Below are 113,886 nucleotides of genomic sequence, written 5' to 3' on the forward strand. Positions count from 1 at the left end.
CCGACGGCCGCGAGCTGGTCTGGATCGAGCGCGTGGAGGACCTGCCGCCGCCGCAGCGCGAACTGGTCGAGGCCGAACTGGCCGGCCGGGAGTTCATGCCGGAGATCCAGCGCATCGTGGCCGTGTCCACCTACGCCACGCCGTCCACCTGGCAGGTCGAGACCGACCGGGGCACGACGTCCTTCGTGCTGCGCGGCGAGGAAGACATCCGCCGCCTGGCGGGGCACACGCTGCTGATCTCGGACAGCCACGGCATCCATTACCTGATCCGCGACGCGGCTGGGCTGGATCGGCACAGCCGGCAGTTGCTGGATCGGTTTTTGTAGGGCGGGGCGGTCGGTTTCAGCGGGCTACGGCTTTTTCGACGACAGCGTTCAGCCAGTCGTTGATGCTGACGTCGGCCAGTTGGGCATGAATGGCGATCTTGTGGCGCAACTCGTCCGATTTGGGACGGAACGTCATCTTGCCTTTCCAGGTACGCTCGGGCTCGATGCCGGCCTCCTTGCAATAGGCCAGATAGTCGTCCACCACCGTGTGAAAGCTGGCCTCCAATTCCTTGCCGTCCTGTCCGGCAAAGGACAGCACAGCCTTGGTGCCCAGCACGGTGCCATACAGCGTGCGGTCGTCGGGGTCGTACTCGACCTTTCCAACGAAGCCCTTATATTCGATCGCATTCCGGGCCATGGTCGATTCGATTCCTGAGGTTTATCTGCATCGGCAGCCATGCACGGCGGGCAGATGCCCCGCCAGCAACAGATGCATTTTCAGATCACGGGTGGCGGCCCTGTCCATCGACGGTTCGGGGTGCGGCCGGTGGGACATCCAGATCAGCCCGCCGCCGAAATCGCTGCGCATGCCGCTTTTCGTAGCAGGACCTGGGATCCCAAAGCGCGCAGCAAGGTTTCTGTGTCATGCCACTGCACGTTGGGCGAAGGAGGCACGTGAAAGATTTCACAGAGGTGCCTGCAGAGAGCCCCGTTCAGCGGCATGCTCTTTCCTAAGATTCAATGGTGGCATATTTTGCCACCACTATCAAGTGCGTGATGGCGCGTTTCGTACCAGTCCCGCGCAGGTTGGCACAGGCTTGGCAATCGTACGCGCGTGAAGCTGGGGCCGCGAAGGCCCAAGGGCTGGAAAGGTCACGGTGCGTGGTCCGCGATCTGAATGTCCGCGAAGGGCTAATCCACCCGCTTGAACGGCGCGTGCGTCTCCAGTTCGCCCACGTACCGCTGCATCGCCGTCGTCTCGTGGTCCAGAAAATCCTGGATGGCGTCGGCGAAGCGGCGGTCGGCGACCCAGTGCGCCGACCAGGTGGGGGTGGGCAGCAGGCCGCGTGCCATCTTGTGCTCGCCCTGCGCGCCGCCCTCGAAGCGCGACAGGCCATGCACGATGCAGTATTCGATGGCCTGCAGGTAGCAGGTCTCGAAGTGCAGGCCCGGCACGTATTCCGCGCTGCCCCAGTAGCGGCCGTACAGTGCGCCGCCGCCGCGCAGGTTCAGCGCCGCGGCCACCGGCTCGTCGCCGCGCATGGCCAGCACCAGCACCATCGAGTCGGGCAGTTCGGCGCGGATGCGCGCGAAGAACGCGTCGTTCAGGTAGGGCGGATTGCCGTGTTCGTAGTACGTCTGGCAATAGCAGCGATAGAAGAAGTCGAGCGAGGCCGCGTCGATCTGCGCGCCCGTCAGCCAGCGATAGGTGATGCCAGCCGCCGCGACCTTCTTGCGGTCCTGGCGGATCTTCTTGCGCTTGTCGTGGCTCATCGCGGCCAGGAACTGGTCCATGTCCGCGTAACCGGGATTGGTCCAGTGGAACTGCACGCCCTCGCGGATCATGTAGCCGGCTTCGCGCAGCGCGGCCAGGTCTTGCGGGTACGGAAACAGCAGGTGCAGCGAGGACACTTTCAGCCGTTGCGCCAGCTCGACCAGGCCTTGCGCCAGCAGCACGCGGTCGGCATCGTCGGCCGCCAGCAGGCGCGCGCCCGCCACCGGCGTGAAAGGAATGGCCGACAGCAGCTTGGGGTAGTAGCGCAGGCCGTGGCGCTCGAAGGCATCGGCCCAGGCGAAGTCGAACACGTACTCGCCGCGCGAGTGCATCTTCAGGTACAGCGGCACGGCGCCGGCCAGTCGTTCGCCGCGGCGCAGCGTCAGGAAGTACGGCGTCCAGCCCGTGTCGGGCGCGGCGCAGCCGGTGTCGTGCAGGGCGGACAGGAACTCGTGGCGCACGAAGGGTTGGTCGCCGGCCAGGGCGTTCCATTGGCCGGGGTCCAGCGCGGCAAGCGAGGTCTCGATGCTCAGGCGGGGGGAAGAAGGCATGGCGCAATGATAAAGTCGGCGGGCGTTCGCAACCATTGCCTTTCCATGAATCCTGTCTTGCAGTCCCCGTCTGAACGCGCAACCCTGCGCCACGCCGCGCTGCGCGCCCTAGCCGCCGCCGATTGGCAGGACAAGCTGGCGGCCGTGGACGCCATCACCGACGGCCTGCCCGTGGGCGCGGATGCCGGGCTGGACGAGCCTCCCGGCCTGCCGGGCCGCCCGGCGCGCCCCGAACTGGTGGCGCGTGCGCATGCTCGGCAGCGCTCGGTGCGCTCGCCGCAGGGCCGCGCCATCCTGCTGCATTCGCTGGCGCACATCGAGTTCAACGCCATCAACCTGGCGCTGGACGCGATCTGGCGCTATGCCGGCCAGCCCGACGACTACTACCGCGACTGGTTGCGCGTGGCGCGCGAAGAGGCCTATCACTTTTCGCTGTTGAACGCGCACCTGGCCACGCTGGACCACGCGTACGGCGACTTCCCGGCCCACAACGGCCTGTGGGAGATGGCCGAGAAGACCCGCGGCGACCTGCTGGCGCGCCTGGCGCTGGTGCCGCGCACGCTGGAGGCGCGCGGACTGGACGCCTCGCCGCTGGTGCGCGCCAAGCTGGCGGATGCCGGCGACGAGGCCGGCGCGGCCATCCTGGACATCATCCTGCGCGACGAGATCGGCCACGTGGCCATCGGCAACCGCTGGTTCCGGCACGGCTGCCAGGCGCGCGGGCTGGACCCGGTGGCCTGTTATGCGGAACTGGCCCTGCGCTACGGCGCGCCGTTCCTGCGCGGACCGTTCAACCTGCCGGCACGCCGCGCGGCGGGATTCGACGAGGACGAGATCGCGGCGCTGCTGAGTATGGCCGAAAATCATTCGGCGAAAGCTTCGTAGCCTCTGGTAAATCTTCGTTTCTCTGATGACGGCAATAGCGCCGGTATAGTGCTTCGCGTTTCGCCGATATATTCATAAGACGATCTAGCCATCATGTAATGGATGGTCAGGTTATTCGACATATGAGGATCGATGAATGGCCAAGCCTTCCTTCAGCGCTGCGTGGGCGGCATCACAGAGAATTTACGACCCTGTCAATTCCGGTCAGCACGTGGCCAAAATAATTGGCGGAAAAGTCGCGTACAACATCAATCATCCGAATCCGACCATGCGTTGGGATAATACCTGCGCCGTCAGGATGAGCTATATCCTGAACTACTCCGGCACACCGGTGCCCTTCGTTCCTGGCGCCACGGTGTCTGGCGATGACAAACGCTGGTATTTCTATCGCGTCAGAGGCTTGATCCTGTATCTTGCCAAAATATGGGGTAAGCCAGAAGTGGTCCAGTATCCGCCCACCGATGGAGGCCCGCTTTCTGGCAAAAAGGGCCTGGTCCTGTTTGAAATCTCTGGTTGGACGGATGCGGCAGGGCATGCCACGCTGTTCGATGGCCGGAATTGCTACGATCACTGCTATTTCAATGAGCCTGGCGCCAGACATCGTACCGAGCGCGCGAATTTTTGGAGTCTGTCGTGAGCGCGCGATGGATCGGGGCGCTGGCAGCCCTCGTGATAATGCCAGTGGCCGGTGCCGCCAACAGCCAGAATGCGTCCGACCAGGCGAATTCACCGCAGGCCGGCAGCCGGACCTATGCACAGAACTATAAGGATATGGTGCTTGCAGAATGCATCGCCACGGCTTACCGCAATGAAAAGACCTTGGACGTGGACGCAGGTAGCAGTGCGACGGCCCTGAGAGATTGGACGAACTTCGACTGGGAGACACACTCTTACGACGAGGTCCACCGCCTGGTGGCGAAGTACCTGGCGCGCGACTACCATAATCCGTTGGTTGAATCAGAGGTCAAGGGCGTGAGATTCGATCTACTGAAATGCCTGGACCTGTATCACAGTAAAGAGTTGAGCGATCACGTCAAGCGCGTGGTCATCCATCCCAAGCGGACTTATCGCCAGGATAATCCTCCGATCAATTTCAAATGATCACGCGGCCGCACGTCATGGTCTGGCGTTTCTCCGACCAGAGCATGGCGTAATAGAATGGCTCCATGATCACACGCCGCCTTCTGCCCCTGCTGGCCTTGCTGGCCACCCCCTCCGTCTTCGCAGCCGATCCGGCGCCCACGGCGCCGTCCGCGCCTGCGGCCACCCCCGCGGCCCAGCCCGCGCCGCCGCCCGCCGCGCCCACGGCCGATCCCGCCGCCTACCGCGCCTGCCTGGCCGAAATCCGTCCCGACGCGCTCAAGCGCGGCGTGCAGGGCACGGTGTACGACACGCAGACGGCGGCCCTGTCGCCCGACGCCACGGTGCTGCCGCTGCTGGATGCCCAGCCTGAGTTCAAGACGCCCATCTGGGACTACATGGCCAGCCTGGTCGACCAGGAACGGATCGATGACGGCATGGCCGCCATGGAGACCTGGAAAGACCAGTTGGCGCGCGCGCAGCAGCAGTATGGCGTCGACCCCGCCACCGTCGCCGCGGTCTGGGGCGTGGAAAGCAATTTCGGCCAGAACCTGGGCGGCCGGTCGCTGCTGACCTCGCTGTCCACGCTGTCGTGCTTCGGCCGGCGCCAGGCGTATTTCCGAGGCGAGTTCTTCTCCACGCTGCGCATCCTGCAGGACGAGCACGTCGCGGCCGACCGCCTGAACGGCTCGTGGGCCGGCGCCTTCGGCCAGACGCAGTTCATGCCGTCGACTTATCTGCGCCTGGCCGTGGACTTCGACGGCGACGGCCGCCGCGACCTGGTCGACAGCGTGCCCGACGCGCTGGGCTCGACCGCCAATTTCCTGAAGCAGGCCGGCTGGCAGCCCAACCTGGGCTGGGGCTTCGAGGTGAAGCTGCCGGACGGCATGGACACGTCCGGCGCCGGCCGCAAGAACAAGAAGCCCATGTCGGCCTGGGCCGCGCAGGGCGTGCGCCGCGCCGACGGCGGCGCGCTGCCCGGCAACGATACGTCCGTGGGCTTGCTGCTGCCAGCCGGTCCGCAAGGGCCGGCGTTCCTGGTCACCCGCAACTTCGACGCCATCTATTCGTACAACGCGGCGGAAAGCTACGCGCTGGCCATCGCGCACCTGTCCGACCGCCTGCGCGGCGGCATGCCGTTCGTGAAGGCCTGGCCGACCGACGACCCCGGCCTGTCGCGCGCCGAGCGGCGCCAGTTGCAGGAAATGCTGGTGGCACGCGGCTACGACATCGGCAAGCCCGACGGCGTGATCGGCGCGCGCACGCGCGAGGCCTTGCAGACGGTGCAGCGCGAACTGGGCCTGACGCCCGACGGCCGCGCCGGCCGCAAGACGCTAAACGCGCTGCGGGCGCAGCCGGCGTCCTGATCCGGCCGTCCCGGCCATCGCCCGCGCAGACGCCGGGCTGGCCGGGCCGCACCGGCGGCGGAATGCCGGCCTTCCGACAAGGCCCTGTGCGCCGCCGTCCACGCGGCGCCGCACCGGGATCGCCCTCAGCGCAGGATCAACAGCGGCAGCCGCACCTGTCCCAGGATGGCCGTGGTAGTGCTGCCCACCATCAGGTGGCGGATGCGCGAGTGGCCGTAGGCGCCCATCGCGATCAGGTCCACCTCGTGTTCCCGGGCATAGGCCGTCAGGGCCTGCACGGGCTCGCCGGGCACGTGCGCCGTGCGGGCATCGAAACCCGTGTTGGACAGTTCCCTGCGCGCATCTTCCAATGACGCGGCCGCGCCGGCCGCGTCGCCGCCCACCAGCACCACGTGCGCGCGCAGCCCTGCCAGCAGCGGACTGCGGCTGACCATCTCGACCGTCTTGCGCGCCGTGGCGCTGCCGTCATAGGCCACCATGAAGCACGCGGGTTCGCGGAAGGCCGGGGCGGCTACCAGGATCGGGCGGTGCAGGGCCCGCACGGCCGATTCCAGCCGGTGGTCGGGCAGCAGCCGCGACGGTTTCACGGGCTGTTCGTGATGGCCCAGGACGAAAAGCCGCGCGTCCGGCTCCACCTCGACCAGCGTGTCGACCAGGCCGCCCTGGTACTGCCGCGCATCCAGCCGCGACAGGCCCTGCGCGCGGGCGCGGTCCAGCGCCAGGTCCAGCAGCTGCCTGCCGTGCTCCTGTTCGACGGCCGCGCGCTTTTCGTCCAGGACGGCCAGCTCGCGCAGCAGCGCTTCCTGCGCGCCCAGCCACATGCTGCCGCTGAGATCGGACAGGCCGGCCTGTTCGGAGTGGGGTTCGTGGACGTGCAGGAAATGCAGGTCGGTGTCCATCCTGCGCGCGGCCCAGATGGCGTAGTCGCAGATGCCCTGGGCGCGCGCGATGCCGTCGATGCAGGCGATGACCTGTTTCATGGCGGTCTCCTTCGGTGGGCCGCTGGCCGCGGCCGGCCGGGTGCCGCCGCGCTTGCGTCCGGCGGCGTGCGCCCGGGATTCCAGGCCTCCCCGAAGCCACTATCCCGCGCGCGGCGCGAAAGTTCAAGCGCGGGACATGCTGCACCGCATCGACCGCGGCGCACCCGGCGCGGCATTCAGACCCGCAGCAGCGCGGTATCCTCGTCGTCGACCACGCGGTTGCGGCCGGCCTTCTTGGCGCGGTGCAGCGCGGCATCCGCGCGCACCAGCAGGCGGCCCAGCGCGGTGTCGTTGAGGTCGGGAATCCAGGTGATGCCCACCGTGATCGTGGCGGACAGGCGGCTGCCGTCGTCCAGCACGATCTCCATGTTCTCGACCGCGGCGCGCAGGCGTTCGCCCACGCCGAGGCTTTCCTGGCGCGACACGCCGAACAGCAGCAGGCCGAATTCCTCGTCGCCCAGGCGGCCGAAGATGTCCTGCTCGCGCACCACGGCGCGTACCTGGCGCGCGAAGGCCTGCAGGATGCGGTCGCCGGCCCAGTAGCCGTACTGGTCGTCTACCTGGCGGAAACCGTCGACGCACAGCATCAGCGCGGCGGCGCTGCAGCGCGATTGCGCGTGGCCCTGCCAGGCCTGGGTGCCCCGCTTGATGAAGGCGCCGCGGGTGAGCGCGCCGCTGAGCGAATCGTGGTGCGCGGCGTGCTCCAGCTCGGCCAGCAGCCGGTTGCGCGCGGCGTTGATGCTGGCGACCGTCAGCGGCGCCAGCGCCAGCAGCGTGATGCCCAGCCGGATGGAGGTGGTAGCGTGGATGAACGAGGCCATGACCTCGCCCGTCATGTTGCGCGAGCTGTACAACTGCGCCCAGAACACCGAGCCCATGGTCAGCAGCGACACCGCGAACATCCGGTAGGTGAGGGCGCACCACAGCAGGGCGGGGATCGGGAAGAAGATCGCGCCGGGGCCGCCGATGGCCATGGCCGCCAACAGCGAGGCCGCCAGGGCCAGCGCCGGCAGGCTGCGTCCCAGCAGCGAATTGACGTCCGCCGAGCGGCGCAGCAGCGCCACGCGCCGCAGGCCGGGCCAGGTCAGCAGCACCGGCAGCACGATGATGTAGTTCGCCAGTTCGCCGATGAACCAGTACGTCAGCCCGGTGAGCGTGTCCTGCGCGTAGACGGCGGTAGTGATGCCCGCGCCGGTCAGGGCGGCCGCGGCCGAGCCGGCCGCGCAGATGCCGAACAGGTGCATCACCGAGCTGGGGCGCTGCAGGCGCTGTTCCTCGGGCTCCAGGCGCGTGAACAGCGTCCAGCCGGTGAAGACCCCGGTCAGGTTGGCCAGCGTCAGCCAGAGCGTCATTCCCAGGGCGCCGCCCATGGCCAGGTCGGCCACGACATAGCCGGCGAATCCGCCCACCCAGCCCGCCGGGCCGGCCATGCGCGGCCAGCGGATCATCATGCCCAGCATGACGGCGTTGGCCGGCCACAGCGCGGCCAGCAGCCCGGGCGGCCGGCTGACGATGCCGATCAGGCAGCAGGCGAGCAGGATGGCCGCGGCGAGCAGGGCGGAGCCGATCGCCTGAGCGAGCCTTGCGTATCCGGGGGCGGGCGCCTGGGCTTGCGCCGGGGCCGGTTCGTACATGTTCTTGCTTTCCTAGCTCGCGGACTGCGTTCGGGCCGAATGTCGCGTGATTGCGACATTCGTACCCGCTCGACGGACCGCTATTCTAGCCACGCCGGTGCCGGCCCGCCTCATTTCGATGCGGCGCGGGCCCGGCCAGCCGTCCACGGACCGGCCGGAGAAGCCTCCACCCGAGGCGCAGGAGCGTATTCTTACGGGAACCTTAGAGGTTGAATGCGCTCCATTCTCCAGCCGCCTGGCTTCTCTGCCCCATACGACAAGGAAGATTCCCATGCCTGTGACGACGTCTCCCGCTTCCCTCCACGCCAGCGCGCCGCCGCGCCGCGCCCTCTTGCTGGCTCCGCTGCTGGCCGCCGCCGCGCTGGCCTGGCTGCCCGCCGACGGCGCACGGGCCCAGTCCGCCGCGTCGACGTACGAGCCCTCGGTGGGGCAGGCCGGCAAGGACGTGGTGTGGGTGCCGACCTCGCAGGCGCTGGTCGAGCGCATGCTGGACATCGCCAAGGTCAGCAAGTCCGATTACCTGATCGATCTGGGCTCGGGCGACGGCCGCACCGTCATCACGGCGGCCAAGCGCGGCCTGACCGCGCATGGCATCGAATACAACCCCGACATGACCGAAGTGGCGCGCAAGGCCGCCGCCAAGGAAGGCGTGACCGACAAGGCCTCGTTCGCCACCGGGGACCTGTTCGAGGCCGACCTGAGCCGCGCCCAGGTCATCACCATGTTCCTGCTGCCGTCCATCAACGAGCGCCTGCGCCCGGTCCTGCTGGACCTGAAGCCGGGCACGCGCGTGGTGTCCAACACCTTCCGCATGGGCGACTGGCAGCCCGACGAGACGGCCACCGTGGAGCAGGGCTGCCAGAGCTGGTGCACGGCGCTGCTGTGGATCGTGCCCGCCAAGGTCGAGGGATCGTGGAAGCTGGGCGACCGCCAGCTGACGCTGACGCAGCAATACCAGATGCTCAGCGGCACCCTGGGCCAGACCCCCATCACCGATGCCCGCATGACGGGCAACGAGATCTCGTTCAACGCGGATGGCGTGCGCTACACCGGCACGGTGGACGGCAAGCGCATCAGCGGCAAGGGCGGTTCCCAGGGCAGCTGGACGGCCACGCGGACCTGACGGGCGGATCCGGACCGGACGCGGTCCGCCTCGTTTCGGGGCGGGTCGCCGTCCGAGCTGCCGCCCCATGCGTGGTGGCCGGGCGCGGCCCGCGCGTGCTATCCCCGCGGCGCCGCAGCCTGGTTCAGCTGGTTCTGCCGCTGGCCGCCCAGTCGCTCCAGCATCCAGCCCGGATATTCCGGCGGCAGGGCGCTGACCTCGTCCAGGCGCGCCATGTCCTCGGCGCTCAGCGCGATCTCCGTGGCGGCGATGTTGTCGTCCAGCTGGTCGATGCGTTTGGCGCCCACGATGACGCTGGTCACCACCGGGCGGTGCAGCAGCCATGCCAGCGCGATCTGCGCCACCGACACGCCGCGCGCGTCGGCGATGGCGCGCATCGCGTCGATGCAGTCATAGGCGCGCTCGGTGTTCACCGGCGGGAAGTCGAACACGGCGCGGCGGCTGCCGGCCTCGCCCGCCTGGTCGCGGCCGTACTTGCCGCTCAGCAGGCCGCCGGCCAGCGGGCTCCACACCATCAGGCCCACGCCCTCGCTTTGCAGCATGGGCCCCAGTTCACGCTCCAGGTCGCGGCCGGCGATGGTGTAGTAGGCCTGCAGCGATTCGAAGCGCGCCAGGCCCAGCCGCTGCGAGATACCCAGCGCCTTCATGATCTGCCAGGCCGCCCAGTTCGACACGCCGATGTAGCGCACGTGGCCATGGCTGACCAGGTTGTCCAGCGCGTACAGCGTTTCTTCGATGGGCGTGGCGGGATCGATGCCGTGCACCTGGTACAGGTCGATGTGGTCCAACTGCAGGCGCTTCAGGCTGGCCTTCACGCCATCCAGGATGTGATAACGGGACAGGCCGCGCGAGTTCGTGCCTTTCGTGCCCGTTTCTCCGAACACCTTGGTGGCCACGACCACGTCCTCGCGCGGCACCTTCAGGTTCTTCAGTGCCTGGCCGGTGATGACCTCGGACTGGCCCTGCGAATAGACGTCGGCCGTGTCGATGAAATTGATGCCGGCTTCCAGCGAGCGCGCGACCAGCTTGTCCGCGTCGTTCTGCTGCAGGTCGCCGATCTTGTTCCACATCTCGCCGTTGCCGCCGAACGTCATGGTGCCCAGGCACAGCTCGGAAACGAACAGGCCGGTGCTGCCGAATTTCTTGTATCGCATGGGGAAACTCCTGGAAGGCTGGGCTCGCCGCCGCGCGGAAGGGCTTCGGCGGGCACGGATCTGGGGGAAGGACGCAAAAGCCGCGTGCCGAGAGTATGCGCCCGCGGCGTGCGGCGCTGCTGCCCGATCGTGCTTCATTGCTGCCCGATTCTCCGTGCGCCGGTCGCGGCGCCGTGGGCGGTCCACGGAGGCTTGCACGATCAGGCATAAGTTCTGGACGATCAGGCAACTTTGGCGCCGGCCTGACTCGCATAATTGTTCAGCTTTAATTCAGAAAAATAGCGGCGGATGCACCGTGTCCGCCGGGGAAGGCGCAGCGCCCGCCGGGCGCAGGACGCCGGAGAAGCCGCAAGACCGCGAGTACGCCATCGAACCGAGCTGCATCCACGCCCATCAGGAGTCCAGCATGAGGACCACGCGTTCCCTGTATACCGCCTTGGCCGCCACAGCGGCCATGCTGGCCGTTTCGGCCCCCGTCCAATCCCAGAACACGGCGCAGGGCCAGCCCGCCGCCTCGGCGTCGCGCATGCCCGACGTCATCTTCGTGCCCACGCCGCAGGAGGTCGTGGACGCGATGCTCAAGGCCGCCAAGGTCGGCCCCAACGACGTGCTGTACGACCTGGGGTCGGGCAACGGCATCATCCCCGTGACGGCCGCCCGCGAGTTCGGCACGCGCGGCGTGGGCTTCGACATCGATCCCGAGCGCATCACCGAGGCCAATGCCAACGCCCGGCAGAACAAGGTGACCGACAAGGTGAAGTTCGTGCAGGCCGATCTGTTCGAACAGGACCTGTCCGAGGCCACCGTCATCAGCCTCTATCTGCTGCCGTCGCTGAACCTGAAGCTGCGTCCCAAGCTGCTGGCCCTGAAGCCGGGCACCCGCATCGTGTCGCACGCGTTCGACATGGGCGACTGGAAGCCGGACCAGACCATCAACGTCAATGGCCGCACGGTCTACTTCTGGACCGTGCCCGAACGCAAGTCGTAACGTAACGCGGCTTGGGAAGGCGGCAGGGTCTATGTAAGCTTAGTGCGCCATCATAGGTACTTGTCCAGCCGCCTGCCCGCATGTCCGCATGTCCGATTCTTCGCCCCTGAATGACATTCCCGATGCCCACGAGCCGGCATCCCTCGATTCCCCGCCCCCCGCGTTCGACGCCGGCCAGGAACGGGCCCATCTGGAGCTGGTCTGCCTGCTGCGCCGCCTGACGGGCGACCTGGAAGGCAGCATGGACACGGCCGTCGACGGCCTGGCCATCAACCGGGTCATGCATCCGCGCGGGCCCCAGCACGTCATCCAGCGCACGGCGCTGGGCATCATCGCGCAGGGCTCCAAGCGCCTGCTGGTGGGCGACGAGGTCTACGAGTACGACCCCATGCACTACATGGTGTCGTCGGTCGACCTGCCGGTGGTGGCCAAGGTCACCGCGGCCAGCGCCACGCAGCCCTACCTGGGATTGCGGCTGGAGTTCGACGCCGAGGACATCCGCGAACTGTTGCGCGACGGCGCGCTGCCGCCCGTCAGCCAGTCCAGCGCCGCCCGCGGCCTGTACGTGCAGCGTATCGGCGCCACCCTGCTGGACGCCGTGCTGCGGCTGCTGCGCCTGCTGGAGTCACCCGACGACATCCGCGTGCTGGCGCCCATGGTCAAGCGCGAGATCCTGTACCGCCTGCTGGCCAACGGGCAGGGCGCGCAGCTGCGCCAGATCGCGCTGCACGACAGCCAGACCCAGCGCATCGCCGACGCCATTCGCCTGCTGCGCGACCGCTACCGACAGCCGCTGCGCGTGGAAGACCTGGCGCGCGAGGTGCACATGAGCGTGTCCTCGTTCCACCATCACTTCAAGGCCGTCACGGCCATGAGCCCGCTGCAGTACCAGAAGCAGCTGCGCCTTCAGGAGGCGCGCCGCATCATGTTCATGGGCGGCGTGGACGTCGCCATGGCGGCCAACCTGGTGGGCTACGAAAGCGCCTCGCAGTTCAGCCGCGAATACAGCCGGCTGTTCGGCGCCTCGCCGATGCGCGACCGGCGCCGGCTGCTGGCCGACGCACGCTGACGGTTCCGGCGTCCACGCGTCATCCGGCCATGCCGGGCATGGGGGCCTCGACGGGTGGCGCCGGCACGGCTGGCGGGGCCCCGGCGGCGGCCTACGACGGCTCGCCGCCCAGCAGTCCGCGCACCTTGGCGCGCACCGGGGTGTCCGCTTCGGATTCCACGCCCAGCCGATGCGCCAGGTCGCGGCTGTCGCCGGTGCGCACGTCGATCTCGCGCGTGACCTGGCCGTTCTCATAGACGAAGGCCACGTCGGCCAGCGCCAGCACGTCGTCCGCGTCGTGCGAAATCATCAGCGCGGGAATGTTCCATTGCCGCCGCACCTCGCCCAGCTCGCGGCGCAGCGAGGCGCGCAGCATGGGGTTCAAGGCGGCGAAGGGCTCGTCCAGCAACAGCACGCGGGGTTCGCAGGCCAGCGCGCGGGCCAGCGCCACGCGCTGCTGCTGGCCGCCCGACAGCCGCACGGGGCGGCTGTCCGCCATCTCGGCCAGGCCGAAACGTTCCAGCAGGTCCTGCACGCGCGCCGCGTCAGGGTCGGACAGGCGGCGCCTGCGCCACGAGGTCAGTCCGAAGGCCACGTTCTGCCGCACCGTCAGGTGGGGAAACAGCGCGTAGTGCTGGAACAGGTAGCCGATGCGCCGCTCGCGCGGCGGCAGGTCGATGCCGCGCACCGAGTCGTACAGCGTGCGGCCATCGAGCAGCACGCGTCCGGCCGCGGGTTTCAACAGGCCGGCGATGGCCTGCAGCGTCAGCGACTTGCCGGCGCCGGACGGGCCGTACAGCGCCGCGAACGGCGCGTCGGTGGCGAACCGCACGCGCAGGTCGAAGCGCCGCGCGCCGTCCTGCAGGTGCAGTTCGAGGTCTACGTCGATCACGGCTTGCCGAACCCGTAGCGTTCCAGCACCTCGCGCGCCTGCGGGGTGGCCAGGAAGTCGGCATATTGCCTGGCCAGGTCCTTGTGCGCGCTGTCCGTGCCCACGGCGACCGGGTAGCTGACGGGCGTGTGGCCTTCGGCGGTCAGCACGATCCTGACCTTGTCCTTCATCACGGCGGCGTCGGTGCGGTACACGAAGCCGGCATCGACTTCGCCGCGGGCCACGTAGTCGAGCACCTGGCGCACGCTGTCGGCCGGCACGAACTTCGGTTCCAGCGTGGTCCACAGCCTGGCGCTTTCCAGCACCTGCTGGGTGTAGCGGCCGACCGGCACGCTGGCGACCTTGCCGATGGCGATGCGCTTGACCGTGGGGGTGTCCAGATCCTGCACCGACTTGATGGGGGCGGCATCCTGCATCGGGGTGATCAGCACCACGCTGTTGGTGGCGAAGTCGCGGCGCGTCCGCGCATCCACCAGTTTCTGTGCCACGGCCTTGTCCATGGTGGCCTGGTCCGCGCTGGCGAACACGTCGACCTGCGCGCCGCCGGCCATCTGCTGCAGCAGCGTGCCCGAGGCGCCGTAGTTGGCGCGCACGGTGGTGCCCGGCACCTTGGCCGAGAACAGCTTGTTGATCTCGTTGAAGGCGTCGGTCAGGCTGGCGGCGGCCGAGACGGTCAGTTCGGCGGCGTGGGCCGACAGGGGCAGGGCGAGGGCCAGCAGCAGGCTGGCGATACGAATGCGGCGCATGGCGGGGATTCCTTCTTTTTCGGGATCAGCGTAGGGAAAGATAGCGATTGGAGGCCACCAGGATGGCGACCGACAGCAGCGAGGTGACGGCCACCAGCAGCAGCGCCAGGTCGTCCCGACCCGCCTGCACGGCGTCGTAGATCGCCATGGACAGCGTCTGCGTGCGGCCCGGAATGGAGCCGGCGACCATCAGCGAGGCGCCGAACTCGCCCATGGCGCGGGCGAAGGCCAGCAGCGTGCCGGCCAGGATGCCCGGCCAGGCCAGGGGGAGGGTGATGCGCACGAACACCGACCACGGCGACTGGCGCAGCGTGCTGGCCGCGGATTCCATGCTGCGGTCGATGTGGGCGAAGGCCGAACTGGCGGACTTCAGCACCAGCGGCAGCGCCACCACGGCCGAGGCCACCACGGCCCCGTGCCAGCTGAAGATGAGCGTGTAGTCGAAGTGTTCACGCAGCCAGGCGCCCAGCGGGCTGCGGCGGCCGGCGGCCACCAGGATGGCGTAGCCGATGACGGTGGGCGGCAGCACCAGCGGCAGCATGCAGATGGCTTCCAGCACGCCGCTGCCGGGAAACGGCCGGCGCGCGAACAGCCAACCCAGCGCCACGCCCACGGCCAGGGCAGCAAGGGTCGCCACTGCGGCGACCTTCAGGGAGAGAATGAGCGGGAACCACTCGAAGGCGGCCAGCGTGGGAAGCGTCATGTTCGCAAGAATACAGCGAAAAACGCGCTTGTAAAGATGGATGACGAAGCGGTTTCGAACGCAGGCGGCTCAGGGAGCCAGCATGCGGGTGAGGGCGTCGATGTCGCCGGCGGCCGCGGCGCGCGCCTTGTCCTCGATGGCGCGGTAGCAGCGGATCAGCGCCAGCCCGGCGGGCGTGACCACCGTGCCGCCGCCGCGCGCGCCGCCCGCCGCGCTTTCCACCGCCGGCTGGCGCAGCGAGCGGTTCAGCTCGTCGACCAGCAGCCAGGCGCGGCGGTACGACATGCCCAGCTGCTGTGCCGCCGCCGTGATGGACTTCGCCTCGATGATGGCTTCGAGCAGCGCGATCTTGCCCGGGCCCACGGCGATGTCCGCGTCGCGGTAGACACGCATGCGGAACTGGACGCGGGGCGGATCGGAGCGGGACATGGCGGCGGAAGTGGCTGGCGTTGCAGTGATTGTGGCACTGTTGCTCGGCACGCGCTTGGCCGCGCGCCGGCATTGCCAACTTCCCGACAGCCGGGCTGTCGTAAGCTTGTCGTGTCCCCGCCGTATCGTCCCGCCATCCCGCCGAGATCCGGCCGCATCCGCGTCCCCTCCGTATCAGAGAGTCCCCACCATGCAGACCAAAGCCTACGCTGCGCAATCGTCGTCCACGCCGCTGGCGCCGTTCTCCCTCGAACGCCGCACGCCCGGTCCCCAGGACGTCGCCATCGACATCCTGTTCTGCGGCGTCTGCCACTCCGACCTGCACACCGCCCGTGGCGAATGGGCGGGTGTCATGTACCCCAGCGTGCCGGGCCACGAGATCATAGGCCGCGTCACCGCCGTGGGCAGCGCGGTATCCCGATTCAAGGAAGGCGCCATCGTCGGCGTGGGCTGCATGGTCGACAGCTGCCGCCACTGCGGCTCGTGCAGGCTGGGCCTGGAGCAGTACTGCGACGGCGAGTACGGCTTCACCGGCACGTACAACGGCGTGATGAAGGGCAACGGTACCGAGAACACCTACGGCGGCTACTCCGAGGCCATCGTGGTCGACCAGGCCTTCGTGCTGGACGTGCGCCATGCCGAGAAAGACCTCGCCGCCGCCGCGCCGCTGCTGTGCGCCGGCATCACCACGTGGTCGCCGCTGCGCCGCTGGGGCGCGGGTCCCGGCAAGCGCGTGGGCGTGGTCGGCATCGGCGGCCTGGGCCACATGGGCGTGAAGCTGGCGCATGCGCTGGGCGCGCACGTCGTGGCCTTCACCACCTCGGCCAGCAAGGCCGACGCGGCACGCGCGCTGGGCGCCGACGAGGTCGTGGTGTCCACCGACGACGCCGCCATGGCCGCGCAGGCCAACAGCCTCGATTTCATCCTGAACACCGTGGCCGCCTCGCACGACCTGGACCGCTTCCTGGCGCTCTTGAAGCTGGACGGCACCATGGCCCTGGTCGGCGTGCCGGCCGAGCCGCATCCCGCGCCCTCGGCCTTCTCGTTCATCGGCAAGCGCCGCAGCCTGGCCGGCTCGCTGATCGGCGGCATCGCCGAAACGCAGGAGATGCTGGACTTCTGCGCCGAGCACGGCATCACCTCGGACATCGAGACGATCGCCATGCAGGACATCGAGGCCGCCTACGAACGCATGCTCAAGGGCGACGTGAAGTACCGCTTCGTCATCGACATGCAGACCCTGCGCGCCAGCTGACCCTCGTCTCGCGGCGTTGCCGTGCGGCGTTGCCGCCCGCGGTCACTCGCCCGTGTCGGCCGCAAGCGCCAGCGCCACCGTCTCGGTGGTGTCGGGTTCCACGGTCAGCGCGTCGTCCATGATGCGCGCGGTCTCGATGCACAGCATGCGCTGCCACGCATCGCTGGCGAAGTCGGACAGCCGCGCCGACTTGTCTATCCACGGATTCCACACCACCGCCGAGCGCGAGTTCGACGCGGCGATCCGCAGCGTGCGGTTCCAGTCGGGATCGTGCACTTCGATGGGCCGGTCCACTTCCTGGTAGATGCGGTCCGTCTCTTCCTGGATGGCGATCTCGCCCTGCTGGCGGTGCGGCGTCCAGCCGCGCGCCGTGTCCAGGTAGGGCTTGTCCTGCAGGCCATCGATGCGGATGCGCCGGCTGTCCGACACGGCCAGGTAGGTATGCAGCGCCAGGCTGACGGTGAAGGGCTTCGAGCCCGTGTTGGTGACCGAGAAGCCCAGTTCCACCGACTTGCCGAAGCGGGCCGTCAGCGCCAGCCGGGCCGAATGCCGCCACGGCCCCAGGCCGTCGGACAGGTCCAGCAGGAACATCAGTTGCGCCCAGTCCTTGCCCGTCTCGGGCTCGGCCAGCTGCCAGTCCAGCGTGCGCACCAGGCCGTGCGAGGGTGCGTCGTCCGGCGCCTTCACGCTGTCGCGCACCGATCGCGGGTTGGCCGCGTAGACGCCGAACCAGGGCCAGCACACGGGCACGCCGCCGCGCACCGAAGCGCCCGTGCGGAACGAGGCCTGCTCCGAGAGCCAGACCAGCGGCTTGCCGCCCGTGGGCGTGTAGCTCAGCAGTTGTGCGCCCTGCGGCGCCATCAGCGCCGAACCATGCGGCGTCTCGATGCGCAGGCAGTCCAGCTCGCCCTGGCGTTCGGGGAAGATGCGTACGGGGGCAGCGGTGTTCATGGCGAGTCTCCTGTGGTGTTGCGGACAGTGTAAGACCGCCGGGCGCGGCGCTGTGTTGCAAGCCGTTCCAGGGCGGGCGTGGCACCGTGGCCGCATGCGCCCTACACTGTACGGACCACCCGCCACGGCCGCGGTGCCCGCGCAGTCTTCACGCGTGGCCAGGCCGGCCCTCCACGAGACGCCCATGAGCGAAGATCCCTTCAATCTGCAACGCTTCGTCGACGCCCAGCACGAGGTCTATCCTCGAGCGCTGGCCGAACTGGCCCGCGGCCGCAAGACCAGCCACTGGATGTGGTTCGTCTTTCCGCAGCTGCGCGGGCTGGGCCGCAGCGGCACCGCGCAGTTCTACGGCATCGGCTCGCGCGACGAGGCCTGCGCCTACCTGCGCCATCCCCTGCTGGGGGCCCGCCTGCGCGAATGCGTGCAGGCGCTGCTGGCGCTGGGCACGGCCGACCCGCACGCCATCTTCGGCTCGCCCGACGACATGAAGCTGCGGTCCAGCCTGACGCTGTTCGCGGCCATCGGACCCGGCGACGCGGGTGTCGAGGCGGCGCTGGCGCGCTTTTATCCGGAAGGCCCGGACGCGCACACGCTGCGGCTGCTGGACTAGCCGCCGCGGTCAGTCATCCGGGAACTCATCCCCCATCCACACCCGGGCTCCGGCACCGTAGCGCGCCGCGCGGTCGTTCGGGTTGCTCAGCTTGCAGCGCTTGAGCGACAGGCAGCCGCAGCCGATGCAGTGATTCAGGTCCATGTCCAGCCGCTGCAGTTCGGCGATGCGCTGCTTCACGCGGCCGCGCCACTGCCGCGACATGCGGTCCCATTGCGCCTTGGACGGCGACTTGTCGATGCTGATGCCGCTGAGCTGTTGCGCGATCTCTTCCAGCGTGTAGCCGATGCGCTGCGAGAACACGATGAAGGCGATCCGCCGCAGGCAGCCGCGCGGGAAGTAGCGCCGGCTGCTGCCCTGGCGCACCGACCGGATCAGGCCCAGCGACTCGTAGAAGCGCAGCGCGGACGCCGCCACGCCGCTGCGCGCGGCGGCCTCGCCGATGGACAGCAGCGAGGTCTCGTTCATCTCGGTAGGCGACATAGTTTTCCGTAGAGTCTTTATTGACTTGAAGTTCACTTGAACTTTTACCATGCGCCCACTCATCAACCGGGGATATCCCCGCTGCTTGCGCGGGCGCTGGCATACGGTCGGCAGGGTTCGAGGCATGGCCTAGTGCGATAGGCACATCTTGGATCTTGGCCGCACGCATCGGGCGCACCACGATGGCGGCTTTCGACCTCGACTCAGCATGCACGCGCCTCCCATGCCCGGCCCCCACGCCCTTCGCCGCCTCCATCCCTTGCCCGCCCGGCTTCTGGCGGGCGCCCTGACCCTGGCGCTGGCCGCCTGCCAGCAGCCGTCCTCCGACGCCGCGCCGCCCGTGCCCGAAGTGGGCGTCGCCGTCGTCCAGCCGCGTACCGTCCAGTTGAAGGACGAGTTCAACGGCCGCCTCGAGGCGGTCGACGCCGTGGCGCTGCGCCCGCGCGTCAGCGGCTATCTCGACCGGGTCGCCTTCAAGGAAGGCGAGGTCGTCAAGCAGGGCGACGTGCTGTTCGTCATCGACCCGCGGCCCTACCGCATCGCGCTGGATCGCGCCGTCGCCCAGCAGCAGCAGGCCCGCGCGGCGGCCAACCTGGCGCGCGTGCAGCTGACCCGCGCACAGGCGCTGATCAAGGCGCGCGCCACCTCGCAGGAAGAACTCGACAACGCGCAGGCCGCGCAGGCGCAGGCGCAGGCCTCGCTGCGCGCGGCCGACGCGGCGGTGGACGATGCCAGGCTGAACCTGGGCTACACCGAAGTGCGCGCGCCGATCGCGGGCCGCGCCGGCCGCGCGCTGCTGACCGTGGGCAACCTGGCGCGCGCCGACCAGTCGCTGCTGACCACCGTGGTCTCGCAGGACCCGCTGTACGTGTACTTCGATTACGACGAGCAGAGCTTCCTGCGCGATGCCGCCGACGGCGGCGGCCGACGCGGCGCGCACGCCTCGGTGGGCATCGCGCTGGCCAACGAGCAGGGCTTCCCGCATACGGGCGCCGTCGATTTCCTGGACAACCGGCTCGATCCCGCCACCGGCACCATCCGCGCCCGCGCGCGGCTGGCCAATCCCGGCCAGGCCTTCGTGCCCGGCCTGTACGCGCGGGTGCAGCTGGACGGTGCCGCGGCGCAGGACGCCCTGCTGGTCGACGACAAGGCCGTGTTGACCGACCAGAGCCAGAAGTACGTGTACGTGATCGGTCCCGGCGACAAGGCGCTGCGCCGCGACGTGACCGTGGGCCGCGCCGTCGACGGCCTGCGCATCGTCCAGTCGGGGCTGAAGCCGGGCGACCAGGTCGTGGTCGAGGGCTTCCAGAAGATCTTCTACCCCGGCGCGCCGGTCAAGCCGGTGGCGCTGGCAGGGCAAGCCGCCGGCGGCGACGCCGGCCAGAAGCGATAGGTCGGCACGCCATGGATTTCTCCAAGTTCTTCATCGACCGGCCGATCTTCGCCATCGTGCTGTCCATCATCCTTTTCGCGGTGGGCCTGATTGCCATTCCCGTGCTGCCCACGGGCGAGTACCCCGAGGTCGTGCCGCCCAGCGTGGTCGTGCGCGCCACCTATCCCGGCGCCAATCCCAAGGAGATCGCCGAGTCCGTCGCCGCGCCGCTCGAAGAGGCCATCAACGGCGTCGAGGGCATCATGTACATGAAGTCCGTGTCCAGCTCGGACGGCAGCCTGCAGGTGGTCGTCACGTTCCAGCCCGGCATCGATCCCGACACGGCGGCGGTGCGCGTGCAGAACCGCGTCAGCCAGTCGTTGTCGCGCCTGCCCGAAGAGGTGCGCCAGTTCGGCGTGACCACGCAGAAGCAGTCGCCCACGCCGCTGATGTACATCAGCCTGTATTCGCCGGACAACAGCCGGGGCGACCTGTACCTGCGCAACTACCTGCTGCTGCACGTGAAGGACGAGCTCTCGCGCCTGACGGGCGTGGGCGACGTCGGCCTGTACGGCTCGGGCGACTACGCCATGCGGCTGTGGCTCGATCCCAACCGCCTGGCCGCGCGCGGCCTGGCCGCGGGCGACGTGCTGCGCGCGGTGCGCGAGCAGAACGTGCAGGTCTCGGCGGGGCAGCTGGGCGCCGAGCCCAGCCCCAAGGCGGGCGACTTCCTGACGCCCATCAACGTGCGCGGCCGCCTGAAGACCATCGAGGAATTCGGCGGCATCGTGCTGAGCGCGGGCGCCGACGGCCAGGTGGTCAAGCTGTCAGACGTGGCGCGCCTGGAACTGGGCGCCGGCGACTACACCTTGCGCGCCTACTTCGACGACAGGAACTCCGCCGCGCTGGGCATCTTCCTGTCGCCGAACGCCAACTCGCTGGCCGTCGCGCGCGCCGTCTACGCCAAGCTGGACGAACTGGCGCAGCGCTTTCCCAGCGGCGTGGCGTACCGGCCGGTATGGGATCCGACGGTCTTCGTGCGCGATTCCATCAAGGCCGTGCAGCACACGCTGATCGAGGCCGTGGTGCTGGTGGTGTTCGTGGTGATCCTGTTCCTGCAGACCTGGCGCGCCTCGATCATTCCGCTGGTGGCCGTGCCGGTGTCGGTGGTGGGCACCTTCGCGTTCCTGTTGCTGCTGGGCTATTCCATCAATACGCTGACGCTGTTCGGGCTGGTGCTGGCCATCGGCATCGTGGTGGACGACGCCATCGTGGTGGTCGAGAACGTCGAGCGCAACATCGCGCGCGGCTTGAGCCCGCGCGACGCCGCGCACCAGGCCATGAAGGAAGTGTCCGGGCCCATCATCGCCATCATGCTGGTGCTGTGCGCGGTGTTCGTACCCATGGCCTTCCTGAGCGGGGTCACCGGCCAGTTCTATAAGCAGTTCGCCGTCACCATCGCCATCTCCACGGTGATCTCCACCATCAACTCGCTGACGCTGTCGCCCGCGCTGGCCGCGCGGCTGCTGCGGCCGCACGGCGCGCCGCCCGACCGCCTGTCGCGCGCCCTGGATGCGATGCTCGGCTGGCTGTTCCGGCCGTTCAACCGCTTCTTCCAGCGCAGTTCCGACGGCTACCACGGCGTGGTGGGCCGGTCGCTCAAGCGCCGCGGCCTGGTGTTTGCGGTGTATGCGGTGCTGTTGGCCGGCACGGCCTGGCTGTTCAACACGGTGCCGTCCGGTTTCATCCCCACGCAGGACAAGCTGTACCTGTTCGCGGGCGCCAAGCTGCCCGAGGGCGCCTCGCTGGCGCGCACCACCGAGGTGGTGCGGCAGATGACCCGCATGGCGCTGGAGACCGAAGGCGTCGAGATGATGGTGGGCTTCGCCGGCCTGAATGCGCTGCAGCAGACCAACACGCCCAACATCACCAACTCGTACGTCATCCTCAAGCCCTTCGGCGAACGCACGCGCAGCGCGGCCGAGATCAACGCCGAGCTCAGCGCCAAGTTCGCCACCATCAAGGGCGGCTTCGCCTATGCGCTGATGCCGCCGCCCATCGAGGGCCTGGGCAACGGCTCGGGCTACTCGCTGTACCTGGAGGATCGCGGCGGGCTGGGCTGGGGCGCGCTGCAGCAGGTCACCGACGCCTTCAAGGCCGCGGTGGCGCAGACGCCGGGCATGGGCTATCCCGTCAGTTCCTACCAGGCCAACATCCCGCAGCTGGAAGTCAACGTGGACCGCATCAAGGCCAAGGCGCAGGGCGTGTCGCTGACGGAACTGTTCCAGACCCTGCAGGTGTACCTGGGATCGAGCTACGTCAACGACTTCAACCTGTTCGGGCGCGTCTACCGCGTCATGGCGCAGGCCGACGCCGACCATCGCCAGGCCGTGGCCGACATCGGCAACCTGCGCGTGCGCAACGCGGCGGGCGAGATGGTGCCCATAGGGGCCATGGTCACCGTCACGCCCACTTTCGGCCCGGACCCGGTGATGCGCTACAACGGCTATCCCGCCGCCGATCTCATCGGCGAATCCGATGCGCGCGTGCTGTCCTCGGGGCAGACCATCGCCAGGCTGGAAGAGATCGCCCGGCAGGTGCTGCCGCCCGGCATCGTGCTGGAATGGAGTGACCTGAGCTACCAGCAGGTCACGCAGAGCAACGCGGCCTTCGTCGTGTTCCCGCTGGCGCTGATGCTGGTGTTCCTGGTGCTGGCCGCCCTGTATGAAAGCTGGACGCTGCCGCTGGCGGTGATCCTGATCGTGCCGGTGTGCATGTGCGCCGCGCTGTTCGGCGTGTGGCTGTCCGGCGGCGACAACAACGTGTTCGTGCAGGTCGGCCTGGTGGTGCTGATGGGGCTGGCTTGCAAGAACGCCATCCTTATCGTCGAGTTCGCGCGCGAGCTGGAGATGCAGGGCAAGGGCATCGTGGAGGCCGCGCTGCAGGCGTGCCATCTGCGGCTGCGGCCCATCGTCATGACGTCGGTGGCCTTCATCGCGGGCTCCGTGCCCTTGCTGCTCAGCACCGGGGCGGGCGCCGAAGTGCGCGCCGCCACCGGCGTCACCGTGTTCGGCGGCATGCTGGGCGTGACGCTGTTCGGGCTGTTCCTGACGCCGGTCTTCTACGTCGCCATCCGCAAGCTGGCGGGCACTCCGCTGGCCGGGCACCATCATGCGCCTGCCGCGCTGGAAGGAGAACAACCATGAGCGCGCGCATCGCCCGCCAGTCGATTTTGCTGGCGTCGCTGACGCTGATGCTTTCCGCCTGCGCGGTCGGCCCGGATTACCAGCGTCCCGCGTCGGCGCTGCCCGAGCGCTATGCGCGTGACGACGCGGCGGCCGCGCGCGGCAGCGCGGCCGATGACGCGCCAGCGCCGCAACGCGCCGACATCGCCTTCTGGCAGGGCTTCGGCGATCCCGTGCTCAGCGACCTGGTCGCGCAGGCCTACACGGCCAACCACGACCTGCGCATCGCCATCTCGCGCTACGACGCGGCCAGCGCCTTGCTGTCCAATGCCAGGCTGGACCGCTATCCCACCGTCACGGCCGGCGGCCAGGTGGGCCATCAGCTGCTGAGCCGCGACGAGGCCTTCGGCGCGCCGCGCGACCAACGCAGTTCGCCCACCTCCGGAATCGCGGCCAACGCCTCGTGGGAGCTCGACCTGTTCGGACGCGTGCGCCGCGGCGTCGAGGCGCAGCGCGCCGACACGGAGGCCAGCGCGGCCGACCTGCGGGCGGTGCGCGTGACCATCGCGGGCGAGGTGGGGCAAAGCTACATGCAGCTGCGCGGCGCGCAGCGGCGCCTTCAAGTGGCGCGCGACAATGCCCGCAACCAGAGGGAGACGCTGGCGCTGGTGCAGGCGCGCGTGGACGCCGGCCGCGGTTCCGACCTGGACGTGCTGCGCGCCCGCGCGCAATACGAGTCCACGGCCTCGCGCATCGCGGCGTACGAGGCCATCATCGGCGTGAACCAGCATCGGTTGGCTGTGCTGACGGGGCAACCGCCGGAAGCGTTGATCGCGCGGTTGAGTGCGGCCGACAGCGCTGCAGCCAGAGACGGCAACGCCGATCACGGGCCAGGCGGCGAGGCGTCTGCCTACAGCGGCGTTGCCGCCGCTGGTGCATCGGGCAATGGCTGGACCCGCAACGACGCGGTTGCGCCGTTGCCCATGCCGCCCGCCATCGATCCGGGCGTCCCCGGCGATCTGCTGCGCCGCCGCCCCGACATCGCCGCGGCCGAGGCTCGGCTGCACGCCGCCACGGCGCGCATCGGCGTGGCCACCGCCGGCCTGTATCCGCGCTTCACGCTGATGGGCCTCATCGGCAGCAGCACGGCCAGCTACGACGTCTTCCGCGAGGGCAGCGACCGCAACCTGATCGCGCTGGGCATCGACTGGTCTTTCCTGGACGTCGGCCGCGTGCGCGCCCGCATCGCCGCCAGCGATGCCGACGCCGCGGGCCTGCTGGCCTCGTACCAGCAGACCGTGCTGCGCGCCGCGGAAGAAACCGAGAACGCCCTGCTGACCCTGTCCCGCACGCAGGTCGAGGCCGGCCACCTGCGGCGCGCCGCCGACAGCAGCGCGCAGGCCAGCTCCGTGGCCCGCGCTCGGTTCGAGGCCGGCGCCATCGGCTTCTTCGAGGTGCTGGACATCGAGCGCAGCCGCCTGCAGGCCGAGGACGCGTCCGCCGATGCCGATACGCGCCAGGCCGTGGCGGCGGTGTCGCTGTACCGGGCGTTGGCGGGGGGATGGCTGCCGGGGACGCCGCAGGCTGTTCCGGCGCCCGCCGCCGCGGCATCGGCCACGCCGGTTGCCGACGCGTCCGCGGCGCGCTAGTCGCCGCGCCGCAAAACGCTTGCTTACGGATCTCGCCGATTGCGGCGGGATTCGTAGCGCGTTTTACGTCTGCTTGCCTCGTGCCCCGGCAGCCCCCTGTGCAGCGTCGAAATACTGACATATGGTTGAACACGCCCGTCCACGCGCGGGCGCCCCCCATGCCAGAGACCGACCCAGCGGCCCCCCGGAGGCGCAAAATGCCCGACACCCACCCCCCCATCGAACAGAAGAAAGAATCCGCCGAAGAACTGACCGAAAAGCTCCCCTCCAAGGCGGCCGCGGTCCACGAGATCATCCGCAAGGAAGGCGAGAAAGAGATGCGGCGCGACTTCTTCGCGCTGTTCTGGTCGGCCATCGCCGGCGGGCTGATCATGAGCACCTCCATGCTGGGGCGCGGCGTGCTGCAGGCCTACGTGCCCGACGTGCCCTGGGCCGTGCTGATCGAGGCTGCCGGCTACACGCTGGGCTTCATCTTCGTCATCACGGCCGGGCAGCAGCTGTTCACCGAGAACACCGTCACGCCGGTGCTACCTTTCATGTCGCAACCCACGTGGGGCAAGCTGATGCGGCTGCTGCGCCTGTGGGGCACGGTGCTGCTGGGCAACTTCCTCGGCGGCCTGATCGCCGCGTCGGTCTTCGCCTACCTGCCGATGTTCTCGCCCGAGGTGAACAAGGAATTCGTCGACATGGGACATCACCTGCTGAAGGTGCCCAACGGCCAGTCCTTCGCCACCGCGGTGCTGGCCGGCTGGCTGATCGCGCTGCTGGTGTGGATGATCCACGCGGTCGAGAACGGCCGCGTGCTGCTCATCTTCCTCGTCACCTACCTGATGGGCATCTCGGACGTCTCGCACGTCGTCGTGGGCATGATAGAGGTCACCTACCTGGTGCTGCTGGGCGAAGCCACCATCGGCGACTCGCTGCTGAACTTCGTGCTGCCCACGCTGGTCGGCAACATCGTCGGCGGCACCTTCATCTTCGCGCTGATCAGCCACGCGCAGGTGCGCGCGGACGCCAACCTGGACGTGCAGCAGAAAGAGGACGAAGAGGACCGCCTGGAAGCCAAGTTGAAGGCGAAGGAAGAGGGCCGCCTGCCGGCCGAGTCGTGAGCGGGCGCGGGTGCGCAAGCGTGGCGTCCCCACGCCCGCTGGCGCGGCTCGGGGCATGCCGGCGCGGCAGGCGCGCAATCGATCCTGCCGCCACGGCAGCCTGCCCTTACAGATCCAGATGCAGCGGTCCGCCTCCCGCGGCCGGCACCGCGCAGCAGATCAGTGCCTCGTCGTCCGGCACGTCGAATTCCGGCGTCCTGGCATAGGCCACCGAGCCCTTCACGATGCGTGTGCGGCAGGTGCCGCAATTGCCTTCCCGGCAGCCGTACTGCGGCTCCAGGCCGCGCTGCTCGGCCAGCTCCAGCAAGGAGCCGTCGCGCGGATTCCAGCGCGCTTCCTTGGCGGAGTGCAGGAACAGCACGGGCACCGATTCGGTGGCCGGCGCCGCCGCTGGCCGCGCCTTGGCCGGCGCCGCCGCATCCGCGCGCCGCGTCAGCGACGAGGCGCCGAAGGCCTCGGCATGGATGCGCGCGTCGGCCACGTTGAGCGCGCGCAGTCCGTCGTACAGCGACTGCATGAAGGCGCCCGGCCCGCACAGGTAGAAGTCGTAGTCGTCGAACGGCAGGAAGCGCCGCAGCACGTCGATGTCGATGCGGCCCATGGCGTCGAAGTCCTGCCGCGGCGCCGCCTCGCCCGGATCGCTCAGCAGCCGCACGACCTGCACCGCGCCCTTGGCCTGCTCCTTCAGCCCGGCCAGTTCGTCCGAGAAGGCGCGTTCCTGCACGTTGCGCGCGGAGTGGAAGAACCAGGTCGGCCGCATGCGCTGCTTGCGCTGGCCTTCGTAGACGACGTGGCGCAACATGGCCAGCATGGGCGTCACGCCGATGCCGGCGGCAAGCAGCACGGCGGGCCGCTTCTCCAGCGGGTCGATCGTGAATGCGCCGCCGGGCGCGCGCGTCTCGACCAGGTCGCCCACCTTCACGTGCTCGTGCAGGTGGCGCGACACCGCGCCGTCGCGCTTGACGCTGATGCGGCAGGCGCCGTCGGACGGCGCCACCGACAGGGTATAGGTCCGCACCAGCGGCTGCGCGTGGCCCGCGGGCGTCACGCGGATCGGCAGGAACTGGCCGGCCTGGTGCGGGATCAGTCCCGCGCCGTCGGCGGGTTCCAGGTGGAACGAGCGCACGGTGCTGCTCTCGTCCACGATGTTCGTCACGCGGAACGGCCGCCACTGCGTGGCCAGCGCCGCGGCGCGCAGCCGGCTGGCGGTCTCGTCCCAACTGCCGGTCAGCAGCGCGGCGGGCGAGTCGCCGTCCTCGCGGCGGTCCCAGCGCATGGGCAGCGCCTGTTCGCGGCGCAGGATCCGTTCCGGGAGGAAGCGCCACAGGCGCTCCGCGCCCTGGAACGCCGCGATTTCCGGCGAATCCAGGATCACCTCGGCGCGGCCGCTCATCTGCAGCAGCTCGCCGGTATCGAAGTCGGCGAAGGTCACGCCGGCGATCGGGTTCTGCAGGAAGTTGCCCAGCGTATTGAAGAACAGATTGCCGTTGAAGTCGGGGATGGTCATGCCGCCGTCGTCGTCCAGCCGCACGAAGCCGGCGCGGCCGCCGCGGTGCGACACGTCCACCTGGCGGCCCGCGTCGGGCAGGTCCACGTAGGAGGCCACGAAGAACGACTCGGCGCGCGCGATCAGCGTGCGGGCGCGCTGGTCCAGCGCGGCCAGGGCTTGCGGCGGCACGTCCGTCGGTTCGGCCGGATCGCGGGTGAACACGATGGCGCGCTGGTGGATGTAGCGAGGGCAGTTGCCGTAGCTGTGCACCACGTCCACATGGGAGATCCTGCCGCTTTCATGGCGCAGCAGGCCGTTCATGCGGTTGCGCCGCCGCGTGGCGAGGTCGATGCCCAGCAGGCCGACTGGCTGTCCGTCATCCAGTCCGGCGTCCGCGGGATCGGCCGGCTCGCGCGATATGCCCAGGTCCAGGCGGCGCGGATCGGGAGAGCTCGCGAAGCCGGGCTGCCCCGCCCGCAGCGTGGCCCACGCTCGGCCATCGGGCGCCACCGCGCCCAGCACCATGAACGGCACCTGCGCGAAGAACTCGCGGTGCTGGTCCGGCATGTAGTCGCGGATGAAGCGGCGACCGACGTCGTCCATCTTGGCCAGGGCGCCCGCGTGCGTCTGCATCGCGAGTTCGCCGGCGTGCCAGGGAGGCTGGATGGTCATGGCGGGACTCCAATCGAGAAGGGCAGTTGTGCCGGCCGCATCGCGCGTCGTGCGCGCGTGGCCGGGTCGCAGGTACAGGCAGGGTCGCACGCGCAAGTCAGATCACACTGCGGAGGCTGGCTGAGGACCGCGCGGCGGGTTCGTGGCGAGACGCCCGCATCGCGCGGATGCCAGGCGCCCGCCGCCGCGGGCGGGCTTACGCCGCCAGGCCCACCGGCGTACGCTGGAAGGCCACGAAGCCGGGCAGGGCTTCCACGCGGGCCAGCCACTGGCGCACGTGGGGGTAGTCCTTCAGGTCCACATTGCCTTCGGGCGCGCGCGCCGTATAGCTGTACAGCGCCACGTCCGCGATGGTCGGACGTTCTCCGCCCACGATCCACTTCTGCGTGGCCAGCGCGTCGTCCATGCGCTTGAGCACCACGTGGGCACGGTTGATGGCCGTCTCGGCGTCCAGCGGGGCGGCGAACACCGTGACCAGGCGCGCGGCGGCCGGGCCGAAGGCGATGTCGCCGGCCGCCACGGACAGCCAGCGCTGCACGGCTGCGGCGTCGGCGGCGCTTTCGGGCAGCCAGTCCGTCTTGCCCAGCTTCTTGCCCAGGTAGACCAGGATGGCGTTGGAGTCCGGCACGACGGTGTCGCCGTCCACCAGCACCGGCACCTGGCCGAAGGGATTCAGTTTCAGGAAATCGGGTTGCTTGTGGGCGCGGTTGGCCAGGTCGACGTCGACCAGTTCCACGGGTTGGCCGACCAGCGACAGGAACAGGCGGGCGCGGTGGGCGTGGCCGGACAGGGGATGGTGATAGAGCTTCATGGCGGCAGTCCTATGTTGTGGGTTTCGCACGCAATGTCGTGCTGAAACGAATCATAGGGAAGCCGGTGTAAGCAAAAAACGGCCTGGTACGCAAGGGATTGTTCTTGTTTTAGCAATAGTAAGGAACGTTCGGATCCCTGGCGAGAGGCCGCCACCCCCCACCGGCACCCGCCAGGTCGACGGCCCCGCGGTCCCGGCTCGGCGCCTCCGCCCATGGTTCCCTGCCCAGGCGTGGGGGCCGGTTCCCGCCATGCACGATTGTCCACGGCCCAGCGCCGGCCGCTCAATTCAGGGCCTTGTCCGCCCGCAGCCGCTCGATGGCGAAGTCCAGGAAGGTGCGCACCTTCTGCATCGCATGCCGGCCCTCGCGGTGGATCACCTGGATGGGCGAGGGCGGCGGCTCGTGCTCGGCCAGCACCACGCGCAGGCTGCCGTCCCACAGCTCGGCCGCCACCTGGTACGACAGCACCCGCACCAGGCCCAGCCCCGCCACCGCGGCCGCGATCGCCGAATCGTTGGTGGACGTGGACAGCCGCGGCGCCACCCGCACGCTCGACGCCTCGCCCTGGTGCGCGAAACGCCACTCGGGCAGCGTGCTGACGCTGGTGGTGTGGATCAGCGTGTGCGCGGCCAGATCTTCCGGCCGTCGCGGCGTGCCGTGCCTGTCCAGGTAGGACGGCGCGGCGCATACCACCCGCCGCACCCGGCCCACCGCGATCGCCTGCAGCGACGAACTGGGCAGTTCGCCGATGCGCAGGCCCACGTCCACGCCTTCGTCGATGAGGTTGACGTTGCGATCCACGAACAGGCAGTTGACGTCCACCTCAGGGTAGCGCTGCAGGTAGTCCACCACGATGGGCGTGGCATAGCGCGCGCCGAACAGCACCGGCGCGGTCAGCACCAGTTGTCCGCGCGGCGCCGCGTGCGTGCCCGCGGCCGTCAGCTCGGCTTCCTCGATCTCGCCCAGGATGCGCTTGCAGTTCTCGTAGTACGCTGCCCCCGTCTCGGTGGGCCGCACCACGCGCGTGGTGCGCGTCAGCAGCCGCACGCCCAGGTGCGCCTCCAATTCGGTGACGATGCGGCTGACCACCGACAGCGACACGTCCAGCCGCCGCGCGGCGGCCGTGAACCCGCCGCTGTCGACCACGGCGACGAAGGTCTTCATGGCTTGCAGTCGATCCATGCGCGAACTCCCCGCAGTTAAGCAGGACGCAGTATCGCAGGCGCGCGGACAAAATCCCAATGCGGGCGGGAAAGGCCGGGGCAGGCGCCGCCGCCGCGGGCCCGCGCCAGTCGGCGCGGCATGGCTGCGCGCGGCATCGGACCGCGCGCGGCCATGCCGTGGCCTCGTCCTATCGCGCCGGGTCGGCCTTGTCCGGCGAGACGTCATAACGCGCCATCGCCTGCGTCACCACCTGGCGGGGCACGGCGCCGTCGTCGGCGAGCGCCTTGAGCGCCGCCACCGCGATGAAGTGCCGATCGACCTCGAAGAAGCGGCGCAGCGATTCGCGCGTATCGCTGCGGCCGAAGCCGTCGGTGCCCAACGCCACCATCCGCCTGCCTTCGACGAAGGGGCGGATCTGGTCGGCCACGATCTTCATGTAGTCGGTCGCCACGACCAGTGGGCCGGCATGGCCCGCCAGGCACTGCTGCACGTACGGGATGCGCGGGGCGAGCTCGGGATGGAGCATGTTCCAGCGTTCCGCCGCCATGCCGTCGCGGCGCAGTTCGGTCAGGCTCGTGGCGCTCCAGATGTCGCTGGCGATGCCGAAGTCGCTGGCCAGCAGTTGCGCCGCGGCCGTCACCTCGTTCAGGATGGCGCCGCTGCCGGCCAGCTGCACGCGTGCACGCGGCGTACCCTCGGGCGCGACCGGCCGCAAGGCGTACCAGCCCCGCAGGATGCCTTCCTCGGCGCCCGCCGGCAGCGCCGGGTGGGCGTAGTTCTCGTTCAGCAGGGTGATGTAGTAGAAAACGTCTTCCTGTTGCGCATACATGCGCCGCATCCCGTCATGGATGATCACCGCCAGCTCGTAGGCGAAGGTCGGATCGTACGAAACGCAGCAGGGAATGACGGACGACAGCACGTGGCTGTGCCCGTCGTCGTGCTGCAGGCCTTCGCCCATCAGCGTGGTGCGTCCCGACGTGGCGCCCAGCAGGAAGCCGCGCGCCCTCGCGTCGCCGGCGGCCCAGGCCAGGTCGCCCACGCGCTGGAAGCCGAACATCGAGTAGTAGATGTAGAAGGGCAGGGCCGTGACGCCGTGGTTGCTGTAGGCGGTGGCCGCCGCGATCCACGCGGACATGGCGCCCGACTCGTTCAGGCCTTCCTGCATGATCTGGCCGTCGCGTGTTTCGCGGTAATAGCTCAGTTGACCGGCGTCCTGCGGCGTATAGAGCTGGCCGACGTGGGAGTAGATGCCGACCTGCCGGAACATGCCCTCCATGCCGAAGGTACGCGACTCGTCGGGCACGATGGGCACGACGTTGCGGCCCAGCGACGGGTCCTTGAGCAGCGTGCCCAGCATGCGCACGAACGCCATCGTCGTCGAGTAGGCGCGCGCGCCGGAGTCCTGCAACTGCGTATCGAACACCGACAGCGGTGGCAGCGCCAGCGGCGGCGCACCGGCGTCGCGGGACGGGACGTGGCCGCCCAGCGCCGCGCGGCGCTGCTGCAGGTAGCGCGCGTCGTCGCTGTCGGCGGCGGGCTTCAGGTAGGGAATGTCGTCCAGCTGCGCGTCGGGGACCGGCAGTTCGAAGCGGTCGCGGAACGCCCGCACGGCATCGGCATTGAGCTTCTTCAACTGGTGGTTGACGTTCTGGCCTTCCCCGGCCTCGCCCATGCCGAAGCCCTTGACGGTCTTGGCCAGGATCACCGTCGGCCGCCCGGTATGCCGTACGGCCGCGGCATAGGCGTTGTACACCTTGACCGGATCGTGGCCGCCGCGCGCCAGCGCCCAGATGTCCGCATCGCTCATGTCCGCCACCAGTTCGAGCAGCGCCGGATACTTGCCGAAGAAGTGCTCGCGTACGTACGCGCCATCCTGCGACTTGAAAGTCTGGTACTCGCCGTCGACGCATTCCATCATGCGCTGCCGCAGCAGGCCGGTGGTGTCGCGCGCCAGCAGCGCGTCCCAGCCGCTGGCCCAGATCACCTTGATGACGTTCCAGCCCGCTGCGCGATACAGGCCTTCGAACTCCTGGATGACCTTGGCGTTGCCCCGTACCGGACCGTCCAGCCGCTGCAGGTTGCAGTTGACGACGAAGATCAGGTTGTCCAGCCGCTCGCGTCCGGCCATGGCCACGGCGGCCAGCGACTCCGGCTGGTCCATCTCCCCATCGCCCAGGAAGGCCCAGACCTTGCGCTGCTGCCTCGCTGCAAGTTCCCGGTCCTCCAGGTAGCGCAGGAAGCGCGCCTGGTAGGCCGCGGTGAGGGGCCCCAGGCCCATCGATACGGTCGGGAACTGCCAGAAATCGGGCATCAGCCGGGGATGGGGATACGACGAAATGCCGTCGCGACCCGCTTCGCGGCGGAAATTGTCCAGCTGCGCCTCGTCGAGCCGGCCTTCCAGATAGGCGCGGGCGTAGATGCCGGGCGAGGCGTGGCCCTGCAGGTACACCAGATCGCCGCCGTGGTGCGCGGTGCGGCCACGGAAGAAATGGTTGAAGCCCACTTCGTACAACACGGCCGCGGAGGCATAGGTGGCGATGTGGCCGCCGACGTTCGAATGCTTGCCGGCGCGCAGCACCATCGCCATGGCGTTCCAGCGCGCCATCGCGACGATGCGCCGCTCGACCTGCGCGTCGCCGGGATAGGGCGATTCGCTGCCGGCGGTGATCGTGTTGACGTAGGGCGTGGTGATCGCGCCGTGGAAATCGCCGTGCCGTGCCGCATCCGAACCATGCAGGCGATCGAGCAGATAGTGCGCCCGGCCGCGGCCCTGCACCTGCGTCACGGCAGCCAGCGCCTCGATCCATTCCTGTGTCTCCTGGGGATCTTCGTCCAGTGGCAATGCGTCCAGCGGTATATCGGGGGCGTTCATGTCGGTCTCCATGGTAGTCGGGATGGCAATGGCCCGGACGGCCGCCGGGTCGGCAAATCATCCGATGAATTGCAATTGCAATCGATTGCGGATTCTGAGCGCTTTGCGGTACGATTGCAACTGCAACTACTTGTCCATACGGAGACCGGCATGGCCGTGGCACCACCCGATCTATGGTTTTCCTTCGTGCGCTCGCACCGGACGCTGATCCGCGAGATCGACCGGCGCCTGTCCGAGGCGGGCTTGCCGGCCTACGCCTGGTATGACGTGCTGTGGGGCATCGAAAGCGGGGCGGAAGGCAGCCGCCGCATGCATGAGCTGGCCGACGTCCTGGCGATCGAGCGCTACAACCTGACGCGCCTGGTGGACCGGCTGGAGCGGGAAGGACTGGTCACCCGCGTGCGGTCGGCCGAGGACGGCCGCGCGGCGATCCTGACGGTGACGCGGCAGGGCAGGACCCTGCGCAAGAAGATGTGGGCGATCTACGAAACGGCCGTCGAAGAGCTGTTCCTGGCCCAGTTCACGGCACAGGACATCGCGCGTTTCTCGCGGGCCCTGGACGCCGCGGCGGCCCGGGCGGGACGGCCCCGATAAGCGCCTTTCCACGCATTGTTTCCACACACTGGTACGGAGCGACGCCTCATGCGGCTGCTGAACATCGTGTCTTCTCCCCGTGGCGCAAGGTCCGCCTCGATCGCCGTGGCCGACGCCTTCATCGAGGCCTATGGCAAGGCCCGCCCCTCGCTCGAGGTCGACACGCTGAACGTCTGGGACGAAGACCTTCCGGACTTCGACGGCGCCGCCATCGGCGCGAAATACAAGGGCGTGGCGAACGCGCCCATGGATGCCGCGGAGCTGTCGACGTGGCAACGCATCCGGGCGCTCGCGGCACGCTTCCAGCAGGCGGACCGCATCGTCGTTGGCGTTCCCATGTGGAATTTCGGCTATCCCTACAAGCTCAAGCAGCTGATCGACCTCGTCAGCCAGCGCAACCTGCTGTTCACGTTCGACGGCAAAACGTATGGCCCGATGCTGAAGGTGCCGCGCGCGCTGGTCATCCATGTCCGCGGGCAAAGCCGTGACGCCGAGGCGGGCGGCACCGATCCCGGCTTCGCGCATCAACAGCAATACATCGCGTTCTGGCTGGCGTTCATCGGCGTGCAGGACGTCCGGAGCCTGGCGGTGGAACATACATGGGACGCGCTGGCAGCCGAAACGATCGCACAGGCCAGGCAGCGGGCGGCCGCGTTGGCCTCGGACTTCTAGGCGGCGTCGCCGAGCCAGGCGCACGGGAGCATAAAAAAATCCCCAGGAAGCGAGGCTTGCTGGGGATTTCTTGCTGCCCGGCGGGCGATGCCGGGCAAGTATCTGGTGGAGCCGGCGGGAATTGAACCCGCGTCCGCAAGCCCTCTGCAGTCAGTTCTACATGCGTAGTCGACCTATTTCGTTTTAACCCTGGACTTAGCCGATCGACAGGCCGGCCCAGAGCGATTCACGTAATTTAAACCAGCGCCGTGTGACCCCAGCGCAAGCCGATTCCTTGTAGATAACACTGCTGCGGTTCAGGAAGAAACTGCTTCGGGGGATATAGGCCCTAGACAGAAATCCTTAGGAAGGTTGCCCTTCCTCCGCCCGACCCAAGGACAGATCGGTGCAGCGGCTCACCGCTTAAGCGGCGAGAGCGAAACGCTCGTCGTTGGCGTTTGATTGTTTCCAGTGGTTTTACGAGCGAACTGGTGCTCGACATGCCCTGAACTGTTTCGCGACCCACGTCGAATCCGGATCGGCCCCAGACCTGCAATTGTACGCTTTTATGCAGGAGTTTGCCCGCGCGTAGAGTGTTTTGACGACATTGTCATGACCGAGGACGGCAGGCTCGCGGGAATTGAACCCGCGCCCACGAGCTTTCCGCTGTCGCAAGGGAAGGGGGACGAGCCGCCGCCTGTCGGCACCGCCATATCAGCATTGCTGGCAAGCCGGCGCACCCTCGACCAGCGCCGCGGTCTGGGCCGCTTGCGCTCGCCGCGTCATGGCCATCAGCCCCAGCGCCAGCAGCATGCCGACCGCCAGCACGCCGGCGGCCGCGCCGCCCAGCGCCACCAGGCCGTGGTGATCGATGACGTAGCCGCCGACCACCGCGCCCAGCCCGATGCCGGCATTGGCGCCCGAGATGTTCAGCGAGGCCGCGAAGGCCGGCGCCTGCGGCGCGGCCTTCATCAGCCGCACGTGGCAGACGATGAACAGGGCGGCCTGGGCGACGCCCCAGGCAGCCAGCGCCAGGGCCAGCAGCACGGGCGCGCGCATCACCAGTGTGACGAACGCCAGTCCGGCCGCCATGATGGTGCCGAACAGCAGCGTCGCGCCCAGCGGGCTGCGGTCCACCAGGCGGCCACCCAGCCAGTTGCCCACGATGCCGATGCCGCCGAAGGCCATCATGGTCCAGCCGACCACCTGGCCGTCGAACCCGGCCAGCCGTTCCAGCATGTCGGCCAGATAGGTGTAGGCGGTGAACATGCCGGTGAACACCAGCAAGGACAGCAGCACGTGGCCCAGGACCAACGGGTCGCGCAGGATGCGCACCTGCTGGCGCAGCCGCACGATTTCGCCCTGGCGGCGGATGCGCGGAAAGGTCAGCAGCAGCATCAGCGCCTTGGCGAACGCCACCGCGGCCAGGATACCGAAGGCGGCGCGCCAGCCCAGCACGTCGGAGATCAGCACGCCGATGGGAATGCCGAATACCGTGGCCGCCACGATGCCGAAGGCCACCATGGAGATGGCCCGGCCTGCGCGCTCAGGCCCCACGATCTCCACCGCCGTGGCGCTGGCCAGCGACCAGAAGACGGGCAGGGCGAGCGCCGGCACCAGGCGCGCGACGGCCATGGTGCCAATGTCGGGCGCCAGGGCCGCCAGCGTGTTGGACAGGCCGAACAGCACCAGCACGCCGATGAACAGCCGCTTGCGTTCGACGTTGGTCATCAGCGCCGTCAGCAGCGGACCGGTGGCCGCCACCGTGAAGGCGAACAGCGATACCAGCAGGCCGGCCTGCGACACCGAGACGTGCAGGTCGCGTGCCATCGGCGGCAACAGGCCGATGATAAGGAACTCGGTCGTCAGGATGGTGAACCCGGACGCGGACAGCAGCAGGATGGGCAACAAAGGCATGATGGAACGGCCAGCGGGCACGCGGCCATGGGGTCGCGCGCTGAGTCTGATAGGGAAATGGGAAACGCGCGGCCAGCGCCGAAAAGGCGCGCTTACCGCGGGATCGTTGTCACTTTAAGGTGGAAGTGCGGCCGGATAAAGACCGCGAACTTGGCTTTACTGTTCGGCCTGGTTGGACAATGCGTCGCGCACGTCCGCCGGCAACAGCGCCTGGATGGCGGGCCACAGGGCCTCGACGTCATCGGCACAGGCTTCAGCCTGCCATGCGGTGGCATCCCCGTCTATCCCGATGTACCCGTAGGCCGCCGCCACCGCGGGCATGCCCGCGGCATGGGCCGCCTGCACGTCGCGCAGGTCGTCGCCCACGTAGACGCTGCGCTCGGGCGAGATGCCGGCCTGGCTGGCCGCCAGCAGCAGCGGCGCCGGGTGCGGCTTGGGATGGCCTGCCGTGTCGCCGCAGACGGTGGCGGCGCTGCGCCGGGCCAGGCCCAGGTGCTCGATGATGGGCAGGGCCAGGTAGGACACCTTGTTGGTGACGATGCCCCAGGACAGGCCATGCCGTTCCAGGCGCGCCAGCAGTTCGGCGATGCCCGGGAACAGGCGGCTGTGCACGGTGGAGCCTGCCGCGTAGTCTTCCAGGAACTGCAGGCGCACGGCCTCGTAGCCCGGGTCTTCGGGCTTGAGGCCCAGCGCAACGCGCAGCAGGCCGCGCGCGCCATGCGAGGCCACCGGGCGCAGGGCCTCGTAGGGCAGGGGCTCCAGCCCCTGGCGGATGCGCTGCCGGTTGGCGGCGGCCGCCAGGTCGGGGGCGGTGTCGGCCAGCGTGCCGTCGAAGTCGAACAGGACCAGGGCGGTCGTCATGGGTGCACCTTCGTGCTGCGCACTCCGGTATTCGCTCTTGGGGCGGCCCGGCATGCTCATTTTCTCGTCGCCATCAGGTAGTTCACCGACGTATCCGCCGACAGCGTATAGATCTTGGTGATGGGGTTGTATTCCATGCCGCGCATGCCCACGGTCTCGAGGCCCGCCTGGCGCACCGACGAGGCCAGTTCGCTGGGCTTGATGAAATGTTCGTAGCTGTGGGTGCCGCGCGGCAGCAGGCGCAGCACGTACTCGGCGCCGATGATGGCGAACAGGAAGGACTTGGGGTTGCGGTTCAGCGTGGAGAAGAACACCCAGCCGCCCGGCCTGGCCAGCGTGGCGCAGGCCTGCACGATGGAGGCGGGGTTGGGCACGTGCTCGAGCATCTCCATGCACGTGACCACGTCGTACTGGCCGGGCTGCTCGGTGGCCAGGTCTTCCACCGGCACCTTGCGGTACTCCACCGGCACGCCGGATTCCAACCCGTGCAGCCGCGCCACCTTCAGGGACTTGTCGGCCAGGTCGATGCCGGTGACCTTGCCGCCGGCGCGCGCCATGCTTTCGGACAGGATGCCGCCGCCGCAGCCCACGTCCAGCACCCGCTTGCCCGCCAGGCTGCCCGCCACTTCCTGGATCCATTCCAGGCGCAGGGGGTTGATGGCGTGCAGGGGCTTGAATTCGCTTTCGGGGTCCCACCAGCGCGAGGCCAGGGCGCTGAACTTGTCCAGTTCGGCCTGGTTGGCGTTGACGGGGCGTGCAGAGGTATCTGGGGTCATGGGCGGCCGTCCGCGAAAGCAAGGGAAGCCCCGCGCCGCACGCCGGGCTTGCCGCTTCCCTATATATGAAAGGCGGACTGCCCGGGTGGGCCGGCGGCAAAAAAAAGGGCCACGCAGTGCGTGGCCCTTTATTGTACCGGCTGTGAAGCCGGTCGATCTGCTTAGCGGCGGGTACCGACGATCTCGATTTCCACGCGACGGTTCTTCGCGCGGCCTTCGCGGGTCGAGTTCGAGGCGACGGGCTGCTTCTCGCCCTTGCCTTCCGTGTAGATACGGTTGGGATCCACGCCCTTGGTGACCAGGTAGGACTTGACCGAAGCGGCACGGCGCTCGGACAGCTTCTGGTTGTAGGCGTCCGAACCGATCGAGTCGGTGTGGCCAACGGCGATCAGGGTTTCCAGATTGATGGTGTTGATCTGGGAAGCCACTTGATCCAGCAGCTGGCGGCCTTCCGGCTTCAGCGTCGACTTGTCGAAGTCGAAGAACGTATCGGCGTTGAAGACGACCTTCGAAGCGGTCGGCTGAGCACGCGGGGGCGCCGGCTGGGCAGCCTGGGCGACCGGCACGCCGTCGCAGCCGGGGATGCCGGTAGCGGGGGTCCAGAAGGCATCGCGCCAGCAGAGTTCGTTGGTGCCGTTCTTCCACACCGTGCCGAATGCATTGCGCCAGTTGTCGATGGTCTGGGCGGAGGCCGCACCAGAGGCCGTGACGGCGGCGAAGGCAAGAGCCAGAGCGAATTTGGAGGGTTTGTTCATGTTTCTCCTCGTTGAGCTTGAAGCTGGATAGATGACTCGCAGCGACCCCCGCCGCATATCAGGAAAACGGGGCCAGTATAACAATGCCTGGAACGTGTTCAAGCACTGCTGCTGGGTCTCCTGCGTGCTGGAAACAATCTTAAGGCATTTGCCCGTCTTTGGCTTCCCTGGACCCTCCCATTCCCCTGCTATAGCGGCTTTTCCATGCTTCGCAGGATATTCATGTTGGTTTTTGGCAACAAGGCCGCAATGACGAAATGTTGCGGTCCGCGGGGGGCTTGCGACGGGTCCGCAAAAGGCGGTCCGGCGGGGGGTATGCCGCTGGATGATAAAATTTCCCGTTTGCCCGGCCCGGGTCCATCCCTTACACGATTCAGTCGCCACACATATGGATTCCTTTGCCAAGGAGACGCTTCCGGTATCGCTGGAAGAAGAGATGCGCCGCAGCTACCTCGATTACGCAATGAGCGTGATCGTAGGCCGGGCGTTGCCCGATGTGCGCGACGGCCTGAAGCCCGTGCATCGGCGCGTGCTGTACGCCATGCACGAACTGAACAACGACTGGAACCGCGCCTACAAGAAGTCGGCGCGTATCGTCGGGGACGTCATCGGTAAATACCACCCCCACGGCGACCAGTCGGTGTACGACACCATCGTCCGCATGGCGCAGGACTTCTCCATGCGCTACATGCTGGTCGACGGCCAGGGCAACTTCGGCTCCATCGACGGCGACAACGCCGCGGCGATGCGTTACACCGAAATCCGCCTGGCCAAGATCGCGCACGAACTGCTGGCCGACATCGACCAGGAAACCGTCGATTTCGGTCCGAACTACGACGGCAGTGAGCAAGAACCGCTCCTGCTGCCCTCGCGCCTGCCCAACCTGCTGGTCAACGGCAGTTCGGGCATCGCCGTGGGCATGGCCACCAACATCCCGCCGCACAATCTGTCGGAAGTGGTGGACGGCTGCCTGTACTGCCTGCGCAACCCGGAATGCTCCATCGACGAGCTGATGGAGTTCATCCCGGCGCCCGACTTCCCCACGGGCGGCATCATCTACGGCATGGGCGGCGTGCGCGAAGGCTATCGCACGGGCCGCGGCCGCGTGGTCATGCGCGCCAAGGTGCACTTCGAGGACATGGAGAAGGGCAATCGCCAGGCCATCGTGGTCGACGCCATTCCTTACCAGGTCAACAAGAAGACGCTGCAGGAGCGCATCGCCGAGCTGGTCAACGAAAAGAAGATCGAGGGCATCTCCGACATCCGCGACGAGTCGGACAAGGACGGCATGCGCCTGGTCATCGAGCTCAAGCGCGGCGAGGTCCCCGAGGTCGTCCTCAACAACCTGTACAAGAACACGCAGCTGCAGGACACCTTCGGCATGAACCTGGTGGCGCTGGTCGACGGCCAGCCCCGCCTGCTGAACCTGAAGCAGCTGATCGCCTACTTCCTGCAGCACCGCCGCGAAGTGGTCACGCGCCGCACGGTGTTCCAGCTGCGCAAGGCGCGCGAACGCGGCCACGTGCTGGAAGGCCTGGCCGTGGCGCTGGCCAACATCGACGATTTCATCGCCATCATCAAGGCCGCGCCGACCCCGCCGGTGGCCCGCCAGGAACTGATGGCGCGCACGTGGGATTCCTCGCTGGTGCGCGAGATGCTGGCGCGCGCCGACGAGGGCAACACCCCGGGCGGCCGGGCGGCCTACCGTCCCGACGACCTGGCGGCCGAATTCGGCCTGCAGGACGACGGGCTGTACCGCCTGTCCGACACCCAGGCGCAGGAAATCCTCAACATGCGCCTGCAGCGCCTGACTGGCCTGGAGCAGGACAAGATCGTCGGCGAATACCGCGAAGTGATGGACAACATCGCCGATCTGCTGGACATCCTGTCGCGTCCCGAGCGCATCACCACGATCATCGGCGACGAGCTGCAGGCCATCAAGGCCGAGTTCGCCACCAACACGAAGGACGTGCGCCGCTCCGAGATCGAGGTCAATGCGTCCGACATCGACACCGAAGACCTGATCACGCCGATGGACATGGTGGTCACCATGTCGCACAGCGGCTACATCAAGAGCCAGCCGCTGTCCGAATACCGGTCGCAGAAGCGCGGCGGCCGCGGCAAGCAGGCCACGGCGATGAAGGAGAACGACTGGATCGACCAGCTGTTCATCGCCAACACGCACGACTTCCTGCTGTGCTTCTCCAACCGTGGCCGCGTGTACTGGCTGAAGGTCTGGGAAGTGCCGCAGGGCACGCGCGGCTCGCGCGGCCGTCCCATCGTCAACATGTTCCCGCTGGCCGAAGGCGAGAAGATCACGGTGGTGCTGCCCGTCAAGGAATTCAGCGAAGACCATTACGTCTTCATGTCCACCTCGCGCGGCACGGTCAAGAAGACCCCGCTGTCCGACTTCTCCAACCCGCGCAAGGCCGGCATCATCGCCGTCGACCTGGATGACGGCGACTTCCTCATCGGTGCCGACCTCACCGACGGCAAGCACGACGTGATGCTGTTCTCCGACGCCGGCAAGGCCGTGCGCTTCGACGAGAACGACGTGCGCCCGATGGGCCGCAACGCGCGCGGCGTGCGCGGCATGCAGCTCGAGGACGGCCAGACCGTCATCTCGCTGCTGGTGGCCGAGGACGAATCGCAAAGCGTGCTGACCGCCACCGAGAACGGCTACGGCAAGCGCACCTCCATCGTCGAGTACACCCGCCACGGCCGCGGCACCAAGGGCATGATCGCCATCCAGACCTCGTCGCGCAACGGCAAGGTCGTGGGCGCCGTGCTGGTGCGCCCGTCCGACGAGATCATGCTGATCACCACGGGCGGCGTGCTGGTGCGCACCCGCGTGTCCGAGATCCGCGAAATGGGCCGCGCCACGCAGGGCGTCACGCTGATCAGCGTGGATGACGGCAGCAGCCTGTCCGGCGTGCGCCGCGTGGTCGAGAGCGACGCGGACGAGATCGAAGGCGAGGACGGCGACGGCATCGACAACGACAATGGCGCGCCGTCGCAGGACGACGCGGGGGAATCCTCTTCCACCGGATCTACGGAGTAACGCATGGCGCGTCCCTGGAATTTCTCGGCCGGTCCGTCGGCCCTGCCCGAAGCGGTGCTGCGGCAGGCCGCGGCCGAAATGCTCGACTGGCGCGGCAGCGGCATGTCGGTCATGGAAATGAGCCATCGCGGCAAGCACTTCGTGCAGATCTGCGACGAGGCCGAAAACGACCTGCGCGAGCTGCTGGGCCTGCCCGCCGACTACGCCATCATGTTCATGCAGGGCGGCGGGCTGGGCGAGAACGCCATCGTGCCGATGAACCTGATGGGGCGCCGCGCCTCGCCTTCGGCCGATTTCGTGCTCACCGGCCACTGGTCGGTGCGCTCGCACAAGGAAGCGGGCCGCTATGGTGACGCGCAAGTCGCGGCCACCAGCGGCGCGGCCGCCGAGATCGACGGCGCGCAGCAGGCCGCCTTCACGTGGTCGCCGCCCGCCGACACCTGGAACATCCGCAAGGACGCCGCCTACCTGCACCTGTGCAGCAATGAAACCATCGGCGGCGTCGAGACCGTGGACTGGCCCGACATGGCCGCGCTGGGCGCGCCCGACGTGCCGCTGGTGGTCGACGCCTCGTCGCACTTCCTGTCGCGCAAGCTCGACATCGAGCGCGCCGGCCTGGTGTTCGCGGGCGCGCAGAAGAACGTCGGCCCGGCCGGCGCCACCGTGGTCATCGCGCGCCGCGACCTGCTGGGCCATGCGCTGTCCATCTGCCCGTCGGCGTTCGACTACGCCAACGTGGCCGCCGAGCACTCGCGCTACAACACGCCGCCGGCCTACGCCATCTACGTGGCCGGCCTGGTGTTCAAGTGGATCAAGGAGCAGGGCGGCGTCGACGGCATCGAGGCCGCCAACGCGGCCAAGGCCGAGTTGCTGTACGGTTACCTGGACAGCTCCTCGTTCTACCGCAACCCGGTGCACGCGCCGGTGCGGTCGCGCATGAACGTGCCGTTCGTGCTGCGCGACGACTCGCTCAACGACGCCTTCCTGAAAGGTGCCGACGCGGCGGGCCTGACGCAATTGAAGGGCCACAAGAGCGTGGGCGGCATGCGCGCCTCCATCTACAACGCCATGCCGCTGGCGGGTGTGCAGGCCCTGGTCCAGTACCTGAAGGAGTTCGAACGCACCCATGGATGACACCGCGCTGCAAGCCGCGCTGCGCCCGCTGCGCGAACGCATCGATTCCATCGATGCGCAGATCCTGAACCTGCTGTGCGAACGGGCCCGCACGGCCCAGGCCGTGGGCGAGGCCAAGCATGCCGTGCAGGCCGACGGCGCGGTGCTGCGCCCCGAGCGCGAAGCCGCCGTCATCCGCACGCTGCAGCAGAACAATCCCGGGCCGTTCCCCAACGCGGGCGTGGCGGCCGTCTGGACCGAGATCATGTCGGCCTGCCGCGGCCTGGAGCGCGGCATGACCGTGGCCTACCTGGGCCCGCAGGGCTCGTTCTCCGAGCAGGCGGCGCTGGATCATTTCGGCCATTCGGTGCAGCGCCTGCCGTGCGCCTCGTTCGACGAGGTCTTCCGCGCCGTCGAGGCAGGGCAGGCCGACGTGGGCATGGTGCCGGTCGAGAACTCCACCGAAGGCGCGGTCAACCGCAGCCTGGACCTGCTGCTGGGGTCGCCGCTGCAGATCCTGGGCGAGCGTTCGCTGGTCATCCGCCACTGCCTGATGAGCAAGAGCGGCAGCATGGACGGCATCAAGGCCATCTCGGCGCACCCGCAGGCGCTGGCCCAGTGCCAGGGCTGGCTGACGCGCAACTATCCCGAACTGGAACGCGTGGCCGCGGCCAGCAACTCCGAGGCCGCGCGCGTGGCCGCGGAAGATCCGTCGGTGGCCGCCATCGCCGGCGAAGTCGCCGCGCCCGCCTGGGGCCTGGCGGTGGTCGCCTCGGGCATCCAGGACGATGCGCAGAACCGCACGCGCTTCCTGGCCATCGGCACGCTCAAGCCCGGCCCCAGCGGGCGCGACAAGACCAGCCTGATCCTGGCCGTGCCCAACCGCGCGGGCGCCGTGTACGAGATGCTGTCGCCCCTGGCCGCCAGCGGCGTGTCCATGACGCGCTTCGAGTCGCGGCCGGCGCGCACCGGCCAATGGGAGTACTACTTCTACATCGACCTGCTGGGCCACCGCGACGACGCGAACGTGGCGCAGGCCCTGGCGGCGCTGCAGGCGCAGGTCGCCTTCTTCAAGCTGCTGGGCTCGTACCCGGCCCAATAGGCTACGCACCATGAGCAACGACAAGACCTTCGCCGCGCCCGCCCACATCAACGCGATCGCGCCGTACCAGGCCGGCAAGCCCATCGACGAGCTGGCCCGCGAGTTCGGGCTGGACCCGGCCGGCATCGTCAAGCTGGCCTCCAACGAGAACCCGCTGGGCATGCCCGCCTCGGCGCGCGCGGCCATCGCGGCCGCCGCCGAGGCGCTGGCGCGCTACCCGGATCCCAACGGCTTCGACCTGAAGACGGCGCTGTCCAAGCGCTATGGCGTGCCCATGGACTGGATCACGCTGGGCAACGGCTCCAACGACATCCTCGAGATCGCCGCGCTGGCGCTGCTGTCGCCCGGCACGTCGTCGGTCTACGCGCAGCATGCCTTCGTCGTCTACAAGCTGGCCACGCAGGCGCGCGGCGCGCGCCACGTCATGGTGCCGGCGCGCGACTACGGCCATGACCTGGACGCCATGTTCGCGGCCATCGCCGACGACACGCGCCTGCTGTTCATCGCCAACCCCAATAATCCCACCGGCACCTTCATCGGCGGGCCGCAGCTGCAGGCCTTCCTCGAGCGCGTGCGCGATGCCCATGGCGACCGCGTCACCGTGGTGCTGGACGAGGCCTACAACGAATACCTCGATCCGGAGCTGCGCTTCGACAGCACCGAACTGGTCCGCCAGTTCCCCAACCTGATCGTGTCGCGCACGTTCTCCAAGGCCTATGGCCTGGCCGGCCTGCGCGTGGGCTTCGCGCTGGCGCAGCCGCGCCTGACCGACCTGCTGAACCGCGTGCGGCAGCCGTTCAACGTCAACACGCTGGCCCAGGCCGCCGCCGTCGCGGCGCTGGGCGACGCGGCGTACCTCGAGCAGGCCTACACGGGCAACAAGGCCGGCAAGGCGCAGCTGTGCCAGGCCTTCGACCGGCTGGGCCTGAAGTACGTGCCCAGCTATGGCAACTTCGTGCTGGTGCACGTGGGCGACGCGCCCCGCATCAACCTGGAACTGCTCAAGCGTGGCGTGATCGTGCGCCCGGTGGCCGGCGACGGCCTGCCCGAATGGCTGCGCGTCACCATCGGCCTGCCGCACGAGAACACGCGCTTCATCGAGGCGCTCGAGCAGGTCCTGTCGGCCGGCAAATGAGCGACGCCGCACCCGTATTGGCCATCGTCGGCGTCGGCCTGATCGGCGGTTCGTTCGCCGCCGCGCTGCGCCGGGCGGGCAGGGTGGGGCAGGTGCTGGGCGTGGGGCGCAATCCGCAATCGCTGCAGCGCGCCGTCGAACTGGGCCTCATCGATCAGGCGGTCGATGCCGAACAGGCCGCGCAGCGCGCCGACCTGGTCATGCTGGCCACGCCCGTGGGCAGCCTGGGCCCGGTATTGGCGCGCATGCGCCCGCACTTGCGGCCGGGCATCGTGCTCACCGACGGCGGCAGCACCAAGGCGGAAGTGGTCGAGGCCGCGCGCGCCGCGCTGGGCGAACACATTTCGTGCTTCGTGCCGGGCCACCCCATCGCGGGCGCCGAGCGCACCGGGCCCGAGGCGGCCGATGCCGCGCTCTACCAGGGCCGCACCGTGGTGCTGACGCCACTGCCCGAGAACCCACCCGAGGCCGTGGCCGCCGTGCGCGCCGCGTGGCAGGACTGCGGCGCGTCGGTCATCGACATGGATGCCGACGCCCACGACCGCGTGCTGGCCTCGATCAGCCACCTGCCGCATCTGCTGTCGTCCGTGTACATGGCGCAGGTGGCGTCGGCAGACGACGCCACGCAACGCCTGGCGCTGGCCGGCAGCGGTTTTCGCGATTTCACCCGCATCGCGGCCGGATCCGCCGAGATGTGGCGCGACATCTTCCTGTCCAACCAACCTGCGCTGCTGTCCGAGCTGGCGGCCTTGCGCGCCGTGCTGGACCAGGCCGAGCGGTCCCTGCGCGACGGCGATGGCCCCGCCCTGTACGCCATGCTCGAGCACGCGGCCCAGGCGCGCCGCAGCTGGCGCAAGGACCCGCAATGAGCCCGCCGGGCCGCCCCAAGGGCGAATACCGGAGTGCGCAGCACGAAGGTACACCCGCCAACGCGCACCGCGACAATCCAGAGACCTTCCATGACTGAAGCCGATCATCTCGACCTGCCCCATGCCGTCCTGGCGCGCGGCGAGGTGGCCCTGCCGGGTTCCAAGAGCATCTCCAACCGCGTGCTGCTGCTGGCGGCGCTGGCCGAAGGCGCCACCGAGATCACCGGCCTGCTGGATTCCGACGACACGCGCGTCATGCTGGCCGCGCTGCGGCAACTGGGCGTGCGCGTGGACGACCAGGGCGCCGGCCGCGTCACGGTACAGGGCGCCATGCGCTTTCCCACGCGCCAGGCCGACCTGTTCCTGGGCAACGCGGGCACCGCTTTCCGCCCGCTGACCGCCGCGCTGGCGCTGATGGGCGGCGACTACCGCCTGTCGGGCGTGCCGCGCATGCACGAGCGGCCCATCGGCGACCTGGTCGACGCCTTGCGCGGCCTGGGCGCCGACATCGATTATCTCGGCCAGGACGGCTACCCGCCGCTGCACGTCAAGCCGGGCGCGCCGCGCGCCGACGCGCCCGTGCGCGTGCAGGGCAACGTGTCCAGCCAGTTTCTGACGGCGCTGCTGCTGGCTGCGCCGCTGCTGGCGCGCGCCGCGGGGCGCGAGGTGGCCATCGAGGTCATCGGCGAACTCATCTCCAAGCCCTACATCGAGATCACGCTGAACCTGATGGCGCGCTACGGCGTGGCCGTCCAGCGCGATGGTTGGCAGCGCTTCACGGTGCCGGCGCAGGCGGCGTACCGCAGCCCGGGCCGCATCGCGGTCGAGGGCGACGCGTCCACGGCCTCGTACTTCCTGGCGCTGGGCGCCATCGGCGGCGGTCCGCTGCGCGTCACCGGTGTCGACGCGGACAGCATTCAGGGCGACGTGGCTTTCGCCGAGACGCTGCGCGCCATGGGCGTCACGATCGAATCCGGCGACGGCTGGCTTTCAGCCACTGGCGTGCGGGTCGCCCAGGGCGAACGCCTGCGCGCCTTCGACGCGGATTTCAACCTGATTCCCGATGCCGCCATGACCGCCGCTGCGCTGGCCCTGTACGCCGACGGGCCGTGCCTGTTGCGCAACATCGGCAGTTGGCGCGTCAAGGAAACCGACCGCATCCACGCCATGCATACAGAGCTGGCCAAGCTGGGCGCGCGGGTGGAATCCGGTCCGGACTGGTTGCGGATCACGCCGCCCCAGCCAGGCCAATGGCGCGACGCGCACATCGGCACCTGGGACGACCACCGGATGGCGATGTGCTTCTCGCTGGCCGCCTTCGGGCCCGCCGCGGTGCGTATTCTGGACCCGGGCTGCGTCAGCAAGACGTTCCCCGGCTATTTCGACGTCTACGCGAGCCTGGTCAGCTCCTGAATCCAAGAGGGATACGCATGCATCCATCCCCTGTGGCGCCCGCCGACGGCGCCGTCCCGGTCATCGCCATCGATGGCCCCACCGCCTCGGGCAAGGGCACCATCGCCCACCGCGTGGCCGACGCGCTGGGCTGGACGGTGCTGGACAGCGGCGCGCTGTACCGCCTGACCGCCCTGGTCGCGATCAACCGCAACATCTCCTCCGATGACGCCGCCACGCTTGCCGAGGCGGCCCGCACGCTGGACGTGCGCTTCGAGGGGCCGTCCATCCTGCTGGAGGGCGTCGAGGTCGCGGACGCGATCCGCCAGGAGCAGGTGGGCAACCTGGCCTCGCGCATCGCCGGCTATCCCGCCCTGCGCGAGGCGCTGCTGGACCGCCAGCGGGCCTTCCGCCAGGCGCCCGGCCTGGTGGCCGACGGCCGCGACATGGGCACGGTGGTCTTTCCGGACGCCCCGCTGAAGATATTTCTGGTGGCCGACGTCGAGGCCAGGGCGCGGAGGCGGTGTAAGCAGTTGATCGACAAGGGAAATCCGGCTAATATTGACGACCTGCTATCCACCGTGCTGGAAGATTTGCGCGCACGCGATGCGCGCGACTCGCAGCGCGCCGCGGCGCCGCTGGTCGCAGCGGCCGATGCCCACGAGCTCGATTCGTCGAATCTCACGATCGAGCAGACGGTGCAGGCGGTGCTGGATCATTGGCACCGGCAGGCAGGGAAGTAGGCTGCACCGATTTTTTCGCTGTATTTTTTGCTGTAGGCCCTGGCGGCCAAGCGCGCATCCCCACGGGACCACCCCGCAAGCATGCGTGATGCCGACAGGTTTCTTTCACTCCGCTGAGGCGGGCAATCCGCCCTGGCGTGTATTCAAACCGGCCATTTTGGCCATGGACGCATAACCTAATGTCTTCCGTTTCCACTTCCGACTTTGGCGGCGAAAGCTTTGCCGCCCTCTTCGCCGAGAGCCTCAAGAACCAGGACATGAAGTCCGGTGAGGTCATCAGCGCTGAAGTCGTTCGCATCGATCACAACTTCGTGGTCGTCAACGCCGGCCTGAAGTCCGAGGCGCTGGTTCCCCTGGAAGAGTTCCTGAACGACCAAGGCGAACTCGAAGTCCAGCCCGGCGACTACGTCTCCGTGGCCATCGACTCGCTGGAAAACGGCTACGGCGACACGATCCTGTCGCGTGACCGCGCCAAGCGCCTGTCGGCCTGGCTGCAGCTGGAAACCGCGCTCGAGAACGGCGAGCTGGTCACCGGCACCATCACCGGCAAGGTCAAGGGCGGCCTGACCGTCATGACCAACGGCATCCGCGCGTTCCTGCCGGGCTCGCTGGTCGACCTGCGCCCCGTCAAGGACACGACGCCGTACGAAGGCAAGACCCTGGAATTCAAGGTCATCAAGCTGGACCGCAAGCGCAACAACGTCGTGCTGTCGCGCCGCCAGGTGCTGGAAGCCAGCATGGGCGAAGAGCGCCAGAAGCTGCTCGAAACCCTGCACGAAGGTGCGGTGGTCAAGGGCGTGGTCAAGAACATCACCGACTACGGCGCGTTCGTCGACCTGGGCGGCATCGATGGCCTGCTGCACATCACCGACATGGCATGGCGCCGCGTGCGTCACCCGTCCGAGGTCCTGCAGGTGGGTCAGGAAGTCGAAGCCAAGGTCCTCAAGTTCGACCAGGAAAAGAGCCGCGTCTCGCTGGGCGTCAAGCAGCTGGGCGAAGATCCGTGGGTGGGCCTGGCTCGCCGCTACCCGCAAGGCACCCGTCTGTTCGGCAAGGTCACCAACCTGACCGACTACGGCGCGTTCGTGGAAGTCGAAGCCGGCATCGAAGGCCTGGTGCACGTCTCCGAAATGGACTGGACCAACAAGAACGTCGATCCGCGCAAGGTCGTCACCCTGGGCGAAGAAGTCGAAGTCATGGTCCTGGAGATCGACGAAGACCGTCGCCGTATCTCGCTGGGCATGAAGCAGTGCCGCCAGAACCCGTGGGAAGAGTTCGCCACCAACTTCAAGCGTGGTGACAAGGTCCGCGGCGCCATCAAGTCGATCACCGACTTCGGCGTGTTCGTCGGCCTGCCCGGCGGCATCGATGGCCTGGTTCACCTGTCCGACCTGTCGTGGACGGAAACCGGCGAAGAAGCCGTGCGCAACTTCAAGAAGGGCGACGAGCTCGAAGCCGTGGTCCTGGGCATCGACACCGACAAGGAACGCATCTCGCTGGGCATCAAGCAGCTGGAAGGCGACCCCTTCAACAACTTCGTCGCCACCTATGACAAGGGCGCCGTCGTTCCTGGCACGATCAAGTCGGTCGAAGCCAAGGGCGCCGTCATCACCCTGTCGGTCGACGTCGAAGGCTACCTGCGCGCCTCGGAAATCTCCGCTGGCCGCGTCGAAGACGCCACCACCGTGCTGAAGGCCGGCGAGAACGTCGAAGCCATGATCATCAACATCGACCGCAAGGCGCGTTCGATCCAGCTGTCGATCAAGGCTCGCGACAACGCCGAAACGGCCGAGACCATCCAGCGCATGTCGGATGCCAGCGCCTCGTCGGGCACCACCAACCTGGGCGCCCTGCTGAAGGCCAAGCTGGACCAACAGCGCAACGACGGTTGATAAGTGACCAAGTCGGAGCTGATCGCCGCGCTGGCGGCCCGCTACCCTCAGCTGGCCGCCCGCGACACCGACTACGCCGTCAAGACCATGCTTGACGCAATGACCCAGGCCCTGGCCTCGGGTCAACGCATCGAGATCCGTGGTTTCGGCAGCTTTTCGTTGTCGCAACGGTCTCCCAGGATCGGGCGCAACCCGAAGTCGGGCGAACAAGTGCTGGTGCCTGGTAAGCAGGTGCCGCACTTCAAGGCCGGCAAGGAACTGCGCGAACGCGTGGACCTGGTTGCCAGCGAGCGGGACGGCGCGGCCTCGTCGAGTACGGCGGATTCCGATCCGCAGGCCTCGACGATGGACATGCATGCGATGCACTGACTGAAACACTGACTGACGAAAGCAATGCCCGAAGCCCTCCGAAAGGAGGGCTTCTTGTTTTTGCGGGCTTGCGCTCAGCCCGCCGGCTTCGCGTCGGCCAGGTACGCGGCCACGTCCACATGGTCGATCTGCTGCGGCGCCAGGTAGGTTTCCGCATAGCGCTGGAACACACCCGTGCTCAGGAACAGCTTGAACAGGTCGCCGTCGATGTGTCCGCGGTTGCGAAAGCCCGCCAGGATCTGCACCGCCTCGGAAAGCGGCTTGGCCTTCTTGTAGGGACGGTCCGACGAGGTCAGGGCCTCGAAGATGTCGGCGATGGCCATGATGCGCGCGGGGATGGAGAGCTGTTCGCCGCGCAGGCGGCGCGGATAGCCCGTGCCCGCCAGCGTCTCGTGGTGCGTGCCGGCGTATTCGGGCACGCGCTGCAGATTGGGCGGCAGGGGCAACTGGTCCAGCATCACGATGGTCTGGATGATGTGCTCGTTGATCTTGAAGCGCTCTTCGGGCGTGAGCGTGCCGCGTTCGATGGCCAGGTTGTGCAGTTCGCCGAAGTCGTACAGGTTGCGCGGCACGTCCATGCGGAAGCCGTAGCGCTCGTCGTAGCGGTGGCGGTCCGTGCGCGGCACGACGTGCTCGGGCCGGTCGGCCAGCAGGGGCTCGCGCACGGGCAGCGCGGGCACCGGCACGGCGGCCAGGCGGTCCTGCTCGGCGTACGACAGGCCGATGCGGTCGTCGAAATAGCGTAGCCAGGTGCGCTCGCCGATCTGGCGCAGGCGTTCGGCCGTGCCCGCCGGCATGCCTTCGCCGCCGATGTTGCACTGGGCGACGAACGCGTAGTCCTCGTGCAGCCGCGCGCGCTGGGCTTCGTAGCCGCGTTGCGCGTCGCCGGGGTCGGCGCCCGACAGCAGCGCTTGCAGCCGCTGGATCTCGGCGTCGCGCAGCAGCACCTCGAAACGCGTGCGGATCTCGTGGATGCGGTTGTAGATGGTCTCCAGCTTGGTGGCCTTGTCCACCACGTGCTCGGGCGTGGTGACCTTGCCGCAATCGTGCAGCCAGGTGCCGATGCGGAATTCGCGCCATTCTTCCTCGGTCTCGAAGCGGAAGCCGGCCAGCGGGCCGCTCTTCACCTTGCAGGCCTCTTCGGCCAGCATGCGCGCCAGTTCGGGCACGCGCGCGCAATGCGCGCCGGTGTAGGCGCTCTTGGCGTCGATGGCGCCCGCGATCAGCTGCAGCATCGAGTCCATCAGTTCGCGCTGCGCCGCCATCAGGTCCAGGTTCTCCAGGGCGATGCCGGCCTGCGCCGCCAGGGTCTGGGCATAGCGCAGCGTGTCGGCGTCGAAGCCCGCGCCCTGGCGCTGGCCGTGATCCGACAGCACCAGCACGCCCAGCGGCTTGTCGCCGCGCGCCAGTACGGGCACGGCCAGCAGCGCGCGGGGCTCGCCGCCCGGCAGCAGGCGCTGCACGCCCAGGTCGAACTCGTGCACCGAGGTGTCCAGCCGCAGCGGCCGCTTGTGCGCCAGGGCCCACACGCAAGGATCCAGCGGTGTGTCCTGCGCCGACACGTGCAGGGCGGGCGTCGGCCAGTCGTGGTTGTCTTCGTAGGCGTGCGCGGCCAGTTGCAGCGTGTCCTGGCGCGTGCACAGCCAGAACTGGCCGGCGCGCGCGTGGGCCAGCTGGCAAGCGCTTTCCAGAATCTGGCGCAGCACGGTGTCGCGGCTGCGCCGCGAGGCCAGCTGCATGCCGCTGTCCAGCAGGCCTTGCAGATTGACGCGCGCGTCGTCGAGCTCTTCGGTGCGCTGCCGGATGGCGGTCTTCATGGTGTGCTGGGCCGCGCCCAGCAGGTCGATCTCGCGAAAGACCGAGTGCACCGTACGCTCGCCGCTGAAATCCAGGCGCTGGATGCGTTCGGCATCGGTGGCCAACTGCTCCAGCGCGCCCGAGATGCGCCGCGCCACCACGTAGGTCAGCGGCAGGAACAGCGCCAGGACGGCCAGTCCGAACACCAGCAGGCCATTGCGGGCGTTGTCCACCGAGCCGGTATAGAGGCTCATCGGCGCGAAGGCGACCACGTGGACCGACGCGCGCGGCGTGACCGCCACGGAACGGCTGGCATAGGCCAGGTCGGCCTCGCCCACCGTGATGATCCGCGTGCCGTTCTGGCGCAATAGCTGCGCCGCCTGCACGAACAGCGGATTGGCCGAGCGCGAGGCCAGTTGCAGCGTGTCCACCATCGGCGCATTGAAGCTGCGGCTGGCGTGCGCGGCCAGCACGCGGCCGCGGTCGTCCGCGATCAGCACGCCGCCGTCGCGGCCCTCCAGCGATTCCGAGGCGAAGCTTTCCAGGTCGCCCAGGGTGACGTCGGCGCCGAACACGCCGCTGCCTTCGCGCAGCGCGCGCGACAGCGTCAGGCCCAGTCCCTGCAACGAATCGAATACATACGGATCGGTGATGTGCACGCCCGGCGCGGCCAGGGCGCTGTCGTACCAGGGCCGCGAGCTGGGCACGTAGGTGGCCGTGTTGGACAGCGTGCCCAGCTCTTTCTCGTTGGGCGCCAGGAAGCGATAGGTTTCGGTGTGCGTGGCGGGATCGATCAGTCGGATGGCATAGAACGTGCCCGCTGGCGCGTGTATGCGGTCGGCGATGCGAGGGTCGCCACGCACGCCGATCACCTGCAGGAACGAGCCGTCGCCGAAGCCGTAATACAGGCTGTAGATGCGCGGATGCGCGCGCAGCGAGGCCATCAGCGCGGGCACCAGCGCGGTCTGATTGATCGCGCCGCCCACCTGCACCTGCTGCGGCAGCAATATCGACTGCGCGTCGACCACGCCGACGGCATTGGACAGCGCCGCCTGCAGCTGGTCGGCATTGCGCTGGGCGATCAGCGAGAACACCGTGCTGGCGCCGTCCTCGGACAGGCTGCGCAGCCTGGACATGGAAAACACGATCATGGCCGTCGTCAATGCCAGCACGAACGCGCCCAGCAGCAGGGTGGGCAGCAGGTGAAAGCGGACTTTCATGAGATGAGTTCCTGCGCGAGGACGCCGCGGCCGATCCGTGCTGATGCCTCACGCGATCGTAGACGATAGTGCGGCAATTAGACACTGTTGGTTACAGTGCGAAGAAATCGCGAGGAGAATGCGAAGGAATTACTCGGCGCTGCCGAAATGCACCAGGGCGGTGCGTAGCCGAGAGGTTCCGCCCGGGCCGGGCGGGCGCGGGCGGACCCAGGGGCGGCATACGGCACGCAGGTCGATGCCGCCGGGCCTGGCGCGTGGCCAGGCCGGCTCACGAGGATCAGGCCGTCTCGAGCGCGCGCGCGATGGCCTTGCCGGCCTCGCTGGTCGAGGCCTTGCCGCCCAGGTCGGCCGTCACGTCGCCGTCCACCAGCGTCTTCTCGATGGCGCGCAGGATGGCGTCGTGCGCCTCGCGGTACTTGCCCTGGCCATGGCCCAGGAAATCCAGCATCATCGCGCCCGACCAGATCATGCCGATCGGATTGGCGACGTTCTTGCCGTAGATGTCCGGCGCCGAGCCGTGCACGGGCTCGAACAGCGAGGGGAACTTGCGCTCGGGGTTCAGGTTCGCGGACGGGGCGATGCCGATGGTGCCGGTGCAGGCCGGGCCCAGGTCGGACAGGATGTCTCCGAACAGGTTGGACGCCACCACCACGTCGAAGCGCTCCGGGCTCAGCACGAAGCGCGCGGCCAGGATGTCGACGTGGTACTTGTCCCAGCGCACGTCGGGGTACTGCTTCGCCATGGCCTCGACGCGCTCGTCCCAGTAGGGCATGCTGATCGAGATGCCGTTGGACTTGGTGGCCGAGGTCAGGTGCTTCTTGGGGCGGCTTTGCGCCAGGTCGAAGGCGTACTTGAGGATGCGGTCTGTGCCGCGCCGCGTGAAGATCGACTCCTGCACCACGAATTCCTGGTCGGTACCCTCGAACATGCGGCCGCCCACCGATGAATACTCGCCTTCGGTGTTCTCGCGCACCACGTAGAAATCGATGTCGCCGGGCTTGCGGCCGGCCAGCGGCGAGGGCACGCCGGGCATCAGGCGCACGGGGCGCAGGTTCACGTACTCGTCGAACTGGCGGCGGAATTTCAGCAACGAGCCCCACAGCGACACGTGGTCGGGCACCGTGTCGGGCCAGCCCACCGCGCCGAAGAACAGCGCCTCGCAGTCCTTCAACCGGTCGTACCAGTCCGGCGGCATCATGTCGCCGTGCTTGGCGTAGTAGTCGCAACTGGCCCAGTCGATGTGCTCGAGTTCCAGTTCGATGCCGAAGCGCCTGGCCGCGACTTCAAGCGCGCGCACGCCTTCGGGCATGACTTCCTTGCCGATGCCGTCTCCGGGAATGACTGCGATTCTGTGTTTTTTCAAGGCAACCTCTGGTGATGATGCGAACAGGAAGGGGATGCGGGAAAAATGGGACGCGGATCCCATGCCGCGCAGCGGTCCATCATAAACTCACCCGCCCGGGCAGCGCGCGCCGGCTTGCGCTTACAATCTATGTCTCGAATTTCTAGGAGCACGCGATGCGCTATCTCGTCTGGGCCCTGCGGCTGCTGGTCTTTGTTGCGGTGCTGATGTTCGCCCTGAAGAACACGGAGCCCGTGGCCGTCAAGTTCTACGCCGACTACGTCGTGCAGAACGTGCCGCTTATCGTGGTCATGCTGGCCACTTTCGTCGTCGGCGCGCTGTTCGGACTGCTGCTGGCGGTGCCGGCCGTCATGCGCCGCCGCCGCGAGGCCACGCGCCTGCGCCGCGAGGTCGAGCGCCTGCAGGCCCAGGTCAACGGCGGTCCGGCGCCCGCGCCGGCGGCCGTGGCGCCCGAGTCCGTTGCGCCCATGTCGCCGCTGTAAGCACCCCGATTTTCCGCACGAGTCCGAACCGTGGATTTTGAACCCTGGTGGTTGATTTTCCTGCCCTTGCTGTTCGCATTGGGCTGGCTGGCGGCGCGTTTCGACTTCAGGCAGATGCTGCGCGAAACCCGCACGCTGCCCGATTCGTACTTCCGCGGCCTGAATTTCCTGCTGAACGAAGAGCCCGACCGGGCCATCGATGCCTTCGTCGAGGTGGCCAAGCTCGACCCTGAGACCACAGAGCTGCACTTCGCGCTGGGCAGCCTGTTCCGCCGCCGCGGCGAGATGGAGCGCGCCATCCGCGTGCACCAGAGCCTGCTGAACCGCTCCGACCTGCCGGTGGTCGAACGCGACCATGCCCAGCACGAGCTGGCGCAGGACTTCCTGAAGGCCGGCATGCTGGACCGCGCCGAGAACGCCTTCGGCCAGTTGAAGGACACGCGCTACGCGCTGCCGGCGCTGCGCTCCTTGATCCGCATCTACGAGTCCGAGCACGACTGGGGCCGCGCCATCGAGGCCGTGAAGAACCTGCAGGGCCTGGCCGACGAGCCTGTCCCGCAGATGGTGCACTACCACTGCGAACTGGCCCAGACGGCCCTGGCCGCCAAGCCGCCCGCCCTGGAAGCCGCGCATTCGGCATTGGATGCCGCGGACAACGCCGCGCGCTCGGCCGAGCGCGCCGGCCACGCGGCCAAGGGCGGCCGCGTGCGCATCGCCATGCTGCGTGCCAAGCTGGCCGCGTTCGAGAACGACGCCAAGGCCGAGCGCCTGTACCTGGGCTCCGTGCTGACCGAGGCTCCCGAATACGCCGGCCTGGTGGCCGAATCGCTGCTGGCCAACTATCGCAATGCCGGCCAGCCGGCCGAGGGCCTGGAGGTCCTGCGCCGCCAGTACGAGCGCCATGCCTCGCTGGACCTGTTCAACGTGGTGTTCCGCGAACTGCGCGTGCAGCAGGGCGGCGGGCCCGCCTGGACCTTCGCCCGCGAGGCCCTGCGCCACCATCCCTCGCTGCTGGGCCTGGACCGCCTGCTCGAAGCCGAGCTGGCCACCCCGGCCGACGCGCCCAAGGATGCCGCCGTGCCTGGCGGCGACCTGGGCCTGTTGCGCAGCCTGATCCACAAGCACACGCAGCGCCTGGACCGCTATTCCTGCCGGTCCTGCGGCTTCCAGCCGCGCCGCTTCTATTGGCAATGCCCCGGCTGCAACGCCTGGGAAACCTACGCGCCGCGCCGCCTGGAAGAACTCCAATGAGCCTGCAATTCCCCACCGCCGCCATCAGCCGCTGCCGCGTGCTGGTCGTGGGCGACGTCATGCTGGACCGCTACTGGTTCGGTGAAGTCGACCGCATCTCGCCCGAGGCCCCCGTGCCGGTGGTGCGCGTCGCGCGCCGCGAGGACCGCCTGGGCGGCGCCGCCAACGTGGCCCGCAACATCGCGGCCCTGGGCGCGCAGGTCACGCTGGTGGGCGTGGTCGGCGCCGACGAGGCGGGCGACCGAATCGCGCGCATGGCGGCCGATGCCGGCGTCGAGGCCGACCTGGTCCGCGATGCCGAACACCCCACCACGTTGAAGATGCGCGTGCTGGGCCGCCAGCAGCAGCTGCTGCGCATCGACTTCGAGCAGCATCCCGCCGACGCGGCGCTGGATGGCATCGACGCCGCGCTGGCGCGCCACGTGGCGCGCCATGACATCATCGTGCTGTCCGACTACGCCAAGGGCGCGCTGGACCGCGTGGCCGCGCTGATCGCCGCCGCCCGCGCGGCAGGCGTGCCGGTGCTGGTCGATCCCAAGGGTGACGACTATGCCCGCTATCGCGGCGCGACCCTCGTCACCCCCAACCGTTCCGAGATGCAGCAGGCCGTGGGCCGCTGGAACTCCGAATCCGAACTGACCGAGCGCGCCCAGCGGCTGCGCGCCGACCTGCAACTGGATGCCCTGCTGGTGACGCGCTCCGAGCAGGGCATGACCCTGTTCAACGAGGCCGGCCGCGAACACGTCGACGCCCAGGCGCACGAAGTGTTCGACGTCTCCGGCGCGGGCGACACCGTGCTGGCCACGCTGGCCGTGATGCGCGCCGCCGGCCTGCCGTGGCTGGACGCCATGCGCTGGGCCAACCGCGCCGGCGGCATTGTCGTCGGCAAGCTGGGCACCTCCATCGTTACTGCCGAGGAACTGGCAGGAGAACCGACATGATCATCGTCACCGGCGCCGCCGGCTTCATCGGCAGCAACATCGTGCGCGGGCTCAACCGCCGCGGCATCCACGACATCATCGCCGTCGATGACCTGACCGAAGGCGACAAATTCCGCAACCTGGTCGATTGCGGCATCGCGGATTATCTCGACAAGGACGACTTCCGGGCGCGCGTGCAAAGCGGATCGCTGCCGGAGATCCAGGCCGTCTTCCACCAGGGCGCCTGCTCGGACACCACCGAGCGCAACGGCCGCTACATGCTGGACAACAACTACCGCGTCACGCTGGAACTGTTCGAGTTCTGCCAGGCGCGCAAGGTGCCGTTCATCTATGCGTCGTCCGCCGCCGTGTACGGCGGTTCGTCGGTGTACGTGGAAGACCCCGACAACGAAGGCCCGCTGAACGTCTACGGCTATTCCAAGCTGCTGTTCGACCAGGTGCTGCGCCGGCGCATGCAGGCAGGCCTGGCCTCGCAGGTGGTGGGCCTGCGCTACTTCAACGTGTATGGCCCGCACGAGCAGCACAAGGGCCGCATGGCCTCGGTGGCCTTCCACAACATGAACCAGTTCCTGGCCGAAGGCCACGTGCGCCTGTTCGCGGGCTGGGACGGCTATGTGGACGGCGGCCAGAGCCGGGATTTCATCTCGGTGGAGGACGTGGTCGCGGTCAACCTGCATTTTCTCGATCACCCCGAGCAGTCGGGCGTGTTCAATTGCGGCACGGGCCGCGCGCAGCCGTTCAACGACGTGGCGGCGGCGGTGGTGAATACGCTGCGGGCGGAGCAGGGCGATGCGGAGCTGCCGCTGGAAGAGCTGGTGAAGGCCGGGTTCATCCGGTATATCGCGTTCCCGGATGATTTGAAGGGGCGGTATCAGAGCTATACCCAGGCAGATGTGACGAAGCTGCGCGGGGCGGGGTTTGTGGCGGCGATGCGGGATGTGAAGACCGGGGTGGGGGAGTATGTGAAGTACTGGCGGAATAAAACAGCCTGACGGGCTTGCCCCGCCGAATCCGGATAATCCAGGGGCGCTTCCGCGGAAGCGCCCTGTTTATTTATGGCGTGCCTCCAGCGACGCATTCGATATATGGATATGCGGGCATCTCTCTGCCATACCCTGCCGTCCCCCTTTATCGGCACAAACCCCTAATTGACGACGGTTTGGCGCGTAGGCAATATCTGCAACCATTATTCAGATATATGTCAGGAGTCGCTCATGCGCCGCACTTTAATTGCCATCGCGATCGCCGCCGCCGTAACGCTACCCGCGATCGGCCATGCCAAGACTTTCCGCTGGGCCTCCCAAGGCGATATCCTTACGATGGATCCGCACTCGCAGAACGAGGGCATGACCATCGCGGCCAACAGCTACGTATACGAGCCCCTGGTCGATTACGACGCGTCGTTCAAGGTGATTCCCCGCCTGGCCACGTCGTGGGAGCAGGTCTCGCCCACGCTGTACCGCTTCACACTGCGCCAGGGCGTGAAATTCCACGATGGCGCCGCTTTCACGGCCGACGACGTGGTGTTCTCCGTGCAGCGCGCCATGGCACCGACGTCGAACTACAAGGCCTATACCACCGGCATCAAAGAAGCGCGCAGGATCGACGACCACACGGTGGAGATCGAGACTAGCGCGCCCAATCCCGTGCTGCTGCGCCAGTTGCCCAACGTGTTCATCATGAACAAGGCCTGGTCCGAGAAGCACAATGTCACCAAGCCGCAGGACTTCGTCAACAAGGAAGAAACCTACGCGGCGCGCAACACCAACGGCACCGGCCCGTACATGTTGAAGTCGCGCGAGGTCGACGTGCGCACGGTGTTCGTCGAGCACGCCGGCTGGTGGAACAAGAAGGACAAGAAGGGCAACGCGACGGAAGTCATCTTCACGCCGATCAAGCAGAACGCCACGCGCACCGCGGCGCTGCTGTCGGGCGAGATCGATTTCGTGCTGGATCCGGCCGCGCAGGATCTGGAGCGCCTGCGCCGAGAAGCCAAGGTAGTGGAAGGCAACGAGTACCGCACCATCTATATCGGCTTCGACCAGAAGCGCCCCGAATTGCTGTATTCCAGCATCAAGGGCAAGAACCCCTTCACCGACGTGCGCGTGCGCGAGGCCCTGTACCGCGCCATCGACGTCGAGGCGATCAAGCGCGCCGTGATGCGCGGGCTTTCGGCGCCCACGGGCACGATGATCGCGCCGCAGGTGCATGGCTGGACGGAATCGCTGCACAAGCGCGCGCCCTACGACATCGAGAAGTCGCGCGCGCTGCTGAAAGAGGCCGGCTACGACGGCACTCTCAGCTTCACGCTGGACTGTCCCAACAACCGCTACATCAACGACGAGGCCATCTGCCAGGCCGTGGTGGGCATGTGGGCCAAGGTGGGCGTGAAGGCTTCGCTGAACGCCATGCCGCGCGCCACGTATTTCCCCAAGGTGCAGAACCGCGACACCAGCGTGTTCCTGTTCGGCTGGGGCGTGCCCACGTTCGACGCCATGTACACGTTGCAGAACCTGATCCGCACCAAGGGCGAGGGTGCGGACGGCATGTACAACTTGGGCGACTACAGCAACAAGGAAGTCGATGCCATCATCGACCGCGTGAAGACCGAGACCGACACGGCCAAGCGCGATGCCGACATCCACAAGGTGCTGGAGATCCACGCCAAGGAGTTCGGCCACATCCCGCTGCATGACCAGGTGATTCCGTGGGCCATGCGCAAGAACGTCAGCGTGGTGCACCGCGCCGACAACCGCCTGGTCGCCGACTGGGTGAAGATCGACTGACCGCGTTTCGCTCCCATCTCCGCAACGGCGCCTTCCGGCACCGTTGCCCTCTGGTTTCACATCCCCATGTTCGCATTCATTCTTCGCCGCCTGTTGCAGGCCGGCGCGGTCATGCTCACGGTCGCGCTGCTGGCGTTCGTGCTGTTCCAGTATGTGGGCGACCCTGTCTCCATCATGTTGGGCCAGGACGCCACGGATGCCGAACGCACCGAGTTGCGCCACCGGCTGGGTCTGGACGATCCCGCTCCTGCTCAGTTCGTACGCTTCGTCGGCAACGCCATCCAGGGAGATTTCGGCGTCTCGCTGCGGCAGAGTGAGTCCGTGTCCAGCCTGATCCGAAGCCGCCTGCCGGCCACGCTGGAGCTGTCGTTCGCGGCCGCGCTGCTGGCACTGGTGGTGGGTCTGCCACTGGGGGTCTATACGGCGTTGCGCCGCAATGGCTGGTTGTCCCAGATCGTGCTAGCGGGTTCGTTGCTGGGCGTATCGCTACCGACGTTCCTGATCGGCATCCTGTTGATTCTGGTGTTCTCGGTGCAACTGGGCTGGCTGCCCAGTTACGGCCGGGGCGATACCGTGGCACTGGGTTGGTGGACCACCGGTCTGTTGACGCCCACGGGCTGGAAGCACTTGATCCTGCCGGCCATCACGCTGTCGACGTTCCAGATGACGCTGATCCTGCGTCTGGTGCGCTCGGAGATGCTGGAGGTGCTGCGCACGGACTACATCAAGTTCGCGAGGGCGCGCGGCCTGAAGCGCCGCGCCATCCATTTCGGGCACGCGTTGAAGAACACGATGGTGCCCGTCATTACCATCACCGGACTGCAACTGGGCGGCATCATCGCCTTCGCCATCGTCACCGAGACCGTGTTCCAGTGGCCGGGCATGGGCCTCTTGTTCATCCAGGCGGTGCAGTTCGCGGACATTCCCGTCATGGCCGCCTATCTGTGCCTGATCGCGCTGGTGTTCGTGGTGATCAACCTGGCGGTCGATCTGCTGTACTTCGTCGTCGATCCGCGCCTGCGCGCGGGACTGAGCGGCGCTCGGGGAGGCCATTGATGGGCACCGTGTTCAGACGCTGGTGGAACAGCGATCTCTGTTGGTCGTGGCGGCACGCGCCGGTCGCGATGGTCGCCACGGTCGTGCTGCTGTTGCTGCTGGCGGGATCCTTCGGGGCGGGCTGGGTGGCGCCGCACGATCCCTTCGACCTTGCCTCCATCGAATTGCTCGATGCCTTGCTGCCGCCCGTCTGGGATGACAACGGCACGGCCAAGTATCTGCTGGGCACCGACAGCCAGGGCCGCGACCTGTACTCGGCGCTGCTGTACGGCATGCGGGTTTCCCTGCTGATCGGGCTGGCGTCGGTGCTGGCGTCGATGCTGCTGGGCATCGTGCTGGGCCTGTTGTCGGGTTATGTGGGCGGCCGCGTGGACGCCTTCATCATGCGGGTGGCCGACGTGCAGCTGTCGTTTCCGGCGATTCTGATCGCGCTGTTGATCGACGGCGTGGCGCGTGCCGCCGTGCCGCGCGAGCTGCACGAGGTGATTGCGTTCCCGGTGCTGATCGGCGCCATCGCGCTGGCCGGCTGGCCGCAGTATGCGCGCACCGTGCGCGGCTCGACGCTGGTCGAGAAGAACCGCGAGTACGTGCAGGCGGCGCGCGTGATCGGCGTGTCGTCGCCGGCCATCATGTTCCAGCACGTGCTGCCCAATGTGATGGGACCGGTGCTGGTGTTGGCCACGGTGCACGTGGCCACGGCCATCATCACCGAGGCCACGCTGTCCTTCCTGGGGGTGGGCGTGCCGCCGACCTCGCCGTCGCTGGGCACGCTGATCCGCATCGGCAACGACTTCCTGTTCTCGGGCGAATGGTGGATCACCATTTTCCCCGGCGCGGCCCTGGTGCTGCTGGTGCTGTCGGTCAACCTGGTTGGCGACTGGTTGCGCGATGCGCTGAACCCGAGATTGAACTGAGGCGGCCATGAGTGAATTGCTGGAAGTAAAAAACCTCTCGGTCGAGTTTCCCACGCGGCATGGCGTGCTCAAGGCGCTGGACGATGTGTCGTTCTCCATCGCCCAAGGCGAGGTGCTGGGCGTGGTGGGCGAGTCCGGCGCGGGCAAGTCGCTGACGGGCGCGGCCATCATCGGCCTGCTGGAGCCGCCGGGCCGCATCAGCGGCGGGCAGGTCCTGCTGTCGGGCCGGCGCATCGACAACCTGCCCGACGAGCAGATGCGACGCGTGCGCGGGCGCGAGATCGGCGCGGTGTTCCAGGATCCGCTGACCTCGCTCAACCCGTTGTACACGGTGGGACGGCAATTGGCCGAGACCATCGTCACGCACCTGTCTATGAGCTGGAGCCAGGCGCGCACGCGCGCCATCGAACTGCTGGCGGCCACGGGCATCCCCGCGGCGCGCGAGCGTATCGATCACTATCCGCACCAGTTTTCCGGCGGCATGCGACAGCGCGTGGTGATCGCCCTGGCGCTGGCGGCCGAGCCGCGGCTGGTGGTGGCAGACGAGCCCACCACGGCGCTGGACGTGTCGATCCAGGCGCAGATCATCGACCTGCTCAAGAAGCTGTGCCGCGAGCAGGGCGCCTCGGTGATGCTGATCACCCATGACATGGGGGTGATCGCCGAGACGGCGGACCGCGTGGCGGTGATGTACGCCGGGCGGCTGGCCGAGATCGGCCCCGTGGCCGACGTGATTCACCGCCCGCGCCATCCGTACACGGTGGGCTTGATGGGCTCGATTCCGTCCATACAGGGCCATGCCGAACGCCTGGTGCAGGTCGACGGCAGCATGCCGCGCCTGAACGCCATTCCGCCGGGCTGCGCCTTCAATCCGCGTTGCGGCAGGCGCATGCCGCGCTGCGCGCAGGAGCGTCCCGAATTGCTGGCCGTGGGCGGATCGCGCGCGGCCTGTTGGCTGCATGATGTGGAGGTGGCGGCATGACGGCCCCCCTGGTTTCCGTACGCGACGCCGCGCGCTGGTTCGACGTGTCGCAACCCTGGCTGGAGCGCGTGGTGGCGCGCAGTCCCAGGCAGATGCTGCGCGCGGTGGATGGCGTGTCGTTCGACATCGCCCGTGGCGAGACGCTGGCCCTGGTGGGCGAATCCGGCTGCGGCAAGTCGACGGTGGCGCGCATGCTGGTCGGGCTGTATGACCTGACGCGCGGCGCCATCGAGTTCGATGGCCAGCCCGTGGCGCGCATGCAGGGCCGTTCGGGCCGCGTGCTGCGGCGCCGGCTGCAAATGATCTTCCAGGATCCCTATGCCAGCCTAAATCCGCGCTGGCGCGTGGGGCGCATCATCGCCGAGCCGCTGGTGACGCACACCGGCATGAGCGCGGCACAGCGGCACGAGCGCGTGGCGGAACTGCTGACACAGGTGGGGCTGGATCCGGCCGACCGGCACCGCTATCCGCATCAGTTCTCGGGCGGCCAGCGCCAGCGCATTTCGATCGCCCGCGCGCTGGCCATGCGGCCCGAGTTCCTGGTGTGCGACGAGCCGACCTCGGCGCTGGACGTATCCGTGCAGGCGCAGGTGCTGAACCTGATGAAGGCCCTGCAGCGCGAGCTGGGCCTGACCTATCTGTTCATCTCGCACAACCTGGCCGTGGTGCACCACGTGGCGGACCGCGTCGGCGTGATGTACCTGGGCAGGATCGTCGAGGTGGCGCCGCGCGATGCGCTGTTCGCGCATCCCCGGCATCCCTATACGCGCATGTTGCTGGACGCCATTCCCGACCTAGAAGGCACCGGACGGCCGCGTACCGCGGTGGCGGGCGAGGTGCCCAATCCGCTGAACCCGCCCACGGGCTGCGCGTTCAATCCGCGCTGCCCGCACGCCAATGACCGCTGCCGCGGCGAGGTGCCGGTCGCCATGCCCGCCGGGCCCGGCGTGGTGGCCTGCCATGCGGTGGCCGAGGGCCGCCTGGGCTGACGCGGGGGGCGCAGCCTACACCTCCGCCCACTCCCTCAACAGGTTGTGATAGCAGTTCGTCAGACTCAACGTCTGTTCGGTCTCGCCCAGTTGCGCCCGCAAGGCCTGGATCGCCTGGTCCATGTCGAACAGCGTCTTGCGGTGCTCGTGCCGGCGCACCATGCTCTGCACCCAGAAGAACGACGCCAGGCGCACGCCGCGCGTCACCGGCGTGACGCAATGCAGGCTGTTGGCCGGGTACAGGATAAGGTCGCCGGCCGGCAGCTTCACCAGGTGCTCGCCATAGGTGTCGCGCACCACCAGCTCCCCGCCGTCGTAGTCGTCGGGATCACACAGGAACAGCGTGGCGGACAGGTCCGTGCGCAGCCAGCCGTCGGGGTGGCGGCGCACCGAGCCGTCGACGTGGAAGCCGTAGGTTTCCGAGTCCTCGTAGCGGTTGAACAGCGGCGCCGCCGTGCGCACCGGCAGGGCCGCGGCGAAGTACGTGGGATGGCGTTCCAGCGCGCGCAACACGACATGGCCCAGTTCGCGCGCCGTCTCGGACGACTCCGGCAACTGGCGGTTGCGCTTGGCGGCGGCGCCCTGCGTGCCGACCGTGGCGCGGCCGTCGATCCAGTTGGCCGCGTCCAGGCGCTGCCGCATGGCCTGCGCTTCGTCCCGCGACAGGACGTTGGGGATATGTAGCATCATGGCTGATCATGCGGCGACCGCGGCGGGCGGACGCCGTCACGCCATCAATAGTGGATGTTGGCCGTCAACAATACCGTGCGCGGCGCGCCGGGGAAATAGCGGTAGCCGCTCTTGTTGATGGACGCCACGTATTCCTTGTCGAACAGGTTGTACACGTTGAACTGGAAGTCCAGGTGCTTGTTCACCGTGTAGCCGGCCATGCCGTCGAACACCCAGTACGAACGGGCGCCGGTCGGCGTGCCGACCGCGCCGTCGGAGCCGCGCTCCAGCGAGCCGACGTAGCGTGCGCCGCCGCCCAGGCGGAAGCCGTAGGGCAGGGTGTACGTGGTCCAGGCCGAGAACGCGTGGCGCGGGGTCCAGCTCAGGTTGTTCGACCCGCCGCCCGTCACCGACGGCCCGTTCTCCACGGTGGCGTGCTGGATGGTGTAGCCCGCGGTGGCCGACCAGTCATCGGTGATCTGGCCGCTGACTCCCAGCTCCACGCCTTGCACGCGCTTCTTGGCGGTCTGGGCGATGGTGCCGTCCGATTCGGTCTGGACGTCGTTCTCGACGTCGGTGCGGAACAGCGCGGCAGACAGCAGCAGCCTGCGGTCCAGCACTTCCCACTTGGTGCCCAGTTCCGCGGTCTTCGCCTTCTGCGGCTTGAAGTTCGGACTGTTGGCGTTGGTGCCGTCGGCGGCCAGCTGGAACGTCGAACCGCCCGGGGGCTGCTGCGACACCGCGTAGTTGGCGTAGACGTTGCCGTTGGGTGCGACGCGGAACAGCGTGCCCAGCTTCCAGTCCACCAGGTTGCCCGAGGCCTTGGCGTCGATGGTGCTGATCGGCGTGCCGGTCGGCGCGCCGGCGCAGGCGACCGCGTTGCGTCCGGTGCCGCCGCACGCCGTGGCGCTGTCGTAGCGGGTGCGGTAGTGGTCGTAGCGCAGCCCGCCGTTGACCTGCCACCATGAATTCACGTCGATCGTGTCGAAAATGTAGGCGGCGACGGTGTCCGTGGTGCCGTGGGCATCGGCGCCGTTGGCATGGATGCCGGTGGCGCTGACGTAGCTGTCCGGATCGTACAGGTTGACCAGCGGCTCGGTGGGCGAGGTGCGGCCGAAGTTGTCCTGTGTCTCGCGCGTCAGCTCGAAACCGGCGCTGATGTCGTGCTTGAGCGTGCCGGTGTTGAAGCGCGTGGTCAGGTTGGTCTGGTTGGTGAGGATGCGGTTGTTGACGTTCTTGAGCGTCGGCACGCGGGCCAGGAACCAGGTGGACGGATCATTGGCGACGTAGCCCGGCTGCAGGTCCGCCGCCATGAAGGACGTCAGCAGGTAGTTCTGCTTGGTGCGGGCGTAGCGCGTGGTGTTGCGCAGCGTCGTGTTCGCGTTGAAGTCGTGCTCCAGCCGAACGGTGGCCATGTCGGTGGTGGACTGGTCGTGGTCGGAGTCCGTGCCATAGAAGTTGCTGGAGTTGACGGGCCGCGCGTCGCTCAGGAAACCCAGGGCCGCCTTCGGTGCCGAGTAGCCCGGCAGGCCCAGCGTGGACACGCCTCCGTCGGGCGTGTTGGACTGCTTGACGTGCAGGAAGTCCAGGAACACGCGGTTCTCCGTGCCCAGGCCGAACGCCAGCGAGGGCGCCACGCCCCAACGCGCGTTGTCCACGCGGTCGCGTCCGGCCGTGTTCGAATCCAGGCCCATCACGTTCAGCCGCATCGCCGACGTGTCGGACAGCGTCTGGTTCCAGTCCAGGGTGCCGCGCTTGTAGCGGGCACTGCCGACACTGGCGCTGGCGTCGAAGCTGTCTTCCAGCTTCGGCTGCTTGCTGACCAGGTTGATCGAGCCGCTGGGAGCGCTGCGGCCGTAGTCCGAGCCCGACGGTCCCTTGATCACCTCGACCTGTTCGGTGTTGAACATGTCGCGGTGCACCGAGGCCGTGTCGCGGATGCCGTCGATGTAGATGCTGTTGGACGTGTCGAAGCCGCGCAGGTAGATGGCGTCTCCGGTGGCGGTAGTGCCGTTCTCGCCCGCGTAGAACGTGCCCGCGCCGGCCACGCTGCGCAGGGCCTCGGTCAGCGTGGTGGCCTGCTGGTCCTTCATCAGCTGGCCGGTGACGACCTGCACGGTCTGTGTGGTGTCCACCAGCGGCTGAGTGAATTTCGGCGAAGCCAGCTTGTCGGCCTTGTAGGGGTTTTCCTGCTCGCCCATGACCTTCACGGGGGCCAGCGTGCTGACCTCGCCCGCGGGCGGGGCGGACTGGGCCAGCGCGGCGCCGGCGGGGCCCAGCAGCAGGCCCGCGATCAGCGAAACGGCGGCGCCGCCGGCCAGCGGCGCCGGGGTTGATGTAGCGGGAACTACGGACTTTCTGCTCTTGATGTATGACATGGTCGGATGGGCAGTAACGTGGCTTTTGATTGGGGTACTGCGCAAGCGGTGTCCCGGCTTTCCCTGGCAGGCCGCGTTGCAAGGGCAGAAATATAAATAAAAGTAATTTGCATTTAGCTGAACGAGCTCCGTCGAAGCCGGCGCGCCGCGCCGCGCGCGCGGCATAAGTAGAAACCGAAGGGATGTTTTCGTTCTTCGCCGGGCCTGCGCGCGGAGACGGCGACGCATGATGCACGCAGGGCGGATGCTTCCTTCCGCCCACGTGCATCAGGAGACCCGCATGAATCCCTTTACCCATGAACCCGTCGCGCAGCATCGGCCCGAAGCGTGCCGCTTCGTCGCGCGCATTCCCTCGGCCGGCCGGCCCACGCGCCGGCTGCTGGCCCGCACGGTGGGCCGGCTGGCCGTGGCCGGCACGCTGGGCCTGGCCGCCTTGCCGGCCTGCGCCCTGGACGTGAACACGGCCAACGCCGAGCAGCTCGAAGCCGTGCGCGGCGTCGGGCCGCGCATGGCGCAGACCATCGTGCAGGAGCGCACCCGCGGCGGCCGCTTCGAATCGCTGGAGGACCTGTCCGATCGCGTGCGCGGCATCGGGCCCAAGCGGGCGCAGGCCCTGCAGGCGGCGGGCCTGACGGTCGGGCCGGACGGCGCGGCGGTTGCCAAGCCGGTGGTGACCACGGCGCCGGCGGGCGGCGCCGCGTCCGCGCCGCGCCGTCCGGCCGCGAAATAAGGCGTTCGGCCCGCGATGCCGCGGCAAGCCGGCGCCCGGCATCGCGGGCCTGGCTGCCGTGCGCCGGCGCCGGGGCCGGCGATCCCGCCGTGCCCCTGGCGCCAGCGGGGCCATGCCGCACGATGCTGCGCTGCGGGGTTATCATGCCCCGCATGGACGCCATCACCTACCCCACCATCGAGCAGACCGTCGGCAACACGCCGCTGGTCCGTCTGCAACGCATTCCCGGCGATGCCGGGCAGCCCCGTGGCAACGTCATCCTCGCCAAGCTCGAGGGCAACAACCCGGCCGGTTCGGTAAAGGACCGCCCGGCGCTGTCGATGATCCTGCGCGCCGAGCAGCGTGGCGAGATCCGCCCCGGCGATACCCTCATCGAGGCCACCAGCGGCAACACCGGCATCGCGCTGGCCATGACGGCGGCCATGCGCGGCTACCGCATGATCCTGATCATGCCGGACAACCTGTCCGTCGAACGCCGCGCCGCCATGACGGCCTATGGCGCGCAGCTGATCCTCACGCCCGCCGACAAGGGCGGCATGGAATACGCCCGCGACCTGGCGATGGAAATGCAGTCCGAAGGCAAGGGCAAGGTGCTGGACCAGTTCGCCAATCCCGACAATCCGCAGGCCCACATCGAGGGCACCGGCCCCGAACTATGGAGCCAGACGGGCGGGCGCATCACGCACTTCGTCAGCGCCATGGGCACCACCGGCACCATCATGGGCGTGTCGGCATACCTGAAATCGCAGAACCCGGCCATCCAGGTCGTGGGCGCGCAGCCCGCCGAGGGCTCGCAGATCCCGGGCATCCGCAAGTGGCCCGAGGCCTACCTGCCCAGGATCTTCGACCGCAGCCGCGTGGACGCGTACGAATCCATCCAGCAGACCGAGGCCGAAGACATGGCGCGCCGCCTGGCGGCCGAGGAAGGCATCTTCGGCGGCATCTCGTCGGCCGGCGCGCTGGTCGCCGCGCTGCGCGTGGCGCAGCGGGTCGAGAATTCCACCATCGTGTTCATCGTCTGTGACCGCGGCGACCGCTATCTGTCCACCGGCGTGTTCGATCCGCCGGCCTGAGACGCGTCAGTACCGCACTTGCGCCGCGATCGCGTCGGCCAGGTCGGACACCGCGGTCGCGTAGAAGTAGCTGCGGTTGTACTGGGTCAGCGCATAGAAGTTGGGCGTGGCCGTGCGGTACTGCACGGTGCCGCGCGCTTCCTCCACCAGGTCCACCACGCCCAGCGGCATGGATTGCCAGCTGGCCGCGGGGGCGCCCGGATTGAGCCTTGCGCCGGCCGCTTGCAGCCTGGCCCAATCCTGCGTGGGCTGCAGCCCGCCGGTGGCCATGGCGGACGGGTCGGCCGGCAGCGCCACCGGCGCGAACACCGGCGCGCCGCGCTGCCAGCCATGCTGGGCCAGGAAGCTGCCCACCGACAGGATGGCATCGGCGCGGCTGTTGGCCAGGTCGATGTGGCCATCGCCGTCGCCGTCCACCGCGTAATTGCGGATGCTGCCCGGCATGAACTGCGGCAGGCCGATGGCGCCCGCGAACGAGCCGCGGGTTTCCAGGTCCAGCTTGCCTTCCAGCACCAGCACGATGAAGTCGCCCAGCTGGTCGCGGAACAACTGGATGCGCTCGGGCTTGGCGGGCTGCGGGTAGTCGAAGGCCAGCGTGGTCAGCGCATCCATCACGCGGAAATTGCCGACGTTGCGGCCATAGATGGTCTCGACGCCGATGATGGCGGCGATGATGGGCGCGGGCACGCCGTACTGCTGCGCGGCGCGGTTCAGCAGGTCCTGGTTTTCCTGGTAGAACTCGACGCCCCAGCGGATGCGCTTGGGCTCGACGAACCGCGCGCGGTAGGTGTTCCAGCTGCGCCAGATCTTCTTGCCCGGCGGGGCGGGTGCGATCAGTCGGGCCACCGTCGCGTTGTAGGTCGAGCCGTCCAGGCTGGCCAGCACGCGGTCCAGCGGCAGGCCGTTGCGCGCGGCCAGGTCGCGGGCATAGGCATCGACCTCGGGCCGCAATTGGCCGGTGGGCGTGGCGACGGAAGAGGGCTCCGGCGGCGGGGCGGCGGGGCCGATGCGCGTGGCGCCGTCGGCACCGGTGACGCTCGGTTGGGGCTGGGCCGGCTGCACGGCGGGCGCCGGCGCCGCGATGGGTGTTTGGGGTTTCGATGCCGCGCAACCCGCCAGGGCCGCCAGCATGCCGAACTGCAGTACTCGCCTACAAAGATGCATGATCTTCCTGTTGGGGGCCGCGAAGGACGGTCGATGCGTCTTCCAGCCCGAAGAGAAAAAGTGCCCCACGCCGCGCCGTCGATTTGCCGACCCCGGAGGGCTCCTGCCTTGGTGCGTTCCATCGGCCCGAACCGCCTTGCCCGACGGTGGCTATACTTGGGCCGGGCGGCCGCGCAGGCGCCCCACGAACAGCAAAGCAAGAGCACCCGGTTCCAGGCAGGACGACATGCGCGTCCCGCCTGCAAGGAAACCACTTACGTGACGTACGAGACACTGTATCTTACCCACCCGTCATGCCGACTGCATGAGATGGGCGGCTGGCATCCCGAGAGCCCCGAGCGGTTGGACGCGATCTCCGACCAGCTGCTGGCAAGCGGCCTGATGTCCTACCTGACCGAGCGCCAGGCGCCCGAGGCCGGGCGCGAAGACGTGCTGCGCGTGCATCCCGAGTCCTATCTGGACATGCTGCGCGCGAGGCTGCCGGCCGAGGGTTACGCAGCCATCGACCCCGACACGATGATGAATCCGCACACGCTGGACGCGGCGCTGCACGCGGCCGGCGCCGCGGTGGCCGCGGTCGACGCGGTGCTGGCGGGCGAGGCCGCCACGGCCTTCTGCGCGGTGCGTCCGCCCGGGCACCATGCCTGCCCCACGCAGGCCATGGGCTTCTGCTTCCTGAACAACGTGGCCATCGCCGCGGCGCACGCCATGGCCGTGCACGGCCTGCAGCGCGTGGCCATCGTCGACTTCGACGTGCACCACGGCAACGGCACCGAGGCGGCCTTCGCCGGCGACCCGCGCGTGCTGATGTGCAGCTTCTTCCAGCATCCGTTCTATCCGAACAGCGGCACGGCCGATCCCGCGCCCAACATGCTGAATGTGCCGCTGGCCGCCTACAGCACGGGCACCGCGGTGCGCAACGTGGTCACCGACCAGTGGCTGCCGCGCCTGGAGGCGCACCGGCCCGAGCTGATCCTGATCTCCGCGGGTTTCGACGCCCATCGCGAGGACGACATGGCGCAGATGGGCCTGGTGGAAGCGGACTACGCGTGGGTCACCGAACGCCTGGTCGAGGTGGCCGACCGCCACGCGCAGGGGCGCATCGTCAGCACGCTCGAAGGCGGCTACAACCTGTCCGCCCTCGGCCGCAGTGTGGTTGCCCATATACGGGCGTTGGCAAAGTTGTAGAATCAACGAATTGTGCACTGCAAGCCTGGCTCCGCCGGGCTACTACATATCTGGAGGCTGTTGGATGAAGGTGCTTGTTCCTGTCAAGCGCGTCGTTGACTACAACGTCAAGGTGCGTGTGAAATCGGATCAGACGGGCGTGGACATCGCCAATGTGAAGATGTCGATGAACCCGTTCGACGAGATCGCCGTTGAAGAAGCCACGCGCCTGAAGGAGAAGGGCGCTGCTGCCGAAGTGATCGCCGTGTCGTGCGGCGTCGCGCAGGCGCAGGAGACCCTGCGCACCGCGATGGCCATCGGCGCCGATCGCGGCATCCTGGTGCAGACCGACGCCGAGCTGCAGCCCCTGGCCGTGGCCAAGCTGCTCAAGGCCGTGGTCGACAAGGAACAGCCCCAGCTGGTCATCCTGGGCAAGCAGGCCATCGACGACGACGCCAACCAGACCGGCCAGATGCTGGCCGCGCTGCTGGACTGGCCGCAGGCCACGTTCGCCAGCAAGGTCGAGCTGGCCGATGGCAAGGTCACCGTCACCCGTGAAGTCGACGGCGGCCTGGAAACCCTCGCGCTGACGCTGCCCGCCATCGTCACCACCGACCTGCGCCTGAACGAGCCGCGCTACGTCACGCTGCCCAACATCATGAAGGCGAAGAAGAAGCCGCTGGACACGATCACCGCCCAGGACCTGGGCGTCGATCCGGCCCCGCGCCTGAAGACGCTGAAGGTCTCCGAGCCTCCCGGCCGCAAGGCCGGCATCAAGGTGGCCGACGTGGCCGCGCTGGTGGACAAGCTCAAGAACGAAGCGAAGGTGGTGTGAACATGACGACCCTGGTAATTGCTGAACACGACAACGCCCAGTTGAAGGGCGCCACGCTGAATGCCGTGGCCGCCGCCGCCAAGATCGGCGGCGACGTGCACGTGCTGGTGGCTGGCGCCAATGCGAAGGCCGTGGCCGACGCCGCCGCCCGCGTGGCCGGCGTGGCCAAGGTGCTGCTGGCCGACGGCGCGCAACTGGCCGATGGCCTGGCCGAGAACGTGGCCGCCCAGGTGCTGGCCGTGGCCGGCTCGTACAGCCACATCCTGTTCCCGGCCACCGCCGCGGGCAAGAACGTGGCCCCGCGCGTGGCCGCCAAGCTCGACGTGGCGCAGATCTCCGACATCATCTCGGTCGAGTCCGCCGACACCTTCCAGCGTCCGATCTACGCCGGCAACGCCATCGCCACCGTGCAATCGGCCGACTCGGTCAAGGTCATCACCGTACGCACCACCGCGTTCGACGCCGCCGCCGCCGAAGGCGGTTCTGCCGCCGTCGAGGCCGTGGATGCCGTGGCCGATTCGGGCAAGTCCTCGTTCGTGGGCCGTGAAGTCGCCAAGAGCGACCGTCCCGAGCTCGCCGGCGCACGCGTCGTCGTGTCCGGCGGCCGCGGCCTGGGCAGCGCCGAGAACTTCAAGATCCTCGACCCGCTGGCCGACAAGCTGGGCGCGGCCCTGGGCGCCTCGCGCGCCGCGGTCGACGCGGGCTATGCCCCCAACGACTGGCAGGTCGGCCAGACCGGCAAGATCGTCGCGCCGCAGCTGTACGTGGCCATCGGCATCTCCGGCGCCATCCAGCACTTGGCCGGCATGAAGGACTCCAAGGTCATCGTGGCCGTCAACAAGGACCCGGAAGCGCCGATCTTCGGCGTGGCCGACTACGGCCTGGTCGGCGACCTGTTCACCGTGGTGCCCGAACTGACCTCGGCGCTGTAATCCAGGGCCGGCCCGGCCGGCCCGCGCAGCGATGCAAAGAATGCCCGTCCTGGCAGCAGGACGGGCGTCTTGCTTTCTGCTTGGCCCGATCTATCGCCCGCTCCACGGTCCGGCTTTGCGGCCTGGCCCGATGGGTCCCGGCCGCCACCTCAAACCAAAGGCCGGGCCCGCGCGCCGGACGGCGATGCCGCGGAATTTGCGAGTAGCATTGGGCCTGGTGTCATCCCCCGAACAATGGCACGGCGGCAGGGGCCGTCGGGCGACGCGCAAGTCGCCCGGCCGCCCTTGCGTCGCGCAACAGACAATGGAGACGAGCGTGACCCCGTTTACCCCCCCAGTACGCGATATCCGATTCGTGCTCAATGAACTGGCCGGCCTGGCCGACGTGCTCAAGCTGCCCGGCTTCGAGGAATTCGGCGCGGACCTGGTCGATGCCGTCCTGGAAGAGAACGCCCGTTTCGTCGCCGAGGTCGTGGCGCCGCTCAATGACCGCGCCGACCGCCAGCCGCCGGTATGCACCGACGGCGCCGTCACCACCACGCCGGGCTACGCCCAGGCCTTCAGCCAGTACGCCGAAGGCGGCTGGCAGGGCCTGCAGCATCCGCAGGCCTGGGGCGGGCAGGGGCTGCCGCACCTGGTGGCCGCGCCCGCCAGCGAGAACCTGCAGGCCGCCAGCCTGGCGTTCTCGCTGTGCCCGCTGCTGACCGACGGCGTCATCGAGGCCCTGCTGACCGTGGGCAACGAGGCGCAGCGCCGCCAGTACGTGCCCAACCTGATCGGCGGCAAATGGACCGGCACGATGAACCTCACCGAGCCGCAGGCGGGCTCCGACCTGGCGCTGGTCGCCACGCGCGCGGTGCGCCAGGACGACGGCAGCTACCGCATCAGCGGCCAGAAGATCTTCATCACCTACGGCGAGCACGACCTGGCCGAGAACATCATCCACCTGGTGCTGGCGCGCACGCCGGACGCGCCGGCGGGCGTGAAGGGCATCTCGCTGTTCATCGTGCCCAAGTTCCTGGTGAACGACGACGGCTCGCTGGGCAAGCGCAACGACGTGTGGTGCGCCACGCTGGAACACAAGCTGGGCATCCACGGCAGCCCCACGGCCGTGCTGCTGTACGGTTCGGGCAAAGGCGAGGCGGGCGAAGGCGCCGTCGGCTATCTGGTCGGCGAGCAGAACCGCGGCCTGGAATACATGTTCATCATGATGAATGCCGCCCGCTACGCGGTGGGGCAGCAGGGCATCGCGGTGTCCGAGCGCGCCACCCAGCAGGCGCTGGCCTATGCGCGCGAGCGCGTGCAGGGCCGCGCGGTGGAGGGCTCGGCGGGCCCGGTGACGATCGCGCACCACCCCGACGTGCAGCGCATGCTGCTGACCATGCGCGCGCTGACCGAGGCCGCGCGCGCCGTGTCCTACGTGGCCGCGGCCGCGCACGACCGCGGCACGCATCATCCCGACGCCGAGGTGCGCAGCCGCAACCGTGCGTTCTACGAATACCTGGTGCCCATCGTGAAGGGCTTTTCCACCGAGTCGTCGGTGGAAGTGGCGTCGCTGGGCATTCAGGTGCATGGCGGCATGGGCTTCATCGAGGAGACCGGCGCGGCGCAGCACTACCGCGACGCCCGCATCCTGCCCATCTACGAAGGCACCACCGCCATCCAGGCCAACGACCTGGTGGGCCGCAAGACGCTGCGCGACGGCGGCGCCACGGCGCACGCCATCATCGCCGCCATGCGAGACACCTTGAAGGCCGTCGAGGCCGAGGTGGGCCGCGCCGACGAGGCCGATCGCGCGGGCCTGCGCCTGCTGCGCGACAACCTGGACCAGGCCATCCAGGCCTACCAGGACGCCGTGGCCTTCGTGCTGGAGCATGCGACGTCCAACGTGCGCGCGGTGTTCGCGGGCAGCGTGCCCTATCTGATGCTGGCAGGCGTGGTACACGGCGGCTGGCAGATGGCGCGCGCCGCGCTGGCGTGCCGGCGCAAGCTGGCGGGGCAGGCCGATGCCGATCCCTTCTATCGCCACAAGCTGGCCACCGCGCTGTTCTATGGCGCGCACATCCTGCCGCGCGCGTTCGCGTTGTCGTCGGCGGTGCGCGCCGGCGAAGTGGCCGAGGCCTGCGGCACGCAGGCCGATATTGCATAAGGTTATATGCGTTGCATATTTCCACCGGACTTGGTTTGATGAAAGAATTTCCCGGCAGAATGTCCGACACCGCAACCTGAATCCAGGAGACCATCATGGCGCAACTTCGTCTGGGCGATACCGCCCCTGATTTCGAACAGCAGTCCTCCACCGGCACCATCCGCTTCTACGACTACCTGGGCGACAGCTGGGGCGTGCTGTTCTCGCACCCGGCCGACTTCACGCCGGTCTGCACCACCGAGCTGGGCTACACGGCCAAGCTGGCCGACGAATTTGCCAAGCGCAACGTGAAGGTGCTGGCCCTGTCGGTGGATGCCGCCGAGTCGCACAAGCAATGGATCGGCGACATCAACGACACGCAGTCCACCACGGTCAACTTTCCCATCCTGGCCGACGAGGACCGCAAGGTCTCCGAGCTGTACGACATGATCCACCCCAACGCCAGCGCCACCGCCACGGTGCGTTCGGTGTTCATCATCGACCCGGCCAAGAAGGTGCGCCTGATCATCACCTATCCGGCCAGCACGGGCCGCAACTTCAACGAGATCCTGCGCGTGATCGACTCGCTGCAGCTGACCGACAGCCACAGTGTGGCCACGCCCGTGAACTGGGAGGACGGCGACGACGTCATCATCGTGCCCTCGCTGAAGGACGAAGCGGTGATCAAGGAGAAGTTCCCCAAGGGCTACAAGGCCGTGCGCCCGTACCTGCGCATCACGCCGCAGCCGAACAAGTAAGCACGGATCAAGTTTCTTCGGTTTTTCTGGCGATGCCGGCCTCGGGCCGGCATTGTCGTTTCAGGCGCTCTCGGCGGATATTTCCGTCCGTCATGAGTTAATGCCGGAATCGAACGTACCAATAATGCGCGTTCGATAATGCCGCGGTTGCCGGATAATGGCGACCCACCGCATATTCCAAATAGCGATGAACAACGAATAAATCATTCGTTCCGTTCAGAAGCCCGCGCCGTCAGACTTTCCTCCAGTTACTCACAACTCGAAAAGACGGACGGAAGTATGCGACTGAAAAAGCTTGGACTCCTCACCGCGGCGTTGTCCCTGGCCGCCGCTTCGCTGATCGGCGCGTCCACCGCGCAGGCCCAGCAGAAAACGCAGGCGCTGCTCAACGTGTCGTACGACCCGACGCGCGAACTCTACCGCGCCATCGACGATGCCTTCATCAAGCAATACAAGGAAAAGGCGGGCGTCGCGCTTACCATCCGCCAGTCGCACGGCGGCTCGGGCAGCCAGGCCCGTTCGGTCATCGACGGCCTGGAAGCGGACGTGGTCACGCTGGCGCTGGCCTACGACATCGACGCCGTCGCGGCCAAGGGCCTGCTGCCGGCCGACTGGCAGAAGCGCCTGCCGAACAACAGCTCGCCGTACACCTCGACCATCGTGTTTCTGGTGCGCAAGGGCAATCCCAAGCAGATCCACGACTGGGACGACCTGCTGAAGGACGGCGTGCAGGTCATCACCCCGAACCCGAAAACCTCGGGCGGCGCGCGCTGGAACTACCTGGCCGCCTGGGCCTATGCGCTGGACAAGAACGGCGGCAGCGAAGAGAAGGCCAGGGAGTTCGTCGGCGCGCTGCTCAAGCACGTGCCGGTACTGGACAGCGGCGCGCGCGGCGCCACCACCACCTTCGTGGAACGCGGCGTGGGCGACGTGCTGCTGGCCTGGGAGAACGAAGCCTTCCTGGCGCGCGAGGAACTCGGTCCGGACAAGTTCGACATCGTGGCGCCGCCCCTGTCGATCCTGGCCGAACCGCCGGTTGCCGTGGTGGACAAGGTGGTCGACAGGAAGGGCACCCGCGAAACCGCGCTGGCCTACCTGAACTTTCTGTATACGCCCGAGGCGCAGGACATCATCGCCCGCAATTTCTACCGTCCCATCGACAAGACCGTGGCGGCCAAGTACGCCGACCGCTTCCCCAAGCTGAAGCTGGTCACCATCGACGATCCGATCTTCGGAGGCTGGCAGGCGGCGCAGAAGAAGCACTTCAGCGACGGCGGCACCTTCGACCAGGTCTACAAGCCGCAGCGCTGACCGGAGCGCGACGGATGGAGACGCAGCCATGACGGCAGCCAATCCGGCGGTGGGGGCGCAAGCCCTCGTCCGTCTGCGGCGCAACCGGTCCGGCGTACTGCCGGGTTTCGGTCTTTCCATGGGCTATTCGGTGGCCTACCTGTGCCTGCTGGTACTGATCCCGCTGGCCGCGCTGCCGATCAAGAGCGCGGGCCTGGGGTGGGGCGGGTTCTGGGAGACCGTGACCTCGCCGCGCGTAATGGCCTCGTATCAGCTGACCTTCGGCGCGTCGCTGCTGGCCGCGCTGGTCAACCTGGTGTTCGGCACCATCGTGGCCTGGGTGCTGGTGCGCTACCGCTTTCCGGGCAAGAAGATCATCGACGCGCTGGTCGACCTGCCGTTCGCGCTGCCCACCGCGGTGGCGGGCATCGCGCTGACGGCGCTGTACGCGCCCAACGGCTGGCTGGGCAAGCCGCTGATGGAAGGCTTCGGCACGAAGGTGGCGTTCACGCCGCTGGGCATCGTCATCGCGCTGATCTTCATCGGCCTGCCCTTCGTGGTGCGCACGGTGCAGCCGGTGCTGGAGGACGTCGAGCGCGAGCTCGAAGAGGCCGCGGCCAGCCTGGGCGCGGGCCGCTGGCAGACGGTGCGGCGCGTGCTGCTGCCCGCCATGTTGCCGGCGCTGCTGACGGGCTTCGCGCTGTCCTTCGCCCGCGCGGTGGGCGAGTACGGCTCGGTGGTGTTCATCGCGGGCAACATGCCCATGGTGTCCGAGATCACGCCGCTCTTGATCATCGTCAAGCTCGAGCAGTTCGACTACGCGGGCGCCGCCGCCATCGCCACGGTGATGCTGGTGATCTCGTTCGCGCTGCTGCTGCTGATCAATCTGCTGCAGGGCTGGCAGTCGCGCCGGGGCGGGAGATCGGCATGACGCGTTCCCACATTCTTCATGCCAGGAGGCCGCGATGAACGCCGCCCCGCGTCCCCCGCATCTGTCCGAACCCCTCTGGGTGCGCGGCGTGCTGATCGTGCTGGCGCTGGCGTTCCTGGCGCTGTTCCTGCTGGTCCCGCTTGCCGCGGTGTTCACCGAGGCCTTGCGCAAGGGCTGGGAGCTGTACCTGGCCGCCATCACCGAGCCCGACGCCTGGGAGGCCATCAAGCTGACCCTGCTGGTGGCCGGCATCGCGCTACCCGTGAATCTCGTGTTCGGCGTGGCCGTGGCCTGGGCCGTCACCAGGTTCCAGTTCCGCGGCAAGCAGGTGCTGATCACGCTGATCGACCTGCCGTTCTCGGTGTCGCCGGTCGTGGCGGGCCTGGTGTTCGTGCTGCTGTTCGGCTCGCAGGGCTGGTTCGGCCCCTGGCTCCAGGACCACGACCTGAAGATCGTCTATGCCCTGCCGGCCCTGATCCTGGCCACGCTGTTCGTCACGTTTCCCTTCGTGGCCCGCGAACTGATCCCGCTGATGCAGGCGCAGGGCAGCGAGGAAGAGCAGGCCGCCCTGACGCTGGGCGCCAGCGGCTGGCAGATCTTCTGGCGCGTGACGCTGCCCAACATCAAGTGGGGCCTGCTGTACGGCGCGATCCTGTGCAATGCGCGCGCCATGGGCGAGTTCGGCGCGGTGTCGGTGGTGTCCGGCAAGATCCGCGGCCTGACCAACACCATGACCCTGCACGTCGAGATTCTCTACAACGAGTACCAATTCGCGGCGGCGTTCGCGGTGGCCTCGCTGCTGGCCTTGCTGGCGCTGGTCACCCTGGTGGCCAAGAATCTGGTGGAGTGGCATGGCGCGCGCCCCGCGCGCGCCGCGCCCGTCCGCCCGTCCGCCACCCATCCCGCCGCCGCGCTGCCCGCACGCCTGGAGGAAGCGGCACCATGAGCATCGAAGTCAAGAACCTGTCCAAGCAATTCGGCACGTTCCGCGCGCTGGACGACGTGTCGTTGCGCATCGACACCGGCGAGCTGGTCGCGCTGCTGGGCCCCTCGGGCTGTGGCAAGACCACGCTGCTGCGCATCATCGCCGGCCTGGAAACGCCCGATTCGGGCAGCGTGCTGTTTTCGGGCGAGGACGCCACCGACGTGGACGTGCGCCAGCGCCAGGTCGGTTTCGTGTTCCAGCACTACGCGCTGTTCCGCCACATGACCGTGTTCGAGAACGTGGCGTTCGGCCTGCGCGTGCGTCCGCGCGCGCAGCGTCCGCCCGAGGCGAAGATACGCGCCAAGGTGCACGAGCTGCTTAGCCTGGTGCAGCTGGACTGGCTGGCCGACCGTTATCCGGCCCAGCTGTCGGGTGGCCAGCGCCAGCGCATCGCGCTGGCCCGCGCGCTGGCGGTGGAGCCGCGCGTGCTGCTGCTGGACGAGCCGTTCGGCGCGCTGGACGCCAAGGTCCGCAAGGAACTGCGCCGCTGGCTGCGGCGCCTGCACGACGAGCTGCACGTGGCCAGCGTGTTCGTCACGCACGATCAGGAGGAAGCGCTGGAAGTGGCAGACCGGGTGGTGCTGATGAACGGCGGCCACATCGAGCAGGTCGGCTCGCCGCGCGAGGTGTGGGAGCGTCCCGCCACGCCGTTCGTGCACGGCTTCCTGGGCGACGTGAACACGCTGCACGGCCATGCCGCGCGCGGCGTCTGGCAGGCCGGAGGCATTTCGCTGGCGGCGCCGGCGCTGCCGCAGGACGAGCGCGTGCCGGCCATCGCGTACGTGCGGCCGCACGACATCGACCTGGCCCGCGACGACGGCACGGGCAACGGCATCCGCGTGAAGCTGGGCCACGTGTACCTGGCCGGTCCCAGCGCCTGCCTGGAGCTGCGCCGCCTGGATCAGGACGCCGTGATCGAGGCCGAGCTGCCCGAAAGCCTGTTCCGTGGCCTGGGCCTGAAAGAGGGCGACATCCTGCTGGCGCAACCGCGCCGCGCCACGGTCTACGCCTCGCATCCCGGTGCCGCGCAATGAGCCAGACGAGCGGAAAGACCTCATCGCTGGAGCCGAGCCGTCCGACGGGAACGGGGCACGCGCTCGACCCGGCCCCGTCGCCTCGGCCGGACCCATCGTCCGCGCCGCGCGCAGGCGATGTGGCGCCGCCGTCCGCCGACCTTGCCGCGCGCGTCGCGGCGCGCTGGGCGACGCTGCGCGACACGCTCGAGGACATCGCGCTGCGCCATCCCGACGCGGCCCTGGCCTCGTCGCTGGCCGCCGAGGACATGGTGCTGACGCACGCCATCTTCCAGGGCGGCCTGCCGCTGGAGGTGTTCACGCTGGACACCGGCCGGCTGCACGCCGAGACCCTGGCGGTGCTGCCGCGCATCGAGGCCCGCTACGGCCGCGCCGTGCGCGTCTGGCACCCCGAAGCGGACGCCGTGGCCGCGCACGTGGCCGAGCACGGCGCGTACGCGTTCTACGAAAGCGTCGACCTGCGCAAGGCCTGTTGCCGGATCCGCAAGGTCGAGCCGCTGCGGCGCGCGCTGGCCGGCCGCGGCGCCTGGCTGACCGGCCAGCGCCGCGAGCAGGCCGCCACGCGCGGCGAACTGCCCGAGGCCGAGGACGACACCGTCTTCGGGCTGCGCAAGTACAACCCGCTGGCCGCCTGGAGCGAGGCGGAGGTCTGGCACCTGATCCGCACGCTGGACATCCCCTACAACCCCCTGCACGATCAGGGCTACCCGTCCATCGGCTGCGAGCCCTGTGCGCGCGCGATCCGCCCCGGCGAGGACGTGCGGGCGGGGCGCTGGTGGTGGGAGCAGGCCGACTCGAAAGAGTGCGGCCTGCATGCGGGCAACCGCGTCATTCCCGTGGCATCGCGCTGAAGGCTTTCCGGCACGCGACCAAGAATTCGATTCGATCTGAGGAAACAACCATGTCCGTCGTGACCCATCGCAGCCATCTGGATTGGCTGGAGTCGGAGGCGATCTACATCCTGCGCGAAGTGGCCGCCGAGTGCGCGAAACCCGTGCTGCTGTTCTCGGGCGGCAAGGATTCGGTGGTGCTGCTGCGCCTGGCCGAGAAGGCGTTCCGCCCGGGCCGCTTCCCGTTCCCGCTGATGCACATCGACACCGGCCACAACTTCGACGAAGTGATCGCGTTTCGCGACGCGCGCGCGGCCGAGCTGGGCGAGACCCTGATCGTGCGCAGCGTCGAGGACTCGATCCGGCGCGGCAGCGTGGTGCTGCGCCACGCCACGGATTCGCGCAATGCCGCGCAGGCGGTGACGCTGCTGGAGGCGATCGAGGAATTCGGCTTCGATGCCTGCATCGGCGGCGCGCGCCGCGACGAGGAGAAGGCCCGCGCCAAGGAGCGCATCTTCTCGTTCCGCGATTCGTTCGGCCAGTGGGATCCGAAGGCGCAGCGGCCCGAACTGTGGAACCTGTTCAACACGCGCGTGCATCCGGGCGAGAACATGCGGGTGTTCCCGATCTCGAACTGGACCGAGCTGGACGTGTGGCAGTACATCCAGCGCGAGAACCTGGCGTTGCCGCCGATCTACTACAGCCATGCGCGCGACGTGGTGCGCCGGCGCGGCCTGCTGGTGCCCGTCACGCCGCTGACGCCGCCCGCCGACGGCGAGGTGGTCGAGCGGCTGCCGGTGCGGTTCCGCACGGTGGGCGACATCTCGTGCACCTGCCCGGTGGCGTCCGACGCCGCCGACCCGGCCGCCATCATCGCCGAGACCGCGGTCACCGACATCACCGAGCGCGGTGCCACGCGCATGGACGACCAGACCTCGGAGGCATCGATGGAACGGCGCAAGCGCGAAGGCTATTTCTGACCGTCCCCAGCCCACCAGACAGATTGCGAGACGCTGCATGAACACCATCAATGAATCCTTCCTGGACGGCACCGGCAACGGCGTGCTGCGCCTGATCACCGCCGGCTCGGTCGACGACGGCAAGTCGACGCTGATCGGCCGCCTGCTGTACGACAGCAAGGGCGTGTTCGCCGACCAGCTCGACGCCATCTCGCGCGCGAAATACAAGCGCGTGGCGGGCGACGGCATCGACTTCTCGCTGCTGACCGACGGCCTGGAAGCCGAGCGCGAGCAGGGCATCACCATCGACGTGGCGTACCGCTATTTCTCCACGCCGCTGCGCAAGTTCATCATCGCCGACGCGCCGGGCCACGAGCAGTACACGCGCAACATGGTGACCGGTGCCTCGACCGCGGACGCCGCCATCATCCTGATCGACGCCACGCGCGCCGCCGACGGCCGCCTGCTGGCGCAGACCAAGCGGCACAGCATGATCGCGAAGCTGCTGGGCATCCGGCACATCGTGGTCGCCGTCAACAAGATGGATCTGGTCGACTGGGACCGCGCGGTGTTCGACCGCATCCGCGACGCGTACGCCGACCTTGCCGCACGCCTGGGGCTGGCGCATTTCGACATCCTGCCGCTGTCGGCCTTGAACGGCGACAACGTGGTGACGGCCTCGCCGCGCACGCCGTGGTACGAGGGGCGGCCGCTGCTGGCGCTGCTGGAGACGCTGGTCGTGGCCGACGACGGGCGCGGCCTGCCGCTGCGCCTGCCAGTGCAGTGGGTGCTGCGGCATGGCGGCGACCGCGCCGACGATTTCCGAGGCTATGCGGGACGCCTGGCCAGCGGCTCGCTGCGCGTGGGCGACACCGTGGCGGTGCAGCCGTCGGGACAGCAGGCGCGCGTCGCCAGCCTGGTGCGCGGCGCCGTCGAAGTGGATGAGGCGGTGGCGGGCGATTCGGTCACCGTGGTGCTGGACCGCGACGTCGACGTGTCGCGCGGCGATACGCTGGTGCGTCCCGATGCGCCGGCGCAGACAGGCCGCGAGTTCGAGGCCGAGCTGTGCTGGCTGGACGCGCAGCCGCTCAACCCGGCGCGGCGCTATCTGCTCAAGCACGGTACGCGCCTGACCTCGGCGAAGATCCGCGAGGTACGCACGCAACGCGACGTGCACGAGCTGCAGGAGATCGCGCACGCGGGCGGCACGCTGTCGATGAACGACATCGGCAGGGTGGTGCTGGCCACGCGCGAGACGCTGGCGGTGGACCGGTACGATGCGCTGCCGGCCAACGGCGCCTTCATCCTGATCGACGAGGCCACGCACCAGACGGCGGCGGCCGGCATGCTGCGCTAAGGCGCTGTTGTTTTTCCTCCAAACCCTTGCCTGGCGCGGCTTTCCGGCCGGTTTGCAGGGGGCGGCGGGACGGCTGGAATCATTTCCGTACGGCGTCGGCCGTCTTGGGGTAAATTGGGGCGTCGCCTGATCGCATCGCGGGGCTTGCCAAAAGTACTGTGTTTTTGTACAGTGCTTTCATGGCAAGCACCGATCATTCTTTTTCCGCCGGTTCTGGGTCCCCGGCTGCCGCCCCCGCCGCCTTGCGCGGTCGGGGTGCGGTTACTAATGTTCGTCACCGCTTCCAAGAAACCGAGCGCACCGCGCCGGACGAAGCGGCCGACATGTTCCCCGACGCTGCCGCCCTGCGCACCGAGGTCCGGGCCGAACAGGCCCGGTCCATCCTGTCCCGCAACGATTCGCCTGACGTCCCGTTCGAGGTCGCCATCAATCCGTACCGCGGCTGCGAACACGGCTGCGTCTATTGCTTCGCCCGGCCCACGCATGCCTACCTGGGCTACTCCCCCGGGCTCGATTTCGAAACCAAGCTGGTGGCCAAGGCCAATGCCGTCGAGGTCCTGCGCGGCGAGCTGGCCAAGCCCGGCTACCGCGTCGCGCCCATCAACCTGGGTTCGGCCACCGACATCTACCAGCCCATCGAGCGCACCTGGCGCCTCACGCGCAACCTGCTGCAGGTCATGCTGGACACGGGCCATCCCGTCACGCTGGTCACCAAGAACGCCCTGATCGAACGCGACCTCGACCTGTTGCGCGCCCTGGCCGAACGCAACCTGGTCATGGCCTTCGTCAGCATCACCACGCTGGACGCCGACATGGCCCGCACGCTCGAGCCCCGCGCCTCCGCGCCGTGGCGCCGGCTGCAGGCCGTGCGCACGCTGGCCCAGGCCGGCGTGCCGGTGGGCGTGCTGGCCTCGCCCCTCATTCCGTTCATCAACGACGAATTCCTCGAATCCATCCTCGAAGAGGCCGCCAACGCCGGCGCCCGCTTCAGCGGCTACACCGTGGTGCGGCTGCCCTGGGAAGTGAAAGAGGTGTTCGAACAATGGCTGCAGGCGCACTTCCCGGATCGCGCCCAGCGCGTGCTGCATCGCGTCGAAGACATGCGCGAAGGCCGCCGCAACGATCCCAATTTCGGCACCCGCATGCGCGGCACCGGCGTCTGGGCGGACCTGCTGCGCCAGCGCTACACGCTGGCGGTGCGCAAGTTCGGCCTGAATGCCATGCGGCCGCAGCTCGATTGCAGCCAGTTCGTGGCGCCCGAGCCGCCTGCCGTGCCCTTGAAAAGGGCAGGGCGCGGCGACTCCCAGCCCGTGCACTTCCACGAAGGCGTGCGCCGCATTGCCGCCGCCACGCTGGCCGTGCAGGCGCAGCGAGCAGGGCAGTTGGCGCTGTTCGACTGAAACGCCTCGCATCTTCACGTCTGCCTTCGCATTCGCATTTCCCGACGCAGCAGTTCCGACACCTCACAACACGACAACACGCCGCCTAGCCAGGAGCTCCACCATGACCATCGCCACGCTGTCTTCCGCCGTTCTCGCACCGATCAACGGTGCCGCCGTACGCCGGCTGTTCGCGGGCTCGGGCCGGGTGGGCTCGCTGCTCGGCATTCCCGCGCGCCGGGGGCGGGTGCGGGCGCAAGCCCAGGCCATCCAGGCCGCGGGGCTGTTCGGCGCCGTGTCAACCCTGCCGGACACGGCGGCGGCGCGCAAGTGGCCGTTCCCGCCCGTGCAGCCCGCCGTGCCGGTTGACCCGCCACAGGCGCCCCGAGCGGTCCAGATGCCCGTGCCGCAGGTGCCCGTCTGCGCGCCGGTTGCATCGTCCGATGCCAAGCGGCCGTCCTCCGATGCCGCCCTGGGCGACGTGCGCAACCTGTCCACCGTCCAGGCGCTGGGCGTGCGCCGCATGGTCATCGACGTGCTGCTGGTGGCCATGTGGGGCGCCTTGATCCCCGGCCTGATGTGGCTGGGCGCCGCGGCGGGGTTCTGAACGCCGGACGGTCGCTCAACGGCCTCCCAACGTCGCTTCACCACCGCGCCTGAACCTCCGTTCTCCCGGGCGGCCGCCTCACACCCGCAGGCTGATGGCCCCTATCCCCGGAAAGGCCACGTCCACCTTCATGCCGGGCTGCACGGCATGCACCCCGTTCCACGTTCCGGTCGTCACGACCGTTCCTGCCGGCACGGTCGCGCCATGGCGGGTCAGGTGCCGAAGCCACGCCGGCAGCAGCCAGGCGGGATCACCCAACGAGTGCGTCCCCATATGAAGTTGCGCGGCCCCGTCGTCGATGCGCACTTCGCACACCTGCTGGTGCCACGGCCGGCGCGCATAGGGTATCCAGTCGCCCAGCACCAGTCCGGCGTGCGACTGGCAGTCGGCCAGGCGCAGCAGCGCGGGCGCTTGCGAGGCCTGCTCGAAACGCGAATCCACCAGTTCCACCGACACGGTCATGGCGTCGATCAGGCCGTCCACCGCGTCCTCGGCCAGCAGGGCGGCCTCATCGGGCGTCACCGCCCGGACCAGGCGCAGTGCCACCTCGGCCTCGACGCCCGGGGCGTGCAGGCGCAGATCCGAATACTCGGCGCCATTGCCGCGCACGGCGTCCGGGGGCAGCCCCGCGTGCGTCAGCGTGGCGCTGCGCGTCGGGCCGCCGGATTTCCAGTACCGGGCGACCTCCCCGGCGCGCCACCAGCCCAGTTCGGCCGCCACGGCATCCTGCACGGCGTACGCCGCCTGCTCGCCTTTCACGCTGTCCTGCCACAGGGCGGCGTCCAGCACCGTGCCGGTGCGGTAGGCGCCCACCAGGGCCTGGGCGAATTCGTGCTGTGCGGTATCCAAGTAAGGTTCTCCTGCCTGTAGGTCGGTTCGATGGAAACGTGCGTGTTGCCTGCCATACCGTAGCGCGCAGGCATCACCCTGCATACAAGCAGGATCATCCGGCATTTTTGCGGTAGAATGCCTGGTTTGCCAAATCTCATCCTCTGCTTCGCGCATTAAAGTCCTGGATCCCTGGCGCCGATGGCATCGTCTTCGGCTGCGTCCGGAAACCCAGGCAAAACATCTACGGCAAAGTCTCGCGCGAAAGACATGATGAACTAGGAGTTCAAGTGGACCTCATCGCTATCCTGGAACAGGAAGAAATCCAGCGCCTGACCGGCGGCAAAGCCTTCCCCGACTTCAACCCCGGTGACACCGTGGTGGTCAACGTCAACGTGGTCGAAGGTACGCGCAAGCGCGTCCAGGCCTACGAAGGCGTCGTCATCGCCAAGCGCAACCGCGGCCTGAATTCGTCCTTCATCGTGCGCAAGATCTCGTCCGGCGAAGCCGTCGAGCGTACGTTCCAGCTGTACTCGCCGCAAATCGCTTCGATCGAAGTCAAGCGCCGCGGTGACGTGCGCCGCGCCAAGCTGTACTACCTGCGCAACCGCTCGGGCAAGTCGGCTCGCATCAAGGAAAAGCTGGTCATCAAGGCCCCCAAGGCGGCATAAATGCCTGGGGTATCGTATCGGGATGCGGCACGCCTGGCGTGCCGGCCCGTTACGCGACACCCCGTGCAGTGCGCCAAGCAACTCCCGCTTCGGGCGGGCTCAAGAGGCACCTCGCGGGGTGCCTTTTCCATTGCCGATCCCGGCTTTCGTTCCTGACCCCGCTGCTTCCGGTATGTCGGATTCTTCTACTTCCCGCCCCCGCCGCCCGCTGGTCCGCCCTGGCTTCGATCCTGCCGCCCAGCCGTGGCGGGTCGCCGACCAGGGCCTGCCCGCCATCGCGGCCGAGCGGCTGACGGCCGACGCGCTGCGGCGCGGCTGGCAGTCGCGGGCGCCCTGGGAGCAGGATGGCATCGTGGCCAGCGAGGTGCGCTATCCGGGCCGCGAAGGCAAGCCGGTGCTGGCGGCGGTGCTCATCCCGATGGTGCTGCGGCCGGATGGCGTGCGCGTGCTGCTGACGCAGCGCGCCGCGCACTTGCACGACCACGCCGGCCAGATCAGCTTTCCCGGCGGCCGCATCGAGGACGACGACGCGTCGCCCGTGGCCGCCGCGCTGCGCGAGGCACAGGAAGAAACCGGCCTGGGACAGGAGTACGTCGAGATCCTGGGCACCATGCCCGCCTACGACACTTCCACGGGCTTTTCCGTCACGCCCGTGGCCGCGCTGGTGCGCCCGGGCTTCACCCTGGTGGCCGATGCCTTCGAGGTGGCCGAGATCTTCGAAGTGCCGCTGTCGTTCCTGATGGACCCGGCCAACCATCGCCTGTACCAGGCGAGCCTGCCCGATGGCCGGGTGCGGCAATACTACGCCATGCCCTGGGAGAAGTACTTCATCTGGGGCGCCACGGCGGGCATGCTGCGCAACCTGTACCACGCCTTGCGCGCATCGCTGCGCTGACGTCGCGGCGGAGGCCGGATGCCACGCCGGGCTGGGCGCGGGACGCGGCCGCCTGGGCGGCACCGCACCAGAATTGCGTCAGCTGAATCCCGGCAGGCGGGCCTGCCGCACGAACGGCCGGCCCGCGCCGCGTTCCCAGGATCAATACCGCTGCTGTCCCGCCTCGTTCTCTTCCAGGATGCGGCCGTACAGCGCATAGCGGCCCGCGTCGATCTCGCCCCGTTGCAGGGCCGCCACCACGCCGCAGCCCGGCTCGTGGCGGTGGCTGCAGTTGTAGAAGCGGCAATGCTCGATGTGCGGCAGGAACTCGGGAAACCCGCGCACGATGTCCTCGCGCGTCAGGTGCTGCAGGCCGAAGGCCTGGAATCCGGGGGAGTCGATCAGGTCGCCGCCGGGCGCGGGCAGGTGATACAGGCGCGTGCTGGTGGTGGTGTGGCGGCCCATGTCCAGCGCCGTCGAATACTCGCGCGTGGCGGCCTGGGCCTCGGGCGCCAGGGTGTTCAGCAGGGTGGACTTGCCCATGCCGCTCTGGCCCAGCAGCAGGCTGGTGCGGCCGGCCAGCAAGGGCGCAAGCTGTCGGCGCGCGGCGTCGGTGTCGTGCGCGCTCAGTTCGACGATGGGCACGCCCAGCGCGCGCAGCGGCGCCAGCCGGGCGCGCGCGGCCGGCAGGCCGCCGGCCAGGTCGATCTTGTTCAGCACGATGACTGGGCTGATGCCCACGCTCCAGGCGCCCGCCAGCGCGCGGCCGGTGAGGTCGTCGGAGAAGGTGGGCTCGACCGCCACCACGATCAGCAGCTGGTCGACGTTGGCCGCGAACTGCTTGGACCGCATCTCGTCCGAGCGGTACAGCAGATTGGTGCGCGGCAGCACCGCGTCGATGGCGCCTTCGTCGCGTCCCTGCAGCGTGACGCGCACGCGGTCGCCCACCGCCGGACCGGTTTTCTTGCCGCGCGGAAAGCACTGGCGCATGCTGCCGTCGGGCAGTTCCACCATGTAGTGGCGGCCATGCGCGGCGATCACGCGGCCTTCGAGACCCGGGTCCGACGCCGAGCCCTTTGCATGGCGGGATTGGCCTTGCAGGTTCACGGGCATGTCTTCACGCGGCGTGCCCCGGTACGGGCCTGGCTGGCCGGCGGGCGGGCCTTCGTGCGGCGCGCGGTGGCGGTGCTGCGGCTCATGCGGCCATCGTCAGGTGGCGGATGCGCACGGCGGCAGGGGGGTGGCTGTCGTAGAAGGCGGAGTGCACGGGGTCGGGCGTGAGGGTGGCGGCGTTGTCATCGTACAGTTTGACCAGCGCCGAGACCAGTTGATTCGACGAGGCCTGCTGGGCGGCGTAGCGGTCGGCCTCGAACTCGTCGCGCCGCGAGTACCAACTGGCCACGGGCGTGAGCATGAAGGTGAAGACCGGCACGGCCAGGAAGAACAGCAGCAGCGCCATGGCGTGGTTGGGGCCGTCCAGGCGCGGCACCACGCCCAGGCCCACGTAGAACCAGGGCTGCTGCGACAGCCAGCCCAGCAGCGCGAAGAACAGCAGCGCGCCCGCGAAGCTCATCGCGATGCGCTTGACGATGTGGCGCCGCGCGAAGTGGCCCAGTTCGTGCGCCAGCACGGCCTCGATCTCGTCGGCGTTCAGGCGCGACAGCAGCGTGTCGAAGAACACAATGCGGCGCGCGCGGCCGAACCCGGTGAAATAGGCGTTGCCGTGCGCCGAGCGGCGCGAGCCGTCCATGACGAACAGGCCGTTCAGCGCGAAGCCGCAGCGTTGCGCGAGCTTCTGGATGCGGTCGGCCAGCTCGGGGTCGGTCAGCGGCGTGAACTTGTTGAACAGCGGCGCGATGAAGGTGGGATAGATGAACAGCAGCAGCAGGTTGAACGCCGTCCACAGGCCCCAGGCCCACAGCCACCAGTAGGCACCGGCCTCGGCCATCAGCCACAGGATGGTGGCGGCCAGCGGCACGCCCAGCGCCAGCGCCACGGCGATGCCTTTGGCGGCATCGCTGACGAACAGCCCGGGCGTCATGCGGTTGAAGCCAAAGCGGCCCTCGAGCCGGAACTGGCGCCACAGCGTGAAGGGCAGCCCAAGCAGCCCCAGCAGGCCGAACACCGAGAACAGCAGCAACAGCTGGCGCAGCATGTCGCTGCCGGTCAGGCGGCCCAGCCCCGTGTCGATCCATTGCAGTCCGCCCAGCAGGGTCAGGCACACGAGGATGGCGGCGTCGTACACCCGTTCGATCATGCCCAGGCGGACCCGCGCCACGGTGTAGTCGGCGGCGCGCTGGTGGCTGTAGAGGCCGATGCGCGGCGCGAACTCGGCCGGCACTTCGTCGCGATGGCGGGCGACGTGGCGGATCTGGCGCGAGGCCAGCCACAGCCGCACGGCCAGGTCGGCCAGGAGCAGAAAGACGAACAGCTGGGTGAACAGGGGCAGGTTGCTGGGCACGGCGGTATGAGAAAATGGCGTGTTTTCTAAAGGCAAATTATATGGCTGCGAACGAAAATCGCCTGGTCTGGCTCGACATGGAAATGACCGGGCTCGATCCCGAGAAGGAACGCATCATCGAGGTGGCCGTCGTCGTCACGGAACCCGACCTCACCATCGTGGCCGAAGGCCCCGTGCTGGTCATCCACCAGCCCGACAGCCTGCTGGACGCCATGGACAACTGGAACAAGTCCACCCACGGCAAGAGCGGCCTGATCGACAAGGTCAAGGCGTCCACGCTGACCGAAGCCCAGGCCGAGACCGAGCTGGTGGCCTTCCTGTCGCAGCACGTACCGGCGGGCAAGTCGCCGCTGTGCGGCAACACCATCAGCCAGGACCGGCGCTTCATGTACGCGTACATGCCCAACCTGGAACGCTTCTTCCACTACCGCAACCTGGACGTCAGCACGCTGAAGGAGCTGGCGCGCCGCTGGGCGCCGGCGGTGTACAAGGGGTTCGAGAAGAAGAGCCGCCACGAGGCGCTGGCCGACATCTACGAATCCATCGACGAACTGAAGTACTACCGCGAGCACATGCTCAAGGTGTAGGCCCTGGGGGCGGGGTCTCCATGGAACTGTCCATCGACGAGATCCGGCGCATCGAGCGCGACGCGCTGGCCCGCGGCGTGCCGCTGATGCCGCGCGCGGGACTGGCGGCCGCGCGGTTCGTGGCGGCGCGGCTGGCCGATCGGGCGCAGGCGCGCCGATCAGGCCTTGGCGGCGAGCCGGGCCAGCCAGGCCATCGCCGACCTGACCCATCGAGCCAATCAAGCCAGCCAGGCCATGCCGCGCAGGCTGAGCCGGCGTCCGGGGCCGATCCCCAGCATTGCGCATCGCCGGCGGTCCGGTTTCCCATCCTCGCCCTGGCCGGCCCCGGCAACAACGGCGGCGACGCCCTGGTGGCGGCTACGTGGCTGCGCGCCTGGGGGCATGCCGTGCAGGTGGTGCTGTATGGCGATCCGGGCCGCTTGCCCGCCGATGCTCGCCAGGCCTATGAGGGCTGGCGCACCGCCGGCGGCGACACGATGTCCGGCCTTCCCGGCGACCCTCCGGCCTTGGCGCTGGACGGGCTGTTCGGCATCGGGCTGAACCGGCCGCTGGATCACACCTGGCAGGCCCGCGTGGACACCCTCAACGGCTGGCGAATCCCCGTGCTGGCGCTGGACGTGCCCAGCGGGCTGGATGCGGCCTCCGGCCTCGAACTGGGCAGGGCCGTCCGCGCCGCGTGGACGCTGTCCTTCATCGCGCGTGCGCCCGGGCTGACGCGTAATGCGGGGCCGACGGTCTGCGGAGAACTGCATCTGGACGGCCTGGGCGTGGGGCAAACGGGGTAGCGGTCGATGGACACGAGGATGCCGGGCAACGCTTCCACCGCGACCGACCGCACAAGGCCGCCGACGGTTGCCCCCCTGACCGCGGGACTGCCGTAGGGGAGCTGCGGATCATGATTCCGTCGCTCTGAATGGCCGAGTGACGCGCCATGCTTCCCGCGATGCCGCTTAGGCGGGCGTATTCCCCGCGACACCGATCAGGCCCCGAAGTCGCCCGCCGCTTCCGGCTGGTAGTCGATGCTGGCCAGGATGGCTTCGTGGTGCGCCCGGTCCGGTCCCTGCCATTGCACCGATTGCCCGGCCTTCTGGCCCAGCAGGCTCAGGCCCAGCGGCGACATCACCGAAATCTGGCCCGTGGCGGCGTTGCTCTCGGCGGGATAGGACAGCACGATGGTCATGTCCTGGCCGTCCGCCGTCACCAGCCGGACGCGCGAGCGCATCGTGACGACGTCGGCGTCGATGTCCTGGGCGGGTACGGTGACGACCGAATCCAGCAGTTCCTGGGCGGTATCCTCCACGCCCGGCGGCAGGCCGTCGGCGGCCATGCGCGCCAGCAGGCCGCAGAGGCGGGCGTGGTCGAGTTCGGTAAGGGTGCGTTCCTGGTCAGCGGTATGCATGATCACTCCGATGGGTGGCCAGGCCTGCTTGAAACGGCAAGCCATGGCAGTGGCGCGGGATGGCCCGACGACCGGGGAAATGCGCTAGAAAAAGAGAGGGGGGGTGGTGGTCGCCGGGCTCAGCCATGTGCGGCAAGAGCCGCGGCGGGTCCGGTCAGGTCCGGTCGGCAATAGCCGGCGCGCGAGCCGGGGCGCCGCGCGTGGCGGCGGCCGGGCAGGGCGGCGATGCGTTGGACCGGTAAGGAAGTCATGAGTCCATTGTAGGCATGTGCGGGCGGATCGCCAACCGGGGGCTGTCGGCACGCCGGCCGACGCGTCCCGGAAAGGGCTGGCCCCCGGGGGGGCGCGCCGGCGTGCTTAGCCAGCGGGAAGGCCGCGCTGCGCGGTGGCAGGGCTTCCCGGACGCGACGCGGCGATGGGGACGGAGCCCCTGGGCCGGAACTTCCTACCGCGGCGGACGTCCGCCGAAGCGCCCCAGCGCCTCCGGGTCCAGCGCCCGGTATCGCTCGTTCTCGCGTTCCGCCAGCGCCTGCAGGTGCGCCTCGGAGGCATCGAACAACTTCCAGTACAGGCGCGCGCACAGGTCCCGTGCGGCGTGTCCCGGCCAATGGTCCGGCAGCATGGGCGCGGGCAACTGCGGATCGTGCAGCGCGATCCGCCGCCAGCTGTGCAGCAGCAGCACGCGCGCGGCGAATGCCTGGTCGGGGGCGGCGGAGGATTCGTCCAGCAGCTTCTCCAGCGGCGCGAAGTTGCGCGTGAACTGGCGGTACTGCTCGGCCACGTCGTCCAGGTTCCAGCACTGGGTGGCCAGGCTGGCGATGGGCAGCCCGCCCGCGTCGGCCAGGTCGCGCGCCGACAGCACCAGCGCCTTGTCGGGGATGCCCAGGCGGTCGAGGATGGCGTGGGCGGCGCGGGCCTCGGTCTGCGGATGCGCGAAGAGTCCCGGCGCCACCATGCCGAACCCTTCCCACAGCAGCTCGCGACGCAGCTCGGCCCGTTCGGCCAGGCCGTTGTTGCCCACGCGCGGCAACGCCACCAGCGTCCATTCGCCGTTCCATTGCCGTGCCGGGCCGTCGTAGATGCGCTGCGAGGCGCGCGCGGTGTCGCGCAGGCCGCGTTCGGTCATCAGGTACAGGCTGCGCCGGCCGTGGCGCTCGGAACGCAGCCAGTCCTGCGCCACCAGGCGGAACACGCTGGTGCGCAACAGGCGTTCGTTGATGCCGACCGGCGCCAGCAGTTCGATCAGGTCGCCCAGCCAGATGGCGCCGCCGTGGGGGGCCAGCGCATCGCCCAGCAGGCTGACGCACAGCGACTTGGCGCGCGGCGGGTCCTGCTTGAGCAGGCGGGCGATGAAGCGGTCCAGCGGGGCGGGAGCAGAGGCCATGGGAAGCCGGAAACCGGCGGTGATGGGGACGGCTCGCCGGGCGGCGAGGCACGATCCATGACATGATACATAAATCGAACGTGATACGGAATTTCGTTTGACAATCGTTTTTCTGTATTAAATAATGGATTCATCGAGCGGCGATCCGCCGGGCGTGTCCACGCGCCCCGCACAGCCGCCTCTTTCAGGAGACTCGCCATGTACGCGCAATTGGTCGAAACCGGCGTCAAGAAGGTCCGCGGCGTCGATGAACTGACCGGTCCCGAGCAGGCCTTCCAGCGCCGTATCGACGATGGCGTGCGCATCGAGGCCAAGGACTGGATGCCCGAGGCCTACCGCAAGACTCTCATCCGCCAGATTTCGCAGCACGCGCATTCCGAGATCGTCGGCATGCTGCCCGAAGGCAACTGGCTGACGCGCGCGCCGTCGCTCAAGCGCAAGGCCATCCTGCTGGCCAAGGTGCAGGACGAGGCCGGCCACGGCCTGTACCTGTACAGCGCCGCCGAGACGCTGGGCGTGTCGCGCGACCAGCTGGTCGACGACCTGCATTCGGGCCGCGCGAAGTACTCCAGCATCTTCAACTATCCCACGCTCACTTGGGCCGACATCGGCATGATCGGCTGGCTGGTCGACGGCTCGGCCATCATCAACCAGATCCCGCTGTGCCGCTGTTCCTACGGCCCGTACGCGCGGGCCATGGTGCGCGTCTGCAAGGAAGAGTCCTTCCACCAGCGCCAGGGCTACGACCTGCTGATCGAGATGTGCCGCAACGGCACGCCCGAGCAGAAGGCCATGTGCCAGGAAGCGCTGAACCGCTGGTGGTGGCCCGCGCTGATGATGTTCGGCCCGCCGGACGGCGATTCGCCCAACAGCGCGCAGTCCATGCAATGGAAGATCAAGCTGTTCTCCAACGACGAACTGCGCCAGAAGATGGTGGACCAGAGCGTGCCGCAGGCCGAATACCTGGGCCTGACCGTGCCCGATCCCGACCTGAAGTGGAACGCCGAGCGCGGCCACTACGACTTCGGCGAGATCGACTGGAGCGAATTCCACGCCGTGCTCAAGGGCAATGGTCCCTGCAATCGCGAGCGCCTGGCCGCGCGCGTCAAGGCGCACGAAGAGGGTGCCTGGGTGCGCGACGCGCTGGTCGCCCACGCCGACAAGCAGGCGCGCCGCAAGGCCGCGTAAGACGATCCAAGGCGGCCAGCCGCCGCCGCGCGATGGCCGGGCCGGTGGCTCGCCGTCGTCCGATATTTCTCCACGCCGGGCGCTGCGCGCCCCAGGAACGCATCATGAGCAAAGAATGGCCCCTGTGGGAAGTCTTCATCCGCAGCCAGCACGGCCTGGCGCACAAGCACGTCGGCAGCCTGCACGCGCCCGATGCCGAGATGGCGATCAACAATGCGCGCGACGTCTACACGCGCCGCAATGAAGGCCTGAGCATCTGGGTGGTGCGCGCGGCCGATATCGTGGCCAGCAGCCCCTCGGACAAGGAGCCCCTGTTCGAGCCGGCCAACAACAAGGTCTACCGGCATCCCACGTTCTTCCCGATGCCCGACGAAATCAAGCACATGTAAGGCGGGCCGCACATGGACAAGACCCTGTTCGAATACCTGCTGCGCCTGGGCGACGGCAATCTGGTGCTGGCGCAGCGCCTGGTGGCCTGGACCGGCCACGGCCCCATCCTGGAAGAAGACCTGGCGCTGACCAACACCGCGCTGGACCTGCTGGGCCAGGCGCGCCTGTGGCTGACGCTGGCGGGCGAGGTCGAGGGAGAAGGCCGCGACGAGGATGCGCTGGCCTACCTGCGCGATGCGCCGCAGTTCCGCAATCCGCTGCTGGCCGAGCGGCCCAACGGCAACTACGCCGACACCATGGCGCGCCAGTATTTCTACGACGTGTGGCATTACTTCCTGCTGCAGGGCCTGCAGCAGTCCACGGACGAGCGCGTGGCCGCCATCGCCGCCAAGTCCATCAAGGAAGTCACCTATCACGTGCGCCGCTCGGCCGACCTGGTGGTGCGGCTGGGGGATGGCACCGACGTCAGCCACGCCCGCATGCAGGCCGCCGTGGACGAGGCCTGGCGCTATACCGGCGAGCTGTTCACCGACGACGACGTGGACCGCGACGTGGCCGCGCGCGGCATCGGCTGTGCGCTGGCGCCGCTGCGCGAGCCCTGGCTGGCGCACGTGCGCGAGGTGCTGGAAGAGGCCACGCTGACCCTTCCCGACGACGCGCAGTCGTTCCACGCCGCGCAGCGCGGCGGCCGCCAGGGCCGCCATACCGAAGAACTGGGCTACCTGCTGGCCGAGATGCAGCACCTGCCGCGCGCCTATCCCGGAGCGACGTGGTGAACGCGGCGAAGACGTCCGGGTCGGACCAGGGCGAGGCGGGTGCCGCGGCCCGGGACGTCCGGCATGCCGTGATGGACGCCGCCCGGCAGGTGGCCGGACGCACCGCCGCGCAGGGCGGGTCGCGTGACGTCGAGCACGCCGCTGCCCATGTCCCCGAGCCGCTTCTCATGCAGTGGCTGGAAGGCGTGCCCGATCCCGAGATCCCCGTGCTGTCGGTGGTCGACCTGGGCGTGGTGCGCCAGGTGCATTGGGACGGCGACACCTGTGTGGTCACCATCACGCCCACGTACTCGGGTTGCCCCGCCATGCGCGAGATCACGCAGGACATCGAGCGCACGCTGGCCGGCCATGGCGTGGCCCGCGTGCGCGTCGAGACCCGCCTGGCGCCGGCCTGGACTACCGACTGGATGAGCGAGCGCGGCCGCCAGGCGCTGGCGCAATACGGCATCGCGGCCCCGGCGCAGCGCGCGGTGGACATCTCCGGCATCAGCCGGCGCACCAGCCAGCCGGCCGTGCCGTGCCCGCACTGCGGATCGTCCAACACGCGCCTGATCAGCAACTTCGGTTCGACCTCGTGCAAGGCGCTGTATCGCTGCGGCGCCTGCCGCGAACCGTTCGATTACTTCAAGGCTCACTGAGCGGCCCCACCATGAGTCAATCCGCATTCCATTCGCTGAAAGTGGCGTCCGTGGCGCGCAACACGCGCGACGCCGTCGTGGTCACCTTCGACCTGCCGCAGGAGCTGTCCGGCGATTTCGCGTTCCGGCCCGGCCAGTACCTGACGCTGCGCACCCAGTTGTCCGGCGAGGAAGTGCGCCGCTCGTATTCCATCTGTTCGGCGCCCGGCGACGGCGTGCTGCGCGTGGCCATCAAGAAGGTCGACGAGGGCGTGTTCTCCAGTTGGGCCAACCATCAGCTGCAGCCCGGCCAGACGCTGGAAGTGATGCCGCCCGCCGGCAACTTCACCATAGACTTCGATCCCGCGCAGGCGCGCCGCTACGTGGCCTTCGCCGTGGGCAGCGGCATCACGCCGGTGCTGTCGCTGGTGAAGACCGCGCTGTCCACCGAGCCCGGCAGCCGCTTCACGCTGTTCTTCGGCAACCGCGCCTCGTCGTCGGTACTGTTCCGCGAAGAGATCGAGGACCTGAAGAATCGCTACATGGAGCGCTTCTCGCTGGTCTACATCATGAGCCGGGAGGCGCAGGACATCGAGTTGTTCAACGGCCGCCTGGACGGCGACAAGGTCGGCGAGCTGCTGCGCGTGTGGATGCCGCCGGCGCAGATCGACTACGCCTTCGTGTGCGGCCCGCAGACCATGATCGAGAGCGTGGTCGAGCGCCTGCAGGCGCTGGGCATCCCGAAGGACCGCGTGAAGTTCGAGCTGTTCGGCGCGCCCAAGGGCCCGCGCGCGCTGCGCACGGGCCGCGACGCCCTGGCCGCGCCGGGCAAGAACCAGTGCGAGGTCACCGTGGTGCAGGATGGCCACAGCCGCACGTTCTTCATCGACAAGAACCAGGACAGCGTGCTGGATTCGGCGCTGGCCCAGGGCATCGAGCTGCCGTACTCGTGCAAGGGCGGCGTCTGTTCCACCTGCCGCTGCAAGGTCGTCGAGGGCGAGGTGGACATGGACGCCAACTTCGCGCTGGAAGACTACGAAGTGGCGCGCGGCTTCGTGCTCAGCTGCCAAAGTTTCCCGGTCAGCGACCGGCTGGTCATCGATTTCGACCAGGAAACGTGATTCATCCCAAGACCTGATACCAATACACGTGCGCGGGCCCGCCAGGCGCCGCGCCAACCACTGGAGATACCCCGTGTCACAGGACTTCTTCGAACGCCACCAGGCCGTGCTGGAACAGGCGCAGCGCGCCGCCTCCGAGCGCGGCTACTGGAGCCCGCATGCCGAATCGCCCAGCCCGCGCAACTACGGCGAAACCGCCGCGGCCGACGGCCAGGCCGCCTTCGAGGCGCTGCGCGGCAAGCCCTTCCCGCTGGATCTGCCCCTGGCCGACGGCACCGTCGGCGGCGAGGTCTCGCCGTTCGGCTTCGCCCTGGACATCACCTATCCCCGCGTGCGTCCCGACGCGCTGATCCAGGCCGCGGGCGGCGCGCTCGAATCGTGGCGCCGCGCCGGCCCGCGCGCGTGGGTGGGCGTGTCGCTGGAGATCCTGCAGCGCCTGAACCAGCGCAGCTTCGAGATCGCCAACGCCGTGCAGCACACCACCGGCCAGGCCTTCATGATGGCCTTCCAGGCGGGCGGCCCGCACGCGCAGGACCGCGGCCTGGAGGCCGTCACCTACGCGTGGCAGGAAATGTCGCGCGTGCCCGGCAGCGTCATCTGGGAAAAGCCGCAGGGCAAGAACGAACCCATCCGCATGGAGAAGCGCTTCACCGTGGTGCCGCGCGGCGTGGCGCTGGTCATCGGCTGCTCCACGTTCCCCACCTGGAACGGCTATCCCGGCCTGTTCGCCAGCCTGGCCACGGGCAATGCCGTCATCGTCAAGCCGCATCCCGCCGCGATCCTGCCGCTGGCCATCACGGTCAAGGTGGCGCGCGAGGTGCTGGCCGAGGCGGGCTTCGATCCCGACGTGGTGCAGCTGGCCGCGCACGAGGCCGGCGACGACACCGCGCAGGACCTGGCGCTGCGCCCGGAAGTGAAGATCGTCGACTTCACGGGCAGCACCGCCAACGGCGACTGGCTGGAAGCCAACGCCCGCCAGGCCCTGGTCTACACCGAGAAGGCCGGCGTCAACCAGGTCATCATCGATTCCGCGCCCGACCTGAAGGGCGTGGTGCGCAACCTGGCGTTCTCGCTGGCCCTGTATTCGGGCCAGATGTGCACGGCGCCGCAGAACATCTACGTGCCGCGCGGCGGCATCCGCACGGCCGAGGGCCGGGTCAGCTTCGACGAGGTGGCCGCCGCGCTGGGCACCGCGCTGGACAAGCTGCTGGCCGATCCGGCCAAGGCCGTCGAATTCACCGGCGCCATCCAGAGCGAGGCCACCGCCGCGCGTGTCGAAAAGGCCCGCGCGCTGGGCCTGCCCGTGGTGGCCGACAGCCGCGAGCTGGCGCATCCGCAGTTCGAGGGCGCGCGCGTGCGCACGCCGCTGGTGCTGCGTGCCGATGCCGGCAACGAGGCGCTGGGCCAGGAATGGTTCGGCCCCATCGCCTTCGTGGTGGCCACGGATTCCACCGAGCACAGCATCGCGCTGGCGCGCGCTTCCGTGCGCGAGCACGGCGCGCTGACGCTGGCGGCCTACACCAGCGACGACGCCGTCGCGGCCCAGGTGCAGGACGCGGCCGAGGTGTCGGGCGTGTCGCTGTCGCTGAACCTGACCGGCGGCGTGTTCGTCAACCAGACCGCGGCATTCAGCGACTTCCACGGCACCGGCGCCAACCCGGCCGCCAATGCCGCGCTTTCCGACGCGGCGTTCGTCTCCAACCGCTTCCGCGTCGTGCAGACGCGCTGGCACGTCTAGGAACGACCCGCGCGCGCCGCTACGCCCCGACAACACACATAACCAGAGACATCGTCAGCATGGCCTACCAAGACATCCTGTTCACCCTGGAAGGCGGCATCGCCCGCCTGACGCTGAACCGTCCCGACAAGCTCAACAGCTTCACCGCGCGCATGCACGGCGAGGTGGCCGACGCGCTGACGCGCGTCGAGACCGAAGGCGCGCGCGTGCTGGTGCTCACCGGCGCCGGCCGCGGCTTCTGCGCGGGCCAGGACCTGAGCGAACGCCGGCCGGCGGCCGACGGCTCGCCGCCCGACCTGGGCGAGACGGTCGAGACCTACTACGGGCCGCTGGTCAAGCGCCTGCAGGCGCTGCCCATGCCGGTGGTGGTGGGCGTGAACGGGGTGGCGGCCGGCGCCGGCGCCAACCTGGCCTTCGCGGGCGACCTGGTCATCGCCAAGGAGTCGGCCAGCTTCATCCAGTCGTTCTGCAAGCTCGGCCTGATTCCCGACACCGGCGGCACCTACGCGCTGCCGCGCCTGGTGGGCCGCGCCCGTGCGCTGGGCCTGGCCCTGCTGGGCGACAAGCTGCCCGCGCGGCAGGCCGAGCAATGGGGCCTGATCTGGCAATGCGTGGCCGACGACGCGTTCGATGCGAGGCTGGACGAGCTGGCCGCGCACTTCGCGCAGGCGCCCACCAAGGGTCTGGCCTTCACCAAGCGCGCGCTGCAGCACAGTTTGGGCAACGACCTGGCCACGCAGCTGGACCTGGAGCGCGACATGATGCGCGAGCTGGGCCGCAGCGCCGACTACGCCGAAGGCGTGGCGGCCTTCCTGGACAAGCGCGCGCCGCGATTCAAGGGGCAATGATGGGCGACACCCACTTTTCGGCTGGCGTGCCGGCCGATCCGCAGGCGCTGGCCGAGGCCGTGCGCCAGACCATGTATGCCAACGACACCGCCACGCAGGGCCTGGGCATGGAAGTCGTCGCCATCGCGCCCGGCCAGGCGCGCGTCACCATGCGCGTGCGCGCCGACATGCTGAACGGCCACAAGACCTGCCATGGCGGCTTCATCTTCGCGCTGGCCGACAGCGCCTTCGCGTTCGCGTGCAACTCGCGCAACGTCAGCACGGTGGCGTCCGGCTGCACCATCGACTTCCTGGCGCCCGGCTTCGCGGGCGACGTGCTGACCGCCGAGGCGCAGGAACGTTCGCTGGCCGGCCGCACGGGCGTCTACGACATCACCGTCAGCAACCAGGACGGCAGGCTGGTGGCGGTGTTCCGCGGCCGCTCGTACCGCATCAAGGGGCAGGTGGTGGGCGAGGCCGCCGACGCGGCATAGGCCCTGCGCAGCGTGGCCGCGTGTGCGGACCGCGCAGGCAGTCCAGCAAGCGCCCGCCCCACGACCGCAAGAAGAATCGCATCACGTCCGGGCGGCGCGCGCCGCCCGGCGACACATCAGGAGAGAGACCCATGTCCAACACGATGAGCAAGCCCGGGCTGGATCCCATCGAGCACGCCAGCCGCGACGAAATCCAGGCGCTGCAGCTGGAACGGTTGAAGTGGACGCTGAACCACGCCTACCAGAACGTGCCCCACTACAAGCGCGCCTTCGACGAGCGCGGCGTGCATCCCGACGACCTGAAGCAGCTGTCGGACATCTCGCGCTTTCCCTTCACCGTGAAGAAAGACCTGCGCGACAACTACCCCTTCGGCATGTTCGCCGTGCCGCGCGAGCGCGTGTCGCGCGTGCATGCGTCCAGCGGCACCACGGGCAAGCCGACGGTGGTGGGCTACACGGCGCAGGACCTGGACAACTGGGCCAACCTGGTGGCGCGCTCGATCCGCGCGGCGGGCGGCAAGCCGGGCGACATCATCCACGTCGCCTACGGCTACGGCCTGTTCACCGGCGGCCTGGGCGCGCATTACGGCGCCGAGCGGCTGGGCTGCACGGTCATCCCCATGTCGGGCGGGCAGACCGAGAAGCAGGTGCAGCTGATCCAGGATTTCCAGCCGGACATCATCATGGTCACGCCCTCCTATTTCTGCAACATCCTGGAAGAGCAGCGCCGCCAGGGCATCGATCCGCGCCAGAGCTCCCTGCGCATCGGCATCTTCGGTGCCGAGCCCTGGACGGGACAGATGCGCGCCGACATCGAGTCGCAGGCGGGCATCGACGCGGTCGACATCTACGGACTGTCCGAGGTGATGGGTCCGGGCGTGGCCAGCGAGTGCGTCGAGACCAAGGACGGCCCGGTGGTGTGGGAGGACCATTTCTATGCCGAGATCATCGATCCCGTCACGGGCGAGCCCGTGGCGGAGGGCGAAGAGGGCGAGCTGGTCTTCACCTCGCTGACCAAGGAAGCGATGCCCGTCATCCGCTACCGTACCCGCGACCTGACGCGCCTGCTGCCGCCCACCTCGCGCAGCATGCGCCGCATCGGCAAGATCACCGGCCGCAGCGACGACATGCTGATCGTGCGCGGCGTGAACCTGTTCCCGACCCAGGTCGAGGAACTGGTGCTGAAGGTGGCCCAGCTGGCGCCGCATTATCAGCTGGTGCTGACCAAGAACGGCAACCTGGACGAGCTGGAGATCCTGACGGAAGTGCGCACCGAGTTCGCCAGCCTGGACGCCGCCGAGCGCGAGGCGCTGGGCCGCCAGCTGCAGGCCGCGGTGAAGGCCTACATCGGCATCAGCGCGCGCGTGAATGTGGCCGACTGCGGCTTCGTCGAGCGCACGCTGACCGGCAAGGCGCGCCGCGTGATCGACAAGCGGCCCCGCTGAGCGCGCAGCCAGGCCAGCGCAAGCCTGGCCTGGCTTTTCCCGCTATCGCGCGTACACCAGGTCGCGCAGGCCCAGCGACAGGCCGGGCCAGTACGTGATCACCATCAGGCAGGCGATCACCACGCCCACGAAAGGCAGCAGGGGCCGGATCAGGCGTTCCAGCGGCAGCTTCGCCACGGCGCACGCGGCGAACAGGTTCACGCCGAACGGGGGCGTGATCATGCCCAGCGCCAGGTTCACCACCATGATGATCCCGAAATGCACGGGATCGATGCCGAACTGTACCGCGACGGGCAGCAGCAACGGGGCCAGCACCACGACCGATGCCGAGGTCTCGATGAACATGCCGATGATGAACAGCGCCGCATTGACGCCGAGCAGGAAGGTGAACCGGTCGTCGAACAGCTGCGCCAGCCCTTGCCCCAGCGCATCGGGAATGCCGGCCCGGTTCAGCAGGAAACTGAAGACTCCCGCGTTGGCGATCACGAACATGATGACGGCCGTGGAGACGACGGTCCGGTTCAGCGCGGCCGACAGGTCCCGCAGCGCCAGCCTGCGATAGACATAGCGGCCCACCAGCACGGCATAGAACACCGCCACCACCGAGGCTTCCGTGGGCGTGAAGATCCCGCCATAGATGCCGCCCAGGATGATCACGGGCATCAGCAGCGCCAGCCATGCGCGGCGCAGCGAGGGCCAGGGCGCCATGCGGCCGTCGCCGTCCTGCCTGCCCAGGCCATGGCGGCGGGCATACAGCCAGACGTACAGCATCAGCGCCAGGCCGATCAGGATGCCGGGCATGACGCCGGCGATGAACAGCTCGCCCGTGGAGGTGTCGGTGGACACCGCGAACAGGATCATGGGAATGGACGGCGGGATGATGACGCCCAGCTCCGCCGCGCTGGCCTGCAGCGAGGCGGCGAAGGGCGCGGGATAGCCGTGGCGGATCATGGCCGGGATCAGGATCGCCCCCACCGCGAACGTGGTGGCCACGCTGGAGCCCGCCACGGCCGCGAAGATCATGCAGGTCAGCACGCAGGTGCAGGCCAGCCCGCCCTGCAGGCCGCCCACCAGGCTCTTGGCGAAGTCGACCATGCGTTCCGAGATGCCGCCGGCCTCCATCAGGTTGCCGGCCAGGATGAAGAACGGAATGGCCACCAGGGGATACTTGTCCAGCGCGGCATACAGCTGCTGCGCCATCACCAGCCAGGGCAGGCCGGCCACCGAGATGCCGCCCAGGCTTGCCAGGCCGATGGCCACGGCCACCGGCACCGACAGGCCGAAGAAGATCAGCATCGAGAGAATCATCAACTGCGACATGGAACCACCAGGATGTCGTCCGGCCCGCGCCGCAAGGCGCCGCGAGCCGGGTGGGGATGGAGATCAGCCTTGGGCGTCGTTGCGCACGGGTTCGGGCTCGTCCGGTCCGGCCGCCACGCGTGCCAGCACCGCGATCGCGGCCAGCGCCGCCCCTACCGGAATGGCCAGGTAGATCCAGGAGATCGAGATGTCCAGGCTGGGCACGTTCTGGAAGCGCACCCGCCAGGTCATCTGTCCGCCGATCCAAGCCAGTGCCGCCAGGAAAACGACGCATATGGCCGCCAATGCGTACTGCAGCCAGCGTTGCGCCCGGCCGCGCAGGCTGTTGCGCAGCAACTCCACGCTGATCATCGCGCCGTGCCGGAAGGCCAGCGCGATGCCCAGCAGCACGGTCCAGATCAGCAGGGCACGCGTCAGCACCTCCGTCCAGTCGGCGGGCGACTGCAGGACGAAGCGCGCGATCACTTGATAGAACGCGGCCGCCGCGGCGGCCACCAGCAGAAGCTGGGCCACCGCGGACACCAGCCGGAACAGGGCCCTCTCGGCCGTGTGCAGCACGTGCATGGGGCGGCCTTTACTTCACGTCGCGGATGGCGTCGATGAGCTTCTTGTCGTACTTCTTGTAGTACTCCTTGTAGGCCGGCTCGACGGCCGCCGCGAACGCGGCGCGGTCGACCTGGTCCACCTGCATGCCGTCTTTCTTCAATTGCTCGGCGCCGGTCTTCTCGATGTTGTCGACGAAGTTCCGCATGGCCTGGGCCGAATCCTTGCCGGCCTGCTGGAACGCCGCCTTCTGGTTGTCGGGCAGGCTGTCGTAGACGCTGCCGGACATCAGGACCAGGGCGGGGCCATAGACGTGGCCGGTCAGGGACAGGTATTTCTGCATCTGCGACAGCTTGGCCGACGTGATCACCGACAGCGGATTCTCCTGGCCGTCGATGGTGCCCTGCTGCAACGCGGTGGCGACCTCGGGCCAGGCCATGGGCGTGGGCAGGATGCCGATCTGGCGGAAGGCCGTGATGTGGATCGGGTTCTCGGTGGTACGGATCTTCAGGCCCTTGGCGTCGGCCGGCGTGCGCACCGGGCGCACGTTGTTCGTCAGGTGGCGAAAGCCCTGCTCACCCCAGGCCAGCGCGACGATGCCGCGCGACGGGAACTTGGCCAGCATGTCCTGGCCGATCTTGCTGTCGAGCACCTTGCGCGCATGATCCAGGTCGCGCAGCAGGAACGGGATGTCGAACACGCCGGTCTCGGGCACGAAGTTCAGCGTGGCGCCGGTGGAAACGATGGCCAGGTCGATGGTGCCGATCTGCAGGCCCTCGATCACCTCGCGCTCGCCGCCCAGGGCGCTGTTGGCGAACTGTTGGACCTTGAACTTTCCGCCGCCCGCCGCCTCGATCGACTTGGCGAACGCGTCCGCTCCCGCGCCGTAGTGGGACGACGTGGACAGGGCGTAGGCCATCTTCAGGGTCGTCTGGGCGGCGGCGGGCAGGGTGGCGGCCAGCGCGCTTGACGCCAGCAGGGTTGCGGCGAGCCAGGACTTGCGCATGTTGTCTTCTCCGTTGTCTTCAGAAACGTATCGTTCTTTGGCGGCTTTTCACCGCCAGGGCATGATAGCGGCATTCCCCGGCCGGATAGGAAGGGCAAGGGTTTTCACGGGTGCGCCCGCCCGATCGGGGGGCGCTGCGCGGCCCGCCGCCCGCGCGGTGCCGCGGCCGCGTCCGGCGCCGTGTTGAACCTCCGGTCGAAGCCTTGGTCAGGTAAATTGCGCAACCCGGGCAGGGCGGGGGATGTCCCCTCGCCGGCCTTCGATTGGTTACGATTGGCCGATGATGCATTCCTCTGCTGCCCGACCTTCCCGTTCCGCTGGTGTTGCGGCCTCCTTCCGCCTGGGATTGCGCATGATGTTGCGCGACGCCCGCGCCGGCGAGCTGCGCCTGCTGGTGCTGGCGCTGGTCGTGGCCGTGGCGGCCATCACCAGCGTGGGCTTCCTGGCCGACCGCGTATCCCGCGCGCTGGAGCGCGACGCCAGCCAGATGCTGGGCGCCGACCTGGTGCTGGAGGCCGACGAGCCCATTCCGGCCAAGTTCCTGGAACAGGCGAAGCAGGGTGGCCTGACGGTGGCCTCGTCCGTGCAGTTCCCGTCCATGGCCTCGGGCGGGGGCGGCGCGCAGCTGGTGTCGTTGAAGGCGGTCGAGCCGGGCTACCCGCTGCGGGGCTCGCTGCGCGTGGCCGACGAGGCATTCGGCCAGGACGCCGCCACGCGCGAGGTGCCCGAGCCGGGCAGCGTGTGGGTCGATCCCCAGTTGCTGTCCGCCCTGGGCATCAAGGTGGGCGACACGATCGGCCTGGGCGACGCCAAATTCCGGGTGGCCAAGGTCCTGACCTACGAACCGGACCGCGGCATGCAGTTCGTCAACGTGGCGCCGCGCGCCATGATGCGGCTGTCCGACCTGCAATCCACCGGCCTGGTCACGCTGGGCAGCCGGCTGGACTACATCATGCTGGTGGCCGGCCAGCCGCCCGAGGTGGCGGGCTATTCCACCTGGCTGAACCAGAACCTGCAGCGCGGCCAGAAAGTGGCCACGGTGGAATCGGGCCGTCCCGAGGTGCGCCGCACGATGGACCGCGCGCAGCGCTTCCTGTCGCTGGTGGCCATGCTGGCTGTCATGATCTCGGCCGTGGCCGTGGCGCTGGCGGCCGGTCGCTTCATGCTGCGCCATCGCGACGGCATCGCGGTGATGCGCTGCCTGGGCGCGCAGCAGGGCGAGATCGCCCGCATGCTGGTCGCCGAGTTCGCCCTGATCGGCCTCTTGTCGTCCGCCGTGGGCGGGCTGCTGGGCTATGGCGTGCACGAACTGATGGTGTCGGCCCTGGCGGGCCTGATCGAGACCGAACTGCCGCGTCCCACGGTCATCCCGGCCCTGCAGGGCCTGCTGACGGGCGTGTTGATGCTGCTGGGCTTCGCGCTGCCGTCGCTGGCGCAACTGCGCCACGTGCCGCCCGCGCGCGTGCTGCGGCGCGACGCCGAGGGCCTGCGCCCGCGCAGCGCCCTGGGCTACGCGCTGGGGGCGGGGGGCCTGGCGCTGCTGATCTGGTGGTTCGCCGGCAACCTGCGCCTGGGTGCCGTGGTGTCGGGCGGCTTCCTGGGCGCCTTCCTGGTGTTCGCGCTGGTGGCCTGGGCCTGCGTGCAGGGCCTGGCGCGCGTGCGCCGCGCGGCGCAGGGCATGCCGGCGCTGCGCTTCGCGCTGGCCGGCGTGGTGCGCCGGCGCACCGCCACCATCACGCAGGTCTGCGCGCTGGCCATCGGCATCATGGCGCTTCTGCTGCTGACCCTGACGCGCACCGACCTCATCGCGGGCTGGCGCGGCACGCTGCCCGACGACGCGCCCAACCGCTTCCTGATCAACGTGCAGCCCGACCAGCGCGAGGCCGTGGCCCGGCAGCTGGCCGACGGCGGGCTGGGCCAGGCGCAGCTGTGGCCCATGATCCGCGGCCGCCTGATCACCATCAACGACAGGCAGGTAGGGCCGGCCGACTATGAAGAGCCGCGCGCCAAGCGCCTGGTCGACCGCGAATTCAACCTGTCGTACGGCGAAGACCTGCCCGGCTCCAACCGCATCGAGCAGGGCCGCTGGATGCCTGCGGGCAGCCAGGGCGAGGTCTCGATGGAGTCCGGCCTGGCCACGACCCTGGGCGTGAAGCTGGGCGACAAGCTCGGCTTCGACGTGGCGGGCCAGACGGTGGAGGTGTCCGTCACCAGCCTGCGCCGGGTCGACTGGGATTCGATGCAGGTCAACTTCTTCGCCATCCTGTCGCCGGCCTCGCTGGCCGACATGCCGCAGAGCTGGATCACGTCGTTTTACCTGCCGCCCGACAAGGCCCCCGTCCTGCGCGGCCTGGTGGCGCAGTTCCCCAACCTGACGGTGTTCGACGTGGGCGCCATGCTGCAGCAACTGCAGTCCGTGCTCGACCAGGTGGCCAGCGCCGTGCAGATGCTGTTCCTGTTCACCCTGCTGGCCGGCGTGCTGGTGCTGGCCGCGGCGCTGACGGCCACGCGCGACGAGCGCATGCGCGAGGCCGCCGTGCTGCGCGCCCTGGGCGCCACGCGCGGGCAGCTGGCACGCGCGCAGCGCATCGAGCTGCTGGCCGTGGGCGGCCTGGCGGGCCTGCTGGCCGCGGCGGGCGCCACGGCCGTGGCCTGGGGCCTCGCCACTTATGTGTTCAACTTCGCCATGACCTACAGCCTGTGGCCCTGGCTGGCCGGCCCCGCGGCCGGCATGGCGGGCGCGTGGGCCGGCGGCGCGCTGGCCCTGCGCGGCGTGCTGCGCACGCCGCCCCTGGTTACCCTACGAGAAGCCTGATGACCGCTACCACCCGGGTCGAACCCATATTCGAGCCGCTGGACACCAGCAAGACCCTGTTCGAACTGCTGGGCGGCGAGCCCGCCCTGCATGCGCTGGTCGAGCGCTTCTACGACCTGATGGACCTGGAACCCGACTTCCGCGAGCTGCGCGCCGCGCACGGGCCCAGCCTGGACGACGCGCGCCAGAAGCTGTTCCTGTTCCTGTGCGGCTATTTCGGCGGCCCGAACCACTACATCGAACGCTACGGCCATCCGCGCCTGCGCGCGCGCCACCTGCCGTTCTCCATCGGCGAGATCGAGCGCGACCAGTGGGTGGCCTGCATGGGCCGCGCCATGCAGGACCAGGGCGTGCCGCCCGCGCTGCTGGACCGCATCCTGCATTCGTTCTTCGGCGTGGCCGACTGGATGCGCAACCGTGCCGGTTGACGCGCTGCCGGAAGGCACCCGCCAGCAGCCTTGGCCGGCGCCCGACGCCGGCGCCATGCTGTGGAACGCGGCGCGGCTGGGCGCCGCGCCGCCCGCGCGCTGGTTCGATCCCGATTCGTATGGCGCAGACGCCAGTCCGGTGCAGGCCGGCGGCCGCCAGGCGGCCTGGATGGTGGCGGGGCAGGGCTGGCAGGGCGTGCTGCGCGCCTATCGCCGCGGTGGCCTGGTGGCCCGCATCAGCCACGACGCCTATGCCTGGCGCGGCGAGAACGCCACGCGCAGCTTCCAGGAATACCGCCTGCTGGCGGCGCTGCACGCCCAGGGCCTGCGGGTGCCGCTGCCGCTGGCCGCCGGTTACTGGCGGCGCGGCTGGCGCTATCGCGCCGCCATCCTGGTCGAGCGCATTCCCGACGTCCGGCCGCTGGCCCACGCGCTGGACGCCTCGCCCGACGAGGTGGCCGGCGCCATCGCGCGCATGCATCGCGCGGGGGTGTGGCATGCCGACCTGAACGCCTTCAACATTCTGCTGGATGCGCACGGCCACGCCTGGCTGATCGACTTCGACCGGGGCCGGGCAGGCGGCCTGAGCGGCCGCGCGCGCGCCGGCAACCTGCTGCGGTTGCGCCGCTCGCTGCGCAAGGTCGCGGGCGAGCCGGGCGAGGCCTGGTGGCAGGGCCTGCAGGCCGCCTATGCGCGCGCCTGGGCGGCCGGGGCCTGAGTCCGGGGCGTCGCCCAGGGGCGGATCGCGACAGCACGATGACGGCATCCGCGCCGCAAACCGCGCGGTTCGGGGGTCAACCCTTCTGCATCCCCCTGTGAAAAGGCTTTATTATTTTGCCTTTGGTTTTTTCCATCACGCGTTTTGGCAAGGGGTACGCGATGACATTCATGGTGGGCGCGCGGCTGGCGCTGGGCACGGCGCTGGCCGTAGCGGGTATCGGGGCAACGGTGGTGTCGACCACGGCCCGGGCTCAGGACGGCAAGGTCGTCAACGTGTACAACTGGGCCGAATACACCGCGCCGGACACCATCCCCGGTTTCGAGAAGGAAACCGGCATCCGCGTGCGCTACGACGTGTACGACACCAACGACACGCTGCAGGCCAAGCTGCTGACCGGCAAGTCGGGCTACGACGTGGTGGTGCCGTCCACCCACTACGCCTCGCGCCAGATCGAGGCGGGCGTGTTCCAGAAACTGGACAAGTCGAAGATTCCCAACTGGAAGAACCTGGATCCCGACCTGATGGCCCTGGTGGCCACCGTCGACCCGGGCAACCAGTACGTCATCCCGTGGGGCTACGGCACCAACGGCCTGGGCTACAACGTCACCAAGGCCCGCGCCGCGCTGGGCGCCGACGCCGACCTGGGCAACTGGGACATCCTGTTCAAGCCCGAAAACGCGGCCAAGCTGCAGAGCTGCGGCATCTCCATGCTGGACGAGGCCGCTCAGGTCTTCCCGGCGGTGCTGCACTACATGGGCAAGGATCCCAACAGCGACAAGCCGGACGACTACAAGGCCGCGCTGGAAGTGCTGAAGAAAATCCGCCCCTACATCCGCCAGTTCAGTTCATCGGGCTACATCGACGAGCTGGCCTCGGGCGACCTGTGCATGGTGTACGGCTTCTCGGGCGACGTGATGATCGCCCGCCGCCGCGCCCAGGAGGCCAAGCGCACGGACGAGATCAATTATTTCCTGCCCAAGGGCGGCGCGCCCGCCTGGTTCGACGTGATGGCCATCCCGAAGGACGCGCCCCACGTCGAGGCCGCGCACGCGTTCATCAACTATATCGAGACGCCGCAGGTGCACGCGGCCATCACCAACCACATGTACTACCCGAACGCCAACAAAGAGGCGCGCAAGTACGTGAACAAGGACGTGGCGGACAATCCCATGATCTACCCGCCGGCCGAGGTCTCCAAGACCTTGTTCGTGATCAAGGCCCAGCCCTTGCCCGTGCAGCGCCTGCAGACGCGCATGTGGAATGAACTGAAGTCCGGACGATAAGCACCATGAGCGAAAGCCGGTACCCGGCGCCCCAGGGCGGCGACGCGGACGCGTTCGTCCAGGTCATCGACGTCGTCAAGATCTTCGGCGACACCGTCGCCGTGCAGTCCACCAACCTGTCGGTCCGCCGCAACGAGATCTTCGCCCTGCTGGGCAGCTCGGGCTGCGGCAAGTCCACGCTGCTGCGCATGCTGGCGGGCTTCGAGGAGCCCACCTCGGGCCGCATCCTGCTCGATGGCCAGGACATCACCGCCGTGCCGCCGTACCGCCGGCCGGTCAACATGATGTTCCAGTCTTACGCGCTGTTCCCGCACATGACGGTCGAGGCCAACGTGGCCTTCGGCCTGAAGCAGGAAGGCGTGGCGGCCAACGAGATCCACGACCGCGTGTTCGAGGCGCTCGATCTGGTGCAGATGGCCGGCTATTCGCGGCGCAAGCCGCACCAGCTGTCGGGCGGCCAGCAGCAGCGCGTGGCGCTGGCGCGCAGCCTGGTCAAGGGCCCGAAGCTGCTGCTGCTGGACGAGCCCATGTCGGCGCTGGACAAGCAGATCCGCCAGAAGACGCAGATCGAGCTGGTCAGGATCCTGGAGAAGGTCGGCGTGACCTGCATCATGGTCACGCACGACCAGGAAGAGGCCATGACCATGGCCACGCGCCTGGCCGTGATGACCGAAGGCCAGATCGTGCAGAGCGGCACGCCGCAGGACGTCTATAACTTCCCGGGCTCGCGCTTCGTGGCGGGCTTCATCGGCAGCACCAACCTGTTCACGGGCACCATCGTGGTCGACGAGGCCGACCACGTGGCCATCGAGTGCGAGGACCTGGCCCGCCCGCTGTACGTCAACCACGGCGTGAGCGAACCGCTGGGCATGGAGGTGCACGTTTCGCTGCGGCCCGAGCGCATGATGGTGTCGCGCGAACTGCCGCAAGGCGACTACAACTGGGCGCGCGGCGTGGTCGGGCACGTGGCCTGGATGGGCGGCCAGACGCGCTACCAGATCCGCCTGGATTCCGGCAAATCCATCGAGGCCCTGGTGCCCGGCATGATGCTCTCGCGCATGGACGCGCCCGGCGTCGACGAAGAGATCTTCGTCAGCTGGGACGCCGCCAGCCCCACGGTGCTGGCGTCATGAAGCGCCTGCCGCTGCGCCGCTGGGCGCCCTCGGGGCGCGCGCTGGCCATCGTCCCGCCGTACGCCTGGCTGGTGCTGTTCCTGCTGGTGCCGTTCCTGCTGGTGTTCAAGATCAGCTTCGCCGAGCTTGAATTCGGCATCCCGCCGTACACGCCGCTGGCGCAATTCCAGGACGAGGCGCTGCAGCTCAGCCTGCACCTGCGCGGCTACATCCTGCTGTTCACCGACAGCCTGTACCTGGCCACGTACCTGAACTCGGTGAAGATGGCCGGCATCACCACGCTGTGCTGCATCCTCATCGGCTATCCGATGGCCTATTACATCGCGCGCTCGGCGCCCTCGGTGCGCAACGTGCTGCTGCTGGGCGTGATCCTGCCGTTCTGGACCTCGCTGCTGTTGCGCGTGTATGCCTGGGTGGGCATCCTGCGCAACGACGGCCTGTTGAACAAGGCGCTGATGGCGCTGGGCCTGATCTCGTCGCCGCTCGAGATCTACCGCACCGACACCGCCGTGTACATCGGCATGGTCTACGCCTACCTGCCGTTCTTCATCCTGCCGCTGTACGCCAACCTGGTGAAGATGGACCTGCGCCTGCTGGAGGCCGCCTACGACCTGGGCGCGCGCCCGTGGCAGGCGTTCTGCCGCATCACCGTGCCGCTGTCCATGCCGGGCGTCATCGCGGGCGCCATGCTGGTGTTCATTCCCTGCGTGGGCGAGTACGTCATCCCCGAGATGCTGGGCGGCGCCAACACGCTGATGATGGGCCGCGTCATGTGGAACGAGTTCTTCAACAACGCCGACTGGCCCATGGCCTCGGCCGTCACCTGCGTGATGGTGCTGCTGCTGCTCGTGCCGCTGGCCCTGTTCCAGTACAACCAGATGCACGGCCAGGCGCCCGCCGGAGGCCGCCGATGAAGGGCCCGAACAAGACGTTGCGCGCCATCGCGCTGGCGGTGGGCTACGGCTTCCTGTACGTGCCCATCCTCAGCCTGATGGTGTTCTCGTTCAACGATTCTGCCATGGTCACCACCTGGAGCGGCTTCTCGCTGCGCTGGTACGGCCAGCTGCTGCAGGACGACGCGCTGCTGTCGGCGGCCTGGCTGTCGCTGCGCATCGCGGTGTTCACGGCCACCGCCGCGGCGGTGCTGGGCACCTGGGCCGGCTACGTGCTGGCGCGCATGCGGCGCTTTCCCGGCATCGCGCTGTACGTCGGCATGTTGAGCGCCCCGCTGGTCATGCCCGAAGTGGTGCTGGGCATCTCGCTGCTGCTGATGTTCGTCGAGCTGCGCGGGCTGTTGGGCTTTCCGGCCGAGAACGGCATGTTCACCATCTGGATCGGCCACGTCACGCTGTGCATGGCCTTCGTGGCGGTGGTCATCCAGTCGCGCGTGCGCGACCTGGACCGCTCGCTGGAAGAGGCCGCGCTCGATCTCGGCGCCACGCCGGCCCGCGTGTTCTTCAGCATCACGCTGCCGCTGATCGCGCCGGCCGTGGTGTCGGGCTGGCTGCTGGCCTTCACCCTGTCGCTGGACGACGTGGTCATCTCGTCGTTCCTGTCGGGGCCGGGGTCCACCACGCTGCCCATGGAAGTCTTCTCACGCGTGCGCCTGGGCCTGAAGCCCGAGGTCAATGCCCTGGCCACGCTGTTCATCCTGGCCGTCGGCACCTGCGTGATCGTGGCCAACCGCATGCAGTGGCGCAAGGAGGCCCGCAAATGACCCAACCCACCCTGTACGGCCTGGCCAAGTGCAGTACCTGCGTCAAGGCGCGCGACTGGCTCGACGCCCATGGCGTGGCGCACACCTTCGTCGATTACCGTGACCACCCCGTGCCCGCCGCCACGCTGAAGGCGTGGGCGGACAAGGTGGGCGGCTGGGAGAAGCTGGTCAACCGCACCTCCATGACCTGGCGGGCGCTGTCCGACGAGCAGAAGGCCGCCTCCACCGACAAGCAATGGTCCGCCCTGATCGCCGGGTATCCCGCGCTGGTGCGCCGCCCCGTCACCGTCACGCCCGACGGCGAGGTCACCGTGGGCTTTTCGGAAAAGCGCTACGGCGAACGCTTCGCCTGAGGCCGGACGCGGGTCGCGCGGCATGGCGGGCAAGGCGATTCCACAGGCGGGTTCCGGCGCGGTCCCGGGCCCCGCGCTGCCCGATGCCTTCTTCGACCGCGACGCCTGCCTGCTGGCGCGCGAGCTGGTCGGCAAGGTCATCCGGCGCCGCCTGGACAGCCTGTGGCTGTCGGTGCGCATCATAGAAACCGAGGCCTATTACCAGGCCGAGCGCGGCAGCCACGCCTCGCTGGGCTACACGCACAAGCGCCGCGCCCTGTTCATGGACGGCGGCACCATCTACATGTACTACGCGCGCGGCGGCGACTCGCTGAACTTCAGCGCGGGCGGGCCGGGCAACGCGGTGCTGATCAAGTCCGGCCACCCGTGGGTCGACGACGTGTCGGGCCCCGACGCGCTGGCGCGCATGCAGCAGTTGAACCCAGACGCGCGCGGCGACGCGCGGCCGCCCACGAAGCTGTGCGCGGGCCAGACGCTGCTGTGCAGGTCATTGGGCCTGAAGGTGCCCGAGTGGGACGCCCAGCGCTTCGACCCCGAGCGGTTCTTCGTGCAGGACATCGGCGCCGCGCCCGAACGACTGGTCTGC

105 protein-coding genes and 1 other RNA gene (2 of these 106 only partly in view) are annotated in these 113,886 nt (G+C 68.6%); 72 read left to right on the forward strand and 34 right to left on the reverse strand.

Going from position 1 to position 113,886, the window contains the following annotated elements:
* On the forward strand, positions 1-326 hold the 3' portion of the coding sequence (locus tag FS845_RS20860; RefSeq protein WP_144638906.1) for a DUF1854 domain-containing protein. The gene continues 145 nt to the left of window position 1, outside the view; the window shows 326 of its 471 coding nt (coding positions 146-471); its start codon lies beyond the left edge, outside the window; the stop codon is at positions 324-326.
* 16 nt (positions 327-342) lie between these two features.
* On the opposite strand, the gene FS845_RS20865 is transcribed toward FS845_RS20860, so the two are convergent.
* From FS845_RS20865 to FS845_RS20870, 3 genes are all read right to left on the reverse strand, one after another.
* Entirely contained in the window at positions 343-684 is a 342-nt protein-coding gene (locus FS845_RS20865) for a type II toxin-antitoxin system HicB family antitoxin (protein ID WP_144638908.1), read from the reverse strand.
* Between the two features lie 21 nt (positions 685-705).
* Positions 706-855, reverse strand: a complete 150-nt coding sequence (locus FS845_RS26605; RefSeq protein ID WP_186332363.1) for a hypothetical protein — start codon at positions 853-855, stop codon at positions 706-708.
* A 323-nt stretch (positions 856-1,178) separates the two neighbouring features.
* Positions 1,179-2,312 (reverse strand): GNAT family N-acetyltransferase, encoded by a 1,134-nt coding sequence (locus FS845_RS20870; protein WP_144638910.1) that lies wholly within the window; start codon positions 2,310-2,312, stop codon positions 1,179-1,181.
* A 45-nt stretch (positions 2,313-2,357) separates the two neighbouring features.
* Between FS845_RS20870 and FS845_RS20875 the strand changes: the two genes are divergently transcribed.
* From FS845_RS20875 to FS845_RS20890, 4 genes are all read left to right on the forward strand, one after another.
* Entirely contained in the window at positions 2,358-3,197 is an 840-nt protein-coding gene (locus FS845_RS20875; RefSeq protein WP_144638912.1) for a ferritin-like domain-containing protein, read from the forward strand.
* 136 nt (positions 3,198-3,333) lie between these two features.
* Positions 3,334-3,834: a type VI secretion system amidase effector protein Tae4 gene (locus tag FS845_RS20880; RefSeq protein WP_144638914.1), complete on the forward strand. Its 501-nt coding sequence runs from the start codon at positions 3,334-3,336 to the stop codon at positions 3,832-3,834.
* Complete coding sequence (locus FS845_RS20885) at positions 3,831-4,298, forward strand: type VI secretion system amidase immunity protein Tai4 (protein ID WP_409929322.1); 468 nt, start codon at positions 3,831-3,833, stop codon at positions 4,296-4,298. The genes FS845_RS20880 and FS845_RS20885 overlap by 4 nt, the downstream gene beginning before the upstream one ends.
* 65 nt (positions 4,299-4,363) lie before the next feature.
* Positions 4,364-5,644: a lytic murein transglycosylase gene (locus FS845_RS20890; RefSeq protein WP_144638916.1), complete on the forward strand. Its 1,281-nt coding sequence runs from the start codon at positions 4,364-4,366 to the stop codon at positions 5,642-5,644.
* A gap of 125 nt (positions 5,645-5,769) precedes the next feature.
* On the opposite strand, the gene FS845_RS20895 is transcribed toward FS845_RS20890, so the two are convergent.
* Positions 5,770-6,624, reverse strand: a complete 855-nt coding sequence (locus FS845_RS20895) for a universal stress protein (protein ID WP_144638918.1) — start codon at positions 6,622-6,624, stop codon at positions 5,770-5,772.
* Positions 6,625-6,800: 176 nt separating this feature from the next.
* The gene (locus FS845_RS20900; RefSeq protein ID WP_144638920.1) at positions 6,801-8,258 is read right to left on the reverse strand and encodes a GGDEF domain-containing protein; all 1,458 of its coding nucleotides are present in this window, start codon (positions 8,256-8,258) and stop codon (positions 6,801-6,803) included.
* Positions 8,259-8,529: 271 nt separating this feature from the next.
* On the opposite strand from FS845_RS20900, the gene FS845_RS20905 reads away from it, so the two are divergent.
* Positions 8,530-9,381 carry an SAM-dependent methyltransferase gene (locus FS845_RS20905; RefSeq protein WP_144638922.1) on the forward strand — a complete coding sequence of 284 codons (852 nt, stop codon included), beginning with the start codon at positions 8,530-8,532 and terminating at the stop codon, positions 9,379-9,381.
* Between the two features lie 98 nt (positions 9,382-9,479).
* Here the strand turns inward: FS845_RS20905 and FS845_RS20910 are convergent, their stop codons facing one another.
* Positions 9,480-10,535 carry an aldo/keto reductase gene (locus FS845_RS20910; RefSeq protein WP_144638924.1) on the reverse strand — a complete coding sequence of 352 codons (1,056 nt, stop codon included), beginning with the start codon at positions 10,533-10,535 and terminating at the stop codon, positions 9,480-9,482.
* Positions 10,536-10,941: 406 nt separating this feature from the next.
* Here FS845_RS20910 and FS845_RS20915 point away from each other — a divergent pair, with 406 nt between their 5' ends.
* A complete protein-coding gene (locus tag FS845_RS20915; RefSeq protein WP_144638926.1) occupies positions 10,942-11,523 on the forward strand; it encodes a methyltransferase domain-containing protein in 582 nt (193 codons plus the stop codon).
* Positions 11,524-11,611: 88 nt separating this feature from the next.
* Positions 11,612-12,592, forward strand: coding sequence for an AraC family transcriptional regulator (locus tag FS845_RS20920; protein ID WP_144638928.1), 981 nt, complete (start codon positions 11,612-11,614; stop codon positions 12,590-12,592).
* Positions 12,593-12,683: 91 nt separating this feature from the next.
* On the opposite strand, the gene FS845_RS20925 is transcribed toward FS845_RS20920, so the two are convergent.
* From FS845_RS20925 to FS845_RS20940, 4 genes are all read right to left on the reverse strand, one after another.
* Positions 12,684-13,463 carry an ABC transporter ATP-binding protein gene (locus FS845_RS20925; protein ID WP_144638930.1) on the reverse strand — a complete coding sequence of 260 codons (780 nt, stop codon included), beginning with the start codon at positions 13,461-13,463 and terminating at the stop codon, positions 12,684-12,686.
* A complete protein-coding gene (gene modA / locus FS845_RS20930; RefSeq protein ID WP_144638932.1) occupies positions 13,460-14,209 on the reverse strand; it encodes a molybdate ABC transporter substrate-binding protein in 750 nt (249 codons plus the stop codon). The genes FS845_RS20925 and modA overlap by 4 nt, the downstream gene beginning before the upstream one ends.
* A 25-nt stretch (positions 14,210-14,234) precedes the next feature.
* Positions 14,235-14,912, reverse strand: a complete 678-nt coding sequence (gene modB, locus FS845_RS20935) for a molybdate ABC transporter permease subunit (protein ID WP_144638934.1) — start codon at positions 14,910-14,912, stop codon at positions 14,235-14,237.
* 69 nt (positions 14,913-14,981) lie between these two features.
* The gene (locus tag FS845_RS20940) at positions 14,982-15,341 is read right to left on the reverse strand and encodes a winged helix-turn-helix domain-containing protein (protein WP_144638935.1); all 360 of its coding nucleotides are present in this window, start codon (positions 15,339-15,341) and stop codon (positions 14,982-14,984) included.
* A 190-nt stretch (positions 15,342-15,531) separates the two neighbouring features.
* Here FS845_RS20940 and FS845_RS20945 point away from each other — a divergent pair, with 190 nt between their 5' ends.
* Complete coding sequence (locus FS845_RS20945) at positions 15,532-16,596, forward strand: NAD(P)-dependent alcohol dehydrogenase (RefSeq protein WP_144638937.1); 1,065 nt, start codon at positions 15,532-15,534, stop codon at positions 16,594-16,596.
* A 42-nt stretch (positions 16,597-16,638) separates the two neighbouring features.
* On the opposite strand, the gene FS845_RS20950 is transcribed toward FS845_RS20945, so the two are convergent.
* Positions 16,639-17,547 carry a D-hexose-6-phosphate mutarotase gene (locus FS845_RS20950; RefSeq protein WP_144638939.1) on the reverse strand — a complete coding sequence of 303 codons (909 nt, stop codon included), beginning with the start codon at positions 17,545-17,547 and terminating at the stop codon, positions 16,639-16,641.
* 184 nt (positions 17,548-17,731) lie between these two features.
* On the opposite strand from FS845_RS20950, the gene FS845_RS20955 reads away from it, so the two are divergent.
* Positions 17,732-18,157 (forward strand): DUF1810 domain-containing protein, encoded by a 426-nt coding sequence (locus FS845_RS20955; RefSeq protein WP_144638941.1) that lies wholly within the window; start codon positions 17,732-17,734, stop codon positions 18,155-18,157.
* 9 nt (positions 18,158-18,166) lie between these two features.
* Here the strand turns inward: FS845_RS20955 and soxR are convergent, their stop codons facing one another.
* A complete protein-coding gene (gene soxR, locus FS845_RS20960; protein WP_144638943.1) occupies positions 18,167-18,640 on the reverse strand; it encodes a redox-sensitive transcriptional activator SoxR in 474 nt (157 codons plus the stop codon).
* A gap of 223 nt (positions 18,641-18,863) precedes the next feature.
* On the opposite strand from soxR, the gene FS845_RS20965 reads away from it, so the two are divergent.
* The 4 genes from FS845_RS20965 (at position 18,864) to FS845_RS20980 (ending at position 25,955) form a co-directional block, all read left to right on the forward strand.
* Positions 18,864-20,033, forward strand: a complete 1,170-nt coding sequence (locus tag FS845_RS20965) for an efflux RND transporter periplasmic adaptor subunit (protein ID WP_144638945.1) — start codon at positions 18,864-18,866, stop codon at positions 20,031-20,033.
* An 11-nt stretch (positions 20,034-20,044) separates the two neighbouring features.
* The gene (locus tag FS845_RS20970) at positions 20,045-23,218 is read left to right on the forward strand and encodes an efflux RND transporter permease subunit (protein ID WP_144638947.1); all 3,174 of its coding nucleotides are present in this window, start codon (positions 20,045-20,047) and stop codon (positions 23,216-23,218) included.
* A complete protein-coding gene (locus tag FS845_RS20975; RefSeq protein ID WP_144638948.1) occupies positions 23,215-24,846 on the forward strand; it encodes a TolC family protein in 1,632 nt (543 codons plus the stop codon). The genes FS845_RS20970 and FS845_RS20975 overlap by 4 nt, the downstream gene beginning before the upstream one ends.
* A gap of 197 nt (positions 24,847-25,043) precedes the next feature.
* Positions 25,044-25,955, forward strand: a complete 912-nt coding sequence (locus tag FS845_RS20980; RefSeq protein WP_144638950.1) for a formate/nitrite transporter family protein — start codon at positions 25,044-25,046, stop codon at positions 25,953-25,955.
* Positions 25,956-26,061: 106 nt separating this feature from the next.
* Here the strand turns inward: FS845_RS20980 and FS845_RS20985 are convergent, their stop codons facing one another.
* The 4 genes from FS845_RS20985 to aceE form a co-directional block, all read right to left on the reverse strand.
* On the reverse strand, positions 26,062-28,116 hold the full coding sequence (locus tag FS845_RS20985) for a pyridoxamine 5'-phosphate oxidase family protein (protein ID WP_144638951.1): 2,055 nt from the start codon (positions 28,114-28,116) through the stop codon (positions 26,062-26,064).
* Between the two features lie 196 nt (positions 28,117-28,312).
* On the reverse strand, positions 28,313-28,927 hold the full coding sequence (locus FS845_RS20990; protein WP_144638953.1) for a glutathione S-transferase family protein: 615 nt from the start codon (positions 28,925-28,927) through the stop codon (positions 28,313-28,315).
* Between the two features lie 283 nt (positions 28,928-29,210).
* Positions 29,211-30,110, reverse strand: a complete 900-nt coding sequence (locus FS845_RS20995; protein WP_144638955.1) for a LysR family transcriptional regulator — start codon at positions 30,108-30,110, stop codon at positions 29,211-29,213.
* Between the two features lie 169 nt (positions 30,111-30,279).
* Positions 30,280-32,964 carry a pyruvate dehydrogenase (acetyl-transferring), homodimeric type gene (aceE, locus tag FS845_RS21000; RefSeq protein WP_144638957.1) on the reverse strand — a complete coding sequence of 895 codons (2,685 nt, stop codon included), beginning with the start codon at positions 32,962-32,964 and terminating at the stop codon, positions 30,280-30,282.
* A gap of 150 nt (positions 32,965-33,114) precedes the next feature.
* On the opposite strand from aceE, the gene FS845_RS21005 reads away from it, so the two are divergent.
* Together FS845_RS21005 and FS845_RS21010 are read left to right on the forward strand one after the other, a co-directional pair.
* Entirely contained in the window at positions 33,115-33,558 is a 444-nt protein-coding gene (locus FS845_RS21005) for a MarR family winged helix-turn-helix transcriptional regulator (protein ID WP_144638959.1), read from the forward strand.
* 48 nt (positions 33,559-33,606) lie between these two features.
* Complete coding sequence (locus FS845_RS21010; RefSeq protein ID WP_144638961.1) at positions 33,607-34,230, forward strand: FMN-dependent NADH-azoreductase; 624 nt, start codon at positions 33,607-33,609, stop codon at positions 34,228-34,230.
* 103 nt (positions 34,231-34,333) lie between these two features.
* Here FS845_RS21010 and ssrA read toward each other — a convergent pair.
* From ssrA to ompA, 5 genes are all read right to left on the reverse strand, one after another.
* Positions 34,334-34,755: a transfer-messenger RNA gene (gene ssrA, locus FS845_RS21015) on the reverse strand.
* 168 nt (positions 34,756-34,923) lie between these two features.
* Positions 34,924-36,126: an MFS transporter gene (locus tag FS845_RS21020; protein WP_144638963.1), complete on the reverse strand. Its 1,203-nt coding sequence runs from the start codon at positions 36,124-36,126 to the stop codon at positions 34,924-34,926.
* A 156-nt stretch (positions 36,127-36,282) separates the two neighbouring features.
* Positions 36,283-36,987, reverse strand: a complete 705-nt coding sequence (locus FS845_RS21025; RefSeq protein WP_144638965.1) for an HAD-IA family hydrolase — start codon at positions 36,985-36,987, stop codon at positions 36,283-36,285.
* 56 nt (positions 36,988-37,043) lie between these two features.
* Complete coding sequence (gene ubiG / locus FS845_RS21030; protein WP_144638967.1) at positions 37,044-37,763, reverse strand: bifunctional 2-polyprenyl-6-hydroxyphenol methylase/3-demethylubiquinol 3-O-methyltransferase UbiG; 720 nt, start codon at positions 37,761-37,763, stop codon at positions 37,044-37,046.
* 161 nt (positions 37,764-37,924) lie between these two features.
* Entirely contained in the window at positions 37,925-38,518 is a 594-nt protein-coding gene (gene ompA, locus FS845_RS21035) for an outer membrane protein OmpA (protein WP_144638969.1), read from the reverse strand.
* Positions 38,519-38,906: 388 nt separating this feature from the next.
* Here ompA and gyrA point away from each other — a divergent pair, with 388 nt between their 5' ends.
* From gyrA to FS845_RS21080, 9 genes are all read left to right on the forward strand, one after another.
* Positions 38,907-41,579 (forward strand): DNA gyrase subunit A, encoded by a 2,673-nt coding sequence (gene gyrA / locus FS845_RS21040; RefSeq protein ID WP_144638971.1) that lies wholly within the window; start codon positions 38,907-38,909, stop codon positions 41,577-41,579.
* A 3-nt stretch (positions 41,580-41,582) separates the two neighbouring features.
* Positions 41,583-42,713 (forward strand): 3-phosphoserine/phosphohydroxythreonine transaminase, encoded by a 1,131-nt coding sequence (serC, locus tag FS845_RS21045; RefSeq protein WP_144638973.1) that lies wholly within the window; start codon positions 41,583-41,585, stop codon positions 42,711-42,713.
* On the forward strand, positions 42,706-43,794 hold the full coding sequence (gene pheA / locus FS845_RS21050) for a prephenate dehydratase (protein ID WP_144638976.1): 1,089 nt from the start codon (positions 42,706-42,708) through the stop codon (positions 43,792-43,794). Before serC ends, pheA begins: the two co-directional genes overlap by 8 nt.
* Before the next feature lie 10 nt (positions 43,795-43,804).
* On the forward strand, positions 43,805-44,929 hold the full coding sequence (gene hisC, locus FS845_RS21055; RefSeq protein ID WP_144638978.1) for a histidinol-phosphate transaminase: 1,125 nt from the start codon (positions 43,805-43,807) through the stop codon (positions 44,927-44,929).
* On the forward strand, positions 44,926-45,798 hold the full coding sequence (locus FS845_RS21060; protein ID WP_144638980.1) for a prephenate dehydrogenase: 873 nt from the start codon (positions 44,926-44,928) through the stop codon (positions 45,796-45,798). The genes hisC and FS845_RS21060 overlap by 4 nt, the downstream gene beginning before the upstream one ends.
* 90 nt (positions 45,799-45,888) lie before the next feature.
* Entirely contained in the window at positions 45,889-47,211 is a 1,323-nt protein-coding gene (gene aroA / locus FS845_RS21065) for a 3-phosphoshikimate 1-carboxyvinyltransferase (RefSeq protein WP_144638984.1), read from the forward strand.
* A 17-nt stretch (positions 47,212-47,228) separates the two neighbouring features.
* Positions 47,229-47,933, forward strand: coding sequence for a (d)CMP kinase (cmk, locus tag FS845_RS21070; RefSeq protein WP_144638987.1), 705 nt, complete (start codon positions 47,229-47,231; stop codon positions 47,931-47,933).
* 179 nt (positions 47,934-48,112) lie between these two features.
* Positions 48,113-49,825, forward strand: coding sequence for a 30S ribosomal protein S1 (rpsA, locus tag FS845_RS21075; RefSeq protein WP_144638989.1), 1,713 nt, complete (start codon positions 48,113-48,115; stop codon positions 49,823-49,825).
* 3 nt (positions 49,826-49,828) lie between these two features.
* Positions 49,829-50,194, forward strand: a complete 366-nt coding sequence (locus FS845_RS21080) for an integration host factor subunit beta (protein WP_144638992.1) — start codon at positions 49,829-49,831, stop codon at positions 50,192-50,194.
* Positions 50,195-50,268: 74 nt separating this feature from the next.
* Here FS845_RS21080 and FS845_RS21085 read toward each other — a convergent pair whose 3' ends face one another.
* Together FS845_RS21085 and FS845_RS21090 are read right to left on the reverse strand one after the other, a co-directional pair.
* Positions 50,269-53,211, reverse strand: a complete 2,943-nt coding sequence (locus FS845_RS21085) for an HD domain-containing phosphohydrolase (RefSeq protein WP_144638994.1) — start codon at positions 53,209-53,211, stop codon at positions 50,269-50,271.
* Positions 53,212-53,488: 277 nt separating this feature from the next.
* The gene (locus FS845_RS21090; RefSeq protein ID WP_144638996.1) at positions 53,489-54,574 is read right to left on the reverse strand and encodes a tartrate dehydrogenase; all 1,086 of its coding nucleotides are present in this window, start codon (positions 54,572-54,574) and stop codon (positions 53,489-53,491) included.
* A gap of 155 nt (positions 54,575-54,729) precedes the next feature.
* Here FS845_RS21090 and FS845_RS21095 point away from each other — a divergent pair, with 155 nt between their 5' ends.
* The 9 genes from FS845_RS21095 (at position 54,730) to FS845_RS21135 (ending at position 63,975) form a co-directional block, all read left to right on the forward strand.
* Positions 54,730-55,056 carry a lipopolysaccharide assembly LapA domain-containing protein gene (locus FS845_RS21095; RefSeq protein WP_144639006.1) on the forward strand — a complete coding sequence of 109 codons (327 nt, stop codon included), beginning with the start codon at positions 54,730-54,732 and terminating at the stop codon, positions 55,054-55,056.
* 30 nt (positions 55,057-55,086) lie between these two features.
* Entirely contained in the window at positions 55,087-56,307 is a 1,221-nt protein-coding gene (lapB, locus tag FS845_RS21100; protein WP_144639007.1) for a lipopolysaccharide assembly protein LapB, read from the forward strand.
* On the forward strand, positions 56,304-57,248 hold the full coding sequence (gene rfaE1, locus FS845_RS21105) for a D-glycero-beta-D-manno-heptose-7-phosphate kinase (RefSeq protein WP_144639009.1): 945 nt from the start codon (positions 56,304-56,306) through the stop codon (positions 57,246-57,248). Before lapB ends, rfaE1 begins: the two co-directional genes overlap by 4 nt.
* Positions 57,245-58,240, forward strand: coding sequence for an ADP-glyceromanno-heptose 6-epimerase (gene rfaD / locus FS845_RS21110; RefSeq protein ID WP_144639011.1), 996 nt, complete (start codon positions 57,245-57,247; stop codon positions 58,238-58,240). The genes rfaE1 and rfaD overlap by 4 nt, the downstream gene beginning before the upstream one ends.
* A gap of 222 nt (positions 58,241-58,462) precedes the next feature.
* The gene (locus FS845_RS21115) at positions 58,463-60,034 is read left to right on the forward strand and encodes an ABC transporter substrate-binding protein (RefSeq protein WP_144639013.1); all 1,572 of its coding nucleotides are present in this window, start codon (positions 58,463-58,465) and stop codon (positions 60,032-60,034) included.
* A 66-nt stretch (positions 60,035-60,100) separates the two neighbouring features.
* Positions 60,101-61,090 (forward strand): ABC transporter permease, encoded by a 990-nt coding sequence (locus tag FS845_RS21120; RefSeq protein WP_144639015.1) that lies wholly within the window; start codon positions 60,101-60,103, stop codon positions 61,088-61,090.
* Positions 61,090-62,004 (forward strand): ABC transporter permease, encoded by a 915-nt coding sequence (locus FS845_RS21125; protein WP_144639017.1) that lies wholly within the window; start codon positions 61,090-61,092, stop codon positions 62,002-62,004. Before FS845_RS21120 ends, FS845_RS21125 begins: the two co-directional genes overlap by 1 nt.
* A gap of 7 nt (positions 62,005-62,011) precedes the next feature.
* Complete coding sequence (locus tag FS845_RS21130) at positions 62,012-62,986, forward strand: ABC transporter ATP-binding protein (protein WP_144639019.1); 975 nt, start codon at positions 62,012-62,014, stop codon at positions 62,984-62,986.
* Positions 62,983-63,975: an ABC transporter ATP-binding protein gene (locus FS845_RS21135; RefSeq protein WP_144639021.1), complete on the forward strand. Its 993-nt coding sequence runs from the start codon at positions 62,983-62,985 to the stop codon at positions 63,973-63,975. Before FS845_RS21130 ends, FS845_RS21135 begins: the two co-directional genes overlap by 4 nt.
* A 15-nt stretch (positions 63,976-63,990) precedes the next feature.
* Here the strand turns inward: FS845_RS21135 and FS845_RS21140 are convergent, their stop codons facing one another.
* Together FS845_RS21140 and FS845_RS21145 are read right to left on the reverse strand one after the other, a co-directional pair.
* Positions 63,991-64,665 carry a Fe2+-dependent dioxygenase gene (locus FS845_RS21140; protein ID WP_144639023.1) on the reverse strand — a complete coding sequence of 225 codons (675 nt, stop codon included), beginning with the start codon at positions 64,663-64,665 and terminating at the stop codon, positions 63,991-63,993.
* A 44-nt stretch (positions 64,666-64,709) separates the two neighbouring features.
* Complete coding sequence (locus FS845_RS21145) at positions 64,710-67,022, reverse strand: catecholate siderophore receptor Fiu (RefSeq protein WP_144639025.1); 2,313 nt, start codon at positions 67,020-67,022, stop codon at positions 64,710-64,712.
* Positions 67,023-67,302: 280 nt separating this feature from the next.
* Between FS845_RS21145 and FS845_RS21150 the strand changes: the two genes are divergently transcribed.
* Together FS845_RS21150 and cysM are read left to right on the forward strand one after the other, a co-directional pair.
* Entirely contained in the window at positions 67,303-67,752 is a 450-nt protein-coding gene (locus FS845_RS21150) for a ComEA family DNA-binding protein (RefSeq protein ID WP_144639027.1), read from the forward strand.
* 152 nt (positions 67,753-67,904) lie between these two features.
* Entirely contained in the window at positions 67,905-68,825 is a 921-nt protein-coding gene (cysM, locus tag FS845_RS21155; RefSeq protein ID WP_144639183.1) for a cysteine synthase CysM, read from the forward strand.
* A 6-nt stretch (positions 68,826-68,831) separates the two neighbouring features.
* Here the strand turns inward: cysM and mltB are convergent, their stop codons facing one another.
* Positions 68,832-69,989, reverse strand: a complete 1,158-nt coding sequence (mltB, locus tag FS845_RS21160; RefSeq protein WP_144639029.1) for a lytic murein transglycosylase B — start codon at positions 69,987-69,989, stop codon at positions 68,832-68,834.
* 273 nt (positions 69,990-70,262) lie between these two features.
* Here mltB and FS845_RS21165 point away from each other — a divergent pair, with 273 nt between their 5' ends.
* The 14 genes from FS845_RS21165 (at position 70,263) to FS845_RS21230 (ending at position 85,181) form a co-directional block, all read left to right on the forward strand.
* Entirely contained in the window at positions 70,263-71,177 is a 915-nt protein-coding gene (locus tag FS845_RS21165; protein WP_144639185.1) for a histone deacetylase family protein, read from the forward strand.
* Between the two features lie 64 nt (positions 71,178-71,241).
* A complete protein-coding gene (locus FS845_RS21170; RefSeq protein WP_144639030.1) occupies positions 71,242-71,991 on the forward strand; it encodes an electron transfer flavoprotein subunit beta/FixA family protein in 750 nt (249 codons plus the stop codon).
* A gap of 2 nt (positions 71,992-71,993) precedes the next feature.
* Positions 71,994-72,923 (forward strand): electron transfer flavoprotein subunit alpha/FixB family protein, encoded by a 930-nt coding sequence (locus FS845_RS21175; RefSeq protein ID WP_144639032.1) that lies wholly within the window; start codon positions 71,994-71,996, stop codon positions 72,921-72,923.
* Between the two features lie 304 nt (positions 72,924-73,227).
* Positions 73,228-75,072 carry an acyl-CoA dehydrogenase gene (locus FS845_RS21180; protein WP_144639034.1) on the forward strand — a complete coding sequence of 615 codons (1,845 nt, stop codon included), beginning with the start codon at positions 73,228-73,230 and terminating at the stop codon, positions 75,070-75,072.
* A 95-nt stretch (positions 75,073-75,167) separates the two neighbouring features.
* On the forward strand, positions 75,168-75,809 hold the full coding sequence (locus tag FS845_RS21185; protein ID WP_144639036.1) for a peroxiredoxin: 642 nt from the start codon (positions 75,168-75,170) through the stop codon (positions 75,807-75,809).
* 279 nt (positions 75,810-76,088) lie between these two features.
* Entirely contained in the window at positions 76,089-77,120 is a 1,032-nt protein-coding gene (locus FS845_RS21190; protein WP_144639038.1) for a sulfate ABC transporter substrate-binding protein, read from the forward strand.
* 28 nt (positions 77,121-77,148) lie between these two features.
* Complete coding sequence (gene cysT, locus FS845_RS21195; RefSeq protein WP_144639040.1) at positions 77,149-78,030, forward strand: sulfate ABC transporter permease subunit CysT; 882 nt, start codon at positions 77,149-77,151, stop codon at positions 78,028-78,030.
* A gap of 34 nt (positions 78,031-78,064) precedes the next feature.
* Positions 78,065-78,976, forward strand: coding sequence for a sulfate ABC transporter permease subunit CysW (gene cysW, locus FS845_RS21200; protein ID WP_144639042.1), 912 nt, complete (start codon positions 78,065-78,067; stop codon positions 78,974-78,976).
* The gene (locus FS845_RS21205) at positions 78,973-80,049 is read left to right on the forward strand and encodes a sulfate/molybdate ABC transporter ATP-binding protein (RefSeq protein WP_144639044.1); all 1,077 of its coding nucleotides are present in this window, start codon (positions 78,973-78,975) and stop codon (positions 80,047-80,049) included. The genes cysW and FS845_RS21205 overlap by 4 nt, the downstream gene beginning before the upstream one ends.
* Before the next feature lie 119 nt (positions 80,050-80,168).
* Positions 80,169-80,900 carry a phosphoadenylyl-sulfate reductase gene (locus FS845_RS21210; protein ID WP_260986382.1) on the forward strand — a complete coding sequence of 244 codons (732 nt, stop codon included), beginning with the start codon at positions 80,169-80,171 and terminating at the stop codon, positions 80,898-80,900.
* A 50-nt stretch (positions 80,901-80,950) separates the two neighbouring features.
* Entirely contained in the window at positions 80,951-81,859 is a 909-nt protein-coding gene (cysD, locus tag FS845_RS21215; protein ID WP_144639048.1) for a sulfate adenylyltransferase subunit CysD, read from the forward strand.
* A 37-nt stretch (positions 81,860-81,896) separates the two neighbouring features.
* Positions 81,897-83,195 (forward strand): sulfate adenylyltransferase subunit 1, encoded by a 1,299-nt coding sequence (locus FS845_RS21220; protein WP_144639050.1) that lies wholly within the window; start codon positions 81,897-81,899, stop codon positions 83,193-83,195.
* Positions 83,196-83,374: 179 nt separating this feature from the next.
* Positions 83,375-84,595, forward strand: a complete 1,221-nt coding sequence (locus tag FS845_RS21225) for a PA0069 family radical SAM protein (protein WP_144639052.1) — start codon at positions 83,375-83,377, stop codon at positions 84,593-84,595.
* Between the two features lie 103 nt (positions 84,596-84,698).
* Entirely contained in the window at positions 84,699-85,181 is a 483-nt protein-coding gene (locus FS845_RS21230) for a hypothetical protein (protein ID WP_144639054.1), read from the forward strand.
* 78 nt (positions 85,182-85,259) lie between these two features.
* On the opposite strand, the gene FS845_RS21235 is transcribed toward FS845_RS21230, so the two are convergent.
* On the reverse strand, positions 85,260-86,030 hold the full coding sequence (locus FS845_RS21235) for a fumarylacetoacetate hydrolase family protein (RefSeq protein WP_260986383.1): 771 nt from the start codon (positions 86,028-86,030) through the stop codon (positions 85,260-85,262).
* A gap of 269 nt (positions 86,031-86,299) precedes the next feature.
* Here FS845_RS21235 and rplS point away from each other — a divergent pair, with 269 nt between their 5' ends.
* Positions 86,300-86,680, forward strand: coding sequence for a 50S ribosomal protein L19 (rplS, locus tag FS845_RS21240; protein ID WP_144639058.1), 381 nt, complete (start codon positions 86,300-86,302; stop codon positions 86,678-86,680).
* A 172-nt stretch (positions 86,681-86,852) separates the two neighbouring features.
* Entirely contained in the window at positions 86,853-87,575 is a 723-nt protein-coding gene (locus FS845_RS21245; protein WP_144639061.1) for a CoA pyrophosphatase, read from the forward strand.
* 141 nt (positions 87,576-87,716) lie between these two features.
* Here the strand turns inward: FS845_RS21245 and rsgA are convergent, their stop codons facing one another.
* On the reverse strand, positions 87,717-88,568 hold the full coding sequence (gene rsgA / locus FS845_RS21250) for a ribosome small subunit-dependent GTPase A (protein ID WP_260986390.1): 852 nt from the start codon (positions 88,566-88,568) through the stop codon (positions 87,717-87,719).
* Positions 88,569-88,749: 181 nt separating this feature from the next.
* Complete coding sequence (locus FS845_RS21255; RefSeq protein ID WP_409929325.1) at positions 88,750-89,997, reverse strand: M48 family metallopeptidase; 1,248 nt, start codon at positions 89,995-89,997, stop codon at positions 88,750-88,752.
* Between the two features lie 59 nt (positions 89,998-90,056).
* Between FS845_RS21255 and orn the strand changes: the two genes are divergently transcribed.
* Together orn and FS845_RS21265 are read left to right on the forward strand one after the other, a co-directional pair.
* Positions 90,057-90,602 carry an oligoribonuclease gene (orn, locus tag FS845_RS21260; protein ID WP_144639067.1) on the forward strand — a complete coding sequence of 182 codons (546 nt, stop codon included), beginning with the start codon at positions 90,057-90,059 and terminating at the stop codon, positions 90,600-90,602.
* 20 nt (positions 90,603-90,622) lie between these two features.
* Positions 90,623-91,387 carry an NAD(P)H-hydrate epimerase gene (locus tag FS845_RS21265; protein WP_144639069.1) on the forward strand — a complete coding sequence of 255 codons (765 nt, stop codon included), beginning with the start codon at positions 90,623-90,625 and terminating at the stop codon, positions 91,385-91,387.
* Between the two features lie 194 nt (positions 91,388-91,581).
* Here FS845_RS21265 and FS845_RS21270 read toward each other — a convergent pair whose 3' ends face one another.
* Together FS845_RS21270 and paaX are read right to left on the reverse strand one after the other, a co-directional pair.
* Positions 91,582-92,001 (reverse strand): GreA/GreB family elongation factor, encoded by a 420-nt coding sequence (locus tag FS845_RS21270; RefSeq protein ID WP_144639071.1) that lies wholly within the window; start codon positions 91,999-92,001, stop codon positions 91,582-91,584.
* A 445-nt stretch (positions 92,002-92,446) separates the two neighbouring features.
* Entirely contained in the window at positions 92,447-93,385 is a 939-nt protein-coding gene (paaX, locus tag FS845_RS21275) for a phenylacetic acid degradation operon negative regulatory protein PaaX (protein ID WP_144639074.1), read from the reverse strand.
* A gap of 198 nt (positions 93,386-93,583) precedes the next feature.
* Between paaX and paaA the strand changes: the two genes are divergently transcribed.
* From paaA to paaK, 9 genes are all read left to right on the forward strand, one after another.
* Positions 93,584-94,573 carry a 1,2-phenylacetyl-CoA epoxidase subunit PaaA gene (gene paaA / locus FS845_RS21280; RefSeq protein ID WP_144639076.1) on the forward strand — a complete coding sequence of 330 codons (990 nt, stop codon included), beginning with the start codon at positions 93,584-93,586 and terminating at the stop codon, positions 94,571-94,573.
* A 104-nt stretch (positions 94,574-94,677) separates the two neighbouring features.
* Positions 94,678-94,962, forward strand: a complete 285-nt coding sequence (gene paaB, locus FS845_RS21285) for a 1,2-phenylacetyl-CoA epoxidase subunit PaaB (RefSeq protein ID WP_066126010.1) — start codon at positions 94,678-94,680, stop codon at positions 94,960-94,962.
* 12 nt (positions 94,963-94,974) lie between these two features.
* On the forward strand, positions 94,975-95,739 hold the full coding sequence (gene paaC, locus FS845_RS21290) for a 1,2-phenylacetyl-CoA epoxidase subunit PaaC (RefSeq protein WP_144639078.1): 765 nt from the start codon (positions 94,975-94,977) through the stop codon (positions 95,737-95,739).
* A gap of 167 nt (positions 95,740-95,906) precedes the next feature.
* Positions 95,907-96,377, forward strand: coding sequence for a 1,2-phenylacetyl-CoA epoxidase subunit PaaD (paaD, locus tag FS845_RS21295; protein WP_186332371.1), 471 nt, complete (start codon positions 95,907-95,909; stop codon positions 96,375-96,377).
* Between the two features lie 11 nt (positions 96,378-96,388).
* Positions 96,389-97,477 (forward strand): 1,2-phenylacetyl-CoA epoxidase subunit PaaE, encoded by a 1,089-nt coding sequence (gene paaE / locus FS845_RS21300; protein WP_144639080.1) that lies wholly within the window; start codon positions 96,389-96,391, stop codon positions 97,475-97,477.
* A 73-nt stretch (positions 97,478-97,550) separates the two neighbouring features.
* Positions 97,551-99,215, forward strand: coding sequence for a phenylacetic acid degradation protein PaaN (gene paaN / locus FS845_RS21305; RefSeq protein ID WP_144639082.1), 1,665 nt, complete (start codon positions 97,551-97,553; stop codon positions 99,213-99,215).
* Between the two features lie 59 nt (positions 99,216-99,274).
* Entirely contained in the window at positions 99,275-100,063 is a 789-nt protein-coding gene (gene paaG / locus FS845_RS21310; RefSeq protein WP_144639084.1) for a 2-(1,2-epoxy-1,2-dihydrophenyl)acetyl-CoA isomerase PaaG, read from the forward strand.
* Entirely contained in the window at positions 100,063-100,536 is a 474-nt protein-coding gene (gene paaI / locus FS845_RS21315) for a hydroxyphenylacetyl-CoA thioesterase PaaI (RefSeq protein WP_144639086.1), read from the forward strand. Before paaG ends, paaI begins: the two co-directional genes overlap by 1 nt.
* A gap of 131 nt (positions 100,537-100,667) precedes the next feature.
* A complete protein-coding gene (gene paaK / locus FS845_RS21320; protein ID WP_144639088.1) occupies positions 100,668-101,981 on the forward strand; it encodes a phenylacetate--CoA ligase PaaK in 1,314 nt (437 codons plus the stop codon).
* A 42-nt stretch (positions 101,982-102,023) separates the two neighbouring features.
* Here the strand turns inward: paaK and FS845_RS21325 are convergent, their stop codons facing one another.
* The 3 genes from FS845_RS21325 to FS845_RS21335 all read right to left on the reverse strand — a co-directional run bounded on the left by FS845_RS21325 (position 102,024) and on the right by FS845_RS21335 (position 104,850).
* The gene (locus FS845_RS21325) at positions 102,024-103,301 is read right to left on the reverse strand and encodes a TRAP transporter large permease (protein ID WP_144639090.1); all 1,278 of its coding nucleotides are present in this window, start codon (positions 103,299-103,301) and stop codon (positions 102,024-102,026) included.
* A 63-nt stretch (positions 103,302-103,364) separates the two neighbouring features.
* Positions 103,365-103,865: a TRAP transporter small permease gene (locus FS845_RS21330; RefSeq protein ID WP_144639091.1), complete on the reverse strand. Its 501-nt coding sequence runs from the start codon at positions 103,863-103,865 to the stop codon at positions 103,365-103,367.
* 10 nt (positions 103,866-103,875) lie between these two features.
* The gene (locus FS845_RS21335) at positions 103,876-104,850 is read right to left on the reverse strand and encodes a TRAP transporter substrate-binding protein (protein ID WP_144639093.1); all 975 of its coding nucleotides are present in this window, start codon (positions 104,848-104,850) and stop codon (positions 103,876-103,878) included.
* A 280-nt stretch (positions 104,851-105,130) separates the two neighbouring features.
* On the opposite strand from FS845_RS21335, the gene FS845_RS21340 reads away from it, so the two are divergent.
* The 9 genes from FS845_RS21340 to FS845_RS21380 form a co-directional block, all read left to right on the forward strand.
* Entirely contained in the window at positions 105,131-107,665 is a 2,535-nt protein-coding gene (locus FS845_RS21340; RefSeq protein WP_144639095.1) for an FtsX-like permease family protein, read from the forward strand.
* Positions 107,665-108,093, forward strand: a complete 429-nt coding sequence (locus FS845_RS21345) for a group II truncated hemoglobin (protein ID WP_144639097.1) — start codon at positions 107,665-107,667, stop codon at positions 108,091-108,093. Before FS845_RS21340 ends, FS845_RS21345 begins: the two co-directional genes overlap by 1 nt.
* Before the next feature lie 4 nt (positions 108,094-108,097).
* Positions 108,098-108,811 (forward strand): 3-deoxy-D-manno-octulosonic acid kinase, encoded by a 714-nt coding sequence (locus FS845_RS21350; RefSeq protein WP_409929326.1) that lies wholly within the window; start codon positions 108,098-108,100, stop codon positions 108,809-108,811.
* A 161-nt stretch (positions 108,812-108,972) separates the two neighbouring features.
* Positions 108,973-110,097, forward strand: a complete 1,125-nt coding sequence (locus tag FS845_RS21355; RefSeq protein ID WP_260986384.1) for a polyamine ABC transporter substrate-binding protein — start codon at positions 108,973-108,975, stop codon at positions 110,095-110,097.
* 5 nt (positions 110,098-110,102) lie between these two features.
* On the forward strand, positions 110,103-111,230 hold the full coding sequence (locus tag FS845_RS21360) for an ABC transporter ATP-binding protein (RefSeq protein WP_144639099.1): 1,128 nt from the start codon (positions 110,103-110,105) through the stop codon (positions 111,228-111,230).
* Positions 111,227-112,144 (forward strand): ABC transporter permease subunit, encoded by a 918-nt coding sequence (locus FS845_RS21365; protein ID WP_144639101.1) that lies wholly within the window; start codon positions 111,227-111,229, stop codon positions 112,142-112,144. The genes FS845_RS21360 and FS845_RS21365 overlap by 4 nt, the downstream gene beginning before the upstream one ends.
* Entirely contained in the window at positions 112,141-112,947 is an 807-nt protein-coding gene (locus tag FS845_RS21370) for an ABC transporter permease subunit (RefSeq protein WP_144639103.1), read from the forward strand. Before FS845_RS21365 ends, FS845_RS21370 begins: the two co-directional genes overlap by 4 nt.
* Positions 112,944-113,300: an arsenate reductase gene (locus FS845_RS21375; RefSeq protein WP_144639105.1), complete on the forward strand. Its 357-nt coding sequence runs from the start codon at positions 112,944-112,946 to the stop codon at positions 113,298-113,300. The genes FS845_RS21370 and FS845_RS21375 overlap by 4 nt, the downstream gene beginning before the upstream one ends.
* A 22-nt stretch (positions 113,301-113,322) precedes the next feature.
* Positions 113,323-113,886, forward strand: the 5' portion of a protein-coding gene (locus FS845_RS21380; RefSeq protein WP_144639107.1) for a DNA-3-methyladenine glycosylase. It continues 162 nt past the right edge of the window; only the first 564 of its 726 coding nucleotides appear in the window; it begins with the start codon at positions 113,323-113,325; the stop codon falls past the right edge of the window.

The organism is Bordetella genomosp. 13, from assembly GCF_007679965.1.
Taxonomy (GTDB): Bacteria; Pseudomonadota; Gammaproteobacteria; order Burkholderiales; family Burkholderiaceae_B; genus Bordetella.

Coding starts and splice junctions, on each gene's coding strand:
- FS845_RS21370 (WP_144639103.1), top strand. CDS start 112,141: ATGAAGGGCCCGAACAAGACGTTGCGCGCCATCGCGCTGGCGGTGGGC.
- aroA (WP_144638984.1), top strand. CDS start 45,889: ATGACTGAAGCCGATCATCTCGACCTGCCCCATGCCGTCCTGGCGCGC.
- FS845_RS21220 (WP_144639050.1), top strand. CDS start 81,897: ATGAACACCATCAATGAATCCTTCCTGGACGGCACCGGCAACGGCGTG.
- FS845_RS20990 (WP_144638953.1), bottom strand. CDS start 28,927: ATGAAGCTCTATCACCATCCCCTGTCCGGCCACGCCCACCGCGCCCGC.
- FS845_RS21205 (WP_144639044.1), top strand. CDS start 78,973: ATGAGCATCGAAGTCAAGAACCTGTCCAAGCAATTCGGCACGTTCCGC.
- FS845_RS21025 (WP_144638965.1), bottom strand. CDS start 36,987: ATGACGACCGCCCTGGTCCTGTTCGACTTCGACGGCACGCTGGCCGAC.
- rsgA (WP_260986390.1), bottom strand. CDS start 88,568: ATGGTGGAACTGCCCGACGGCAGCATGCGCCAGTGCTTTCCGCGCGGC.
- orn (WP_144639067.1), top strand. CDS start 90,057: ATGGCTGCGAACGAAAATCGCCTGGTCTGGCTCGACATGGAAATGACC.
- FS845_RS20965 (WP_144638945.1), top strand. CDS start 18,864: ATGCCCGGCCCCCACGCCCTTCGCCGCCTCCATCCCTTGCCCGCCCGG.
- FS845_RS21175 (WP_144639032.1), top strand. CDS start 71,994: ATGACGACCCTGGTAATTGCTGAACACGACAACGCCCAGTTGAAGGGC.
- ubiG (WP_144638967.1), bottom strand. CDS start 37,763: ATGACCCCAGATACCTCTGCACGCCCCGTCAACGCCAACCAGGCCGAA.
- FS845_RS21140 (WP_144639023.1), bottom strand. CDS start 64,665: ATGATGCTACATATCCCCAACGTCCTGTCGCGGGACGAAGCGCAGGCC.
- FS845_RS21115 (WP_144639013.1), top strand. CDS start 58,463: ATGCGCCGCACTTTAATTGCCATCGCGATCGCCGCCGCCGTAACGCTA.
- FS845_RS20940 (WP_144638935.1), bottom strand. CDS start 15,341: ATGTCCCGCTCCGATCCGCCCCGCGTCCAGTTCCGCATGCGTGTCTAC.
- modB (WP_144638934.1), bottom strand. CDS start 14,912: ATGACGCTTCCCACGCTGGCCGCCTTCGAGTGGTTCCCGCTCATTCTC.
- FS845_RS21085 (WP_144638994.1), bottom strand. CDS start 53,211: ATGAAAGTCCGCTTTCACCTGCTGCCCACCCTGCTGCTGGGCGCGTTC.
- FS845_RS26605 (WP_186332363.1), bottom strand. CDS start 855: ATGCGCAGCGATTTCGGCGGCGGGCTGATCTGGATGTCCCACCGGCCG.
- FS845_RS20985 (WP_144638951.1), bottom strand. CDS start 28,116: ATGACCATCCAGCCTCCCTGGCACGCCGGCGAACTCGCGATGCAGACG.
- FS845_RS21245 (WP_144639061.1), top strand. CDS start 86,853: ATGTCGGATTCTTCTACTTCCCGCCCCCGCCGCCCGCTGGTCCGCCCT.
- FS845_RS20975 (WP_144638948.1), top strand. CDS start 23,215: ATGAGCGCGCGCATCGCCCGCCAGTCGATTTTGCTGGCGTCGCTGACG.
- FS845_RS21335 (WP_144639093.1), bottom strand. CDS start 104,850: ATGCGCAAGTCCTGGCTCGCCGCAACCCTGCTGGCGTCAAGCGCGCTG.
- FS845_RS20875 (WP_144638912.1), top strand. CDS start 2,358: ATGAATCCTGTCTTGCAGTCCCCGTCTGAACGCGCAACCCTGCGCCAC.
- FS845_RS21180 (WP_144639034.1), top strand. CDS start 73,228: ATGGAGACGAGCGTGACCCCGTTTACCCCCCCAGTACGCGATATCCGA.
- FS845_RS20995 (WP_144638955.1), bottom strand. CDS start 30,110: ATGGATCGACTGCAAGCCATGAAGACCTTCGTCGCCGTGGTCGACAGC.
- FS845_RS21020 (WP_144638963.1), bottom strand. CDS start 36,126: ATGCCTTTGTTGCCCATCCTGCTGCTGTCCGCGTCCGGGTTCACCATC.
- FS845_RS21325 (WP_144639090.1), bottom strand. CDS start 103,301: ATGTCGCAGTTGATGATTCTCTCGATGCTGATCTTCTTCGGCCTGTCG.
- FS845_RS21185 (WP_144639036.1), top strand. CDS start 75,168: ATGGCGCAACTTCGTCTGGGCGATACCGCCCCTGATTTCGAACAGCAG.
- aceE (WP_144638957.1), bottom strand. CDS start 32,964: ATGAACGCCCCCGATATACCGCTGGACGCATTGCCACTGGACGAAGAT.
- FS845_RS20915 (WP_144638926.1), top strand. CDS start 10,942: ATGAGGACCACGCGTTCCCTGTATACCGCCTTGGCCGCCACAGCGGCC.
- FS845_RS20950 (WP_144638939.1), bottom strand. CDS start 17,547: ATGAACACCGCTGCCCCCGTACGCATCTTCCCCGAACGCCAGGGCGAG.
- FS845_RS21265 (WP_144639069.1), top strand. CDS start 90,623: ATGGAACTGTCCATCGACGAGATCCGGCGCATCGAGCGCGACGCGCTG.
- FS845_RS21360 (WP_144639099.1), top strand. CDS start 110,103: ATGAGCGAAAGCCGGTACCCGGCGCCCCAGGGCGGCGACGCGGACGCG.
- hisC (WP_144638978.1), top strand. CDS start 43,805: ATGAGCAACGACAAGACCTTCGCCGCGCCCGCCCACATCAACGCGATC.
- FS845_RS20870 (WP_144638910.1), bottom strand. CDS start 2,312: ATGCCTTCTTCCCCCCGCCTGAGCATCGAGACCTCGCTTGCCGCGCTG.
- paaI (WP_144639086.1), top strand. CDS start 100,063: ATGGGCGACACCCACTTTTCGGCTGGCGTGCCGGCCGATCCGCAGGCG.
- FS845_RS21005 (WP_144638959.1), top strand. CDS start 33,115: ATGGCCGTGGCACCACCCGATCTATGGTTTTCCTTCGTGCGCTCGCAC.
- cysW (WP_144639042.1), top strand. CDS start 78,065: ATGAACGCCGCCCCGCGTCCCCCGCATCTGTCCGAACCCCTCTGGGTG.
- FS845_RS21340 (WP_144639095.1), top strand. CDS start 105,131: ATGATGCATTCCTCTGCTGCCCGACCTTCCCGTTCCGCTGGTGTTGCG.
- cysM (WP_144639183.1), top strand. CDS start 67,905: ATGGACGCCATCACCTACCCCACCATCGAGCAGACCGTCGGCAACACG.
- FS845_RS20945 (WP_144638937.1), top strand. CDS start 15,532: ATGCAGACCAAAGCCTACGCTGCGCAATCGTCGTCCACGCCGCTGGCG.
- FS845_RS20980 (WP_144638950.1), top strand. CDS start 25,044: ATGCCCGACACCCACCCCCCCATCGAACAGAAGAAAGAATCCGCCGAA.
- paaE (WP_144639080.1), top strand. CDS start 96,389: ATGAGTCAATCCGCATTCCATTCGCTGAAAGTGGCGTCCGTGGCGCGC.
- FS845_RS21150 (WP_144639027.1), top strand. CDS start 67,303: ATGAATCCCTTTACCCATGAACCCGTCGCGCAGCATCGGCCCGAAGCG.
- FS845_RS20895 (WP_144638918.1), bottom strand. CDS start 6,624: ATGAAACAGGTCATCGCCTGCATCGACGGCATCGCGCGCGCCCAGGGC.
- FS845_RS20920 (WP_144638928.1), top strand. CDS start 11,612: ATGTCCGATTCTTCGCCCCTGAATGACATTCCCGATGCCCACGAGCCG.
- cysD (WP_144639048.1), top strand. CDS start 80,951: ATGTCCGTCGTGACCCATCGCAGCCATCTGGATTGGCTGGAGTCGGAG.
- rfaD (WP_144639011.1), top strand. CDS start 57,245: ATGATCATCGTCACCGGCGCCGCCGGCTTCATCGGCAGCAACATCGTG.
- FS845_RS20910 (WP_144638924.1), bottom strand. CDS start 10,535: ATGCGATACAAGAAATTCGGCAGCACCGGCCTGTTCGTTTCCGAGCTG.
- FS845_RS21060 (WP_144638980.1), top strand. CDS start 44,926: ATGAGCGACGCCGCACCCGTATTGGCCATCGTCGGCGTCGGCCTGATC.
- modA (WP_144638932.1), bottom strand. CDS start 14,209: ATGCGCCGCATTCGTATCGCCAGCCTGCTGCTGGCCCTCGCCCTGCCC.
- FS845_RS20890 (WP_144638916.1), top strand. CDS start 4,364: ATGATCACACGCCGCCTTCTGCCCCTGCTGGCCTTGCTGGCCACCCCC.
- soxR (WP_144638943.1), bottom strand. CDS start 18,640: ATGTCGCCTACCGAGATGAACGAGACCTCGCTGCTGTCCATCGGCGAG.
- FS845_RS21125 (WP_144639017.1), top strand. CDS start 61,090: ATGGGCACCGTGTTCAGACGCTGGTGGAACAGCGATCTCTGTTGGTCG.
- paaA (WP_144639076.1), top strand. CDS start 93,584: ATGTACGCGCAATTGGTCGAAACCGGCGTCAAGAAGGTCCGCGGCGTC.
- FS845_RS21145 (WP_144639025.1), bottom strand. CDS start 67,022: ATGTCATACATCAAGAGCAGAAAGTCCGTAGTTCCCGCTACATCAACC.
- FS845_RS21225 (WP_144639052.1), top strand. CDS start 83,375: ATGGCAAGCACCGATCATTCTTTTTCCGCCGGTTCTGGGTCCCCGGCT.
- serC (WP_144638973.1), top strand. CDS start 41,583: ATGGCGCGTCCCTGGAATTTCTCGGCCGGTCCGTCGGCCCTGCCCGAA.
- cysT (WP_144639040.1), top strand. CDS start 77,149: ATGACGGCAGCCAATCCGGCGGTGGGGGCGCAAGCCCTCGTCCGTCTG.
- FS845_RS20970 (WP_144638947.1), top strand. CDS start 20,045: ATGGATTTCTCCAAGTTCTTCATCGACCGGCCGATCTTCGCCATCGTG.
- FS845_RS21190 (WP_144639038.1), top strand. CDS start 76,089: ATGCGACTGAAAAAGCTTGGACTCCTCACCGCGGCGTTGTCCCTGGCC.
- paaX (WP_144639074.1), bottom strand. CDS start 93,385: ATGGCCTCTGCTCCCGCCCCGCTGGACCGCTTCATCGCCCGCCTGCTC.
- mltB (WP_144639029.1), bottom strand. CDS start 69,989: ATGCATCTTTGTAGGCGAGTACTGCAGTTCGGCATGCTGGCGGCCCTG.
- FS845_RS20900 (WP_144638920.1), bottom strand. CDS start 8,258: ATGTACGAACCGGCCCCGGCGCAAGCCCAGGCGCCCGCCCCCGGATAC.
- FS845_RS21135 (WP_144639021.1), top strand. CDS start 62,983: ATGACGGCCCCCCTGGTTTCCGTACGCGACGCCGCGCGCTGGTTCGAC.
- FS845_RS21230 (WP_144639054.1), top strand. CDS start 84,699: ATGACCATCGCCACGCTGTCTTCCGCCGTTCTCGCACCGATCAACGGT.
- FS845_RS20905 (WP_144638922.1), top strand. CDS start 8,530: ATGCCTGTGACGACGTCTCCCGCTTCCCTCCACGCCAGCGCGCCGCCG.
- FS845_RS20880 (WP_144638914.1), top strand. CDS start 3,334: ATGGCCAAGCCTTCCTTCAGCGCTGCGTGGGCGGCATCACAGAGAATT.
- FS845_RS21375 (WP_144639105.1), top strand. CDS start 112,944: ATGACCCAACCCACCCTGTACGGCCTGGCCAAGTGCAGTACCTGCGTC.
- FS845_RS21095 (WP_144639006.1), top strand. CDS start 54,730: ATGCGCTATCTCGTCTGGGCCCTGCGGCTGCTGGTCTTTGTTGCGGTG.
- ompA (WP_144638969.1), bottom strand. CDS start 38,518: ATGAACAAACCCTCCAAATTCGCTCTGGCTCTTGCCTTCGCCGCCGTC.
- FS845_RS21365 (WP_144639101.1), top strand. CDS start 111,227: ATGAAGCGCCTGCCGCTGCGCCGCTGGGCGCCCTCGGGGCGCGCGCTG.
- rpsA (WP_144638989.1), top strand. CDS start 48,113: ATGTCTTCCGTTTCCACTTCCGACTTTGGCGGCGAAAGCTTTGCCGCC.
- FS845_RS21330 (WP_144639091.1), bottom strand. CDS start 103,865: ATGCACGTGCTGCACACGGCCGAGAGGGCCCTGTTCCGGCTGGTGTCC.
- pheA (WP_144638976.1), top strand. CDS start 42,706: ATGGATGACACCGCGCTGCAAGCCGCGCTGCGCCCGCTGCGCGAACGC.
- rfaE1 (WP_144639009.1), top strand. CDS start 56,304: ATGAGCCTGCAATTCCCCACCGCCGCCATCAGCCGCTGCCGCGTGCTG.
- cmk (WP_144638987.1), top strand. CDS start 47,229: ATGCATCCATCCCCTGTGGCGCCCGCCGACGGCGCCGTCCCGGTCATC.
- gyrA (WP_144638971.1), top strand. CDS start 38,907: ATGGATTCCTTTGCCAAGGAGACGCTTCCGGTATCGCTGGAAGAAGAG.
- paaB (WP_066126010.1), top strand. CDS start 94,678: ATGAGCAAAGAATGGCCCCTGTGGGAAGTCTTCATCCGCAGCCAGCAC.
- FS845_RS21170 (WP_144639030.1), top strand. CDS start 71,242: ATGAAGGTGCTTGTTCCTGTCAAGCGCGTCGTTGACTACAACGTCAAG.
- paaD (WP_186332371.1), top strand. CDS start 95,907: ATGCAGTGGCTGGAAGGCGTGCCCGATCCCGAGATCCCCGTGCTGTCG.
- FS845_RS21010 (WP_144638961.1), top strand. CDS start 33,607: ATGCGGCTGCTGAACATCGTGTCTTCTCCCCGTGGCGCAAGGTCCGCC.
- paaC (WP_144639078.1), top strand. CDS start 94,975: ATGGACAAGACCCTGTTCGAATACCTGCTGCGCCTGGGCGACGGCAAT.
- paaK (WP_144639088.1), top strand. CDS start 100,668: ATGTCCAACACGATGAGCAAGCCCGGGCTGGATCCCATCGAGCACGCC.
- FS845_RS21345 (WP_144639097.1), top strand. CDS start 107,665: ATGACCGCTACCACCCGGGTCGAACCCATATTCGAGCCGCTGGACACC.
- FS845_RS21270 (WP_144639071.1), bottom strand. CDS start 92,001: ATGCATACCGCTGACCAGGAACGCACCCTTACCGAACTCGACCACGCC.
- FS845_RS20865 (WP_144638908.1), bottom strand. CDS start 684: ATGGCCCGGAATGCGATCGAATATAAGGGCTTCGTTGGAAAGGTCGAG.
- FS845_RS21120 (WP_144639015.1), top strand. CDS start 60,101: ATGTTCGCATTCATTCTTCGCCGCCTGTTGCAGGCCGGCGCGGTCATG.
- FS845_RS20955 (WP_144638941.1), top strand. CDS start 17,732: ATGAGCGAAGATCCCTTCAATCTGCAACGCTTCGTCGACGCCCAGCAC.
- paaG (WP_144639084.1), top strand. CDS start 99,275: ATGGCCTACCAAGACATCCTGTTCACCCTGGAAGGCGGCATCGCCCGC.
- FS845_RS21355 (WP_260986384.1), top strand. CDS start 108,973: ATGACATTCATGGTGGGCGCGCGGCTGGCGCTGGGCACGGCGCTGGCC.
- FS845_RS21130 (WP_144639019.1), top strand. CDS start 62,012: ATGAGTGAATTGCTGGAAGTAAAAAACCTCTCGGTCGAGTTTCCCACG.